Below are 114,403 nucleotides of genomic sequence, written 5' to 3'. Positions count from 1 at the left end.
ATGGAAAAATTTCATCTTTGGAATTGATGTTAGAAATTTTTGTCCATACTTTGTTGAGACAATTCTGCGATCCAGAATAAAAATAACCCCTTTATCCTTTTCAGATCGGATTAGCCTACCTACGCCTTGTTTAAAACGTATGATAGCATCCGGTAATGAGAGGTCTCTAAAGGTGTCTCCTCCCTTTTCTTCAATCTCCCTGGCACGAGCAGTGTACATCGGATCATTTGGTGGTGCAAACGGAAGTCTAACGATAACAAGTGCGCTTAAATCCTCTCCAGGAATATCCACACCTTCCCAAAAACTACTCGTTCCAAGAAGAATAGCCTTATCAAAGGCTTGAAAATTCTTCGTTAATTTTGCGCGACTCCCACCACTTATACTTTGGGCGATTAATACAAACTGTTCGAGTTGTTCCCTATCTTTTAAATTCAAGTATGTTTTTTGTAGCATTTCATAAGATGTAAATAATACAAGCATTCGACCATTTGTTTTAGTCGCTATTTTAGAAATCTGATCTGAAATTGAATCAACAAACTCATTCTGGGAAACAGAATTGATTAGTGGCAGGTCTGTTGGTACCATCAGTGCTGCCTGACGCTCAAAATCAAATGGTGATGGTATTGATAATGTAATAGGGTGAAAATCAACCAAGCCAAGTTTTTCAATCATATAGGTAAACGAATCATCTACCGTTAATGTTGCTGAAGTCATGACCACACTTTTCTTAAAAGTAAAAAATTGATCAGCTAAAAAATCTGAGATGTCTGTCGGTTCTACTTGTAGGGCTGCTGAGTTGACAGGACCTTTTGGATCGATTTCAATCCAAGTGAGCTGATTCTGATTGACATTCATAATGTCTTCAATTATGGAGCACTTCTCCATTAATAAATCGATAGTCAATATATAATCATTAAATAACCCAAGTTGTAATGGTGTAAATAACGACTTATTTTGGATGATCTGCTGTTTTTGATAGTTGACTTTATTTATAAGTTCTTTTTTTAATATGTTTAGCTTTGTTAATTGCTCAATTGCTTCTTGCCAATATTCACCATATTCCTGTATAGGATGAAAAATATATTGAATCCGTTTCTTTTCATTTTCTTCTTGCTGTTTCATTAAAACATGACTGCGTATCATCCGAAAGAAATCATTAGCTGTTACTTTTATATCCTTGATGAGTTGATTTACACGCAAAAATGAATCTATATCAAATCCATTTCTTTCCATGAGTTTCGACGATTTTGCAAGCAAATCATTTGTCTCAAGCAGTCCAATTCTCATGAGGACGGAATGGATCGATAAATAATGAATATGATAGCCAAGCTGTCGTTTTGCCAAAGCTTCGAAATGATGGGCTTCATCCAGGATTAAATAATCATATGTTGGAAGAAATTCAAAATGATTATCTAAATCCTGCAACAGAAAAGCGTGATTTGTAATCACGATATCTGCTTTTTCAGCCGCTTTCCTTGCCTTTTGATAAAAACACCTTGATTCCCAGATTGGATCTTCAAATCCAGGATGTTCGACTGTACATTTCACTCGCTCCCATAATAGCTTGCCACCTGACGGTAAATTAATTTCGTCAATATCCCCTGTTTCCGTTTCTGTTAACCATACTAAAATTTGTGCTTTTGTTAGCACTTCGTCATAATTATCTGTATTCTCATATAGAATTTGTTCAAACTTTCTCAAAGAGAGGTAATTCCCTCTTCCTTTTAAGAGTGCAGCTTCAAAATCAAAAGAAAGGATTTCTCGCAATTTGACCATATCTTTTTCTAAAAGCTGATGTTGCAGCTGGAGAGTATTCGTACTTATCAGACAACGTCCCTTCACTTTTGAAATATAGATCGCTGGTAGCAAATATGCGATTGATTTGCCTATCCCTGTACCTGCTTCAATCATGGCATGCTGGTTCGTTTCCATCGCATGGTGTATCGTTTGTACCATTTCTAGCTGGCCTTGACGAAATGGAAAGTCATTAATCACAGAGTGAAATATCTCCGTATATGTATAGCTTTTTTGTTTTCGTTTCTCTTTTTGTTTCGTGATTTTATGAAGTGCAAGACCACGATAAAGATCGAATTTCGTATCCTTTACCGCATAATTTGATTTTCCATTTAGAATTTGACTTAAAATTTCGCGAATATCACTTTTAAAAGAGGTTGAAAGTGAATATAGCTTTTGAACCGTAACAAGTGGTAATCGTTCGATTTTATGTAAAATTTTCAAAAGAATTTCAGCAGTTACTTCAGCATCACTATCGGCTTGATGAGGGTTTTCATGGGTTAATGATAGAGACTCAGCAAGTTGCCCTAGTTTATAGCTGTCTGCTAAAGGAAGCATGACTCTTGATAGTTCAACCGTATCAATGGTGAGACAATGAAAATTTTCAAACCCACACTGTGCTAATTCTATCTGCAAGAACGAATAATCAAAAGGGACATTATGAGCTACAAAATAGGAATCCTGAAACAATGAAATTATTTCTGGCGCAACAATTGAAAAATCAGGTGCATTTGCTACCACTTCATTAGAAATACCAGTAAATTGCTCAATAAAAACCGGTATGTCTTGTTTCGGATTGACGAAGGTTGCAAATCTTTCAACGATTTCTCCATCTTCAATCACGACCGCTGCAAACTGTATGATTTTATCACCTTTTTTTGGAGAGTTACCAGTTGTTTCTAGGTCTACAACGACAAAGCGTTTTTTCATTAGTGCCACCTCCTAACACAAACGCCCCCAAATTGGGGGCGTATAACCGTTTATAGTACAGTTGCAGCTGGTTCTTCAAAGATTAATTCTTTAATTTGATTGTTTTCGTTCATAATCGCTACCCTCGGCTTATGAGTTTCTACTTTTTCCTCAGGTACAATTGCATATGAGATGACAATTATGACATCGCCCTCTTGGACAAGACGAGCGGCAGCACCGTTTAAACAAAATACACCGCTTCCTCTTTCACCAGGGATAATATACGTTTCAAGTCGAGCCCCGTTATTATTATTTACAATTTGAACTTTTTCATTAGCGACCATCCCTACTGCATCTAATATATCCTCATCAATGGTAATACTACCCACATAGTTTAAGTTTGCTTCTGTAACACGTGCTCTGTGTATTTTTGCGTTCATCATTGTACGGAACATGATGCTCCCCCTTGGATCTTCTTTTAGATTTCCATAAAAAATGATAAATATTTATATATCAAAAGTAATATTATCAATAAGTCTGGCTTTTGTAAACTTGACAGCTAGCGCAATTATGATTCTTCCCTTTAGTTCAGAAAGTTCTTCAAGCTCAGGATAACGATACAATTCAACATAATCGATAACCCCTGATGTATGTGCTGTAATATGTTTTATTATTAATTCTTCAATCACCTTCGGATTACGTTGTCCCTTATTAATCTCTCGTTTAGCCATTTGAAGACTTTCAAATAGTCTTGGTGCTTCTAACCTCTCTTGTGCAGTTAAATTAATATTCCTAGAACTTTTCGCAAGCCCATCCTCTTCACGAACAATTTCCACTGGTACAAGAGTTATCGGAAAATTAAAGTCTGTAATCAATCCATCAACGACGGAGACCTGCTGAGCGTCTTTTAGGCCAAAATATGCTCGGTCTGGCTGTACGATATTAAATAATTTAACAAGAACCGTAGCAACTCCGTCAAAATGGCCATTACGCTGCCTGCCGCATAATACATTGATTCTTGAATGAACGACTGCTGTAAGAGACATTTTTGTTGGATACATTTCTTCAGTACTCGGATGAAAGAGAACATCCACACCACTGTTCTCTGCCAATTTGCTATCTCTTTCAAAATCACGTGGATAGGAATCAAAATCCTCATTTGGACCGAATTGAAGTGGATTCACAAATATACTCACTGCTAGCACATCATTTTCACTTCTTGCCTTATTTATTAAGGTTAAATGTCCTTCATGAAGATACCCCATTGTTGGTACGAATCCAATTGTTTTTCCCTCTTGCTTTAATGACTTCATATATTGCTGCATTTCCTTGATTGATGTGATGACTTTCATGTTTATTTTCCCCCGTAAAGATTAGCAAGCTCTTCTTCTTTCATTGTGAACGTATTTTTTTCTTCTGGGAATGAGCGTGTTTTTACCTCATCCACATAATTTAAGAGTCCTCGTAAGATTGGTTCATTCACTGAAGCATATTGTTTTACAAACTTAGGAACACGATCAACCCCATATGAAATCACATCGTGAAATACAAGAACTTGACCGTCCGTTTGGTTTCCAGCACCAATACCAATTGTAGGAATTGAAACGCTGTTTGTCACTTCTTCACCTAATTGTTTCGGTACACATTCTAAGACTATTGCAAGAGCTCCTGCTTCCTCGACTTTTTTTGCATCCTCAATTAACTGTCTTGCACTTTCTGCATCTTTTCCTTGCACCTTATAGCCACCTAATACTCCTACTGCCTGTGGTGTTAAGCCAAGATGTGCAACGACAGGAATTCCTGCTTCTGTTAAAGCTGAAATCGTATAGATAACGTCCTTTGCTCCCTCAACTTTAACAGCATGGGCTCCTGATTCTTGAATAATTCGTGCTGCATTTTTCAACGTTTCAGCACGCGAAACATGATAAGACATAAATGGCATATCCGTTACAATAAATGTATCCTTTGCCCCACGTTTTACGGCCTTCGTATGATGAATCATATCATCTACTGTTACTGGAATAGTAGAATCATAGCCTAATACAACCATCCCTAATGAATCACCGACAAGGATCATATCCACTTCGGCTTCTTCTGCAAGCTTAGCAGATGGATAATCATAAGCTGTCAACATAACAATTGGCTCTTTCCTTTGTTTCATTTTCAAAAATTCTGTTGTTTGTTTCATCATTTTTCCTCCTTTTGGCTTTTAGAAAGTAAACAACCCTTCTTTAATGGCGCCTTGCTCAAGAATCCCTTGAGGTTTCCTAAAAAGAGGAGATGAAAAGACCGATTCGTGGTAGTCTTTTGCGTAAATAAAGTAAAAAATCCTTCTTTCAAATAGAGAAAGAAGGATTAAACATGAATAAGTTCGGTAAATTTCATCCCTCTGTCCCAGTCCATTGGATCAAGGCAGAATACAATTGTGTATTGCATTGTTAAAAGTAAAAGCTTGGTGTAGTTCCAAAACGGATACCACCCATTACTTTGAATTATATATAAAATTCACATTCTTTTCTACACTTTATTTTTTAGGGAGTTCGATATCAGCCGAATAGATATGATGAACCATCCCTGCTGCATCCTCAAGGAGTAAAACACCTTCCTCATTGATGCCAATCGCTTTTCCTTCAATCGAGCCTGATAGAGTTCTAGCAATGATCTGCTTTCCTATACTTGTCGCATAGCTTTCCCATAAAAGCTTGACAACTTTGAAGCCATGCTGTAAATACTCCTTATACAACTTTTCAATTTTTAATAAAATCACCTGAATTAATTTGGCACGGTCAATTTTCTCGCCTTTTTCAATCGCTAGTGAACTCGCAATGGTATGTAGATTCTCAGGAAATTGACTCAATTCTTGATTCACGTTAATTCCAATACCAATAATGACTGAATTAATTCGATCTGTTTCAGCTTGAAGCTCTGTTAAAATGCCTACAAGTTTTTTTTGGTGAATTAAAATATCATTGGGCCATTTTATATCTGGCTCCAAACCTGTCACTTCCTGGATTGCTTGGACGACACCCACTGCTGCTAATAAAGTTAATTGCGGCGCTTTTGATGGTGGTATTTGTGGTCTTAAAATCATACTCATCCAGACTCCGGTATGTTTAGGGGAATACCATGCCCGATCTAATCTGCCGCGTCCAATTGTCTGTTCTTCTGCTACAACAAGTGTACCTTCGACAGCACCTTCATACGCTAATTTATGGGCAATTTGCTGGGTAGAGGTTACCGATTCCTCAAAATGAATATTTCGCCCTAAACTTGTAGTTTCAAGGCCTAGCTGAATTTCATTGCCACTAATTTTATCTGGCTTCGTTATAATACGATAACCCAGTTTTCGAACGGCCTCTAATTCATATCCTTCATTTCGTAAATCTTCAACATGCTTCCATACGGCTGTACGCGAGCACCCAAGTTGCTCGCTTAGTTTTTGTCCAGAAATAAACTCCCCGTTGGCACTAGAGAAGACTTCTAACAATTTCTTTCTTATTTCTGATCGCACGATAGAAGCCACTCCTTTATCTTTTCCTTGTTATTTTCAACTTTATATTCCAGAATTCCATTTTCAACTATTTCAAAAAGATCTGCTACCCATTTACCTGGTTTTTGTTTGTACCAGAGTAAAAGATCTTCACCCGTAATATCTAGCTCGGAACGTTGTTTAATGGGCAATTTATTAAATTCCTGAAATGGTGACACTTCTTGATGAAACCCTAAAACTTCTAATACGCGCTCTATCTGTTGCATACATTCTGCCCCACAATCGTATAATAGACGTTTGCTCCAGCCTGTTTGAAGGACTTTTTTCAGAAAGGTGCTATTTTTTACAACCTGTTCAATTATTTTATTCGGCAATTTCCATTGTCGTAAAAATGCTTTTAAATCGTCTTTTTCCAATAAACAACAAACAAGCGTCCAATATTCAGCTCTTTCTTGAAGTTGATTCCATTTATATAAGGAAAAACGTTCTAAACTTTGAATTTCATCCGTAAAGTCTGGTAAATAGTGAAACAAATTAGTATTAACTAAGATCGGAATAGATTCTTGGCAACTCTGGCCTCTAAGTAATTTTTCAAATTCTATCGTAATTCGCTCAACTGAAATCTTTTTTAATAAAGGAGCATTCTCCTTGATGGCTGACTCCGTTTCCTTACATAATAAAAAGGACAATTGGCTTGAAAATCGAACAGCCCTCATCATCCTAAGCGCATCTTCAAAAAAACGATCGTTAGGGTCACCTACAGTTTGAATTCGTTTCTCTTCAATTGCTTTCTTTCCTTCGAAAGGATCGATAATGTTTCCATCAATCGTCATCGCAATTGCGTTCATTGTAAAATCTCTTCTTTTTAAGTCCTCGTGAAGGGAAGTGACAAATTCAACATGAGAAGGTCTCCGGTAGTCATCATACCCCTCCTCTGTTCGAAATGTTGTCACTTCATATTGTTCATCATTATGTAAAACTATTACTGTTCCATGAACAGCACCAACATCAATGGTTTTTGGAAATATAGCCATAATTTGCTCTGGGCGTGCAGAAGTTGCAATATCGATATCACCAATCGGTCGTTGTAAAAGATAATCACGGACTGAACCCCCGACAAAATAAGCTTCATAGCCATTTTTATGTAAAGTAGTAAGTATTGCTTTTGCTTTTACAAAAGGTTCATCCATCAACGAGATCCCCTTTCAACGTTTATTATCTAGGATCGAATAATATAAATCCTCATAATCATTCACAATTCGCTCAGAATTAAACTTTTGTTGGACAGAGCGGATTGCCTGATTAGACATTTTTCTATGTAAGTCGGAATCCTTTAATAATGCGATTGATTTGTTTGCGATGTCTTCAATATCCCCAAGTTCACAAATATAGCCATCTAGACCTTCATCAATGACCTCTGGAATACCTCCAGTGTTTGTCCCAATTGTTGGAACCCCGCAGGCCATTGCTTCAATTAAAACAAGTCCAAAACTTTCTTTTTCAGATAATAAAAGCTTCAAGTCACTAATTGAATATAGTTCTGGAAGGTTTTCTTGTTTTCCCAAAAGCAGAACTTTATCATTTAGTCCAAACTTATTAATTAATTTGCAAGCAGTGGTTAATTCAGGTCCATCCCCAACCAATAATAGCTTGGATTTCACTTCTTTTTGAATCAAGTTAAATGCTTGAACAACGTCAGGAACACGTTTTACCTTTCGAAAATTAGATACATGAATAATTACTTTTTCATCTTCTTGTATCCCATACTGTTCTCGTAAATCATCCACTTTTCGTTTGTAGTAAATTTTTTCGTCTACAAAATTATAAATCGTTTTAATCTCTTTTTTTGGCTCAATTAATTCATAGGTTTGTTCGACAAGTGATTTAGAAACAGCCGTCACAGCGTCAGATTGTTCGATTCCAAACCGAATAAGTTCAGTTAAAGATGGATCATATCCGAGAACTGTAATATCAGTTCCGTGAAGGGTGGTCACAATTTTAACATCCCCACCCACCATTTGCTTTGCTAAATACGCACATGCAGCATGTGGGATAGCATAATGAACATGCAATAGATCAAGTTTCTCCCTTTTTGTTACCTCTGCCATTTTACTTGCTAAAGCTAAATCATAAGGCGGGTATTTAAATACCGAATATTGATTCACTTCTACCTCATGAAAATAAATATTTGTGTATATTTTGTTTAAACGGAATGGAAGACTTGAAGAAATAAAGTGGATTTCATGTCCTTTTTCTGCAAGCAACTTCCCTAACTCTGTTGCAACGATACCCGATCCCCCAACTGAAGGATAACAGGTGATCCCGATTTTAAGTTTCATTGAAGAATCTCCCACTTCTACATGAATTACAAAGACAGATACTGCTAAAGATTCGAAAGCTTATTGATTACCGCCTTCTTGTCTTTCACGTATGATTTCACGCCATGAAAAAAATCCTTTTTCAAGTCCGTGTATAAGTACCTCTGCCGTTCCCATATTTGTTGCTAATGGAACAGAATACACATCACATAGTCTAATCAATGCAGAAACATCTGGCTCATGTGGCTGTGCAGTTAGTGGGTCTCTAAAAAAGATCACCATGTCCATTTGATTATTTGCAATCATCGCCCCAATTTCTTGGTCACCGCCTAGTGGTCCAGATTGAAAACGGTGGATTTGGAGTCCAGTAGCTTCAGAAATGCGTAAGCCTGTTGTGCCTGTCGCGAATAATTCATGTTGTTCTAAAATAGATGTATAAGCTGTTGAAAACTGTACTAGGTCATTTTTCTTTTTATCGTGAGCAATTAGAGCAATTTTCATAGTTATGTATCCCCTTATTCGATGATATTTTCTAACCCATATACTAAAACATCAAGATTCATTACAGTGTCAACTGATAATTTAACACCTGACATGAAGGATGTACGGTTAAATGAATCATGGCGTATGGAAAGCATTTGTCCATTACCACCAAACATCACTTCTTGATGCGCAACAAGTCCCGGTAAGCGTACACTATGTATGCGAATCCCATCGTACTCTGCACCTCTAGCTCCTTGCATTGTTTCTTTTTCATCAGGATGTCCTTGTTGCTTTGATTCTCTAACTGTTGTCAATAATTCAGCTGTTTTAACAGCTGTCCCAGAGGGCGCATCAAGCTTTTGGTCATGGTGAAGCTCAATTATTTCCACATCTTGAAAATACTTGGCAGCCATTTGTGAAAACTTCATCATTAGTACAGCACCGACAGCAAAATTAGGTGCGATAATAGCGCCTACCTTCCGTTCCTCCGCCATTTGCGACAGTCTATCTAATTCTTCTTTCGTAAAGCCTGTTGTTCCTACTACTGGGCGAACCCCGTGTTCAATAGCAACCTCAGTGTGGTATTTACCTGTTTCAGGTGTTGTTAAATCAATCAAGACGTCTGGTTTTGTTTCTGAGAAGCACTCTATAATATCCGTGAAAATCGGAGCATTTACATTTGAAAACCCTTCTACATCACTTAATGACTGACCATTGTTTTTTCGATCAACTACCCCTACTAGAGAAAAATTTTCTGTTTCTTGAACAAGGGCAACTGCTTCTTTTCCCATTCTACCTCTCGGACCTGCAACTACGATTTTGATTGTATCCATGATGTATGTATTCCCCCTTATTAATTTGTGTCAATACGTGTCCATCTATCTTTATCTCTTGTATTAAATTTGTTCATAACAGTATTATGTGCGTCTTCAAGGTCAATGTTCAAGGAATTTGCAAGACAAATCAGAACAAATAACAAATCACCTGTTTCTTCAGCCACTGTTTTTTGCGTTTCTGTATCTTTTTTAGGCTTTTCACCGTAGTAGTGATTAACCTCTCTCGCAAGTTCCCCTAGTTCCTCAGTCAACCTAGCCAGTAATGCTAGCGGACTAAAATAACCTTCTTTGAATTGTCCTATGTATGCATCTACCTCTTGTTGCAGCTGTTTCATCGTTTTATCTGCCATCACTATCACCTCTATTGTTTCTATTCTTATGTTAGCTTAAAATATAGCTTTTTGACAAATAATTCTTTTATACGACATGATTTGTTTGTTTTTCACCCATACTTTATAATAAAGTGGCAATTATTTCTATTCCGGGGGTATTTAACTTTGAAGTTTTCAATAAAAAATATTATATTCATTTTGCTGGGTTCCGCCATTTTTTCGTTTGGGATTGTGCATTTTAATATGCAAAATAATCTAGCAGAGGGCGGTTTTACAGGAATTACACTTTTGCTTTATTTTTTATTTAAATTTGATCCGTCCTATTCAAACTTGATTTTAAATGTTCCATTGTTTTTTCTAGGTTGGAAGCTACTTGGTCGTATTGCATTTTATTATACACTCATCGGTACAGTAAGTGTTTCAATATTTTTATGGTTCTTTCAACGTTATCAATTTGATATTCCACTTGATGGCGACCTAGTGTTGGCAGCGTTATTTGCCGGTGTGTTTATTGGAGTTGGTCTAGGTATTATTTTTCGATATGGTGGTACAACTGGTGGTGTTGATATCATCGCAAGGCTTGTACGAAAATATGTTGGCTGGCCAATGGGGCGTACGATGTTCTTATTTGATGCAGTGGTGATAACGGTTTCTCTCATTTTCTATCTTTCTTATCGTGAGGCTATGTACACCCTGCTTGCTGTTTTTATTGGGGCACGAGTGATTGATTTCATGCAGGAAGGTGCCTATGCCGCTAGGGGCGCTATGATTATTTCAGAGAAGAATAATGAGATTGCTGAAAAGATATTACATGAGATGGATCGGGGAGTAACGATCTTAAAGGGAATGGGGTCGTATACGAAGCAGGAGAAGCATATCTTATATTGTGTTGTCGGAAGAAGTGAAGTAGGTCGTTTAAAGCAAGTGATTATCTCAGTTGATCCACATGCTTTTGTTTCAGTTAGTGATGTCCACGATGTGCTTGGAGAAGGGTTTACGTTGGATGAGAATAAAAAGCCGATTGAGCGGTGATCAATTTGAATTTTAGCTCACTCACAAATTGGTCAAATGAGCAAAACTAACATGAATAAAGCCGGTTATCCACATTGGGTAACCGGCTTTCGTTTTTTATTCTTCTCGAGTCATACCTGTGTATATTAGGATCAATCTCAATAGTTCAAGTACCGCTACTGCTGCTGCTGCAACATAGGTAAGGGCTGCTGCGTTTAGTACTTTCTTTGTTTCACGTTCTTCGTCGTTTCGAATGACACCTGCAGAAACAATTTCGTTCATCGCTCTTGATGATGCATTGAATTCAACTGGAAGTGTAACAAGTTGGAATAACACAGCTGCTGCCATAAAGATAATTCCTACTAGAATTAAATTCGACATTGTAAAAATAATACCAGCAATAATTAAAATCCACGAAAAGTTCGATCCAATATTCGCTACCGGTACAAGTGCATGACGGAAACGAAGGAATGCATAATCTTGTTGGTCTTGAATCGCATGACCAACTTCATGGGCTGCAACTGCTGCACCAGCGATAGAATTTCCATAATAGTTGTTCGTTGAAAGTCGAACGACTTTTGTTCTTGGGTCATAATGGTCTGAAAGTAAACCTGGTGTTTCTTCGATTCTCACATCATATAATCCATTTTGATCAAGTATTCTTCTTGCTACTTCTGCACCAGTCATACCTGATGAAGAAGGAATTTGTGAATACTTCTTATATGCACTCTTCACCTTAATTTGTGCATATATCGGAATGATAATGATCAAAGCAAAATAAACTAGAATCATTTTTGTTCCTCCAAATTATAGTATAATTTAATTTTAGATACAGACTCGCTCAATGTCAATTGTCTTGCTTACAAAAATCTCTAAAAGTAAACAGTGGGATATGTCCCACTGTCAGCGGTCTTCGTAATCTCTCTGTTTTTGGCGTTTTTGCTTATCACCTTTATATTTTCTCCAGCCTACATAGATTAATGTAAGAATAATCGCCCCACCTGTTGAAATCATCACCCAAATCAGTGACGGATCAGCGTCATCCTCTGTCATACGCTCAAACATATTTTTTAGATCTAATTCCATTTGCTCAAGCTGTTGTATTCTAGTAGCGGTCTTCAGGTCTTCGTTACGGTACGTATCTAAGAACGCAATGTGAGAATCTATTTTTTGAACATCTTGAGGAGTGATATCCACAGTAATACTCGGATGAATGATATTATATTTTGATAGAAAGATAGTCAGCAAGTAATTAAATGTTTCCTGATCACCTTCTTCAATCGTTTCCTTCATTTTGTCAAACGTCGTCATTATAGAATCTTCCAATTCTGTCCACATTGGCTGATACTCAGACCTCATCGCATCCACCACTAAACGAAATTGAGTAACACGATTGACTCTTTCTTCAAAACCGAGTGAATTAGATGTAACTGCTTCAAAGGCTGATTCATGAGTTAATGTAATGATCCGTAGTTCATCCATTGAAAAAGATTGGTCACGCTGATTCATTCGAAGGAATTCATTTGAAAAATGTATTAACAATTGCTTAGCATCCTGGTATCTTTCCTGCTTTACCATTTGTAGGGCTTGGTCAGATATTTGATCAAGCTTATCCCAATTTTCTTCATTGGAGGTAGCGTTTATGGATATAGGATGAATCATAACTATAAAACAAATAATGCATATAATTCTAGAAATTTTCATACTTGTCCCTCCTCAAACATCTATTAAAATGTATGATAGATTGGACAAGAGTAGACCACTTATTTATTGAAGTTCTAGTTGATAGCGATCTTTTTTTATACAAAGTAAATAAGTAATGAGGATGGAAACCATACTTAACCAAAATGTAAAATAGCCGATCTGTGGAATATATTGATCGAGTACACTATATCTTGGCATCATAAAGAAAACATAATCAATTACATCATTATGTAAGGTCCATACGGCTGCGATCACTAAATGGATTGGCTTTATGCGATAATACGGTGCGTATAATAGTCCTTGAATTGCCATCCCGAGGTGAGAAAAAATCAACATATACCCATAAATATCCAAACCGTCAACAAAATAAGTAAGAATATTCATGACCACTGCCCAAATCCCATATTTAAAAAGGGTTACAATTGCCAACGCTTCAATAAGCGGCCAATTCCTTTTGAGCAAAAAGGCGATTAACACAAAACAAAAAAACAAGCTTGCCGTTGGGCTGTCTGGAACAAAGATTAAAAATTTTGGTGGAGTAATGTTTAGTTGACTTTCATACCAAACATATCCGTAGATAGTCCCTGGAATGTTTATAAGTAATAAAATCCAGAGCACCCAGGGTTGCCCCATTAAATATGTAATCCATTTCATCTATGTACCAACTTTCCTATTTTCTTACCTCAAGATTCTCTTAAAAGCAGTTACCTTGTCAAGAAAAAAACGAATAAAAAAAGCTGACCCTTAAAAGTCAGCTTTATGTTTGATTATTTAGAAGTTACACTTGAAATAAATTCAGCAAGCTTTTGTAATTCTTCGTCAGATCCTTCAAAGGCGTTAGCAGGCATATTACCTTGTCCTTCTCTAGCGATCCTCGCAATATCCTCAGGAGATAATCCATTATCGACTAGCGCCTTTCCAGCTGGACCTCCTTCAAGGTCTTGACCGTGACATCCAATACAGCTTTGAGCTGAATAAATCGCATAGCCTTCAGATTCCTTATCAATTTCTGCCTCTGCTACTATTTTCGCAGATTCAGCTCTTGCTTCCCAGTCAACATGAGAAGCAGATTCCCATGTTAAGTATGCAACTGAAGCAAATGCTAAAAGCATCATACCTGTAGCGATTGGACGCTTTGATGGTCTACGTTCAGGACCACGATCTAAGAATGGTGCAAGTAAAAGCGCTCCAAATGCAAGTCCAGGAATTACAAGTGTACCAATAACGTTAAAATCACCAGATGCATATGTGTATTTAATCAATTGGTACATGAATAAGAAATACCAGTCTGGTAGTGGAATATATCCTGCAGCAGTAGGATCAGCGACTTTTTCAAGTGGTGACGGATGTGCTGCTGTTAAACATAAAAACGCGACTAAGAAAACAGAACCAACTAACCATTCTTTTAAGAGGAAGTTTGGCCAGAATGCTTCTGTTTTCCCTGGATACTCCGAGTAATCCTTAGGAATATGTTTTTTATTACTTACAGGAACACGAGAGTCCCCAACAAATTTCATTCCTTTTCCACGATGCATAATCGGTCCCCCTCCTTTTTAGAGAATTTTCATTCAAAAGAGATAGTACTATTCATTAAATTTTTCAAAAATACCCAAATCTTTTTACTCTAAGGTAGTTCATTAAAGATGCTAATCCTTTACACTTCAAAATTAGAAGTCAGTGGCTTGCATCCTATAGTGGACCAGAAATACCTTGACGTCGAATCATGATAAAGTGAGCAGCTAGTAAACCGAATAATGCTGCTGGTAAGAAGAATACATGAATCGCAAAGAAACGGGTTAGTGTTTGTGCACCAATAATCTCAGGATGCCCCGCAATTAGAGTCTTTAAATAAGGCCCTATAAGTGGAACAGATTCAACAATTTGAATTGTAACCTTTGTTGCAAATAACGCTTTCATATCCCAAGGTAATAAGTAACCTGTTAAACCTAGAGCTAACATAACAAAGAAAATTAATACTCCAACAATCCAGTTTAGCTCACGTGGCTTTTTATAAGCACCTTGGAAAAATACACGCAGGGTATGTAAGAACATCATAACGATTACAAGACTTGCTCCCCAGTGATGCATTCCACGAACAATTTGTCCAAACGCTACTTCGTTTTGTAAATAGTAAACAGAATTCCATGCATTGATGATATCTGGAACATAGTACATTGTTAAGAACATACCAGATAATACTTGGATGACGACGATAAAAAAGGTAAGTCCTCCAAAGCAGTATACAAATGCGCTAAAGTGGTGCGCGGGGTTTACATGCTCAGGAACCTCATGGTCTGCAATATCTGCCCAGAGAGGAGTAATATCAAGTCGTTCGTCAACCCAATCAAAAATCTTATTTAACATTGATTACGCTCCTCCTACAGGGTTTGGTTTTGTTTTCCCTAAATATAAATAACCATCTTTCACTTGACTATCAAATACATCTAATGGGCCCATTGGTGGTGTGCCAGGTACGTTCATACCATCCTTTTCATATAAACCATAGTGACAAGGACAGAAGAAACGATCCGGGTTACCTGGATCCTCAGCCCAAGAAACAGCACAGCCTAGGTGTTTACATACTGGTGATAATGCGATGATGTCGCCGTTATCATTTTTATAAACCCACGCTGAATTTGAAACTTCTGATTCATACCATCCATCAACTTGATTTATTTTGAAATCAAATTTTTGGGGTTCTTTCGTAATCTTATCAACACTCACTACTTGTACCATGTCATGTTCAGCTTCTGGTTGAAGTAATGGGTCAATTGCAAAGCGGACCATAGGCATTAACATCCCAGCTGCCATGAAACCACCTACACCTGTTAGAGTATAGTTCAGAAATTGACGTCTTGAAACCCGTTGTTTATTCTCGCTCATTTTTTTCCCCCCTCTATGCTAAGCTAAGTCCACTCCGGACATAATTGTACACATTAAAAACTAGGACATTCTCATGATATATCAATATTTGGTACAGGTCAATAATAGGATTTGCCGAAACAGTGGCAACTATGTGACTTTCTTTGGAAATGTCAGGAATTTTTTATTGTTATAGTCACATAATGTTGAAGATTACCTTTGCCAGATGTTCGTGAATAGTGTAACAAGCTGTTTCATTTGATCCTGAAGCATGGTTTGCTTGTATTTTTCTTCGACGTATTCAAGTGGTAAAGTTGGCAGCCATATAAGTGATCCATTTAAATCTGATTCTACTTGCTTCCAGCTGCTATCTGATGTAATAAATATGGTATGCTTCATACCACCACTGTTCAAATCGCTTGTCCACTGATTTAAACGTTTACTAGCCAATTCTAACACTTCACCATTTGAATACGTAAAGGACGGAAATAGTATAATTCTTCCTTTAAATTGTCGTTCTACTTCATTTGAAAGAATGGTAATGAACTCGCCCATTGAAACGGTATTTTTTAAATTTCCTTCAAGTGATACTGGAATCAATGGAATAACTGCTGTATCAACATATTCCTTAGCTTGTAAATAGACATCCATATCCTTCGTTATCCATTTCATTTTGTCTGCATCCTTTCCCTTCTGCTGTACTTAAACTATATTCACTTCTTTATTAAGAATCTTTAGCCAAACTCCCAAACTACCATACCATATTTAGGGTAAATAAAAAAGACTGACCCGTTGTCAGCCCCTTCTAAGGTAAGCTTTTTCTATTTTATAGTTGTTTAAGCTTTTCAGTTAGCCTTTTAAACTCTGGTTCATCCTGTCTGTCAAGCGCCTCATCAATTCGCTTTAACAGATGCTCTTTTTGAAACATATGAATGGACTGATCAAGAAACTTTTTCGCAAGCTCTTTATCCTGCTCATTCACCTGAAGATGCTTTGGCATATATGGATTCTCTTCAAGTACAGCCACATAATTAGGAGAATGGAAGGAGGATCTGAAATTAAGTTGAATATAAATTTCTTCTTCCCTGTTAAGGCGTATATCATGAAATGACTTTTCAGCATCCGTTGTCATGACATTTTCCTTATAAAAACGGAATGGTACATCATCCACACAATGCGTTGACATAATAATTCCTCGAGGGCAATATTGAGCCTGCTCAACAAAATGAACATTTTTCATGAGTTGGTCGTGGCTCATTAAATAGTTTAAAATCCAAACACATTCTCTTCGTTTTAGCTGATAATTATTTAGAAACCAGCGTATGAAGTCTTTTTTCTCGTTGACAGATACAGGGGTAGTCATCGCACGCTTCCCTCCTCTGCTAGTATTGAGTAGTAATAATGATAATATACTGATATACTTCAACAATCACATTAAAAAATCCTTCTTAACATGAAAACTTTAATTTACTCCAGTTCAGAAATGTATGCTTCAATTTCATACTTCATTGGGTCAAGCTTTAGGAGTTCCTTAAATACTTCGACAGCCTCTTGTCTTTTTCCATCCTCCATTAAGAAATAACCAAACTCTTCTAAAAACTCTGGAGTTTCTTTAAAAGAAGTATATGCACGACGGTAATGGTTTAATGCATCCGAATATTGTTCTAATTTATTTTTTGCAAAACCGAGATCCCACTCGAATTGTTCATCATACTCTCCGTAGCTCATAACAGATTCAAGGCATTCCACGACATCCTCAAATCTTTCTTCCTGTAATAAAAACTTTGAAAGCTGCAAGGTTGCTTCCACGTAACCTGGGTCAATTCCCACAGCCGCACGAAGGTATTTTTCTGTATTTTCCTTATCACCTAGCATCATAGATATTTTACCAGCGTAGAAAGTAAGTTCTTTATTTAATGATTCCACTTCAAGACCTTCTAATAAGACCTTAAAGCTTTCCATCAAGCTAGCTTCTTCTTCATATGCCTTAGCAAGATATAGATAAAGAGAAGAATAGTCCGGGTCAAGTTCCTTAAGGCGCTCCAGAACTTCAATTGCTTTTTTATAGTATTTCGCTTGATATGCTGTTACACCAAAGCCAAATAATGTATTACTATCTTCTTGTTTTTTGATGGCTTCCTCATAATACGGTAGAGCTTCTTCGAACTTACCTGTTGTACTATAACTTTCCGCAATTCGGGCGTTAACATTTACACCTGCTATTTCGTCACCATTCTGTAAAACTTTCTCATAATACGGAATACTTTTATTGTATTCGCCATGACTTAAATACAATTCGGCTAGAGCAAAGTCAATGATCGTTTCATCATTGGATTTTTCCTTTGCTAACAGAAGCTTTTGTTCACTAACCTCAAATAAACCCTGCATTTGGAACAAATCGGCTTGTAAAACAAGGGATTCTAAGTAAACGGGGTCATCCTCTGCAATTTGTTCTAAAATATTGATTGCTTCCTCTTCCATATCAAGGTCAATTAGGATTTCTGCTAAAAAAACAAATAATTCTCCTTCATCAGGGTAGCGTGATATTAATTCTTCTACAATTTCTTTTGCATCCTCGACAAAGCCCCATTTATAATAATGCTCAGCAATTGTGTATTTCTCATCATCATTTGAGTATTCTCTAAGTTGTTTTAAGGCTTTAAGTCCTTCTTCTACGTTTCCATCTTCAACTAACTGAATGGCGTTCTCTATTTTATGCATAAATTTATTAACTCCTCATATCTATCTCTCATTCACCAATATTTCATTATCATAAGAAGAAACAAAATAACCAGGTTTTTTTACTTTACATTCATTACCGAATCCGGAACGAAAGTATACCTTGTCGCCTACTTTTGTAAAATTCCCCTTATGCATGGTGATAGTTGGTATAAGATTATGATAATCGAGAGTTGGCTTTTCATCAACTGAATAGCTTATAGCATCATGTTCATACAGATTGTAATCCAGTTCCCCACCAACGCGAATATCGCCTTTATCAGGGTAGATGCCAATCTTTTTTAACATATCTATGGGCAGTGGTATATCCTCGCTTGGACAGAAAGGAATTGTCGGGATACGATTATCGTCGGTGATCTCTTTCCAAATCAGTTCCTTTCCATTATTAGTAAAAACGGTTTTTTCCTTCATTTTCCACTCTGGGATAATTGGAATTCGATAAGAATGATAGGATTCCCTAATCCAGCCCCATGGTACGTTATATAAATCATCAACTTTATTTATTGTGACGATAATTACCGGGATTTTTTTTCGTCTACATGCAACAAGGAAAGATGGTGTTAGGCTATCGAGTGGAATACGGACACCTAAATAATAGTCAATAGGGCAATTTAACAAAAAATGTTTTGTGTTAGTAAGGGATCGGGCTATTTCATGCTCATTCATTACATCACTTATCACAAGTAAGGTTGTACAACCTTTTCGTAAATAGTTGTCCGTCATTTCTTTCTTAAATGATCGAAATGAATATTCTTTCGTAAAGGAGTAATTTATCATGACATGGCCAGGTGTTAATAAATATTGTGATAAGTTTGTTTTCATAAATGAAAGTCTTTTGAGGTTTTCTTTCATATAATCAATGCGTTGGTTTTTTATAAGTAACGAGCATGTGATGACTTTATTATCCTTAAGAACATTCGCTTTTTCTAATATATATGGCATCAAACCTCCCCTTTCGCATAAAAATGGACAAATCTTCTTAAGACAAGCTATGCGAAAAGCGGAGGATGTATGTTAATTATTCTTATAATTACGGAAAAACCCATGGAATTTAGGTTCCATGGGTCATTATGCATTAGTTTTCTCCAATTAATCTATTTAGATGTTCAAAAAAACTTGGGTATGAAACAGAAATGGATTCAGAATCAGATAAATACATTTCATCATTTGCAATGCACGCAGCTATAGCAAGCATCATCCCAATCCTGTGATCACCATGACTATGTACTTCGCCACCAGTCAATTGTTTTTGATCACCATAAATAATCATTCCATCATCGGTAGGTTCAATCACTGCACCTAGTTTAGAAAGCTCCCCGACAACAGTATCGATACGATTTGTTTCCTTCACTTTTAATTCCGCTGCATCCTTGATAACCGTTTTTCCTTTCGCTTGACTAGCTAATAGAGCGATAACTGGAATTTCGTCAATCAAACGAGGTATAATGTCTCCACCGATTTCAATCCCTGTTAACTCGGAAGTCTGAATGGTTAAGTCAGCAATAGGTTCATTATTCTTGATTCTTTCGTTACCAATCTCAAGACGAGCTCCCATGTTTACTAAAACATCAATAATTCCTGTTCGCGTCGGATTCATGCCTACATTTTTTAACGTGATTCGACTGTTTGGTACAATCGCTCCCGCAACTAGGAAAAAAGCGGCAGAGGAAATATCTCCAGGCACTTCAATATTTGTCCCTGTTAGCTTTTGACCACCTTTTAGTTTTACGATAAGACCATCTTCTTCAACCTCGCAACCGAAGGCACGTAGCATGCGTTCAGTATGGTCTCTCGATTTATGAGGCTCCGTAACTGATGTTGTACCTGTAGCGTTCAAACCAGCTAACAGTATCGACGATTTCACTTGTGCACTTGCTACAGGAGAAATATAGTTTATCCCCTCTAAGGAGCCACCACGAATCGCTAATGGTGTAAAATTGCCGTCTTCTCTACCGTCAATTTTAGCCCCCATTTGACGGAGTGGCTCTGTAACACGTTTCATTGGTCTTTTGGCAATCGACTCATCACCAATCATGCAAGTATGAATAGGCACACCAGAAAGAAGACCCACCATTAATCTAGTCGTCGTTCCTGAATTTCCAGTATCTAATACCTCAGCTGGCTCACGTAGCCCAACGAAGCCCGCTCCCTCTATCTCTATGTGATTATGCTCCTGTGTAATTTTCACACCTAATTTTTCAAAACAGCTAATCGTGCTCAAACAGTCATCACCGAGCAAAAAATTATCCACAATCGTTTTTCCTTGTGCAATGGCTCCAAGCATAATTGAACGATGGGAAATCGACTTATCACCTGGAATATCAATTGAACCATTTAAACCAGCAATATTTGTACGTAGTTTTAGTAAATCCAAAATACCACCCCTAGAAAACATTTTCCATTAACCATTATATGTATCGTAACTAGTTTTACTTTCAATACAAACTTTCGCCTTCTGACGATCTTCGTCACTTTGGAAGCTAATCCTTAGCACTCCATAGATTTCTTCTCGTGTCTCAATAATTCTAATATTTGTAATGCTAATCCTTTCCTGTGCAAGAAGTCCAGTAATTTCAGAAACAATACCTGGATAGTCCGGAATATCAACATATAAATCATAAAACGAGGGAATCGCACCTTTTGTACGTGTAGGCAGTCCATCGCGAAAATTTTTGGCATCCATAAAATAATCATAAATATGATCACCCTTACCATTTGCCACGAAATTTCGGATTTGTTCCATTTCGTCAATCCATTTTTCAAAAAGGTCTAACAATACATTCCGATTTTGTAATAATATATCACGCCACATTGATGGATTGCTAGATGCAATTCTAGTAATATCTCGAAATCCCCCTGCTGCTAATGGTCGAACAAGTTCATTTACTTTATCATATTTTTGCGCTTGATGGACAAGACTTGCTGCAACAATATGCGGGAAGTGGCTAATTACACCAGCGACACGGTCATGCTCTTCAGGTGTCATAATTAAAAAATTAGCTTTGGTTCCGTTTAATAAGACTTTTAACTGTTTTACTGCTAAGTTACTTGATGGTTTCTCATTATGAGGGGTAAATATATAGAAAGCATTTTCAAATAAATGTTCTTTTGCAGCAACAACCCCGCTTTTATGTGATCCTGCCATCGGATGTCCACCGACAAAGGTGACGCCAAGATTTCCAAATATGGAATCTGCAATTTGAACGATTTGTTGTTTCGTACTTCCCACATCTGTCACAATGACATCTTTTTTTAGTGGATAGGAGCTAAGTTCATGAATAATGTCAATGGTCTGTTTGACTGGAACCGATATAAAAATATAGTCACACTTATGTACAATATCCTCTAACTCAAATACAGCTTCATCAATCACCTTTAATGTTTTTGCTAGCAGTGATGATTCTTTGTTCTTATCAAAACCATATATTGTCGTATCCGGATGTTCTTTCTTTATCGCAAGCGCAATTGACCCCCCAATTAATCCAAGTCCAATTACGAGCACATTTGAATTCATTTCATCACCACCGAATATAGAAACAAATAAATGGGGGTTATGCTCTAACCCCCATAGTCTTAGTTCTTTGGATTTTTCAGCATTTCTGTAAGTAAAGCTATGAGTTCACTGTTTTGTTCCTCTGTGCCAACGGTTATTCGAATGCTAGTTGGAAAGCCTAATGCATTTCCTGAACGAACAATGAAGCCGCGTTCCAATAAATAGTGAAATACATCATCACCTGGCTGTTCAAAATTAATTAAAATGAAGTTTCCAAAAGAAGGATAATAAGCTAAATTATTTTCCTCACAGAATGTATAGAACTGTTGCAGACCTTTTTTATTTTTTTCAACATATGCTGCAATGAAATCTTGATCATCCAATGCAGCTGCAGCAGCTAATTGACCAACGCGATTAGAATTGAAAGGCTGACGAACAGGTTCAATTTTGTTAATAAAATCACGATTTCCGATCGCATAACCAACACGGAGTCCACCAAGCCCATATGCTTTGGAAAACGTTCTTAAAATAAGAAGATTTGGATATTCATTTAATAAGGCAACTGTATTCGGATAATCCTGCTCATTTACTGCAAACTCATAATAAGCTTCATCCATAATAACAAGAACATGACTTGGAACTTGTTTTAAAAAGGCATGTAGTTTTTCTGTGTTAACATATAATCCTGTAGGATTATTTGGTGAACACACCCAAACAATTTCAGTATTTTCATCGATTTGCCCAAGCATCCCATCAAGATCGTGATGGCCATCGATTAGCTCAACCTCACGAACCTCAGCTCCTTCAATAATTGCATTATGCTTATATTGAGAAAATGATGGATGCGCCATAACTGTATTTTTCCCAGGTGCAAGTAATGCAGCTGTTATAATATGAATCACATCATCTGATCCATTACCGAATAGAAGCTGTGTGCCTTCAACACCTAAATGCTTTGCAAGCTTTTCTCTTAACTCTGTTGCATAGCCATCAGGGTAAATCGCAAATGAATCTAAGCTATTTTTCACTGCCTCTTTTGCTTTGTCTGAGCATCCATATGGATTTTCATTTGAAGCTAGTTTCACAATCTTTTCCAAACCATATTCCCGTTTCACTTCTTCAATCGGTTTACCTGGTTGATATGGTTTTAAATCCAATAATTGTTCCTTGATATTCATTTCAAGCTACACCTCTTATCTTCTAATCAAATGCGCCTTGGCGTATTTGCGCCAGATTTTTTTAGGCCCACACGAGGTGGGTCACAAAGACGTTGCCACAGGAAGTGGTGTTCTTAGTCTTTGATCTTACGCGAGATACAGTGAAACTTCAATCTGTGGAAGTTTTATCCCACAGATTGATAGTTGAACCAATCAGGCTTTTACTGGCAATTGCCCTCAGCGAGGGCTTAGTGCCAGTTAATGCTGAAAAATTTCCTTTAAAAAATCGTGGCATCCGCCGGAGGCTTCAACTTTTTTCAGAGAAGTTAGGACTTCTGCTGAAAAAAGTTGATAGGTTGCAAAACATCTCTAATAAAATTCTTGAAATGGTATAAGGCGGTAGCTCTTGATTCCTCATTGACTAATTCAGGTAGAAGCTCTTCTATTTTTTGGATAAGGGCACTTCCCATAATTACCCCATCGCAATGGTCCTTAAGTGCTTCTACTTGGGAAGAATTCGAGATACCAAACCCAACTGCCACTGGTATATTGCTATATCGTTTAACCTCTTGTAAAAATGAGTATACCTCATTGTTCAGGGAATTTCTAACACCTGTAACACCTAAAGATGATACGCAGTATAGGAATCCTTGTGCATGTGAGGCGATTTTTTCAATTCGGCTGGAAGAAGTTGGTGCTACAAGTGAAATAAATTTCAATCCCTCGTTCTCACATCTTCTTCTGAGATCTTCACTTTCTTCAAAAGGAAGGTCAGGTACTAGCAATCCGTCTATACCATTTTGTCGCGCTAAAGCGAAAAAGTTTTCTTCTCCTAATTGTAGCACAGGATTGTAATAGGTAAAGATAATTACAGGAATTTTTAATCCTTTTTTTCTCATTTCCGAAACAAGATTCATCGAATTTTCCAATGTAACTCCATTTTTCAATGCACGAGCAGAGGCTCTTTGAATAACAGGTCCATCTGCTAATGGGTCTGAATATGGAATTCCTAGTTCAAGGATAGAAGCACCGGCTTCTTGCAAGGAAAGTGCAATTTCAATCGTTACATCAGGATGTGGATCACCTGCAACGATAAATGGGATAAATAATTTTTCAGCCTTGGGCAATCGGTTCGTAAAGGTTGTGTTCATCTGTAGCTCCTCCTTCTTCTAGGTATGCCATAAGGGAATGGACATCTTTGTCACCACGACCTGACAAACAAATGAGAATGGATTTTTCTGGTGACATTTCTTTCGCCATTTCTATAGCGATTGCGATTGCGTGCGCAGATTCAATTGCCGGAATAATCCCTTCAACACGAGTTAGCATTTGCAAGGCATCGAGTGCTTCCTTATCTGTTACACTTTCATATTTAACACGTCCACTACTGGCAAGATAAGCATGTTCAGGTCCTACTCCTGGATAATCAAGTCCAGCTGAGATCGAATATGGTTCGGTAATTTGACCATGCTCATCTTGAAGAAGAAACGTGAGTGAGCCGTGAATAATACCTTTTGTACCTTTTGTAATTGTCGCTGCATGTAAGGAGGTTTCGACACCTTTACCAGCAGCTTCAGCACCTACTAAGCGAACATCATCCTCTAAAAACGGGTAGAACATCCCTATTGCATTACTTCCACCACCAACGCAAGCAACTACTGCAGTTGGCAACTTGCTTTCACGTTTTAGGAATTGTTCTCTTGCTTCATCCCCGATAATTCGTTGGAAATCACGGACCATTTTTGGATAAGGATGTGGACCAACTACCGATCCAATCATATAATAGTGATCCTCACAATGCTGAACCCAATATCGAATTGCCTCATTTGTTGCATCTTTCAATGTTTGATTACCACTAGTAGCAGGGATCACTTCAGCACCTAAAAGTCTCATTCTGAACACATTAAGCTTTTGTCTTTCAATGTCCTCGACACCCATGAAGACCTTACATTCCAACCCAAATTTTGCAGCAACTGTCGCAGCGGCTACACCATGCTGACCAGCTCCCGTCTCAGCAATGATTTTTTTCTTTCCCATTCTTTTGGCAAGGAGAGCTTGACCAATTGCATTGTTAATTTTGTGGGCTCCGGTATGATTTAAGTCCTCACGCTTCAGATAAATCTTCGCCCCACCTAATTCTCTTGTTAAATTGTCAGCAAAAGTAAGTGCTGTTGGGCGTCCTGAGTATTCTTTCAAAATACGAATATATTCATTATGAAATTCTCTATCTTTATAAGCTTCTTCCAAAGCCTTTTCTATTTCCTCCAATGGCATCATTAATGTTTCAGGTACAAATTTACCCCCAAAATCACCGTATCTTCCATTTTTATTAGGTACGTTCAACACATGTATCCACCCATTTCTCTATTGTTTGTATGATCGTGTCATCTTTTTTACCTTCATGTTCAATTCCACTAGAGATATCAAATCCAGAAATCTCATAGCTAAGAAGTTGTTTGATATTGTTAGAATCGATTCCACCTGCTATGAGACATGGAACTCCCTGTTCTTTTGCTTCCTGCTGATAGAAAGGGATGGACTTCCAATCAAACGAAACACCAGTTCCACCCCACATCTTCGCAACCTTTGTATCAACAACATATCCATCAGCAACACCAGCAAACTTCTTCATCGTCTGTAGACCTTGATCATCATGATGAATGACCTTCCATACGTATATACCCGTTTCGTTTTTTACTTGTTTAATAAATTCAACCGACTCAGTTCCATGGCATTGAATAACGGATAATGGGACTTTTGCCAATACTTCTCTGATTTCTTTTAGTTCCGCATTCACAAAGACCCCTACCGTTTTTTTATCCCGTAAATCCACTTTACCCAACCATTTATTGACATCATCAGAATTTACTTTACGTTTACTGTTCGCAAAAATAAAACCGATATAATGAGCATTGCTTTTCGCAACGACCTGTACATCCTCTAACGATTTATTCCCACAATATTTAATGAGAGGTTGTTGCATAGGGAACCTCACCAAACATTTGTTTAATCCCGATTCCAGGAGACGATGCTCTCATAAATGCTTCTCCAATTAAAGCTGCCTTTGCTCCATATCGAATAACGTCTCTAATATCCTGTGGTGTATGAATTCCACTTTCACTAACCACTAGACTGTCTGAAGGAGCATCCTTCACAATTTCTTCTGTATGGGTAATCGAAGTTTCAAATACTTTTAAATTTCGATTATTAATGCCAAGAATTTTTGGGGTAAAATTAATGCAAACCTGTTCCAACGTTTCTCGTGAATGGACTTCAACTAAACACTCTAAGCCCCTTTCATAGGCTTCACAATAATATTCATGTAATTGATTGGGAGCAAGTGCTTCTCCAATCAACAAAATAACATCAGCCCCCATTTTTTCACTTTGTTTGATTTGCTTTGCATCGACAATAAAGTCTTTACGTAACACGGGAATGTTTACTTTTTTCTTAATGTCCATTAAATAATTAATCGAACCTTGAAAAAATCGCTCATCAGTTAACACAGAGATTGCATCGGCTCTAGCTTCCTCGTATTCAGTAGCGATCGCGACAGGATGAAAATCTTCGCGTATGATTCCCTTTGAAGGTGATGCCTTTTTCACCTCGGCAATAATCCCAAGTGAACGATTTGGGTTAGAAAGTGCTGAGTATAATGACTTTCTTTCAACCTCACAATCTATTTCAGGATAGTTGATGTTTTCCACTTCAACTTTCTTTTGTTCAAGTATTTTATTTAGCATAGTACTCCACCTCACGACTTCTTAGTTGTTCAAATTGATTTCTCGCAATTCCAGTTACAATTGCTTCTCTTGCCAACTCCACACCTTCACGAATACTGTTTACCCTACCTGAAACATATATCGCAGCTCCAGCATTTAGTAAAACAATATTCGTTGCACTTTGATTAGCCTTACTATATAAGACATCCCGTAATAGGTTTGCACTTTCAACAACAGAAGAAACTTGAATATCTTTCATGTTTCCACGTGGAAGGTTAACATCTTCAGGGGACAGGACAAATCTTTTAATCTCTCCATCTTTTAATTCCACGACATCTGTTTCAGTTGTAATACTGCATTCATCTAGTCCATCACGACCTGAGACGAATAAAACGTGCTCAGAACCGAGCTTTCCAAGGGCATTTGCCATTTTTTCAGCATAATCTGTTGAATAAACTCCCAGTACCTGTTTTTTACATCTAGCTGGATTTGCCATTGGGCCTAATAGATTAAAAATGGTACGAAATCCTATTTCTTGTCTTGGTGTAACCGCATGCTTCATTGCAGCATGGTAAATAGGAGCAAACAAAAAGCTCATATTTCGTTTACTTAATGCCTTTTTAGCTTCTTCCCCAGTTGATTGTATTTCAACACCTAAATACTCTAAAACATCGGCACTACCACTTTTTGAGGAGACTGCTCGATTTCCATGCTTCGCAACCTTTATTCCTAAGGAAGATACAACAATTGCTGATGCCGTTGAAATATTAAAGGTAGACGCACCGTCCCCGCCTGTTCCACACGTATCAATCACTTGATCACTTTCATAATCTAAATGCATCATATGCTCTCTCATTGCTCTAGCAAAGCCTGTAATTTCATCCGCGGTTTCACCACGAAAACGGAGAATCGAAAGCAAGCTCGCAATTTGACTAGCCGTTGCTTCTCCAGACATAATTACATCCATTACTTGATAGCTTTCCTCTTCTGTTAGAACCTCGCCGTTGATACATTTATTTAAAAGTTGTTTAAACATGAATATCCTCCTTTTCAAAAGCCTCTTTAGCCAGTTGAATTGTTTGAATCAAGGCACTTGCTTTATTAACCGTTTCCATCCATTCTTGCTCAGGCACCGAATCTGCGACGATTCCCGCTCCTGCCTGGACATAAGCCACACCATCTTTAATGATCGCTGTTCGAATTGCAATACATGAATCAATATTTCCATCAAATCCAATATAAGCAATGGCACCGGCATACAAGTTTCGTGCGGTTGGTTCAAGTTCTGAAAGTATTTGCATCGCTCTAATTTTGGGAGCTCCAGATACAGTTCCAGCTGGAAAGGCAGCAAGTAATGCATCCAATGGGTCAATTTTCTCATCTAACTCACCTGTTACCTTTGAGATAATGTGCATAACATGTGAGAATCGACCAATTTCCATAAGTACAGGTGTTTTAACTGAACCAAACGCTGATACCCTGCCAATATCATTTCTTGCTAAATCAACTAGCATATAATGCTCTGCCTTCTCTTTTTCATCCTGAAGCAATTCTGTTGCAAGTGCTTCATCCTCTTCCTTCGTCTTCCCTCTCCGTCTTGTCCCTGCAATCGGGTGAATTTCAAGATGTTTATTATGAATTTTAATTAAACGTTCAGGGGAACTCCCGACAATCTCAATGTCATTGATTTTGATATAAAATAAATAAGGTGAAGGATTTACCATCCGTAAGACACGATAGAGCTGGAATCCACTTACTGAAACCGGAATCTCAAAACGCTGTGATAAAACTGCCTGAAAAATATCTCCAGCGGTGATATAGTCTTTAATTTTATTAACCGCATCTAGAAAATCCTGTTTTTCAAAATTCGTCTTGATATCTGTCACATTCGGGATTTCATGTAGTTTAGGGAGCAGTAACATTTCGCTTTGCTCTTTGTTTTGGATAATTCGGGATAAATACATATTGATTTTTGAATTGGCATGTTCAAAAACGGCTTTTTGAATCCGTCTATCTTCGCCACCATTTAGTCGTACAAAATGAATGACAATCAATTCACGTGAATGATGATCTAACGCCAAAATTGTTTCACAAAAGAAAAATTGGTAGCGTTCCATATTTAAGTCATTGTTTGAGTGCTCTTCAACCTTTTCAAAAGTTGAGATTGCATCATAGCCAATATAACCAACTGCCCCTCCATAAAAAGAAATTTCGATATCAAGTGGTTTTAAAACAAGATAGTCTTTGATCCAGTTAAAGGCTTCCTTCATTGTTTGTTTTTTTACTAAGCTCTGTTGATTTTCGTTTTTCACATAATAATGACCGTTCTTTTCATTCATGAACAGAAATGGTTTTAAGCCGATAAATGAATACCGCGACCAATCCGATTCATGATCTTTACTTTCAAGTAGAAAGGATGCTTCATTTTTTAAGTTTTGAAAAATTTGAATGGGTGTCAACGTATCAACTAAGAAACGTTTGACAATTGGAATCGTCCGATATTGTTTGGCATCGGACTCAAACGAGGAAAAATTATACGTATTCAATAGGCTCACTCCTCCATGTATTATGGAGAATGAGGTTTAGGAGGTATATAAAAATTGGATTCGCTTTTTATAAAAAAACGATAAAAATAAACAACCCAAAGACACATACGTATCCTTGGGTAGAAGTAAACATAATAAACTTGTGCTAACCTCAGCTAAACTCGTCATTCTCATCTACCCTAAACTCTGCTCTAAAAACTTAACTAAAAACTTACTAAACTCTAACTTAACTAAAAACTCACTAAACTCTAACTATACTAAATGTTTTAATTATCTTATCGTACGCTTTCCCTATTTGTCAATGCATTGTCTTTAATTATTTTCTTTGACGGTTATAAGGTCTGGTCGAAGCACTACGGCTCCACCTTGGTAAATATGCTGGATTTCTTCTTGTTTGGCGGTCGTATTCACCGTCATCATCACCCGAATGCACATTGGCAGTGATCCTGAAACTGGAATCTCTCTCATGCTCATAACCGGAACAAATGACCAACCATCAATTTGTCTTGCAGCCGCTGCAGGAAAAGCTGCATCAATATCATCTGTTACTGAAAATACAATTTGCGCGACATCTTCTGCGTCAATTTTGTTTTCAGAAATCATGTCACGTAAAAGTTTTTCAGTTGCAGCTAATATTTCTTGTTTATTATTATTTTCAATTGTTGTAGCACCACGTATTCCCCTTATCAACTTTGCCCCTCCTTTGCGTCTGTGTCTGGCAACCTTCTTAATGAAATTCCTTCAAGAGTTGAAGGAGTTGTTCATCTCCAATATCCTCAATGACAGTTTCGCCAATATTTTTTAACAAGACCATTTTTACTTTTCCAGAAGTAGCTTTTTTGTCGTGCTTCATACGCTCAAGTAGTTTTACTCGGTCTAGTTCTTTAGGAATGGCTGTAGGGAAATCAAATAAACGGAACCACTCCCTAATCTTTTCAGACGCTAGATCGATATGAAAGATTTTTTCGCTCACTTTTAATGCAAAAATCATCCCAATAGCAACCCCGTCTCCATGGGTAATCTTACCATACCCAGATTCCGCTTCAATTGCATGCCCAAGGGTGTGACCAAAATTCAAAATGGCACGGAGTCCTTTTTCCTGCTCATCCTCAGAAACAACTTTAGCTTTAACAGCTACACCCTTTAAAACAGCATATTGGAGCTTTTCCCCTCTTAGATCATCAAGGGATTGTATTTTCTCTGTAAGCCACCGATAAAATTCTGGGTCCCAGATGAGTCCATGCTTAATAACCTCTGCAAATCCTGAGCGAAGCTCTATCTTAGGCAATGTCTTCATTAAATCAATATCATATAGAACCGCATTCGGTTGATGAAATGCTCCTATCATGTTCTTTCCTAGTTCATGATTAATCGCAACCTTACCTCCGACAGCACTATCATGGGCAAGTAATGTTGTTGGAATTTGGATAAACGGAATGCCGCGCATAAAAGTAGCTGCGACAAAGCCTGCCAAGTCCCCAACAACACCTCCCCCTAATGCAAGGATCACAGAAGAACGGTCCAATCCTTTTTCAAGCGCAAAGGTCTGGCATTGATAATACACTTCAAAGGATTTTGCATTCTCCCCAGCAGGAATAACATATGATAATGGCTCGTCGTATTGTTGCTTAAGGATGTCGAGCACTTTATCTAAATAAAGTGCTGCAACAGACTCATCACTTATGACGAGTACCTTTGAAACCTGTTTACATGTATCCTGTATCAACTGGGGAAGTTGATTTATTATTTGAGTCCCAATGTACATCGGATACGTTTTCGATTTTGTTTCAATGGTTAATTTGTCCATTAAAATTCCCTCGAATACTCACGCATTTTCGTTACATTTTCTTGAATTACATCAATTCTATCTTGTCCAAATTGTTCTACAATTGCATTTGCAACCTCCCAAGCTACGACTGCTTCAGCAACGACGGAAGCTGCAGGAACTGCACAACTATCGGATCTTTCAATACTTGCTTCAAATACTTCCTTTGTCTCAATATCTACACTTTTTAGTGGCTTATATAAAGTTGGTATTGGCTTCATGACACCTCTTACAACGATCGGCATACCGTTTGTCATACCGCCTTCAAAGCCACCTAAATTATTTGTTCTTCTCTTATAACCATTTTCTTTATCCCAAATGATTTCATCATGTACTTGACTTCCAGGGATTCTTGCTGCATCAAAGCCAATACCAAATTCAACACCTTTAAAGGCATTAATACTTACCATTGCTGCAGCAATTTTAGAATCAAGCTTTCTATCATAATGAACATAGCTTCCCACACCTGCAGGTACGCCTTCAACGATGACTTCTACAATTCCACCAATCGAGTCACCATTTTTCTTTGCTTCATCAATCGCGTTCATCATTTGCACGCCTGCTTCTTCATCAAGACATCTTACTGGTGATTCTTCTGATTTTGTTTTTAATTCTTCAATACTTGAGTATGTTGTGTTCTTAGCTCGTACACCGCCAATTTCAAGTACATGTCCAGCTACTTTGATTCCTAAAGAAGCTAAGAATTTTTTAGCTACAGCACCAGCAGCAACACGCACTGTTGTTTCACGTGCAGAAGATCTTTCTAGAACGTTCCGCATATCACGATGACCATATTTCAAGGCTCCATTAAGATCTGCATGCCCTGGACGCGGACGTGTAATTTTACGTTTGATTTCTTCTGATTCTTCATCGGTTATTGGTTCAATCCCCATAATTTTTGTCCAGTGCTTCCAGTCATTGTTTTCAACGACTAATGCAATTGGGGAACCTAATGTTTTACCATGTCTTACACCACTTGCGATTTGTGCTTGGTCTTTTTCAATTTGCATTCTTCTGCCCCGACCATGCCCTTTTTGGCGTCTAGCAAGTTCGTTGTTTATATCCTCTGTTGTTAGTTCAAGACCAGCAGGTACACCTTCAATAATTGTTGTAAGCTGCGGTCCATGTGATTCTCCAGCTGTTAAATATCTCATGTATGTTACCCCCTTGTATGTTAAAGTTAAAAATGAATTTTACTTTCGTAATTTAAAGCGATTATGTATCAATATATCATAATTTTTGCATAACAGGATAGATTTTTTCAAAAATTTCATGATTATGCATCTACAAATATAAAGGAATCGAATTTACCTAATGGCAAATTCGATTCCTTTATCTTAACAAACAATATTAGATTTGTCATTTTTCTGACGTTTTTCGATAAAAGAATGTGTCTTCCGTTTCTAGCCCATACGAGGCTGGATTGAAAATTTGTTCGGTGCTTCCGACAAATAGGATTCCATCCCTTTTAAGAGCTCCACTAAATTTTTGATAAAGCATGTCCTTTGCCTCTTCAGTAAAATAAATTAATACATTTCTACACACGATTAAGTCGAAATTCGTTTCAAAGGAATCAGATAAAAGATTGTGCTTTTTGAAATTCACTGCCTTTTTTAGGTCCGAATGGATCTTATAAAAAGTACCATCCTGAGTGAAGTAGCGTTTTTTCATTTCAGTAGGCACTTCTTGAAGTGAACGTTCAGGATATACCCCCATCCTTGCTCTGGCAAGAATATTTTCGTCTATATCCGTAGCTAAAATGGATATTTGATGAAGAGGTAAAAATTTTGAAAGCATCATTGCAAGCGTGTAGGGCTCCTCACCAGCAGAACAGGCTGCACTCCACACTTTAAGCTTCCGATTTTGTTGGAGAAGTTTTGGAAGAATCTTGGATTCTAGTACTTCCCATCGTTTCGCATTCCGATAAAACTCTGAAACATTAATCGTCATTCGATCTAAAAACTCGTGTAACAGTTCATTGTCTTTGTCAATTCCTTTAAAATATTCCTGGAAACTTGAAAAACCTCTTTTTTCGTACAGTGAGGTAAGTCTTCTAACCATTTGTGCCTCTTTATATAAACGTAAATCAATACCTGTTTTTCTTTTTACCTGCTCGGCAAATAACATATAATTCTTATCCATAGCTTCTCCTCAAAAAAAATCATCATAGGGGTGAGAGTTTCTTTAGAAAAACCAGCCCCGAATAGAGCTGGTTTAGTTTGATTAGATTAGTAAATCCAATTATTAATTAGCTTATCATAGTCTACTAATTCTTCCTCTTTGAAGAATAAGGCAATTTCACGCTCTGCACTTGCTGTTGAATCAGAACCATGAATAACGTTCTTTCCAACTGTTACTCCAAAATCACCACGGATTGTTCCTGGAGCTGCATCCTTAGGATTTGTAGCACCCATCATATGACGAGCAGTTGCAATTACATTTTCACCTTGCCAAACCATCGCAAAAACTGGTCCAGATGTAATGAATTCAACTAGTTCTCCAAAGAACGGTCGCTCTTTGTGCTCAGCGTAATGTTCTCCTGCAAGGTCTTCTGAAACCGCCATCAATTTAGCTCCTACTAGTTGAAAACCCTTTCTTTCAAAGCGTGATACAATTTCACCAATTAATTGACGCTGTACACCATCAGGCTTTACCATTAAAAATGTTTTTTCCATAACGATCTCCACCCCACCACAATTATGTATAATAGTCTTTTTAACTGACCAATCAAAATAGTAACACTATTTCGATTGGTTTGCAATGTTATTATTCAAATACGCTTTGGCGTATTTGCGCCCAGATTTTTTAGGCCCACACGAGGTGGGTCACAAAGACGTTGCCACAGGAAGTGGCGTTCTTAGTATTTGATCTATTGCTCGAAAAATTACCTTTAAAAATCGCATGTCTCCGCCAGGGGCTTTAACTATATTCAGTGGGGGTGCCCCTACTGAATATAGTTAAAATTTTCTTTTTCCGATATATTTCGCAACATTATAGAGTGTATTTCTGGCACGACAAGCAGGCAATTCCCCAAGTATCTCGTAAGCTTTCTCTAAATATCGATTACTTAAAGCCTCTGCTTGTTTTATTGCAACTGACTGTTTAATAGCAGTGATTAAAGGTTTAATCTCAGTAGCTGTTGTACGTTCAGATACTTGTACAATTTGCTGTTTAAGGCTTTCATTCTTCATTGCATATAGAACTGGCAAAGTAATATTACCTTGCATTAAATCGCTCCCAGCAGGTTTACCTAATTGTTCATCAGTACCAGTGAAGTCTAATATATCGTCTGTAATTTGGAAGGCCATTCCTACATAATAACCATATAAAAATAGTTTTTTATGTACGTCAGTAGGAACATCTGCAGCTACTGCTCCTAATTGACAACTGCTTGCAATTAATAGAGCCGTCTTTCGCTTTATTCTACGTAAATAACAGCGCAAATTTTGATCAAAACGATATTTATCTTTGATTTGTTCGATTTCACCTAAACAAACTTCAACAATGGTGTGTGCAAGTAGTTTATGTAATAAGGGATTTGGAATCTTTGTAATGATTTCTAATGAGCTACCTAAAATATAATCTCCCGCATACATCGCTATCTTATTATCCCATTTCGCCTTAATGGTAGGCTTGCCACGTCGAAGATCCGCGTCATCAATCACGTCATCATGCACAAGCGATGCCGTATGAATTAATTCTAGTGTTACGGCAACATTTTTAATTACATTAATATCATAATCCCCAAATTTCCCTCCTAAAAGGACAAAAACAGGGCGTAGTCGTTTGCCGCCAGATTGTAATAGATGCAACCCAGCCTGTTGAAGAACCGGATGATTCCCTTTAATGGACGCCTCCAGTTCTTTTTCAATAATTGCTAAATCTGTATTCAAATACGAATACATCAAAGATAATTTCATCTGTTTCACCTTAGTCTAAAAAAATATGACGCGTTCAACCATTTCTTTTATAACCTAAATGCATTGCAGCTACACCTAAAGTATATGGTTTCACTTCAATATCAGTAAGCCCTGCTTCCCGAAACATGTTTGCAAGTTCCTTCATACCTGGAAAATCACGAGCAGATTCCTGAAGCCATGAATATTCCTTAAAGCTTTTTGCAAAAAGCTTTCCAAAAACCGGCATGATAAAGCGAAAATAGAAAAAGTATAACTGTCTAAAACCAAGCATTGTTGGTTGGGAAGTTTCTAAACACACAACTTTTCCCCCTGGCTTAACAACCCTACGCATTTCTTTTAAAACAGTCATGTAATCAGGAACATTACGAAGACCAAATCCAATTGTTACATAGTCAAAGGTATTGTCCTCAAATGGGAGTTCCATCGCATTACCGTGTACTAATTCCACCTGATTTAACTTTAATTTGTCTACTTTTTCTTGACCGATTTTCAGCATATTTTTACTAAAATCAAGACCGAACACTTTACCTTGAGGGCCTATTTTCTCAGCTAAGGCAATGGTCCAATCAGCAGTGCCACAACAAAGGTCAAGTGCTGTTGAGCCCTCTTTGACATCCATTCGCTTCATTGTATCCTTACGCCAAGCTTTATGTTGTTGGAAGCTGATAACGGAATTCATTTGATCATAGTTTTTATATATTTTTTCGAATACATGATGTACACGTTGTTCTTTAGATTGCTCCATAATTACCCTTCTTCCACGCTTCTTTTCAATGATAATGTTGTACTTTTAAGTAGTAATTCATTAATCCGGTTACGTAACATTTTGTTTAGTTTAGGGTTGTCCTCTAAGGAATGTTCTAGCTTTTTACTCACAAGAGAAAGATGCTTGTTATATTCATACATGACTTCCGTTTTCTGATCATGTTTTTCCCTCGAAACTATTTTATTAAGGGTCTTAAACAGAATCGAATTTCCACATTTTAAATATTGATCTCTCTCAAGTAAAAGTCTTTTTAACAATAAAAAGTTTTGAACGAGTTGTTCCCATTTATTTATTTGAAAAGTTTCCACAATTTTCCCGAAGACGGCAGATTCAACCGCTGTCACACATGAAAAAAGCTTGTCTATATGTTCATGATCCATTTGATAAAAATAAATTTTTGCTTCATTTACGTCTTTAATACCTTCTGCGAGTATTCGAATGAAGGTTATATCGGTAGCTTGAGCAAGAAGATAATAATACAATCCGCTAAAATAATCTCCTGCCAGGACAGCCAATTGTTGACCGCGCATACGTTCATCTGAATAGGTTAGTCGATTGGGGACTGTTTCATGGGTATCTAACGCCTGTTGAACAAGCATAGTGGTTACTATATAGTTTGTTAATTGCTCTTTTGGCAAAAGCAAATCCTCACATATGGAGTATAACAATAATAGTTTATCCTCATCTATACTCGGTTTTTCCATATATTTTTGAAGGTATGAGTGTCTTGTTTTATCCTCTATACGCTCCTTAAGGTCGGCAACTATTTCCTTGATGTCATGCAAATCAATCACCCTTGTTTCCCCAATTTAAATGTCCATTTATCTATGTTTAAGTTATTTAAAATTAGTCTTTATAAAACAACGTTAATTATATCATACATCACTTAGATTTTCTCTTAGTTTTGTTTATTCCAAAAGAAAAAGCAGGATTTACCTGCTTATTTTTTCGAATCTGATTCAGTTTCTCCATGACTTGTTTGAATAATTGCATGCCCTCGCACTTTGATTGCTGAGGTATGTTCAGTGAATTGTGCAATCATGACTTCACCTTTATCCAATTTCTCTGAATGATGGAAGCGTGTGTCGGATCCTCTCGTTAAGCCGATTACATTCACTCCATCTTCTACTGCTTTGATTACAATAAATTCTGAGTTTGTATTGTTACTCATCCTTCTTCACTCCTATGAATGCTATGTAAGGGGATGTTCAAAAATCCAACTAGTAAAACACATCGAATTTTTAGAACACGTACAATAAAGGAAACATTTCATCTCATACAACACTTGCTTGGAAGATGAGTGAAATCCATATCTTTTTTTACTATCTCGTACTTTTTTGCCGATGTCAATTCTTAATTAGAGATAATACCTCACTGCGAGCGGCTGGATCTTTTTGTAGAATCCCTCGAACAGCAGAAGTCACGGTTTTTGCCCCAGGCTTTTTAACACCACGCATCGTCATACACATATGCTCCGCTTCAATGACAACCATTACTCCGTGAGGCTGAAGTGTTTCAACAATAGAATCAGCTATAGTTGAAGTGATTCTTTCTTGTAATTGTGGTCTTTTTGCAACAGCTTCCACAGCTCGTGCAAGTTTGCTTAATCCTGTTACTTTACCACCTTTAGGTATATAGGCAACATGGGCATGACCATAAAATGGAACAAGATGGTGCTCACACATAGAGAAGAATGGGATATCTTTTACTAGTACCAATTCTTCGTGTTCTTCTCCAAAAACTGTTTGAAAGTATTCTTTCGGGTCATCTTCTAAGCCTGAGAAAACTTCGGCATACATTTTAGCAACTCGTTTTGGTGTATCAACTAGCCCTTCTCTCTGTGGGTCTTCCCCAATTGCTTCTAAAATCATTGTAACAGCTTGCTCTATTTTTTTATAATCTACAGAAGTCATTTGCCAACCCTCCTCATATCACATACTATCGGTTCATTGATTCTAGCATATTTATGGATATAAAACAAAAAAGAGTCGCAAGACGACTCTTTTTGTTTCTTTCACATAGTTTCTATGTAAAAATTATTTTACCGCATCTTTAAGCGCCTTTCCTGGTTTAAATGCAGGAACCTTGCTCGCAGCGATTTCGATTTCTTCACCAGTTTGAGGATTACGACCTTTACGAGCTGCACGCTCACGTACCTCAAAGTTACCAAATCCGATCAACTGAACTTTGTCTCCACCTTTAAGAGCTTCAAGGATTGAATCAAAAACTGCATCCACAGCTTTTGTAGCATCCTTCTTAGAAAGTTCAGCACTTTCAGCTACAGCGTTAACTAATTCTGTTTTGTTCATGACATTCACCTCCTCCCAAATAAAGATTTCAAATCATATAAATGACCACTAATTGCTTTTTAAGCCTTGTGTCATCAAGTATCTTCTTACGTAAGCATTATGCTAACATGCCTTATAATAAACGATAATTAGACATAATTCAATATATTTCAACAGAAATTTTACCTAAATATGTATATTTCACCAAAAAACCTATATTTTTCTTAAAAAGCGTATCATATTCGTATTTAGTAAGCAAATCACCCCAACACTCTCATTAAAATCAAAAAAAAGACTCCCTAGTAAGGAGCCTACATCCTATAATATGATAGCAATCAATCCGCCTGAACCTTCGTTAATAATTCTTTCGAGCGTTTCTTTTAACTTGTAGCGGGCATTTTCAGGCATTAACGATAATTTCGCCTGTATTCCCTCGCGTACAATAGAGCTCAATGATCTTCCGAAGATATCTGAATTCCAGATAGAAAGTGGATCATCTTCAAAGTCTTGCATTAAGTAACGGACCAATTCTTCGCTTTGTTTTTCTGTACCAATAATCGGTGCAAATTCAGATTCAACATCTACCTTAATCATGTGGATAGATGGTGCAACTGCTTTTAAGCGAACACCGAATCTTGAACCTTGTCGAATGATTTCAGGCTCATCTAAGCTCATATCAGATAGTGCAGGTGCAGCAATTCCGTATCCTGTTTGCTTCACCATTTTTAATGCATCTGCCACTTGATCGTACTCGGCTTTTGCATGAGCAAAATCTTGCATGAGCTGTAGTAGATGATCTTTTCCGCGAATCTCAACTCCCACTACTTCCTTAAGGATTTGATCATATAAATCATCTGGAGCATATAAATCAATTTCAGCTACCCCCTGCCCCATTTCGATACCAGCTAAACTTGCTTGGTCAATAAAGTCATACTCACTAAATTGGCCAACTACACGATCAACATCGCGTAAACGCTTGATATCTTGGACAGTATCCTTTACAGCATCCTGATAGCTTTCTCTTAACCAATGATCTTCACGTAAAACCATTACCCAGCTTGGCAGATTAACATTTACTTCTAATACTGGGAACTCATAAAGTGCTTCACGTAGGACATTAAATACATCTGCTTCACGCATGCTTTCAACGCTCATCGCTAAAACAGGAATATCATACTTTTCATTTAACTCCTTACGTAGAGCATCTGTTTCAGGGTGATGAGGATGGACAGTATTAATAACCATTATAAATGGTTTCCCTACCTCTTTTAATTCAGCAATTACGCGTTCTTCTGCTTCAATATAATCTCTTCTAGGAATTTCTCCAATCGAGCCATCTGTTGTTACAACAACACCGATTGTGGAATGCTCCTGAATAACTTTTCTTGTGCCAATCTCTGCTGCTTCATGGAATGGAATTGGCTCTTCATACCAAGGAGTATTAATCATACGAGGTCCATTTTCATCCTCATAACCCTTCGCACCTGGAACTGTGTACCCCACACAATCCACAAGGCGAATGTTCACATCAAGCCCTTCTTCAACATGCACAGAAACAGCTTGGTTTGGAACAAACTTTGGTTCAGTTGTCATAATGGTTCTTCCAGCAGCACTTTGTGGCAATTCATCCTGTGCGCGAGCCTTATCAGCTTCACTACCGATATTCGGTAAGACTACTAATTCCATGAACTTCTTTATAAAAGTAGATTTACCTGTTCTTACTGCACCAACGACTCCTAAATATATATCGCCACCGGTGCGCTCAGCGATATCTTTAAAAATATCTACCTTTTCCAAGTGTGATCCCTCCCGATTTTACAGTTCTTGGGATAATTTTATCCATTTACTACATATTCTAGGACATTATATTTGTATGACGTTGTCCTAATTAAATATGACTATTTCTAGAAAAAAATTCCCCCCATAATATGTAGCAGCAATATTAAGTTCAAAAAGACAGTCATTTAAACACCCTAGCAAGCTATTTTTTTCACTTTTTGAACAAAAGAAAACCCTTCTTTTAGAGTTTATGTCTAAAAGAAGGGTTCATGACTTAATTATCTAAAAAAATTGGTTCATTTTTGTCATTAATCGTATATGGCAGAGAATTGGTCGGGACAAACATCGAGTTATCAACTAAAAGATCCCGAATATCATCACCTGTTTGATACGTATGCTCATACTTTGTTAAATACTCGTATAAATCCATACGATAGTCTACAACAATCTCATTGGTGCTCGTTATTAATAGTGGTAAGTTTTTTCCTGTGAATGGACTCACAACATACGGCTCTTCTTTCAAGCCTAGCTTGCTATAATCTAATGTAAAAACATTTGTATGAAGCTGTTCCTTAAATGGCGCATACTCATTTGATGAACGATACATTTGCACGCGCAAATTCAGTTCACTAAGTTCTTCTGAAATTCGAACATCAAGTAGTTTAACCGTTGGGTTTGTTTCTACATTCACTAAAACATATAAATAAACTCCGCCCGTTTCATAAGCATTACCAGGGGGTTCAGCTATGTATTTCGGGGAAATTCGGGTAAAATCAATCGGATATTTTTGATAAATAGGGGTCTCCATATCTCTATTTTTTATTGGCAAAAGCCCCCCTGTATCCTCTTTAAATTGGTCAACCGCACGCTGGACAGCTGCAATTTGGTCCTCATAAGGAATTTGATTTTGAGCAAGCTTTTCTTTTGGATAAAGGCACCCAGTAAGTAATGATAATGAAAAAACAATAACCAACAGTTGTAACGAAACTTTCATATTTATACCATCCTTATGTTTGTATCTCTATTCACTAACTGGTCCGCTAAACACAACAAAGAAAATAATAATTCCTGCTAGAATCATAAAAAGATATGCTATCGCGGCTACTATTCCTTTTAGAAAGCCCTTAAGTTTATATCGACTAAAATAAATGGATATGACAGCAAGCGCCATAAACGCCATTCCTGCAAATGATATCCACATTTTTAATAATCCTGGTGTCACCTTATTCACTCCCTTGTCCAACTCTAACATGTCGTCAAATATTATATCATAATACGAACCTTTAAACTAAGTCTATATTGTTATATTGTTATTTGTAAAAGCAAAAAACTGAAGTAAAGAGGGGCACCTTTACTTCAGCAAGCCTAAAACTAAATATTCCCTTTTACCCAGTCGCTCAGACCCACAGTATACTACGTTGCATTTTATGCGAAAACGGCAACAAATGTATCGTCTTATGCCTATTTTCCACAAGAAAAGTGCAAACTTTTTACTCACTAGAATTGTTTTTGCTGCGCGAAATGTTTAGGAAATCCCGCTATTTATTTTTCTCCTTTCCATCATATGCACGAAAAGAGAGTTTGTGTAAGCATTTTATTTACATCGTTCCTTTGTCTAAATAGTTAAAGAGGTCGGCCATTTCGTTCGTCTTTCCTCTAGCCATTAATTGATCAACCGCATCTTTTGGTGATTGATCATTGAAAAGAACGTCATATAATGCAAATGTGATAGGCATGGACACATCCATCTTTTTAGCTAGCTGATACGCTGCCTTGGTCGTCCTAACACCTTCGACGACCATTCCCATGTTTTCAAGGACTTCATCAAGGCTTTGCCCTTTACCAAGTAGATTTCCCGCACGCCAGTTACGTGAGTGCACACTTGTGCACGTTACAATTAAATCACCGATACCGGTTAATCCGGCAAACGTTAATGGGTTTGCCCCCATTTTACTGCCTAAACGTGAAATCTCAGCCAAACCACGTGTAATAAGTGCAGCCTTTGCATTATCTCCATAACCAAGACCATCTGTAATCCCAGCAGCCAAGGCTATAATATTTTTTAACGCCCCGCCAATTTCAACACCTACAATATCAGGGTTTGTGTAAACCCGGAAATGCTGATTAATGAATAGATCTTGGACATATTCAGCAGATTCCATATTTTTAGATGAAACCGTTACTGTTGTTGGGTGACGAAGCACCACTTCCTCAGCATGGCTTGGTCCAGAAAGAACAACTACATCTTTTAAAAGTGTTGAAGGCATTTCTTCCTCAATCATTTCAGAGATCCGCTTTAATGTATCCGGTTCAATCCCCTTACTCACATGAATGATTGTTAATGGTGTTAAAGTAATCTGACTTATCTTCTGAAGCACTTCCCGAATTGCTTTAGTTGGAACAGCAAGAACAATCGTCTCTACGTCCGCCAACGCCTTACCCATATCTGAATATCCAATGATCGTCTCTGGTAATTCAATTGATGGGACATATTTAGAATTCGTGTGCTTCGTATTGATTTCATCGACTTGTTCTTGTCGATGAGACCAGATACGCACATCATGATCATTGTCAGCAAGAACAAGTGCAAGTGCCGTTCCCCAGCTACCTGCGCCAACAACCGTTACTTTCTCCATTACGTCCTCCCCTTCCTATTTTCTAGCTCTTGCGATGAGCTTTATAGGTGTACCTTCAAATCCAAAAGCATCCCTAATCCGATTTTCTAAGAAACGTTCATATGAAAAATGCATTAACTCAGGGTCATTCACAAATACAACAAATGTTGGCGGCTTTACCGCAACTTGTGTAACATAATAAATTCTCAAACGATTTCCTTTATCTGTAGGTGCTGGATTCATGGCTACAGCATCCATAATGACGTCATTTAAGACGTTAGTTTGAACACGCCTTGCATGATTTTCACTTGCCATATCAATCATTGGTATTAATGTATGAATGCGTCGTTTTGTTTTCGCTGATAAGAAGACAATTGGAGCATAATTAAGGAATAGGAAATGATCTCGAATTTTCTCTTCGAATTCCTTCATTGTTTTCTCGTCTTTTTCAACTGCATCCCATTTATTTACAACAATCACAACCGCTCTACCCGCTTCATGGGCATATCCAGCAATTTTTTTATCCTGTTCGATAATTCCTTCTTCCCCGTTTATCACAACAAGGACGACGTCTGAGCGTTCAATTGCCTTTAAAGCCCTCAGAACACTGTACTTCTCGGTGCTTTCATAGACTTTTCCTTTTTTTCTCATACCAGCTGTATCAATAATGACGTATTCTTTTCCATCGACTATGTATTTTGTATCAATCGCGTCCCTTGTTGTACCAGCAATATCACTTACAATTACTCTTTCCTCACCTAATAATGCATTAACAAGTGATGACTTCCCTACATTCGGACGACCAATTAAAGAAAATTTAATGATGTCCTCATCATACTCCTCGTTACCACCCTTTGGAAAATGTTTGATAACTTCGTCCAACAAGTCCCCAAGTCCAATCCCGTGTGAGCCTGATATAGGCATTGGTTCGCCAAATCCTAGTGCATAGAAGTCGTAAATATCCGCACGCATCTCAGGGTTGTCCACCTTATTGACAGCTAAAACAACAGGTGTTTTGGAACGATATAAAATTTTGGCGACCTCTTCGTCCGCACTTGTCACACCTTCACGACCACTTGTCATAAAAATAATGACATCTGCTTCATCAATCGCGATCTCTGCCTGGTGTCTAATTTGAGCAAGAAACGGCTCATCTCCAATATCAATTCCTCCTGTATCAATAATATTGAATTCTTGATTAAGCCACTCGCCTGAACTATAAATCCGATCCCTAGTTACTCCAGGAATATCTTCTACAATTGAAACTCTTTCTCCTACTATTCGATTAAAAATTGTTGATTTTCCAACGTTTGGACGACCAACAATTGCCACAACTGGTTTTACCACATGCGTTCTTCCTTTCTAAACGATCTCCTTCTACATATATCTCATCAACAATGTCGAAATTCAACCATATTTATAAAACAAACCCTTCTACATCAGAAGGGTCATACTTTTTTATTCTATCAAAAATACATACTTACAACAATCAAATGTTTAGTGTTTTACAATTATGTACAAATTTTCGCTGATTTCATGAGCAATTCCATCTAGAATTGCTTCTAAACTTGCTGCAACTGAGTCCTGTTCTTCCTTTGAGGAACATGAAAATACTGGTGTACCTCCTGAAACATTCACCTTTGATGGTTCCATTGTAATCGCTGCTAAAATATACTTTTCAATATTCATTTAGTTGGTAGCCCCTTCTCGTTTCCTTCCCTCTCAGTCGGCATTCGAATGGCATTTTCTAAAGTTGGCACATTGCTAATGATTTCGATAGCTCTATCTATATTTTTATCTTGAGGCAATACAAAGATACCAACACGTCCGTCATTCAAATCTCGTTTTGCCAACGGCACAAGTGCAGGAGTGCCAGAATCTCTAAAAATACCTAGCGCCGTTGAGACGTCATGTAAAATGGCTTGTCTTTGTCCTAAATTTGCAATTGTAGCTCTTGCATCAAAACTTTTAGGTTTTAAAATAAACCCCATTCCATAATTTAAAATCTCTTGTTGCCTTGCTGGAAGCCCAATATTCATAATATAAATATTATCAACATACAAACCAGCGTCTTTGAAATGCGGCTCCACATATTCAATATCAACAATATCCTGAAGCCTACTACCAGCCATTAACTTTTTACAGATCAAAAGACAAATTATACCTACCACAATTCCAGCCCACCATTTAAAAGCAAGATAAGCAAAAGTGGATAAAAAAGAAGTGAAAATGACTAAATAATTACGACTTTCAAAAGCAACTGCTATTCCCTCAATATATGTCTTCCCTCTTGGAACAAGTTCATAAGAATCTAATTCTGTAAGTGTATTGCGCTCCATATTACGAACATCACGAAATTGTGAAGCGGCAATGGTTAAAAATGTAACTGCAGTGAATTCTTCCTCCATAATCGACGGAACAGCTACAGTTCCTAATCCTGCTGCAATAAAACCTAACGCAATATGGATGATTTTCCCGTGTAAATAAGTTGGATATTGACGATAATCTGTCCGTAGCATATACAATCGAACTGCGACACCAAAGATGACCCCGAACAATATCGGGTATGTATATTCATTCATGCTAGCCGTGTTTCTCCTTCGTGTTTTTTTGGACTACTACATCGACATGACGTAACAGTAATTCAATAGATGACCAAACAAAAATAAAACAAAAACAAATTGAAATGACATCTAAAAAGACAAATGAACCAATTTCATATGAAAAATTGACATTACTCACAATGATTCCATAAAGAATATCACCCTGTATGGAACCAATTAAAACTCCTGCCAATCGTAGGCGAAAATCCTTCAATAGCATTAAGGTTACATAAATTAATGCGGCTCCAAGCATCAAATTACGATCAAAAAGAAGCCACACTGGATCATACAATTCAAACATTAAAAAGCTACAATAGGCTAGAGAGATGGTAAGAATACAAATGAGCATATATAGCACTAGTTTTTTCGGTCTTTTTGAGATTTCTTTCATACAAAAAAAGAATATAAGAAAAATACTGCAATTGATTTTGATACCACCCATTTCAATAGAATAGGGTGATAAAATAATTGTTACTAAAAACAGAATAGATAAAAGTAGCCTCTCCCGATTTTTCTTCATAAAAAAAGTACTGCATACCCAGGCCATCCAACAAATCCAATAAAATACTGCACCTTCCATTTCTCCACCTCCTACTATTCCCATTATTGCTCGAAATTATGAAATTTAACCCATTTGCATACCAAAAATCCTTTTAAGACACAATAAAGTGAAACTTCATAAGAATTCACATTAAAGGATAACACCTACATAAATTTCCCTTTACATGAAAAACTTATGTAGGGATGAAAAAGGAGGAAATGAAAATGGGTAGAGATAGACAGGAAAGCAAGTTGAAAAAAGCACGTGTAGTCGAATCTGACCGAGACCAATCTCTTGACCATAAAGGTGCAACAAGATTAGATACACCTGAAGAAGCAAGAGAAATGAATCGTATGAATCCAAAATAAAAAGCTCTCACCCGGTGGGGTGAGAGCTTTTTTATCTGCTTGTTTATTTTAATTTATTCAATTGGTCACCAATTACTTCACCGAGTTGAAAACCAGTAGTTTCCTCTTGTTGTTGGTATTTGCTGTAGTCTTCCTCAACATTTTCTTCCAGTTCCTTCATGCTTAGAGAAATACGTTTCTCTGACTCATTTAATTCAAGAACCTTCACCTGTACCGCTTGGCCCTCTTTTAACACTTCATGAGGAGTACCGATATGCTTAGAAGAAATTTGTGAAATATGTACAAGTCCTTCTACACCAGGCAATACCTCAACAAATGCGCCGAATGAAACAAGTCTTTTCACTGTTCCTTCGACTACATCTCCAACTGATAACTTCTCAGAGATATTTTCCCATGGTCCAGGCAAGGTTTCTTTAACAGATAATGAAATCCTTTCATTATCACGGTCAACAGATAAAACCTTGACTTTAATCACTTGTCCTTCCGAAACAACATCAGATGGTTTTGACACATGCTCGTGTGAAAGCTGCGAAATATGGACTAATCCATCAATACCACCGATATCAACGAAAGCTCCGAAATCCGTTAAACGTTGAACAGTACCTTCAAGTAAAGCTCCAACCTGTAATGAATCTAGAACCTGTTGTTTCTTGTTTTTTTGTTCTTCTTCTACAACAGCTCGGTGAGATAAGATGACTCTATTTTTCTCACGGTCAAGTTCAACAACCTTAACTGTTAACAATTTGTCTTTATAGTCGGAGAAATCTTCCACGTAATAATTTTCAACTAAAGATGCGGGAATAAATCCTCTTACACCAAGGTCAACAACCAGTCCACCTTTAACAACATCTTTTACAGCCGCTTCAAATACTTCACCAGAGTTGAATTTTTGCTCTAATTCATCCCACGCTTTAGAAGCGAGAACAGCTTTTTTAGATAAAATTAAAGCCTCTTCTTCTACTTTTGTCACTGCAAGCTCAAGTTCTTCTCCTTCTGATACAACATCACTTGCTTTTTCAACATGCAGGCTGGACAGCTCACTAATTGGGATAATGCCATCTAGCTTACTGTTCTCAACTGAAACAAATACCTGTTTCTCCTCTACCTTCGTTACCTTGCCAGTGATTACATCACCAACCTGTAACTCTTTGTACTCTACTTGATTCATATCCTCTGCCATTCCAATTACCTCCTTAATGTCCAACAGAAAAACTCTTTATGTATAAGATATAGTTAAAAATATTCTTTTAATTAACTTCTAATAAATAGAGTTATTTGTCAAGTATAAACTCTTAATCTATTTATATTTTTCCAGTAATTCTCTTATGGAATTCATGATTTTGTCGGTTACGATATCCGCAGAAGCCTTCTCTTCACGGAATGTGTCCATTTGAACAGGCTTACCGTACACTACCCTTAATTTACCAAACATTTTATACGGTCCTATAATTGCACATGGAACTACCGTACATTCCGTTCGTAATGCAAAAAAACCTACACCAGATAACCCTTTTCCTAGCTTTCCATCCTTACTTCTTGTACCCTCCGGAAAAATCCCCAACACATTTCCTTCCTTTAATACCTTTAATGCTGTCCGAAGTGCCTCACGATCATTTACACCGCGTTTGACTGGGAATGCATTTATTTTCGGTAAAATCGGACCTAAGATTGGAGCCTTAAACAATTCTGCTTTTGCCATAAAATAAATAGGTCTTGGTGATGTAACTCCAACTACAGGTGGGTCAAGATTATCAATATGATTTGAACATATTAAGACTCCGCCTTCCTTTGGAATGTTTTCCTTGCCCAAAACCTCGATACGGTATAGTGGTTTTATAATAACTCCTACTAAACCACGTGCAAAGGAATAAAGGTTCATGCCAGTCAAATCCTTTCCTTTACAACATCCATAATTCTTGCTACAACCTCTTCGATGCTTAATGATGTTGTGTCAATTTCAATTGCATCTTCCGCTTTTCGCAATGGTGCAACCTCACGTTCAGAATCTAACTTATCCCGAGCCGCAATTTCAGCTTTTAATTGCTCTAAATCGGACTGATAACCTTTTGAAAGGTTTTCTTCGTGGCGGCGTACAGCTCTTTCTTCTACGGAAGCAAGTAGAAATATTTTCACTTCTGCATTTGGTAGAACATGAGTGCCAATGTCCCTACCATCCATTACAACTCCACCATGCTCAGCAAATCCTTGCTGACGCTTGACCATGTATTCTCGAACCTTGCGATGTCTAGAAACAATCGATACCGAATTTGTCACATCATGCTCCCGAATTTTTTCAGTCACATCGTTTCCATCGATAAAAACTAGCTGTCCATTATCACTTGGTTTTAACTCTAAATTTGTAGTTTGTAATGCCTTAAGAAGCTGGTCTTCATTTTCTAAATCTAAATTTGATTGTAGCGCTTTGTATGTTAATGCACGATACATCGCACCTGTATCAACATAAATATAAGATAGATCCTTCGCGATAATTTTTGCAACTGTGCTCTTTCCTGCAGCCGCAGGTCCGTCAATTGCTATTGAAATCTTTTTGTCCATAAACTATGTATGCCTCCTGTAAGTAACACTCGGTAGGAATTGAAAATAGTTGTTATAAACAAGTAAGCTTGTTTAACTAAACTTTATTATGTTGAATCATTTGATCAGTATTCCTACCTACGAAAAATTGCAGGGAATCCCTGCAATTCATTTTAATTGTTATTTAGTAATGTTTCAATGGTTTTGGTCGTGTCAGATTTGTCAACACCCTCATATTCAATCATTCTCGTGATATATGGGGTTAATGGGGTATATAATATAACAGCCTGTGCCAGAAGTAAAAATACAAATTGAATAATAGCTAGCTTTATTAATATCCGTTCAAAGTTTTTCATTTTACATACCTATCCTAAATAAAGTTTTATTACTAGTATGCAAAAATTTAGAGAATTTTATTCTATTAGGTTATCCTATTTCAAAATTTCACTTGATTGGATCCCTTTTTTCTTCATTAATAATTGTCTTTCAAAGCAGAACTTAATTAATAGCTGCCGATCAGATTCACTTATATCCACAAATTTAATAGAAGCCCTATTTCGTTCGCCATTTTTTCCATTCACGATGCGGATTACATTACTTCTGAGAGTCACATAATGATAATCCTCAGCAAGGGAGGGAAGAACAAAATGTGTAAGGATGTCTAGCCCGGGTATAAGTGTTCTTGAAGACGGTAAAATGATAGCGGCACCACCCGCACTTATGTCACGGGTAATGGAGACAAAGGGCTGAAATTCCCCATTTATACTATGTATTGCAACATCTACTGGTGTTTCAACACGTACATATTCACGCCGCTGAATCTTATACATACTGTCTTCACCTGGATACGAAAGAACAATCATAGGGATATTTTGTTTTACCCTTCCTAACACCGTAGTGTCAAAAAAATAAGCCGAAGTACTATCAGCGGTAACAAAAGCCTTTAACTGTGTCCCATTTAGTAAAAAGGCTGTTTTCCCTGTTCTGTCGTTAACAGGATAGTCAATGTAGAGCCTATTTTCTACTTTCTCAACTACCCTACACCGATATTTTTCACCATTCGGATTAATGGTTGGTTCAAGGTAAATCAAATCCCCAATTTTCAACACAATCGTTCACTCTTTCTAAAACATTCTGTAAATTCTTCTGTATTCTTATTAAACCATGAATAACAAGAAAAGCGCAAGATACCCACGTATTTGCGACAAACATTTAAACAAGCATTACCATACAAAGCTGCAACAGAAAAAAAGAAAGGAAAGCCATGGCTTTCCTTTCAACTCAATTCATTACGATTTATTCATTCCTTTATATACTGGTTCAGCATTTTTCAGCTTTTCAACTTTTTCTTCAAAACCATTCACAGCATTTATAAAGATTCGATACGTATCATTATTGATTGTTCCTAAAAATTCATAACAAAGGACATCTTGATCAAGATCGTTTGTTATGATGGCGAGACGATCCTCCATGACTTGAAGGTTTGGGTTAATTTCTTTTCTTGCTTCTTCTTTTGAAATTTTCGGTTTACCGGCTGTTTTAATTTTCCCAGCCATTAAATAATCTCTTGCTGTAAATCCAATAATGTTTCCATCATCGAGTGCTACTTTCATTTTGATCGAATCTGAATATATTCTCACTCCATCAACTGAAGAAACTAAATTAAATACTCCAACATTATCATATTGAGCACTTTCAAAAAGCTCAAGGTTTTCAAATTTATTATCTTTTAGAAATTTTTGCGCCCGATTATATGCATCATTAAGGCTGATTTTGCTTTTAGCAACTTCACGGTTACGAATGACCCAGATTGGGATTCCACCTTTTTTCGTTATATCCATGAATGTATTTACCTTTGATTTAGGGTCATTTATTTCTAGACTATAAAAACCATTTGATGAACCTTCACCATTTTCGGTAACTTTTATGTCAATATTACCTTTTAACCCGAGGAACTTTTTTGCAATTTCTTTGGCTTGTTCCTTATTGATTTGTGGTCCCTCTAAATTCGGAAATTCTCCACCATCTTTTTTTGTAGTTGTAAGGGTGACTCCAAAATCACTCTCAGAATAGGCGGCAACATTTTTTTCAACGGTTTGTAAGCCATCGATAATCGTGTTATCAGCCTGCTTTTCTCCCGAAGCAAGTGCTAATTCAACATCCATCCAACGAAGATTATTCTCCATGGCTAGATGTTGGACAGTTCGGAGTTCCTTTTGGATATCCTCTGCATTTTTATATAACTGCTCAAGAGTTTTATATTCGTCATCTGACAATGGTTCTTTAGATAGATCGCGAACTGCTGTCCGATAACTAAATTCCCCGATATTACTCAGAAACTCTTCCGTTTTGTTAAATGGCATTAACGCCAGTGGTAATTGTCCTACATCTGAATGTGCCTCAGATGTTATTCTCCACACATCGGCAAGTGCTGGAGATAGTGAATTTCTTGAATTCATGGCTAATGTTGTTCCAATTTTATCGTGTAAAAGGTCAATATGATACGTTAAATTGTGAAATGCTCGTTGATAGTTATTTTCCGCCTGTATTAGAATGGCATTTTTCTCTTGGTGCTCTTTATAGCCCCAATAGCCTGTTCCTATAATACCAATCGTAAGTACTGTAATTAATATTCCTCTTAACAATTTGCCTCACCTTCCATTCTATCTACAGAATATGTGCTTACCAATTCTCTTAATTTGTGGTCTGCCCCAAATCCATTTACTTGTTGCAGTTTCCGGGTTAAAATAGTAAGTCGCTCCATCTGTTGGATCCCAGCCATTTATTGCATCAATTACAGCTTTTTTCGCCTGCTCATTTGGTGTCAACCAAATTTGCCCGTCCGCAACCGCCGTAAATGCAAGTGGTTCAAAAATAATACCTGAGATAGTATCTGGAAAGGTTGGGCTGTCAAGGCGATTTAAAATAACCGCAGCAATTGCTACTTGTCCAATATATGATTCACCACGTGCCTCTCCATATACAGCATTTGCAAGAAGCTGAATATCATTTTGCGAAAATCCACCCGGCATATTGACAGCTGTTGGTCCTAGAGACTTGGCCTCTTCTTGTTGTTCAACCTTTGCTTTCGGTTGCTGTTTAGCCTGTGGCTTTGGTTGTGCTTGAGGCTTTTGTGGTTGCTTGGTTTGACCTTGCTTACCCTCTGGGTTCTGAGGCTGAGCTTGCGGTTGCTTTTGCTGTGGTGCAGGTGCCTTTGGTTTCTGTTGTTGCTGGGCACCTCCCTGTCCAGCCTGTGGTTGCTTTTGCTCTGCCGTAAATTGTTTTTCTATTTCTGCACGTCTTGCCTCTGCCGTTGTTTTTGCTTTTTGAATATTTTTTTCAGAAGGAGCCGATTGAATACTCCAAGGAACACCCCCGTAATGGGTGAAACGATTCCCTTTACGTAAATTGTCGTAAACAAATTGCTTATTATACTTAGTAAAGCGGTTAATCATTGCTTTTGTTTTGTCACCAACTAATCCGTCTACCTCTTCGAGTCCAAATGCCTTCTGGAAATTTCGGACGGCCCAATATGTACCCCATCCGTAAACTCCATCAATCGTACCATGGTAGTAGCCGTTATATTGTAGTCTTGATTGTAGCTCAATTACATCGTCACCTGTTGCACCACGTTGAATAATCTGCTCAGAAAATGCTTGAACATTATCAGTAGTTCCTCCAATGAGCACACCAACAAACATGATAAGGACGATGGGGAACATCAAATACTTTTTACAGCTCATGATTAATTACCTCCCTAACCATTTTCTATATATACTTACATGTATTTTCTGTAGAGATTGGTATTTTATTCAGAAGTATTTGAACTAAGATTTAATACTTTTCAAAAATCAATCCAATAAAAATAACCTGCCAAATTGACAGGTTAAGGTTTTGCAATTTTTACTTTATGTAATCCAAACCACCATAAAAACAACATGAATGGGACCATGATATAGATCCATTTTTTCATTGAAAGGAGGATGTAATCATAAAAACCATGTAACAAAAACGGGAATAAGAAGGAAATAATAATCCATTTTTTCTTTTCCTTAGGTGAAAATTTTGCTTTACCTAGATAAAATCCCATAATCACACCAAATAACGCGTGACTAGAAACCGGTAAAAGAGCTCTTCCAACTGCAAATTGAAGCCCATTTGCAAACAAATAGAGAATGTTTTCTAGCGTTGCAAAACCTAGCGACAAGGATGCGCCATATACGATTCCATCATATTGTTCATCAAATTCAGTATGTTGGTAAACGGTATAAAAAAGGATAAACCATTTAAAAAATTCCTCTAATAAACCAACAGATAAAAAGGCTTGTAAAAAATGATTCGTAAATACCTTTTCAACTCCCAACACATATTGAATAAACATAATTGGAAACACCAAGAGAGCACCAAAAATGAATATTCGAAAAACCATTACAATTGGTTCTCCTTCATATTTATCTTTCAAATAAAAATAACTTAATAATGCAAGTCCAGGTGCTAGTCCTGCGGTTATGACCGCCACCATAATGAAACCTCTTCTCCCGAATGTAAATTATGTTTAAAGTTGAGTAACAAACACTTTTATCGTAACATGTAATGTGGTAAATGAAAATATGAACAATACTTAAATGGAACATTTTTCTATATTGAAATGAGGCGAGTCTAATGAAAAAAATACTCATTATACATACAGGAGGAACGATCGCAATGATGGAGGACAAAGAAACGGGAGCTGTCCAACAAAATCAACAAAATCCACTTTTACTTCACACTGATGCATTATCCTCAATTGCGAATGTAAAAGTAGAAGAATTATTTCAATTGCCATCTCCACATATCACAGAAAAAGAAATGCTAATGTTAAAGAAAAAAATTGAAAAAAGTATTGTAGAAGATGAAATTGAAGGTGTTGTCATTACCCATGGAACTGACACTTTGGAAGAAACGGCATATTTTTTAGACATTACTGTTCAATCCGATATTCCAATCGTTGTGACAGGAGCGATGAGGTCGAGTAATGAGCTTGGTGCAGACGGTCCATATAATTTAATTTCAGCTGTTCGTGTTGCAGCGTCCGACAGTGCCGTTGGAATGGGGGTTTTAGTTGTTTTAAATGATGAAATTCATACAGCTAAAAACGTAACTAAAACCCACACTAGTAATATTGCGACCTTTCAGAGTCCGCAATATGGTCCCTTAGGAATTGTAAGCAAACGAGAAATCACTTTCCACCACATGCCTACTATTAGGGAAACATATGACATAGAAGAAATAACAAAAAATGTTGTTCTCCTGAAGGCTTATGCAGGGATGGACGACCAGGTCCTTCGGGCAATTCGGACCATACAACCAGATGGATTAGTAATCGAAGCGCTTGGGCAAGGCAATCTGCCACCAACGATGGTACCCGAACTCAAGGAACTCATGGATAGTGGTATTCCTGTTGTATTAGTTTCCCGTTGTTTTAACGGATATGTGCAAGATGTATATAATTACGAAGGCGGTGGACGCCGGCTAAAAGAGCTTGGGGTTATTTTTTCAAATGGTCTAAATGGACAAAAAGCAAGGCTTAAACTATTGGTCACATTAGAAATCACAATTGATCATGATGAATTACAGGAGATGTTTTATAAATAAAGATAGGGCGACTTTGGGGTCGCCCTATTTTCTATCTATGATTGCTTTTGCAATTAAGTCCCCGTGAAAACGCCCGTTTTCAATGAAAATCTCATTTGCATTATTCCCCGCTGCAATGACGCCCGAAATAAAAATCCCCTCAACATTTGTTTCCATTGTGTCAGGGTTAAACAAAGGTCTACCTGTATCATTCTCAATCTGAACATTCATTTTCTGTAAAAAGCTATGATCTGGATGATAGCCAGTCATGGCAAATACGTAATCATTTTTAATCTTCTTTTGTTCTTCCCCAACCTGATAGATCACGGAATCTTCTGTTATCTCAATCACATTGGCATTAAATTCCATTTTTATAATCCCATTACGAACCAATGATTCAAACTCTGGTAAGATCCATGGCTTAATGCTTGAGGAATACTCGGATCCACGGTATAAAACAGTTACTCTTGCATCAGCATTTACAAGCTCTAAAGCAGCATCGATACTTGAGTTCTTTCCACCAATTACGACGACATCTTTATCAAAATATGGATGGGGTTCTTTAAAATAATGAAAAACTTTAGAAAGCTCTTCACCTGGTACATTCATATAGTTAGGATGATCATAGTAGCCAGTCGCAACAATCACATATTTTGCTTGATACTCACCTTTAGAGCTTGTGATTTTAAAATGATTATTTTCAAGCTTTGTGACACCCGTTACTTTTTCAAAGGCATGCACCCTAATTTTTTCACGTTTTGCTACTTCCCGATAATAAGCCAAAGCTTGGTTTCTTTTTGGCTTACGACCTTCAATGATAAAAGGCACATTGCCAATCTCTAATTTTTCGCTTGTACTAAAAAATGTTTGGTGGGTTGGATAATGGTAAATGGCGTTTACAATATTCCCTTTTTCAATCACTAATGGTTTGATTCCGATATTTTGCAGTGCAATAGCAGCTGCTAATCCACAGGGTCCTCCCCCAATAATAACGACTTCTTCCGATTGCATGTTTGTCACTCCTACTTTTCAACAAAAAAATCTCCTACCGAAAATGATAGGAGATTTTTGTTCTCTTTGCAAATGTTATGAACTAAATCCAACCTCTAAATCGAGACGCTTCTGCCATTTTTCTTACGCCAACCATATAGGCTGCTAGTCTCATGTCAACACGTCTATTTTGCGCTGTTGAATAAATATTTTCAAATGATTTGACCATCACTTTTTCGAGTTTTTCTTCTACTTCTTCTTCAGACCAGTAATAGCCTTGGTTATTTTGAACCCATTCGAAATAGGATACAGTCACACCACCTGCACTTGCTAAAACGTCTGGTACAAGCAGAATTCCTCTTTCGGTTAAAATTTGTGTTGCTTCAAGAGTTGTAGGACCGTTTGCCGCTTCCACTACAATACTTGCACGAATATTATGGGCGTTTTCTTCTGTAATTTGGTTTTCGATAGCTGCCGGAACAAGAATATCACAATCTAGTTCCAATAGCTCCTTGTTTGTAATAGTATCGTTAAATAACTTAGTCACTGTTCCAAAGCTATCACGACGATCTAATAAGTAATCAATATCCAACCCATTTGGGTCATATAAGCCGCCATATGCATCAGAAATACCGATTACTTTAGCACCTGCATCATGCATGAATTTTGATAAAAAGCTACCAGCATTTCCAAAGCCTTGAACAACTACACGAGCACCTTCTAGATTAATACCTCGTTTCTTCGCCGCTTCGCGAATACAAATGGTTACACCCTTCGCAGTAGCAGACTCACGGCCATGGGACCCACCTAATACAAGTGGTTTTCCAGTGATGAATCCAGGCGAGTTAAATTCGTCAATTCGACTATACTCATCCATCATCCATGCCATAATTTGCGAATTTGTAAATACGTCTGGTGCCGGGATATCTTTTGTAGGACCTACGATTTGACTAATTGCACGAACATAGCCACGACTTAGTCGCTCAAGTTCACGGAATGACATATCTCGAGGGTCACAAATGATTCCGCCTTTTCCTCCACCGTATGGTAAATCGACGATACCGCATTTCAAACTCATCCATATCGAAAGCGCTTTAACTTCCTTTTCTGTTACATTTGGGTGAAAGCGAATTCCACCTTTTGTTGGACCTACTGCATCGTTATGCTGTGCCCGATAGCCTGTAAAGATATTTACAGAACCATCATCCATTCTTACCGGAATTTTAACGGTCATCATTCGGATTGGCTCTTTTAAAAGCTCATATACTTCCTCAGGGTACCCTAATTTTTCTAATGCTTTATGTATGACTGTTTGTGTAGATTTGAGGACATCCATTTTCTCTTCGTTATGTTGTTTTGAAATGTCCTTATTGTTTTCGGCTACCATTTGTAAACCTCCCAAGATTTTTCACAGTTCGATTCCTCTTCCTTAAAGGTGTAAACAAGAAGCTGGAAATGCCGAGTTTTTCGGTTTTTCAATTATTAAAATATGATTTCACATTTGCATAAAACAAAGACAGAAAAATAACATCTATTTTCCAGATAGTATTATTGTCCACCTTTCCAGTCACTAGTATACACCTTCCATTTGTTTATGCAAGATGAAAAATGAAGAATCTTCATTAAATTTATTTAAATAAAAATGCTGTTAGAATCTAGATATAGAATTCTATTAACGTAGAGAAAAACCCCTAATTTTCATTAGAGGCTTTCCTATTTTTTTATAAAATAGTTGTAAATATCTTTCATTGCATTTTCATTAAAAAGGATTTTGCCATACTCATGAACCCTATATTTCGTTAATGTCGCAGGATTTCCAAATTCAGCTAAAATGGCAATGATATTTTCTATTTGTAAAGATACATGATCTTCAAGTAATAAATAAAAATTGTTTTCATATGAATATAATCTGCCACCATCTATTGATAAGCTATTTAATCTGGTTGAAAGTTGAATGACATCTTCAAACGTATGAAACTCATAAAATATATCTTTACTTTCATCAAGAGTAACCTGCATTTCAATATAATCTTCATCCATAAATTCTTCATCTTCAAGGTCCCCGACTGAATTCGTTACAATGATCACCATTCCTTGTGCTTGTAAAGAGTAAACTTCTACAGCAATGGGACCATCTGCTTCAAAGCCTAATTCTACACTTGCTTCCTCGATCATATCACGAAATAATTGGTGGACCTTAAGCGAATCCGACAAAAGATCGTCTTTAGTGAGGCCACGATCAACCAGATCATCGAATGTAAGAAAAATCTTGATTTTATTATAAGTTAAGCGCTCAAGACGCATTAAAAACCCTCCCTCACCATCACACCTACGTACAACCGTTACATTATTTTATGAAGGAATATAAATTATGTTCTTGGTTTTAGCGTTGTTGGGACATTTTTTGCAATGTATTAGCTATCAGATGATTGAAGAGTAATCAGATGTGTTTCAGGTGGTGCACCAAACCTTAACGGTATGCCAGATGTACCGTATCCATTGCTGATAAATATGGTCATTCCGTTTTTATACTCGACACCGCCTTTAGGATATAGCCCAAATTTCCAAAATCGAATTTGTCCACCATGTGTATGACCTGATAATAAAAGATTAATCTTGTTGTCTGGTTTGAGCTCATTTTTTATTTCTGGATTATGGCTAACTAAAATTTTAAAACTTGCTTCATCCCCTGCATCCAAAAGAGCAAGATCCAATCTGCTTCTCCCTTGCTTCATATCATCAATCCCAAGGAGAGCAAGCTTCTCACCTTCCCCTGTTTCAAAAAACATCGCGGTGTTATCTAAAATTTTAATACCCATACTTAATAGCAAGGAATCAAGTTCATGATAATCCACTTCGTAATCATTATTGCCCCATACAAAATAAGTTGGTCCAACTGTATGAATTAATTGAAGGTTTTTCTTGACACGTTCAAAGGGTACACCCTTTTCTGTTAAATCCCCTCCAATTATCACAATGTCTGCTTTTCCTTTTACTTCATTAATTATTTTCTCAGATACCTCTCTTCTATGAATATCTGAAATGAAGAAAATGGTCAATTTTTTAAAACTTTTGGGAAAATCCGAAAATGTTAATGTCTTTGTTACAACACGATCAAGTCTTGCTTCCTGCCACATGTATAATAGGAGTAACATTCCTACAATTATAATCCCCAAAAAATATAGCATGGTCCACGCCCTATCTATCTCAATCAAGCATCTTATTCTTTATAATATAAGGATATGATACCATAAATTATGGAAAAGACTAACCTTAAACCATTCTATCCATCGATTAAAAAAAAGAATATGTCCAGCCCCTCAGAAAAATCGGGTTCCTAGTCATTTTTCTTCTTCATAAACCATACAGTAGAATGACATCGTTTTGTATTTTGACATCAAGGAGGTTGCTTCATGTTTACGACAAGGAAGGCCTATTACCCCTATGTAAGTCCATTTGACCCTTGTAAACCGATCACACCTAAAACATACGTTACCCCACCAAATCTTTATATACCGTTTCAACCTGCAAATCTACCTCAATTTACGCCAAAGGAAGCATTATACACAGGGACACTTTGGAAACTCTTTTACGATCCGTATTATGGTCCATATGAACCAAAACGGGAGGTAGAGAGCCAATGAATCCAAAACAGATGCCTCCAGAATATTATGCGTTATTAGAGGATTTACAGGCTTTGGATTTTGTCCTAGTGGAACTCACTTTGTATCTTGATACCCACCCAGGTGATTATGAGGCGATCCAACAATTCAATACGGTTTCCCAGCAACGAAGAAAAATCGCGAAACAGTATGAAGAAAGATTTGGACCTTTAACTCAATATGGTCGGTATAGCTATTCCAGTTACCCATGGAATTGGAATGACGAGCCTTGGCCGTGGCAGGTTTAATAAAAAATGAGCGATCTTACAGGGGGAGGAATAAACATTAATGTGGATTTATGAAAAGAAGCTCCAATATCCAGTCAAAGTGAGTACGTGTAATCCCATGTTAGCAAAGTTTCTAATCGAACAATATGGTGGTGCTGACGGTGAATTAGCTGCTGCATTACGTTATTTAAATCAGCGTTACACCATACCTGGAAAAGTTATTGGATTGTTAAATGATATAGGCACCGAAGAATTTGCTCATTTAGAAATGATTGCGACAATGGTATATAAACTTACAAAAGACGCTACCCCTGATCAATTAAAAGCTGCTGGATTAGCTCCTCACTATGTGAACCATGATTCTGCATTATTTTATGAAAATGCTGGTGGTGTTCCATTTACCGCTACGTATATCCAGGCAAAAGGTGACCCTATTGCAGATTTATATGAGGATATCGCAGCAGAAGAAAAAGCAAGAGCTACTTATCAATGGATCATCAATATGAGTGATGACCCTGATTTAAATGATAGCTTACGATTTTTAAGAGAGCGGGAAATTATCCATGCCCAACGATTTAAAGAAGCAGTAGAAATACTTAAAGAAGAACGTGATAAAAAGAAATTTTTCTAAAAGTGTAAATAGCTGAATACGAAATTCAGCTATTTACTTTCATGGTATAAAACTAATTTAGTTTAATTGGAATTCGCAAAACCTGTCCTTCAACGACAGTATCACCATTTATATTATTCCATCTTTTGATTAATTCTTCGCCAGAGCGGCTATTGTAATAATGCATGGAAATACGATAAAGTGTTTCATCAGCTTTTACTGTATGATACTTCACATCATAACGATCCTTCGGTTTTTCCTTCTGTTGAACAGGTTGTGTTACTTTTGTTTCTTCAGCTGTTGGTGGAGGATTGTTTTCCACAGCGTTTTGTTTTGGCTCTTCATTAGTTGGCCCTTCCACTTGTTTTTCAACTTCCGGCTGAGGTGGTTCTTCCTTTTCTACAGTCGACTTTTGTTCAACCTTTTCAGATTCTTCTTCGGGCTCATTTACTCCAGGAGCTTGTTCATTCTCATCCTCATCTTCATCTTCATAGCTAATGCTTTCGAAATTTATGCTCTTTTTTACAGGTGTTGATTCGATTTGGTCTGGAATCGAATTAAATTTATAACTAAGGATTGCAACAGGTAGTAATACAAACAAAAGAGCCAACAAACGAATAATTGGATATTTAATCCTCACTTTTGTTTTCTTTTTCTTCGTTTTATGAAATTCACTTCGAGGGGGTAATGTCGAAGTGCTTTTATTTAGAACATTTGATTTTTCTTCCCCATCAGGCTGCTTCAAGACGATACCTCCTCATTTTAAAGACTATGCAAATAATCTTTTCTAAGCTTTACAGCAAAAATAAAATCAATCCAAAAATGGGCATATACTGTAATCCAAAGATTTTGATAGAGCTCATAAACATACCCTAATAAAAAGCTTAAAAGGACAACCGATGTCAACAAGACCCATTTGTATAAATAGCGAACATGTAATATTGCAAAAATAAAACTTGCAATGAGTAGTCCAAAATGAGTTTGGATGACACCTCTAAATAAAATCTCTTCGGAAAAAGATATCAATAAACATAAAATAAAAATATGTGGGATACTTCTTCTTTGGAAAATACGCTCATTAATTCCACCATCATCATACATTGCTTCTGGAAGCCACTTCATTAGTAAAAAATCAACAAACACAACAACCATTGCAAAAGCAGAACCAATGAAAAGAATATTCCAGTCCTTCAAAGTCCAAAGCTTTATAAAGGATGCCCAATTGTCAAACAAGAAAAAACCAAGAACTAAGGACACAACTAATAAAATTCCTTGAGTTAAATAAAGGTGAAAAACAATTTCTTTGTCCGGCAAATGTTTAATAATATCAGCTTGACGCCTACCCATATTTTTCACCCATTTCTATGGAAAATTCGATGTAATTCTTGTCTCCAAGAAGGTGGTTTCCACTCATTTTCCTCATTAAATTTGCGCTTGTACATATCCCAATCTATTTCACATAAATCACAGCATGATGCAGGCTTTTTTACTATTTCTTCATTGAAATAAGCCAAGATTGCTTCACGCCGACATTTTTGTGACTTTATCCAACTCTCCATCATTTTAAGTTTATTAAGCTTATATACATATCGTTTCCTTGCGGCTTCTTCGACGATATAAATGGCCGTTTGCACATTAACAGGAGTTTGTATAACCTCGTCTAGTGCAAGATATAATTGAATAAATCGCCATTGGACTTCTGATACACTAAAGACTGTTAGAAAGTACTCCTCAACCGTTTTTGTATATATAAATGTACCCTTATCCTTAATTTCCTGATTAATATATTCAACCACCATTTGGGTTTGTTCATTTGTCGGTAGTTCATATTTTATCAAGACTTCCGGAATCTCATGGTCCATTTCATGATATAACAGGATGGCTGCACTTGGTTTTCCGTCTCTGCCCGCACGTCCTATTTCCTGTAAATACGCCTCCATCTGTGACGGGTAGTGAAAATGAATGACAAAACGAATATCGGGTTTATCCACACCCATCCCAAATGCATTCGTACAGCAAATAATGGACAGTTGGTTATGGATAAATTGTTCCTGAATCAGCATTCTTTTTTCCTGCTCCATCCCACCGTGATAAAAAGCTACTCGTTCAAAACCATTTTCCTTTAGATATTGGGCGATATTTTCAGCCATGATCCGACTTGAAAAATAGACGATCCCTGGACCTTGTAACTCTTCTGCATATTTTAAAAGCTCTTCCTTTTTATCTTCAAGAGAATCAACTTTTTTAACGGCAATTGCAATATTGGGTCGATCTATGGAATGTATATGCATTTTAGGATTTCTTAATTGTAAGGTTCCTTTGATATCCTCAAAAACCTCTTTTGTTGCCGTTGCTGTTAAGGCAAGGCAAGGTGGAGACCCAATAATTTTGCGAATATCACCAAGCCTTGAATAGTCAGGTCGAAAATCATGCCCCCATTGCGAAATACAATGTGCCTCATCCACCACAAATAAAGAAAAATGAATTCCTTTTAATCGGTTAATCAAAAATTTCGATTGAAGTATTTCAGGTGATGCAAAGATGTATTTATATTTATGGAGTTCGGGGATAATCTTGCGTTTTTTTTCATACGATAAGAAACTATTCAGAGCAATTACTCTTTTTTCGCCCATTTTCTTTAATTGAAGCACCTGGTCCTCCATTAATGCAACGAGTGGTGAAATAATAAGAACACTCCCATCAAGGATTTGGGCAGGCAATTGATAGCAAAGGGATTTTCCTCCTCCTGTTGGTAAAAGTGCAATGACATCATGCCCACAAAGGATATCCTCGATGATTTCCTCTTGCCCTTTCCGAAAGGAGGTATGATTAAATTTTTCTACTAAAATTTCTTTAAGATTCATGTTATATCACCAATTCTTGCAAGGACGAGCCTAATTTCAAAATAAGAAATGTCATTTGAAAGTTTTTCCTTAATAGGTCTTAATTGTTTGGTTTGCAATGTTTGATAGGTTGACAAAATCAATTGTTGATGTTGCGAAGACACAAATGAATCAATTGAAAATTCAGGTTGTTGGTGTGTGACTTCTACAACATGGTCCTCAATTGTATTCCGTTTCAAATTTCGAATAAGTGCAATTTCGTCAATTGTTTTTCCCTGCAATAGCATCTGATAAGTCACCTTTGTTGAAGCAGTTAATAACACATTGTTGTCATGGTTAGTCTCAGTCATTGAAACAAGGATTGGAAATTTTTCACCATTTATTTCAAGTTGTTTAACAATCGTATGAAGCGTATGTAGAAAAAGAAGCTGGCACCATGTCTCATCCTCATTTAATAAAGAACTAATTTGTTCAATTGTATTTCCGATTCTGGACGAACTTGTTAGCCTCATGACGAAAATGGTCGCTTCAAGCTCTGAAACACTTTCAAGGGATACCAAAACCTCTTTATATAAGCATTCAGACAATTCATACCGATTATGTCCATTTTTCATTAGGAATTCTTTTACCCATTCAAAAACCGCATCTTCTTGTTGAATAGGTGTGTATTGTTTATTCCCATTAATCAAATTCGACAAAACCTGTGTAAGAAGAGAAAGTCTTCGCCAAAGCAATAGAGATTGATCATTGTATTTCCAACCATTTAAATGTTCAGGTATTGGTTTCTTTTTATGTTCACTACTTAAGAGGGAATATCCACTTTTAGTCAAAATGAATTTATTGCTTGTTGGTGTTATTTCTTTTATCATAGAAAGTTGGTGGAGCAATGTTATCTCTTTATCAAACAGTTCTCTATCTAACGGTTTAAGAATTCCAAATAAGGATGTGAGACTAAATAGATTCGCATCCCCAATCGTTTGAGAGGATTTTTTACCATTTAATAAATGATAAATACCATAAACGGTTCGTTCTCCGTTGAGTTTATCGATGCAAGTTAAAATCAATATTGAACGATAGGATAGGTACACGGTCTTCCCCCCCATAATCGAAATACATGGAAAATTGTCGAATGAATGTTACTTTTATTTTATCAAATAATAACGAAAAGTGGGATGTTTTCGTGTGGAAATATGGACATGCTTGTCAGAAAGGAAAAACCCTTCTCCATTAAGCAATCTCACATTATATTTTTATTGAAAAGTTTGGTGAACAGCTTTACAATGAGATATGAGGAAGCTGTTTCTCATCTTTTTGAGGAAGGAAGATGGGGAACTAATATAAATATATGTTTATACATGTAAAGATTTCGGGAGGTTAAGTACACATGGCAAAGTATACCATTGTTGACAAAGAAACTTGTATCGCTTGTGGTGCATGTGGTGCAGCTGCACCGGACATCTACGATTACGATGATGACGGTATTGCATTTGTAACACTTGATGATAACCAAGGAATTGTTGAAATTCCAGAAATATTAGAAGAAGATATGATTGATGCATTTGAGGGTTGTCCAACTGATTCCATTAAAGTTGCAGACGAGCCTTTTGATGGTGATCCGTTGAAATTTGAATAGAACAGTCAATTAAAAAACCCTTTTCCAAAAAGGGGTTTTTTTAATGAAAAAAACAGGCTTAGAAAGCCTGTTTTATTTGGTTTATCCTAGTGGAACTTCTTTACGTTCCCCTTTTTTGAATGTCATCAATGTTTTATAGCCAACACTTTTTGCTAAATCAATCGCCTGGTCAAAATCAGCACCTACATCTTGTGGACGATGTGCGTCAGATGACAAAACAATTGGGATATTTTTGTCAAAACACATTTGGAGAAGTCTTGGATCAGGATAAAGCTTGCCAATCGGCTTTCGTAACCCTGCTGTACTAATTTCAACACATGTTTTTGAATTTGCTAAAGCCGTTGTCGCACGATCAAATTGATGCAAGAGGAATTCTTCGTCCTCCGGGATATACTTAAAAATTTTGACAAGATCAATATGACCGATAATATCAAATAAGTTTGATTGTGCTAATGTAATCACCTGATCATAATATTTCGTATATGTATCATGTAAATCTCGTTTGTCCCATTCATCACGGAACTCCGCAAGGTCAATTCCAAAATCTCCAACCCAGTGAATCGATCCAATTACATAATCAAAGTCATAGGATGAAATGAATTTTTCCATCTCAGCATGCTTACCAGGTGTATAGTCCATTTCAATCGACATTTTTACATCAATATCATTTTTCCAGGCAAGCTTAAATAAATCAACATAATCCTTCATATCGTAATATCTCCTTGCATCTACCCAAGGATTACTAAGGATATCTTTTGTCTGATAAAAATGATAAGCATGCTCGGAAATCCCAAAATGATCAATTTTCTTAAGCTTAGCTTCATCAATAAACTTCAATAAATAGTCTAATTCAAGTGTACCCAGCTCTAAATGATTGTGATAATCAGTGCGCATAAGAATCCCCCATCGAAGTTTTTATCATTATACATGAACAAGCTTCTAATGGGAATGAAAAAGCTTAAAAATAATTTAAGTTTTTTCTACAATTAAGACTTGATTTGGAAAAATTAAGTCACCTGTTAACTGATTTAAAGCTTTAATTTCTTCGACAGATAATCCTACTTTATTTGCAATCACAGAAAGAGATTCTCCCTCCTTGACTGTGTAGGTTTCAAGCTCTTTTGAAACCTCAATCCCCTCTTTTTGCATAATGGTAGGAACCAAAATCTGCTCGTCAGTCAGTACATAAAGAGGGTCAATGGCATTGTTTCTAGAAGGATTCCATTCCCCGTTGTGTACTTCGAAATGTAAGTGTGGTCCAGTTGAATTCCCTGTACTCCCTATCTGCCCAATTATTTGGCCCTTTGCAACTCGCTCTCCTTCTTTTACACTCCGTTTACTAAGATGTGCATAGACAGTTTCATACCCATTAGGGTGTTGTATGAAAATGACATGTCCATATGACCCCTTGAAACTTGAAATGGTAACGATTCCTTCTTCAACCGCATATATGTGATCTCCAACTGGAGCAGCGATATCTAAGCCTTTATGATTCCCTTGCCTAGTTCCAAATGTATCAGTGATTCTCCCTGTGACTGGCCATGCCCACTCTTCTGTTGTTTTTGCTGGTAATTCCTGTGCATAGGCATGCTGGACATTGAAAAAGATTAAATCCACACAAATTACCATTACGGCAAAAATAGCAATCCGTCTAACAAAAAAAAACATGATGATCCTCCTCAAAAAATGAACAATTCGTGCTATGAAGAATAACACCCTTTCATTATTTGAAAAACTTTCTTAAATTATGTAAATAAATGCATGTATATTTTTTGGGGAACAAAAAACAAAAAAGAGACAACTAAGTGCCTCTTTATTGTATTGGTAGTGGATTTGGTGCTAATGGGACCGGTGTCGGTTCACCAAAGCGTACACTTCCAATTTGATCAATATTTCCGTAAAATGTAACTTTATCAAAGTTAAATTCCTTAGCAGTTAGCATGATTGCATCTAACATTAGGATATTATCATCAGTGTTCTCTAATACTGCATCGTCACTGAAATAAACCTCTAAATTAGAACCCTCTTCGTTAATATCCTTTATTTCAGTTATAATTGTTGCAAAAAGTTTATAATCGCCTTGAGTTTTATCATTTTTCATAGCTTCCAGCGCCTGCTTAACTGTCTTGAATTCTTCGTAAGTTAAGGCTAAAAGCTTATGACCGGATTCCTCATTCATATAATATAAATAGGCTTTTTTCGTATCTTTTTCGAGATCGATATTATTTTCTGTAATACCGGTCTCCCCGACCATAATACCCTGTTGATCATTTTGAAAAAGTTCAGCATGCTGATAATCTTCTACCAGATAACGGAAGGAATTAATTACATGGGTAAACTCTTCCATTTGACCAGATGCAAATGAATCTGTATGAATTGTGTTATTTACATCTACCCTTACGGCTTTTGCAGAATCCTTTGTTTCAACTTCTGAAAAATCCGCAAAATAGGACTCTGGTAGCTCATCAATGCCCCATTCCGCATTTTGACGAATAAATTCATTTACCTGTGGAATGTTTTTCTGCCATTGTTCTATAACATCCTGACCATCTGATTCAACAACGATTGATACGAAGGTAGGAAACATGACACCACCTAAATATACCCCATATGTTAATAATACTTGATTTTTACCTACACTATTAACTGCATAGCTTTGATTAGGTTGTTCCTCCGAAGAAAAAATCCCCACCTCATCATCTGATTTTGGTTCTTCAGCTTTTTGTATTGTGCTAACTGATTTATCGTTTGATGCTGCTTCTTTATTAATATCCATAGCAATACTCTTTTCTTCTCTATTCATTTTAGCAGAGTCGGAGCTTGAACTATTCATATTATTAATGAAAGAAGGAGCTAAAATGAATAACAGAAGCGCTGCTGCAACAGATGCAATAGTTGGAACCATCCAAACCTTTTTCTTTTGCTTATTCATTTTAAGGGTTATATTCTGATAAATTTCTTGTGGTTTACGATTGTCTTTCATTCTTGGCATTTGCGATAGCATCTGCTCTAGTTGTTCATCGTTCCACTCTGATTTTTTCATCTTCTACACCCTCCTTTATACCAGATTCTTCCATATACGTTTTTAAGACCTTAAGTGCTCTATGTTGAGTTGTTTTTACTTTACTTTCTGTCCATCCTAGAGCTTCAGCGGTCTCAGCAATCGAAAGAGATTGAATATAACGTAAAATTAGGACCATACGTTGATCGGTCGTACAGCGTTCTAAACACCGGTACATCATCTGGACTTGCTCATTTTGTAAGGCTATTTCTTCCGGAAGTGGAGCAAAATCTTTTACCTCTTGGCGGCTCCAATCAAATGAATCCATAATTCTTTGTTTCCAGCCTTTTTGTTTTCGAAATGAATCAATCGCAACATGTCTTGCAATTGAAAATAGCCATGTCTTTTCACTACTTTTTCCTTCGAATCTATCATATGATTTTAAAACTCTTATATAAACTTCCTGAACGAGATCTTCAGCCAGTTCACGATTTTTTACCATATAAAATAAGAAGGAGAAGACATCGTGATGATACTTTTCATATAGTTCCTCAAATAAGGAATCCATTTTGCAAATCCTCCCGTTCATTTCATTAGTCGAATGTTTTTTAAAAAAGTTACACTCCCAATATAGTATGTTTTCATAAAAAAAGGAAGAATATTTTGGAAATATTCTTCCTTACTTTGCGATTGTTACATTTTTTAAGAATAATAGTCTTAAAATGGGGTACAGGATAAGAAAAAACACTCCGTTCCCGATTGCATGACTCATATCAAATGGTAGTCCAGCTATGTAATAAGCAAAAAACTTACCGGAGAACAAATAAAGGGGCATTGAAATTACAAGTCCATAGAGAAAACCACAAAACACTGCATAAATAACTAGGACCACAACCGGTATTCGGTCGCGATATTTACGTAATGCTCCACTTATTAAACCAATGATCCCCCATGCAAAGATTTGCCCAACTGTCCATAAGCCCATCCCCATCACAAGGTTGGATAATACCGAGCTTAATACAGCTACCACCACTCCATAAATTGGTCCTAAAAACAAGCTTGCTATGATGATAATGGCAGTCGTTGGCTGAACATTTGGGAGGAATGTAAACATAATTCGCCCAACAACCGATAATGCGATTAACATTGATAAGAACGTTAGGTTTTTTACAGATAAATTCATTATTCCCATGTTTGTAAATCGAATTCAAACTTGTCTTCTGGCTCTACTTCGATATCTTTTGCTCCTACCATTGCATCCTCACCATTTACGGAAATATGCCAATAGGTTTTCTCTTCATTATTTGCTGCAACTCCACTAATGCTACTAATAAAACCAGCTTCATCAGCTTCGATTTCAAAGTTTTCTAGCATCATATCCATTAAGGTCGTTTCTTTTCCTGCCTCAATTTCGAGTTCTTTTTCTTCGATGATTTCTTCTCCGTTGTTTTTCGAGATAACGACAGTTACTATTTCAGCTTTTTCTTCTTTTTTAACTGTTTCTGATGCATTGTTATTGTTTGTAGAATCGTTTGTGGATTGTTCATTGCTACATCCAAATAATAATCCTAATGCAAGTAAAATAACTATAAATTTTTTCATGTTCTAGCTCCCCTTTATGTTAGATAGTTTATATATGTGCTAAGCACGAAATACCAAAAGAAAAAGCTCACCACATCGGGTGAGCTTTGTTAATCATATGGAAAAACAACAAAAAAGCAGGAAGCTTTATTGTTAATTCCCACACCCCGAAGAATTAAATGCGATCGAATTAGGCAGGTCTACTGACTTTAGCTTCTTTCTACTTTGAGTCCTTCCCATATAATGAACAGCATTTGCCATCCATTCATACAGTGGTTCTTCTCATTTCGTCCACTTTTACAGTTGCGGGGGCAGTTCTGGATTCACACCAGATTCCCTATTAAGTCCTTGAGATTAATTTTATCCTCAGACACCTATAATTCTGATTTTTTATTATATTTTTGTTAACCTTCTTTATATTACAAGAAGGCTGATTCGTTTACAAGGAAAATGTTTCTTATGAAACAAGAATCTTCGTCACCAAATTTCAAATTACTCACTGTTTCGAGGAATAACGAATGTAAATGTCGTTCCTTCGCCCAGTTTACTGTGAACAGAAATATTTCCATTGTGGGCACCAATAATGTTTTTTACAATAGCTAGTCCTAATCCAGTACCAGACTTACCTCTTGTTCTTGCTTTGTCCGCCTTATAAAAACGTTCAAATACAAACGGTAGATCCTCTTCTGGAATTCCAGACCCCGTATCCCTGATATCTACTTTAATAGATGTATCTTGTCCTGTTACATGTACCTCGACTCTACCATTTTCTTCGGTATGTCTAATAGCATTATCAATTAAATTTGTAAATACTTGCTCAATACGATCAGGATCGATGGAAATTTCACCTATATCTTCTTCTTTCGTTGCAGTTAGAGTAATTAAATTCTCCTTAGCTAAACCTTGAAATTTCCGAATCACTCGGTTAATAAACGAATCGAAGTCAACATGTTCTTTATTCAAGGTAATATGACCTGATTGCATCCTCGCTATGTCTAATAATTCGTTGACAAGTCTTCCCATACGTAGTGACTCATCGTAGATGACCTTCGTGATTTCTTTCCTCTCTTCTTCAGAGCTTGCAATATCATCCATAATCGCTTCACTATAACCCTGTAGCATAGCTATCGGTGTTCTTAACTCATGTGAAACATTTGCGATGAAGTCCTCACGAAGCTTATCCAATCGTCTTTCTTCTGTCATATCACGAAGAACAGCAACGGCCCCCCTAATATATGTTTGATTATAGAGTGGACTCATCAGAATAACCCAGGTTCTTCCTTGAAGGCTTATTTCAATAAATTGCTCTTTTTCAAAGGAAACAGCACGTTGAAAGAGATCTTTAACTTGTGGTGGAAGCTCCTCTCCAACATCCTGATACATCCCTTGTTGATAGTACCAAGCCTGAAGGAAGCGTTCAGCAGGTGGATTTGTAACCAGAATCGTTCCATCACGATTTAACGTGATGACGCCATCTGCCATACTATTTAAGATACTTGCAAGCTGCTCTTTTTCTTGATTAAGAGCGTTCATATTATATTTTAATTGCCTTCCCATTTGGTTAAGTGCCAAACCTAAAGCCCCAATTTCGTCATGAGTTAGAATAGGTACCTTCGTATCAAATTTTCCTTTCGCAACTTCTGTAGCTGCTTCCCTCATTTTACGTAAAGGAGCCGTAATTCGAGTCAATAAGAAAAACGCAAAAACAGTTGTAAGTACAATACCTATGCCTGCAGCTAATATAATGAATTGGGTTGTACGTTGGGTTGTCTGCTGCACAACATCTAATGATTGATAAAGAAAAACTGCACCCTTCTGATCATTTTCAATATGAAGGGGTGCCCCAACAACAAATAACTCTCGGCTTTGATTATTTACATTATCAGTTTCTGGAAGGATGAGCTTTTTACTTTTGTTTTGATCCTTTGTAATAACGAGTTTAAGATCTGGATCATCTGTTAAAAGGCTAACAGGGATATTTGCGAGTGATTTACGATCGGGTGATATCCAATATGTGTTTTCATCTGCTACAATTATTACCTTTGTTTCGTCATTCACAAGCTCCCATGCAAGGTTCCGTGCAATATCTTTATCCTCTTGCTGCTCCATTATAACCGCAATATTTGCCGCTAGCTGGGTTAAATTTCGTTCAGCTTCCTGGATATGATAATTTTCAAAATACTCCATGAATAAAACGGTTAAAACAAATAGTACAAAGGAAAACAGTAAAAGAATGGTTGCCCAAAGTTTTCCTACAACACTTCTCCAAAATTTCATTCCTGGCCGACCTCAAATTTATAACCAACGCCCCATACAGTAACAATCATTTTTGCAGCATCCTGAGATACTTTATTTAACTTTTCACGTAAGCGTTTAACATGAGTATCAACCGTACGTAAGTCACCAAAGAATTCGTAATGCCACACTTCCTTTAGCAGTTGTTCACGGTCAAATACCTTGTCAGGTGATTTTGCTAGGAAACATAATAGTTCATATTCCTTAGGTGTTAAGCCTACTTCTTTTCCATCAGCAGTGACACGATGTGCATCATTATCAATTGTTAGATGTGGGAATACGATAACATCCTTTGCAGTTGTTTCGGTTTGTAGGTAGGTAGTAAGGGATGCTCTTCTTAATAATGCTTTCACACGCAAAACAACCTCTCTTGGACTAAAGGGTTTGACTATATAGTCATCGGTTCCAACTTCAAATCCTTGAACGCGGTTCACTTCTTCACCTTTGGCAGTAAGCATAATGATTGGAGTTGATTTCTTTTCTCGTAACTCCCGACATACTTCAATTCCGTCTTTTCCTGGCATCATGAGATCTAATAAAATAAGATCATATTCGTTTTTTAATGCCTTTTCTAAGGCAACATCGCCATTGTCTGCTTCTTCTATCACATAATTTTCTCTTTCTAAATACATTTTAAGTAAACGACGAATTCTCTCTTCATCATCGACTACTAAAATTTTTGCTTCATTTTCCATTGTTTATTCCTCCAATTTCTTTCCGAAAGAATATTTCTATACATCTCTATCGTACATAAAATTTTCATAATTTGCTATAACATATATCACACTCGTTTTCAAAAGCTGTCGAAAAGTCAAAAATCTGACACAAACAAGATAGCTTTATATGAAAAAAGCCTTCATCAGATGATGAAGACTTTTATTCATTACGCATATGAGTGTAGACCTGCAATAACTAGGTTTACGAAAATCGTATTAAACATAATAATGAAGAATCCAACGACTGCAAGCCACGCGGATTTTTCACCATGCCATCCTTTTGAAAGTCTTAAGTGTAAGAAGGCTGCATAAAAGAGCCATGTGATGAGGGCCCATACTTCTTTTGGATCCCAGCCCCAGAAACGCGTCCAGGCAATTTGTGCCCAAATCATTGCAAAAATTAACGCTCCTAGTGTAAAGACTGGAAATCCGATTGCAACTGAACGATACCCAATTTCATCAACTAAATCTAAATTCAATTTTCTGGTTAATGGCTGTAATGCTGCCCCAATTCGTTTACGTAGAATTAAACGAATTAATCCGTATAGAATAGAACCTGAAATAATAGACCAAAGAAGGGTGTTTACTTTTCTAGCACTTAGTAATGCAGGTAATTCAATACCACTTGAGAATTTTCCATCTGTTAATAACTCACCTTCATTAGGAACTACCAACGCAGGTAATTTATACACCATTTCGGCATTTGCGCCATCTTTATCTATCCATGAAAAAACAGATTCATATTTCATCGTTCCAAATGCAGTTGTGATTGCTACAAATCCTACCACTACAACAAGTACATACATTACAAATTCTAGCCAAAATGTTTTCTTACTTTTTACAGTTTGATCAACAACTTTTAAAAGATAAAGAATTCCTGCTACAAAGCTAATAGAAAGAATAGCCTGACCTAATGCAGCAGTGGTAACATGTATTTGAAGCCAGTGACTTTGTAACGCCGGGATTAAGGGAGAAATTTCCCTTGTAAACATACTGCCGTATGCGATTACTAATAGAGCAATAGGTAAGGTAAAAAGACCTAATATGCTTGTTTTATATATGAAATAAATGATAATGAATGCAAGGACTAACATCATTCCAAAAAACGTGATAAATTCAAATAAATTACTTACAGGCGCATGCCCTGCTGCAATCCACCGAGTAAAAAAATAGCCTACTTGTGCGGCAAATCCAATAATGGTGATGATAATTCCAAGCTGAGACCAGCGGTTATACCCATTTGTGCTTTTCTTATCTCTAATTGCACCACCAAAGACAAAAGTTGCTACGAGATAGAGAATAAAAGCAGCAAATAGAAGATTTGAACTTAATTCAGCCATTTTTACCCCTCCTTATTTTCTTTATTTTTTACATCAACTTGATCTATAGGTTCCGAGATTCCAGTGTCTGCTAGAACATATCGTATTTCATTTTTTAAGCCAAACCAGTTTTTATTGGTATGCCCCGCAACAATAACCTCGTTATTTTTCCGTTGAATCCAGATACGACGATGATGCCAGTATGAACCTTGGATAACCCCAATCATAAAGATTGCTCCTCCAACAGCTAGGATCCATAATGTAAAATCCCGTCTTACTGTTAATCCAGAGACGTTTTTCATTTCGATTCCAGCAAAAGCCATCTTGTATTTATTATCACCCATAGGTTCTATATTTTGCTGAATCGCAACAAAGCTAATTTCTCCGTCAGGTTTATCTGGTGCAAACATTTTAAATACAAATGCTGGGTTATTTGGAACCTTTGTTTTAGTAGCAGGTTCGCCTTTGTCATTAAAAAAGAAATCAGGAAAGTAGCTTGCTAACTCAATTGAGTACCCATTACCTAAATCATACTTTTCCTGTGGATCCTTTAAATTAATCGTGATTGTTCCAAATTCTTCATTCGTTTCTTTGTCAATCATGTTAAACGACATTGTACTAAATTCATTGAGTTTATAATCAACCTGATAGAAAGCATAATGATCATGTTTTAGTGGCTCATTCACTCGAATTTCATGAGATTTAACCTTTTTTAATTCTGGTTCAACTCCCGGGATGATCTCATCTGTACGCTCATATAACGTAACATCTGTTTGATAATTTTTTACTACCATTCCATTCCCCGCAAGCTCAAGCGCATCTTCAAAAACTTCTTTTTCTTTGCCCTTCTCGTAAACTTCTACAAGAAATCGTTTGCTCTCTAAATAATATTTTCCATGTGTTCCTGGAACACTTGCCGTTTCTCCTTCACGGATCCAAAGTACCTCATCCACATACATTCCAGGTACAAACCGAAGCATTGCACCGATTAGAAATATAATAAGTCCACAATGGTTAACATATGGACCCCATCTTGAGAAGCGGCCCTTTTCAGCTAAGATGTTTCCATTTTCTCCTCGGACAGAATAATGTTTCTTTTTTAATTTTTGCTTAACTGTTTCAAAGTCATTATCGATATTTTCAACCGTGTTTTTACCATATACACGCTGTCTTTTTAAGAAACTTTCATGACGTGTAACACCTTGCTTTTTTAAGGCTTTATATAGAGGTACTACACGGTCGATACTACAAATAATTAAGGAAATACCAAGCATTGCAATAAGAATCATATACCACCAAGAGCCATAAAGGTTATGGAAACCAAGTTGATAATATAATCTTCCGGTTATTCCATATTCTTGTTCATAGAAATCAGCCGGACTCATGGTCGGCGGTATGTATAGTTCCTGAGGATAAACCGTACCAAGTGCTGAAGCAATTAAAAGCACAACGATGATCCAAACCCCTACTTTTACAGAGGAAAAGAAATTCCAAATTTTATCAACAATTGTTTTATTATAGGTTTGAGAGCGTCTAGCACTTCCTTCATACCTCATATCAAGCAATTTCTTTTTGTCTTTATCATCCTGATTTATTTCTTCCCCTTGGACAGGTTTTCCACAAGCCTCACAAAAAATTGTCCCATGTGGGTTCACATGCCCACATTCACATTTTACATTTTCCATAAAAAATAACTCCCTATGGCTTTATTTGCTCCATATAATCTCGGACCATTTTGCTAGTCATCTCACCAGTAATTATCTTAACAACTTCTCCATCCTTATTAATCAGCAAAGTAGTTGGCAATGGGTCAATTCCATAGGCATTTAGCAACTGGTTTCCCTTATCAATAGCAACAGGAAATGATAAATCGTATTTTTTAATAAAGTTATTAACACTGAATTTAGGTTCACCTACATTAATGGCGATTACCTCAACTCCTTGATTCTTATATTCCTGATAATATGTATCAATATATGGGAACTCTCTTTGACAGGGCTCACACCATGTTCCCCAGAAGTTTAAAAACACACCTTTTTCTCCTCTATACTCTGACAAATGGTGTTCATTCCCATTCAAGTCTGTAACGACAAAATCTGGTGCCATATCCCCAACTGCTACCTTCTCCTTACTTGTAAAGAAATTGATATACAATGTATAAACGAGCGCAGCGGCGAGAAGTAACAATATGATCGTTCGAATAACTAATCGTCGCTTTTTCTTGTCCATTTAAAATCTCCCTTTATATATAGATTATATGTGTACTTTCTTTGCCATTATAGCACTTTCTAATATTATGACATTGCAAACATTTTGAAGGTTATGTGACAATTGAGAATCATTATTAGTAAGCTTATTTCGACTACATTTCATGTCACTTAAGAAGAAGCTTTTTTCTGAAAAAAGCAGCATGAAATGTAGGACATTTTAGAGCTTTCCTAAAAGGCGGGTGAAACTTGTTTCACTCGAATAAGCTTAAATTTCTTTCTATAACCGATTATCCTTCGTACTCGCTAAGGCTCTTAACTGTTTAACTTCATGTGGAAGCAATTCTCTGAACTCACCAGTATGTAGGCCCTGAAGAGTTAAAAAGCCAAATCTTTCTCTTTTCAACTTCATTACTTGATGTCCAATTGCTTCAAACATTCTTTTCACTTGTCGGTTTCTTCCCTCATGAATGCTAATCTCGATTATAGACGTTTGTTTACGCTTGTCCATTGAAATAAGCTTAACTCTAGCGGGGGCAGTCATTCCATCCTCTAGCTTAATGCCTCTTTCTAATTGACGTAATTTTTCCTTAGGTGGAATACCCTTGATTTTTGCAACATATACCTTCTCTATCTCATACTTTGGATGCATAAGAAGATTTGCAAACTCACCATCATTCGTTAACAACAACAATCCAGATGTATCGTAATCAAGTCTTCCAACTGGATAAATCCGTTCTCTAATTTCTGGAAAAAAGTCCGTTACTACCTTTCTCCCTTTATCATCACTCACACTCGAAATCACTGAACGTGGTTTATAAAATAAAAAATAAACTGGCTCCTCCCTTTCTAACGGGATGCCGCTTACTTCAATTTTATCATTTGAGCCAACCTTAATCCCTAGCTCCTTTACAACTTTTCCATTAACCTTAACTTGTCCTGCAACAATGAGCTCCTCGGCTTTTCTCCTTGAAGCTACACCTGCATGTGCAATTACTTTTTGTAGACGTTCCATCTATGCTCACCCCTTAAACATCTTACTTGTTTCTTAGTATTTGTACAAGATAAAACATTCTTTAGTATGTCCATCCGAGAAGTTTCCTAAAAAACGCAAAAAAGAAAAACACGCTATTATTGCGTGTTTTATGATCCAAAAATGAATGTAACTACAACGATACTAATGATTATCCCAAGTAAATCAGCTAATAGACCGACTTTTAGGGCATCACCCATTTTTTTAATTCCAACTGCACCGAAATAGACTGTCAGTACATAAAGGGTAGTGTCGGTGCTCCCCTGCATGATTGACGCAAGTCTACCAATAAACGAATCAGGACCATATGTGGCAATTAAATCTGTAGTCATTCCTAAGGCAGCCGTACCAGAGAGGGTCCTTATTAAAGCTAAAGGAGCTATTTCTGCTGGGAATCCAATGAACTCCAATGCTGGACGGATTAAATTTATGAAGAAATCCATTGCACCAGATGCCCTGAAAATAGAAATGGAAACTAACATTCCTATTAGAAACGGCATAATTGAAAAGGCAATTTTTATTCCTTCCTTTCCACCTTCAACGAATGTTTCATAAGTTGGAATTCGTTTTGCAGTTCCATATAAGAGTATAAATCCAATGATTACTGGGATTAGCCAGAGTGAAATGGTGTTAATGAAGTTCATTTTTCAACGCCACCCTTCTTCACTCTTCGATAATAAAAATAACGATCAATTAATACCGCACCAATAGCTGAAAGTGTGGTTACGATTAAAGTTGGTCCTACAATATCAGTTGGATTTGTAGATTCATAGGTCATCCTGATTGCAATGACTGTAGTGGGAACAAGTGTCACACTTGCTGTATTAATTGCTAGAAAAGTAACCATCGAGCGGCTTGCAGAAGTTTTCCCGCCGTTTAGCTCTCTTAGCTGCTCCATCGCTTTAATTCCCATTGGTGTAGCAGCATTGCCAAGCCCAAACATATTAGCAATCATGTTTGAAAGCATATATCCCATTGCTGGATGGTTGACAGGCACCTCTGGAAATAGGCGACTAACAAGAGGTCGAAATAATTTGGACAGTTTTTCTAATAAGCCCGCCTCTTGTGCAATTCTCATAAGCCCTAACCAGAAAACAAGCACACTTATTAAGCCTATACAAATGGTGACTGCTTCTGAAGCCCCCTTAAAGATTGCTTCATTCACTTCATTGATCGTACCATTTATGCTCGCAAAGATAATTCCGATAATGGTCATTGCTACCCAAATAATATTTACCATCGTCATTTAACCCCTAAAATTACTAAAAACATACTTTTCAATGTTTCCCAAAATGTTTCTTTTGGTCTGTCAACATTGCCATTATCAAAATAGATAGGCATTTCTTCGATTGTCTCGTCGCCAAGATTCACAGTAAGTGTACCTACTATATCAGGGACATTTTCTGGTTTCCGCCACTCCCGATTATCAGGTTCAAGCAACTCAACATGGAGCTTAATCTCTTTTTTCTCTTCTGGAGACAAGGGGTACATAAAATCATGATCGACAAATACTTTACCTTTGTAAAAACTACTGTCTGTTCGCAAGTAACCTTCTTCTACAACCTTGACTAAATCATACTTTTCAAAAGCCCTATTAAACATATTCATATGATCATTCCAGTCATCAGAAGCATTAATTGTGACAGCAATTAAATCAATTCCATCCTTAGATGCTGTTGAAACTAATGTGCGTTTTGCCCGCTTTGTATATCCTGTTTTCCCACCAGTGCTATACGGATATAGCTTCGTTAAGAGCTTATTTTTATTTCTCCAAACACGATCCCATTTTTCAGTCGGATTCGGTGCACGGTGTACTTTTGTACTTGTAATTTCCCGATATTTTTCATTCATCATCGCATATCTTGTTAATATAGCCATGTCATACGCTGTTGAATAATGGTTTTCATGGTCATCCAACCCATGTGGATTCGCAAATTCTGTATTTTGCATGCCAATTTCTGCTGCCTTTTGATTCATCATAAAAACAAAGCCTTCTAAACTACCGCCTACATGTTCAGCTATAGCAACTGCAGAATCGTTACCTGATCGTAACATTAAACCATAAACCAAATCCTCAAGCTTTATTTGCTCGTTTGGCTTTAGGTATAAAGAAGACCCTTCTGCTCGTACAGCTTTATTACTCACTTTTACCATTTCATCAAGTTTTCCTGATTCAATGGCAATAATGGCCGTCATGATTTTGGTTATACTGGCTATTCTCATTCGTTGATGGGCATTTTTTTCAAACAAAATTCTACCAGACTCTTGCTCTATTAAGATCGCACCTTTTGCACTTACAGTAAGCGCGCTCGCTTTTTGAGGAAGGAAGCCTATGAGAACCATAACAATGATGATAAGTGTAACAAATCTTTTGCGCAATAATGTCATTCGATCCCCGTCCCTTTTGCCGTTTTGTAAAAGTGTATGCAAAACATGTCCAACTATATGAATAAAATATGTACAAACATCGAAAAGTGCAAGCGCCTTCAAGCGGAACATCGACTAACTACTGCCACGTCCTGTGGCAAACGTCGATGTCAGCACTTCCTGTGCAAGTCCGACAAGCATAAGAAAAGCCGGAGAGAAGGATGCCTTTTATCCTTCTTGACGGATTGGCTAGACCAGAGAGGGGCTAGGCGCTGGAACTAGACACCAAAAATGACCACAAAAAAACTGACCAAGGGTAGGTCAGCACTTTAAAGAGTGGTTAATATTGCTTCCATTGAAGTTTTGACGCTTCATTAAATCGGTGTTCGACTTCATCCCAATTTACGATATTCCACCAATTTTTCACATAATCTGCACGAACATTTTTATACTGAAGATAATAGGCATGTTCCCAAACATCAAGAACAAGTAATGGAATCGTATCCCATTGGGTCATGAATTGATGTCGTTCCGCTTGTAAGATTTCTAAATGGCCAGCTCTTGGTGACCATACTAAAATTGCCCAACCTACACCTTCTACCTTTTCTGCAGCTTCACTGAAATGTCTCTTAAAGACTTCAAAACTTCCAAAATCCCTATTAATTTGGCGGAGTAATTCTCGCCCTGGCATTCCACCACCCTTTGGCTTCATTACGTTCCAAAAAATCGTATGCAAATAATGACCTGAACCATGAAATGCAGCTTCTCTTTCCCAATGCTTCAATAAATCATAATCACCTGTGTTACGAGCTTTTTCCATCATTTTCTCAGCCTTGTTTAGTCCGTCAACATAGCTCTTATGATGCTTATCATGATGGAGTATCATAATTTCTCTTGAGATATAAGGCTCTAATGCATCATAATCATATGGGAGAGGTGGCAACCTATGCTGTCCAATTCCCACTCTTCTCGTGTCTTGTGATTCCTCATTTTCACTAACTTGTTTTGCAAATCGCAAACTCCTATGATAAAGATTCTCTACCTGAGCCTGCAATTCTAGCACATTAGTTGGCGTTACCTTTGTTGCCACTGATTCAAGGAAATTTGAAAACTTTAATAATTCCAATTGAAGGTCTTCATTCCGTTCATTTTCAATTTGTTTTTTTAACTCCAAAAACCATTCCTTCACATCTTCCACATACTTTTCAGGGGTGTCCATTCTAATCCTCCCTCGTTTTTAATCGTCAATATCGTATGCGTTTTCCCTATTTTCGTGCTTTCGCATAAAGAATAAAAAAGGTTAAATCACCTATACTTCCCTTTCTACATACAGATACAGTAGAAAACATGGCGAATGCCTATTTTTTATTCAATACAAAAGCCACAAGTTTCATCACGTATAGGTATATATTGGGAGGTATGAAAAAGTGAATCGTTCATTTCAGGAGGAAGCCTTATTTGAAACTCAGTTTTGGATGCAGGTTCTAGGTGACCATAGTCGATTTATACATGATTCTTTGGCACCGAGTGAAAAAGTAAGAATTACGAAATCACAACAATTTATTACGTTATTTGATGGTTTATTGGAATCGACAAGAGAACCAATACAGCCAAATCAAATAATTCCCATTATCCAAGAGGGAAGAACTGCTGCAGAACAACTTCGCCGATTAAAATTAGATATTATTAAAAATCAACTAGTCGGAAAAGTAAAAATCAGTCTTTCTCCTTCTTTTATTAATCATATGGTCAATGAATTAGAGGAATGGTTACGTGTATCTAGTTTTTTAGTCGAAGGTAAAGAAGTACCACCCACACATGCACTTCACCACCACCTTATTTGGCTTTTAGATGCCGCAGGACATGCAGGCGGTATTGTTTCGAACCTAGACAGGGTAGAAAAAGATTTATTTCAAAAGAGTGAGAAGTTCGTAAAAGAATGGGAAGATTTTTATCTAAAAGCCGTTGAATTGGTTGGTTTCTTACGTACAAGTCAATATGAATTCCCAGCTCTATCCCGATTTAATAACAATGTAGAAATCGAAATGAACATTTTTAAAGGCTTTCTGGAAGAAATAGAAGAAATGGAATTAAATAAAGAAATTTTAGGGGTCCTAACTCCCCTTATGGCCGACCATATGGCTAGGGAAGAATGCTATTATTTAATCAAATTAGCGCAAAGCACAAAAAACGTCAATCAGCCAAATTGCGACCCGGCAAAACCTCGTGTGCAAGAATAAAAGAGAACCCCAATCGCGTAAACTCTGCAATTGGGGTTTGTTAATTACGTTTGTTGAATAAATTCAATTGATGAATTTAATTCATAGCCATCTTTGTGATGGAGATGTGTAAATATTTCTTTAAGTCTATCAAATTGAATCCCTTCAAAATGTTCTTCAAATTGATTTTGCTCATTTAAATATACTCGTTTACGATGACGATACTCAGGATTTTTAAGCAAGCATACTAGAGCTACAAGATCCTTGAAATATATTTCATTTGTATCTATCTTATAAACTGGATCCTCGGTAAAAGGAGTAAAAGATGTAAATTGCTCTTCAAAATAACGTAAATAAAGTATTTGTAAAGTCCTTTCCTCTCCATCTACCACATATGTTACTTCAGATTGGTTAAAAAAGTCCTCAAACGTATTTTTTAACGTTTTTTCAAGTTCAAATCCACTACATTGTTTAATTAACACATTTCCACCCCACTCGCCACGATTTTCCTAATAGATTATCTTCATATTATCATAGATAGCAATGTTAAGGTGAATTATTTTGAATCTTCTATCGTTTCTTGGAATCTTTCAAAGAAGAGGTCTGCTTCCTCCTGAATGTACTGTTCATCTACTTTTTCAGGAAGCGGAGGCAACTCTTCCAATGTCTTTAATCCAAAGTACTCTAAGAACTCCTTCGTTGTGCCATATAAAATAGCTCTTCCTGTACCTTCAACACGCCCTACCTCTTTAATCAATACTTTCGCCATTAGTGTATGAATCGGCCTTTCCGTCTTCACCCCACGAATTTCTTCGATTTCTGCACGAGTAATCGGTTGACGATAAGCAATGATCGCAAGTGTCTCTAGTGCAGCCTGTGATAATGAGGTCGAAGTAGGTGATTCTACTAGTTTTTTTAAATAACCGGCATGTTCTTTTTTTGTCGTTAGTTGATAAGTACCTGCAACCTCAACTAAATTTATACCCCGACCTGTTTGACTGTATTCATTCTTTAACTCGACTACGATGTCCAAAACAGTGCTCTCGCTTATTTCTAAGACCATAGCCATTTGTTTTAATGTCAACCCTTCGTCTCCGGCTGCAAAAAGCAGCCCTTCAACAATGGCTTTCCAATCAACTAATTTCATTACTAATAATCCCTTTCCATACTTGATATATAAATTTCTGAAAAATTATTCTGCTGTTCAATGAAAACAGCATTTTTCTTCATTAATTCAAGAAGCGCAAGGAATGTCACAACAATATGGTTTTTATCATGATATGGAAAAAGCTCTGTAAATTTCTTTTTTCCACGGTAGCCCTTTAATTCGTTAATAATTTCTTCCATCCTTCTTTCGATGGGGATTTCTTGTCTTGTAATTCTCGTTGTTAAGGGCCTTTGCAGTTTTTTACGGCGCATTAGCTTTTGAAATGCTCCCAGCATGTCATAGATATTAACATCTAATGTATTATTGTTGGAGACATCCTTTGTAAATTCACTTAAATCACTTGGAGGTTTTGTAAACAATTGGGAACGCTCTTCTTCTAGATGCTTCAAATCTTCTGCAGCATTCTTATATTTACGGTATTCAATTAGTCGATTCATCAGGTCTTCACGTGGATCCTCTTCATAATCAAACTCTGAGTCACCATCAATAAGCTCTTCTTCTTGTTTCGGAAGCAACATTTTGCTTTTAATTGCTAACAGCGTCGCGGCCATAACAAGGTATTCACTCGCAATATCTAATTGTAATACTTTCATTGCATGTATATACATTAAATATTGTTCCGTAATTTCCGCAACCGGTATATCGTAAATATCAATTTCTAATCGATTGATTAAATGTAAAAGAAGGTCTAATGGACCTTCAAAAGAGTCAATTTTTACGCTGTAATGTAAATCCACGCTCATCTCACCAAAAATACCCTTCTTGACTTATTCATATTCTTATATTTTAACACAATAATTAGTATAGAACATAATAACCATTCAAGCCATATCTGGATTTTAGATAATAGCCCCAAATATTTTTAGAAAAAATGATGTTGGATATGGACACCCGCCCACACAGGTAGTAATAAAAGTCATACTATAACTGTGTAACCAAGAAACTTAAGGAGGTATTTTAAATGAGTGGTGGATACTTTTTTGGAGGCGGATTTGCCTTAATTGTAGTATTGTTTATTCTTTTAGTTATCGTTGGTGCAGCTTGGTTTTAATTAATCACTGAAAATGACGATAAAGTGTTCGGCATTTTGCTGAACACTTTATTTTTTCCATGATATGGGTGCAATTAATATGGTAAACTACAGTTACATAGTGTTAAAAGGATGTGTAATTACCCTTGTATCCACAAGCATTTATTGAGTATTTAATTCATTTTCACTGTGATCGGGACTATTTTGAATGCCATGAAGTTTTGGAAGAACATTGGAAAGAGGATCCTCTTCCTAAAAGAAAGAAATATTGGGTAGGATTAATTCAAATTGCCGTATCATTTTATCACTACCGTCGTGGTAATCGAGCGGGTGCACTCAAAATGATGAAAAGTGCACTAAAGATTTGTAAAGAACAGAAATCCGAGTTAGAAGAATTAGGATTTCAAGTTGATGAACTGATTGAACTACTACAAAAAAAATACGATGATATTGAAAATGGCATCCCCTATAAAAGTATAAATTTACCATTAACAGATAAGATTCTACTTGCCGATTGTATATCTCAGGCTTCTAAATCAGGAAAATCATGGGGGAAAGCAAGTGATTTTTCAAATAAGGAAATCATTCATAAACATAAATTACGCGACAGAAGCGAGACAATAGCCGAGCGGAAAAAACAATTATTTTTAAAACAGAAAAGTCGTAACAAAAACTAAAAAGGGACAGTCTTATGACTGGCCCTCTTCACATTTTTCATCCTCTGAAAAATCACATTTCTCAAAAAATGCTGCGGTATGTTCATTTGGTCGTAACTCACGATCTGGAAAATGTTCTTTTAGTGCCTTTACCATCTTTTTACCAATGCCTTGATAGCGATGGGAAGGATTCACGCAGATATGTTGAATTTCCACAAGATTTCCGTCATGGATTGTTGTTCCGATAATTCCTACAATATCTTCTTCTTTCCATAAGAATAGCTGCTGTGTATCATCTTCTTCATATTGCTTCATTGTTGCTTGCAGGTTCTTTAGGTCCTTTTCGGTCGGCATAAATGAAAGAAGCCCCATTGCGATTTTCTCATAATTCTTTTTATAACGAATTAACATATAAATCCCTCATTATCGAAAAACTTTCCAAATAGTATATCCATTACTACTTTTGGACTAATCTTAATCATCTATTAAGAGTACCATTATCTAGGTCATTTTTCCATAGTCTTTTTGGAATACCCTTAAATTTAAATTATATCCAATACTTTCCACATCTATACAAAATGGCGCGATTTATTCAAATGAACGTGCAAGATTTGCCATTTCAATGGCAGCCACAGCAGAATCCCATCCTTTATTTCCTGCTTTAGTTCCCGCTCTTTCGATTGCTTGTTCAATTGTGTCAGTTGTTAAAACACCAAACATGACTGGTTTCCCAGTCGCTAATGCAGTTGCAGCCAGTCCTTTCGCTACCTCATTACAAACAAAATCATAGTGGGAAGTAGAGCCTCTAATGACAGTACCTAAGGCAATTATTGCATCATATTTACTTGATTCAGCCATTTTTTTAGCTATTAAAGGAATTTCAAAGGCACCTGGAACCCAAGCTATTTCTACATCCTCATCGGCAACCCCATGTCTCTTAAGTGCATCAAGTGATCCACTAAGTAATTTGGCTGTAATAAATTCATTAAAACGCGCTACTACAATCCCCACTCTTAAACCCGATCCAACTAAATGTCCTTCATAAATTTTATTCATCATTTACCTCCTGTGTTATCAGTTATAGTTCATTTTTTAAAAATGTAGTATATTACCTATATGTTTATATCTATTTTTTTCTTTCAATTCTAATGGAATCCGATCAACTACTTCTAATTCATATCCCTCAAGACCCGTGATTTTTCTAGGGTTATTCGTTAAAAGCTTCATTTTTTTAATCCCTAGATCCCTGAGGATTTGAGCACCAATACCATAATCCCTTAATTCTGGTAAAACTCCAAGTTTTTCATTTGTTTCGACTGTTTCTTGCCCTTCTACTTTATGCTTAAAGGCGCGCATTTTGTTTATTAACCCAACGCCTCTACTTTCTTGACGCATATATAAGAGTACACCTGACCCGGCTTGCTCTATTTGTCGCAATGCAGCATGAAGCTGTGGTCCACATTCGCATTGGTTTGATCCGAATACATCTCCAGTTAAGCATTCTGAATGTACTCTCACTAGCATTGGTTCTGTTTCTTTAATCTCACCTTTAACAAGTGCAACATGTTCTTTTCCATCAATAAGACTTGAGTATCCAATCGCTTTGAAATCTCCATATTCTGTTGGTAATAAAACTTCAACTTCTCGTATTACAAGCTTTTCCTTTTGATTCCGATAACGAATCAATTCTCCAATCGTAATCATTTTTAGGTTAAATTCATCTGCAATTTTTCGTAAATCATGAACCCTCGCCATGGTTCCGTCCTCTTTTACAATTTCACAAATCACCCCAGCAGGTTCTGACCCACATAGGGTCGCTAAGTCAACGGCTGCTTCTGTATGACCTGCCCTGCGGAGAACTCCCCCTTCCTTTGCAATTAAAGGAAAGACGTGACCAGGTCTTTTGAAATCTGACGCTTTTGATTCTGGGTTCAGTAGCTCCATTATGGTTGTTGACCGTTCGATTGCACTTATACCAGTTGTTGTCGTTTTATGGTCAATACTCACTGTAAAAGCAGTGCCATGTGGGTCTGTATTATGCATAACCATTGGATCAAGATTTAATTTTTTCGCTAACGACTTTGAAATAGGCGTACATACGAGCCCACGGCCATGCGTGATCATAAAATTAATGATATCCGGGGTTGCTTTATCAGCAATTGCAATAAAATCACCTTCATTTTCACGATCTTCATCGTCACATACTATGATTACTTTTCCTTGTTTTAGGTCGGCAAGAGCATCTTCAATTGGATCAAACATTGTCGTTCCCCCTTTTTATTTAAAGCCATGTTCTTCTAAAAAGCTTGCGGTAATCTTTGATTTAGTTGCTTTTTCATTATTAAAAGATCGTTGCATGAACCGGCTCACATACTTCCCGAGCATGTCACACTCAATGTTTACAATGTCTCCTACACCTTTATTACGTAAAATTGTTTCTGATAATGTATGGGGAATCAAAGAGAGAGTAAATGTATTTTCTGTAAGACCGAAAATCGTTAAACTCGTCCCGTCTACCGCAACCGATCCTTTATGTATCATAAACTCAACAAGCTCTTCAGGTATTTCAATTTCATAGTACACAGCATTTCCTTTTGGTTCTTTTCGAACGATCTTTCCGATACCATCGACATGACCTGAAACGATATGCCCTCCAAAACGTCCACCTGCAGTCATTGCTCTTTCTAGATTGACAGCATGATTTCGCTCTAATTCACGTAAAGAAGTTGATTTCACCGTTTCTGGCATCACATCAACAGTGAAACCATCAGATGTAAATTCCGTTACAGTTAAGCAAACTCCATTGACCGAAATGCTATCGCCTAAGTTTACATCCTCGAGAATCTTTTTAGCTTGGATCACCATTTTAACCGAATCCTGTGACCCATTTATCGCTTTTACTTTCCCGATTTCTTCTACAATCCCTGTAAACATTTTTTCACCTCTATCTCGGTTCTGCTACGATTTTAATATCTTCTCCGAGTTGTTCCACAGATTTAATGGTTAATTGTAATGCATCATTAATAGATTCAATTCCAGTACCACCAATAGAAGTCGGGGCTAGTTTTCCACCTACTAATTTGGGTGCAAGATAGACGATAACTTGGTTAATTGCCTTTTCTTTTAAAAAGCTGCCATTCACTTCTGCTCCACCTTCAACAAAAATGGAGGATATCCCTTCTTCTGCTAGACGTGCAAGTAGAGTGTTAACTAAAATGTTAGACTCCTGCAATTGAATAATTCGAACACCCTTTTTATCGGAGAATTCATTCATTTGCTCTTCATTTACTTGATTCGTAACAATAATCCAGGTCTCTGCCTTGCCGTCATTGACAACTTTCGAATCTAGAGGTGTTCTTAGGGTTGAATCTAAGATGATTCGAATCGGATTTTTACCTGTCCCATTCGGAAGCCTTGTTGTTAAACTTGGGTTATCCACAAGCACTGTATTAACGCCAACAAGAATTGCATCATGAATACTTCTATATAGATGGACATCATTTCTCGCGTCCTCACCAGTTATCCATTTACTTTCGCCAGTAACTGTTGCTATTTTCCCATCTAAAGTGATGGCAGATTTCAAGGTTACATATGGGAGTTTTTTATCTAAAAAATGATAAAAAACTGCGTTTAATGCATCTGCTTGTTCTTTGCATACCCCGACTTCTACTTCAATTCCCGCTGCTTTTAATTTTGCGATTCCTTTTCCAGCAACGAGTGGATTTGGATCGGTCGTTGCAATAATTACCCTTTTCACATTGCTATTTATTAGTAAGTCTGCACATGGCGGTGTTTTACCATGATGACTACACGGCTCCAATGTTACATAAGCCGTAGCATTTTGGGCTTTTTCACCAGCCATCTTTATCGCATGGACCTCCGCATGCGGTTCTCCTGCTTTTAAGTGTGCACCAATGCCCACCACTCGGCCTTCGTTCACAACAACGGCTCCTACAACAGGATTTGGTGTAGTTTGACCGACACCTGCTTTTGCAACATTTATCGCTAAATTCATATAATCTTGATCTCGCACGTTATTTACACTCCTTTCTATTTATCATGTACAATTTACGAGAGTTCTTACTTTGTTCCTAAACAAAAAAGACCTCGGAAAACAATCCGGGGTCCTGGTCGATGTTATTCAAGCAACAGAATATGTATTTTTGCCCATACCAAATAAAGGTATAATGGACAAATTTTTTTCACATACCGTACTAACATCCTTCTCCCATCCAGACTTTAACTGTCGGCCTTGGATTCTCACCAAAGTCCACCATTTTAAATGAATTCTCATGGCATATAGCCTATCAACATTAGAATGTTAATAATAAAATGGGTCACGGGCTTAGAACAATTGTTCATCACCGTCGGTAAGGAATTTCACCTAACCCCGAAGGAAAATATTTTTTTCTTTTAGCGATGTAAATCAGTATAACATAAAGTACTCTTATTTTGTCGAATTTAATGCTTTACAATACAAATTATGTATTTTAGTGTTCATATGAATGATCCTACACAATAAACAACCAATAAATAACTCCCCATGCAATTGCAATGAATAGCAAAATAAAAAATACTGTCCATCTTCCTTTACCCAACTAGTTTCACCTCAAGATTCATTATAGGACAAACAAAAAGACACAACAAGAATGACCTGTTGTGCCTTAATCAAATACGCCTTGGCGTATTTGTGCCCGATTTTTTTAGGCCCACACGAGGTGGGTCACAAAGACGTTGCCACAGGAAGTGGCGTTCTTAGTCTTTGATCTTATGCTCGAAAATTTCCTTTAAAAAATCGTGGCATCCGCCGGAGGCTATAACTATATTCAGCAGAGGTTTGGGCTTTGCTGAATATAGTTATCTTACTCTTCCCAAACTTTAACTTCTTTCATTACATCGCCTTGTTTAATACGGTATACTGACTCCAATCCTTCAATCACTTGACCAAAAACAGTGTGCACACCATCTAAATGTGGCTGTGACTCATGTACGATGAAAAATTGGCTTCCACCAGTATCTTTTCCAGCGTGTGCCATAGACAATGCTCCTGGTACATGTTTATGTGGATTTCCTTCTGTTTCACATTTAATTGTATACCCTGGACCACCTGTTCCATTTCCACGAGGGCAGCCGCCTTGAGCGACAAAGCCAGGAATGACACGGTGGAATGTTAAGCCATTATAAAACCCTTCATTTGCAAGCTTTTCAAAATTTGCTACAGTTCCAGGTGCTTCATTTGGATATAACTCAATGACAATTTTTTCTCCATTTTCAAATTCAATGCTAGCTTTTTTCATTTGAAACCTCCACTTAATTTCTTTCGTCCATATGTATTGAACGAGTTTATTTTACTATAAATGGTTGGAATAATCCAATCTGAAAGGGGTGTTTTTCCATTATCACCGTCAAAAAGAAATAATAAGTGAAGAATAATGTATAATATGGACGATGGATCATCTTGTTTTTAAAAATTAAGGAGGAAACTAGTTTGAGATATAAACGTATACTCTCTTTTTTACTGTTGTTTTCACTCGTTTTCCCATCACTTAGCTTCGCGGACGCTACACCTGGAGATGTGATTATTACACTTGGTCAAGACCTAACCGAAACACAAAAAGAAGCAATTTTAAAAGAAATGAATGCACCAGAGAACCCACAGACTGTCGTTGTTACAAACGCGGAAGAACATCAGTACCTTGGAAACTATATACCAAAGGCTAGAATCGGAAACAAAGCATTATCTTCTGCATCGATCACTATTGGAGAAAAAGGTTCTGGGCTAGATGTAACCATTTCAAAACATATTACACTAATTACAGAAGAAATGTATGCAAATGCATTAATTACGGCTGGTGTGAAAGATGCAACGATTTATGTAACTGGACCTTTCGATGTTTCTGGAACAGCCGCATTAACTGGAATTATTAAAGCATACGAGGTTTCTTCAGATCAAGTTATTCCTGAGGATGTTAAGCAGATTGCCAACGAGGAAATGGTTGAAACTACAAAATTAAGTGAAAAAATTGGTGCAGACGATGCTGCGGCATTGATGGCAAAAATTAAGGATGAAATCGCGAAAAACGCACCGAAAAACGATCAAGAACTTCGAACTATTATTGTAAATGCTGCGAATGACTTAGGAATTACGTTAACAGATGCCGACATCGATCGACTAATGGATCTTTTTAAAAAGCTAATGGATCTTAATATTGACTGGAATCAGGTTGGTGAACAACTAAATTTAGCAAAAGAGAAACTAACAAACTTCCTAGAATCTGAAGAAGGACAAAGCTTTTTAGATAAACTTAAAGAATTTTTTGTTAGCCTAATTGATGCCATTAAAAATCTTTTTAAATAGCCATAATGAAAACCCACGAAATTTCGTGGGTTTTTTACGTTCCATTTATTCTACTATCTTAGATTTTAGTGGAATATCTAGTCTTACTAAATCTTCGTAACTTTCACGTTGAACCACAAGCTGTGCCTCACCATTCTCTACAAATACAATGGCAGGTCTTGGGATACGGTTATAATTATTAGCCATGGCATATCCATATGCACCTGTACAGAAAACAGCTAACATATCATCTGAACCTGCTTTTGGTAACGGTAAATCCCAGATTAACATATCGCCAGATTCACAGCATTTACCAGCAATAGAAACGGTCTCTTCCACAGGATCCTCTACACGATTTGCTAACACCGCTTCATATTTTGCTTGATATAAGGCTGGTCTAATATTATCTGTCATGCCCCCATCAATTGCAATAAATTGACGCACATTAGGTACTTCTTTTCGAGAACCAACAGAATAAATCGTCGTTCCAGCGTCACCTACAATAGAACGACCTGGCTCAATCCATATTTCAGGAATATCGATTGAAAGATCATCGGCATGCTTTTTTACTTCCCCAATAATCGCTTCTACATACTTGGACACAGGAAGTGGCTTATCTTCTTCTGTATAGCGAATTCCAAAACCACCACCAAGATTTAATACTTTAGGTGAAAACTCAAAGCGATCCTTCCAGTCTTTAAGCTTTGCAAACATTTTTCCAGCAGCAACTAAAAACCCGGTCGTTTCAAAAATTTGAGAGCCAATATGGGAATGAATTCCTAATAACTCTAAGTATTCTGAATGAACTGCCTGCTCGACAGCTTGGTCTGCCTGTCCGTTTTCAAGTCCAAACCCAAACTTAGAGTCATCTTGCCCCGTTGTAATATAATCATGAGTGTGCGCTTCAACTCCCGGTGTTACCCGCAACAAAATCTTCACCGTTGTTTTATTTTCATTACAAACCTGCTCTAACAAAGATAGTTCATAAAAATTATCCACAACAATACAGCCTATATCATTTTTAACCGCCATGTCTAGTTCTTCATAGCTTTTATTATTACCGTGGAAGTGAATTCGTTCTACTGGGAAACCTGCTTGTAGGGCAGTAAATAGTTCCCCCCCTGAAACGACATCAAGCGATAACCCTTCCTCATGAACTAACTGTACCATTGCGATTGTAGAAAAGGCTTTACTCGCGTATGCAACTTGTGCAGGAATATTTAAACGCTTAAATGTTTCACGAAAGCTTCTAGCACGTTCTCTGATAAGTGCAACATCATACACATATAAAGGTGTGCCATATTGTTTTGCTAATTCTACAGTATCTACCCCACCAATTTCTAAGTGGTTTTTTTCATTTACTTTACTAGTTCCGTGCAAAAACATTGATTCCCCTCATTCCTTCATACAGTACTCATCAGAGCCTTATGATAAAATATTATTTCGTGCACTCCAGCTTTTTTAAAAAATGACAGCTAATCACTTATAGTCATCAGCTGTCATACTATCTTTAACGCTGTGCTATGGAAAATAGATTAACACAACGTTTTATATGGTGCAACTATTGTTTGAAAGGTTTTTGAGGGTGTACGATACTTGGTCTTAACTTTGCTCCAGGTACAGAAGTTCGAATCACAATTTGTAATAATGCTTTTGCGTTGAAAGGTAAAAACGGCCATAAATATGGAGTATTTAGGGACCGGATATTGGCTAAGAACAAGAAATAGATGGTGCAACCTATAACAAATCCTGGCACCTTAAAAATAGCTACTAGGACTAATAAAAATAATCTTGCTATCTTATTGGCAGCACTTAATTCATAACTCGGTGTTGCAAATGTACCGACCGCTGCAATTGCTACATAAAGGATTACCTCTGGCCCAAACAGCCCAACATCTATTGCAATTTGACCAATTAATGCTGCCGCAATTAACCCCATCGCAGTTGATAATGGTGTTGGCGTATGAATGGCCGCCATCCTTAAAAATTCAATTCCCATATCCGCAAGGAAAATTTGAATAACAATTGGGATATTTGACTTTTCATTTGGTCCAATATAATCAATTGCTTTTGGGATCATATCCGGTTCTAAAACTAATAAAAACCAGAGGGGTAACAGGAAAATAGAAGCTATTATCCCAATAAACCTTGTCCACCGTAGCAATGTACCAACTGTAGGAGCTTGGCGATATTCTTCAGCATGCTGCACGTGATGGAACATTGTTGTTGGAGTGATAATGACACTTGGTGAAGTATCAACCATGATCACAACATGTCCTTCAAGCAAATGAGTTGCTGCTACATCGGGTCGTTCTGTATATCTAACTAATGGGTATGGATTGTAGCCTTGATGAACTAAGAACTCTTCAATAGTTTTGTCAGCCATTGTTAAGCCATCCACATTAATTTTACTCATCTCATTTTTAATAAGTTTGACTAAATCCGGGTTGGCTACATCTTGAATATAGGATATACAAATATCAGTTTTTGATCTCTCACCAACCTGCATAATCTCATTACGGAGCCTTTCATCACGAATTCTTCTTCTTGTTAAAGCACAATTCACAATAATATTTTCTACATATCCATCTCGAGCACCTCGGATTACTTTTTCGGTATCAGGCTCTTGAGGTGTTCTTCCTGGATAACTTCTCACATCAACCGCTAGCCCCGAATCCTCCCCTTCAACTAGAAAGAGGATAAGTCCTGAAAGGATCGTATCAACGGCTTCATCTAAATTCTTGATGGTACTTACTTGCTGATGAACAAGACGGTTCTCAATAATGTTAAAGGCCCGATAAGAATTCTTTTCATTATCATTAATATTAACTAATTCCTCTAAAATTTGAACAATAAATGCCGTGTCGCACAGACCATTTAAAAAATATAGATGAACTTCCTTATTTAGAATCTTAAACTTTCTAACACCAATATCAAAATTTGTAGTTCCTAAACCAATGCGCGATTCGAAAAATTTATCATTTTTAACGATATCAGGAGAAATTGGAGTCTTATTTGAATTCTGTTCCTTTCCGATCATAACCACTCCTTTCGAGTATTAGATCCACTGCTTTTCTTGTAATGGGGGCACCAAGTTTGAGATCATCTTTACGTGCCATTTTTCCAATATCTCCTATTCCTACAATTATAGGAACAACTAGTGAATCTATACAATACACTGTATCTCCGTTAATTCGGCCAACGTCATATTCAGGAATACCACTTTTATCGACCCCGTATTCTGTCAGATTACCGTCTCTGTCAATACTGATGTCAACTTTTGTCCATTCAGTTTGATGAGTTTTCGACGCAACTGCAATAATACCTAATACTTCAATTTTAGGATGAGTTGCGACATACTTTAATGCATGTTCACCCATTCCTTCTCCCAGCAATCCACTATCATCGAACATGACAAATACAGGGTCATAAGGGGTGTCTAAAATGTATTCCACCATTTCTTTTCCCGTTATGGTTGTTGGGTTTCCTTGTGATTTGGAAATACATCGTCCCCCTACTTCTTTTGCAATGTATTCTATTGTCTTTTTTGCATATTCATCGCCATCTGTTACTAGAATCACTTTTCTTCTAGCTTCGTCCATATATTTTATCCTTTCGCTCTGAAAATCAGTGCAACTAAGAAGGAGAATAATATTGCGGAAGATATTCCCGCAGAAGTTAATTCAAATATCCCCATCGCAATTCCAATAAATCCATGTTCCTCTGCACTTTGCATCGCACCATGTAAAAGGGAATGACCAAAGCTTGTAATTGGAACTGTTGCTCCAGCACCTGCAAATCGGATTAAATTGTCGTAGAGATTAAAACCATCCAAAATACTACCTAATACGACAAAAACACTCATTACATGAGCGGGTGTTAACTTTGCAAAATCAAGTAAGAGCTGTCCAACAACACAGATTGCTCCACCAACTAAAAATGCGTATAAGTATTCCATTACCTATTCACCACCTTGAACACGTTCCAACACAACACCATGTGCGATTGTAGGGATGGTTTCCTTTTGCTGAATCATTGTCGGGCTAAGAAGTGCACCTGTTGCAACTATAAACACCTTGTTTAAATTGCCACTGATAAGTTCTTTTACAATGTGCCCATACGTCACAATTGCTGAACAAGCACATCCACTTCCACCAGCAAATACCTCTTGGTCAGAGTTATAAAGCATCAGTCCACAATCATTATGTTTGTTGCCCAAATCATAACCTTCTTCTTTTACCATTTCTTTTAGAATTGGACTACCAACACCTGAGAGATCACCAGTCGCTATCAGGTCATATTCATCTTGATTAATATTTAAATCCTGAAAATGTCTGGTGATGGTATCCGCCGCTGCTGGTGCCATTGCAGAACCAAGGTCAAATGGATTTGTTATTCCTAGGTCAACCACTTTTCCTATTGTCGCTGAAGTAATCCGTATCGGACCCTTCTCTTTACTAACTAAAGCAGTACCACCACCTGTAGCTGTAAAGGTTGCTGTATCCGGCTTTTGTCCTCCATATTCAGTTGGATATCGGAACTGTCTTTCGGCCGTGGCGTTATGGCTACTGGTCGATGCTAAGATTCTGTTTGCAAATCCAGCATCAACAAGCGCTGAACCTACAGCAAGAGTCTCCATAGATGTTGAACAAGCACCAAACATACAGATTAACGGGATTTGATGATGTCTAGCAGCATAGTTTGTAGTCACATTTTGATTTAATAAGTCCCCTGCTAAAAAGAAATCAATATCATCATTTGACAAGTTCACTTTTTGCAGGCAAGAATCAATCGAATCCACCATGAGCCTTCTTTCGGCAGATTCCCAAGAATCTTCGCCACAATGCAATTCATCATACTTTATATCAAAACTTGTACCTAAAGGACCTAAGCCTTCTTTTGGGCCAACCGCAGTTCCTGTAGAATTTAAAAAAATTTGATTCTCAAATACCCATGTTTGTTTTCCAACTAGCCTCATGTCATTCACTCCTTGCAATCAAGATATTGTGAGATTAAAGAAATAACGAATAATCCCAACAATATACGCAGAAACTGCTCCAAACACAATTACACTGCCTGCGAGCTTAAACATATTCGTGGCAATTCCTAATACAACACCTTCGCTTTTATATTCCATTGCGGCACTTGTCATCGAATTTGCAAATCCTGTAACAGGAACCGCCGATCCCGCACCAGCAAATTGTCCAATCTTGTCATATAAACCAAACCCAGTTAATAAGGAGGATATTAGGATAAGAGTTGCGACAGTTGGATTTCCCACATCTTTTTCCGTAAAATCAAATACGGTCATATAGAAATTCTGTATCCCTTGTCCAATCACGCAGATCAAACCTCCAACCAAAAATGCTTTTATGCAATTTAAAAAATACTTAGGTTTGGGCTGGTACTTCTTGATGCTATTTTTATAATCGTCCTTCAACTTTTTCTTAGTGGCCACTTCATGTTCACTCCCTGCGTAGTAAAATATAAACCCCATAAAATCATTTCACATAGTACATCCATTGAAATAATGACCCAGCGATTTTTCCAAAAACAATCGCCATCACTAAAATAATGATTTTATTATCGATTCCAATGCGTTTAGCTAATATTGGAAAAACATTCAGTACTTCTGTAAGGGCTGCTGCCAACATGCCTACGAATATCCCACTTGCTAACCCAACAGGAAGTACCAAAATACCCCAAAAATTAAAGATATAATCGTTTAGAGTAAACCATCCACCAAAAACTGCTCCTAAAACAACACCCCACTCATAAAAACGAATGTATTTCATTGTTTTCGTTAGTTGTGTTAGTCGGGGAATAATACCTAAGACTGCTAAAAAAGCTACAAAACCGCCCCCAACAGCAAGTCCACTTCCTAATCCAATAAACATAATTAAAAGGACTTTAATTGTCATCAATGTGTTTCATACTTTCCTTATTTTCATTAAAAATTAAGTAATTATCTAAATCTTGCTGGTAATTAAACATTTCAACTTCAAGTGGACTTGGTTCTTCGTTGAGACGTTTACGGAAAAAATGATTAAAAAATAAAATCATCCCTAGTCCCAGACCTAATGAATATGGAATTTGAAATAACAATGGTTTAGGCACTTCGTCACCTGTTATCATGGTATAGATTCGCAAATGAACCTCTCTCATTGATACATCTTCATGGAAATTCATCATTGTAAGGGCTGCTCCTGTAAATAATAAAAACCAAACCGCTACAAAAAGCGCAGGTGCAAATCGTTTTTTCTTAATAGCTACCTCAATGATGGTTTGTGCGGGACCAACTGTTTGAATATCAATATGAGGAAATCGCCTCCTAATTTGTTCAATCACCTTTATTACATCAATGACAATAATATTTTTGTCTTTTTTGCTTACTTGATGGATGACGATCTTTTTAATAGCCTGTGCGATGCTATCCTCAGCACTTATTTGTACGATTTCACCAATTTTAATTGTTGCATTGGGTTGTACCAGTACGCGATGGCGCATTCGAACATAAATTGATTTTTCCATCACTTTCACACCCCACACATTGTTTTCCTTATATAAGTAGTATGTTAAAACTACTTTATCTAATGCGACAGGTGTACAAACACCAATAATTACCATGATAAACGAAAAAAACCGAATGGATCATACATCCATTCGGTCTTTCATTTGTTGTAATATTTTTTTCTCTAGCCTCGACACTTGCACTTGTGATATCCCCAACCTTGTCGCGACTTCGGACTGAGTTTGATCCTTATAATAGCGCAGGAAAACGATTAGTCTCTCACGTTCATCTAGCTCGCGAATTGCTTCCTTTAGTGCTATTTTATCAAACCACTTTGTTTCGTTATTATCCGCTATTTGATCAAGCAATGTAATCGGATCACCATCATTTTCATATACGGTTTCGTGAATGGATGAAGGTGCACGACTTGCTTCTTGGGCTAAAACAACATCCTCAGGAGTGATTTCTAAGTATTCCGCAATCTCTGCAATTGTCGGAACTCTACCGAACTGCTTTGACAGTTCATCCTTAGCTTTCCGAATTTTATTTCCGGTTTCCTTTAATGAACGACTCACCTTCACTGTTCCGTCGTCTCTAATGAAGCGCTGGATTTCACCGATTATCATTGGTACAGCGTAGGTTGAAAATTTAACATCATACGATAAATCAAATTTATCGACAGACTTCAATAATCCAATGCAGCCTATTTGAAACAAATCATCTGGTTCATAGCCTCGATTTAAAAATCGTTGTACAACAGACCAAACTAACCTCATGTTCTTCTGGACGATTAAATCACGTGCTTCCTGTCGTCCTTCTTGACTGAGTTTGATTAAATTCTTAACCTCGTTGTCCTTTAAATACGTTTCACTATTGTTGTTCTTGACCTCCACATCCATTGGCAAGTCTCCTTAATTGCATAACGCTTTACTCTTTGATAAATGCTTTGTTAGCCGTAATGTTGTACCTACGCATGAACCTGTTTCCACTTCAAACTCATCCATGAAATTTTCCATAATTGTGAATCCCATACCTGATCGCTCAAGTTCTGGTTTTGTTGTAAACAATGGCTGCCTTGCTTCCTCTAGATTGTTAATTCCAATTCCTTCATCTCTTATGGTGATATAGACTGTACTGTCTTCAATTTTGCATGAAATGTAAACAATCCCATTCGGATCACTTTCATATCCATGAATTATTGAGTTTGTTACGGCTTCTGAAACAACTGTCTTAATTTCAGTTAATTCGTCCAAGGTTGGATCGAGTTGTGTGATAAACGCTGCTACAGCAACACGAGCAAATGACTCGTTTTGGCTTAGTGCTGAAAATTGAAGGTGCATCTCGTTTTTCATTACGCCACCCCCAATGACTGAAGCGCAAAAGACTCATCACGCTCTAACCGAATAATTTTGAAAAGGCCTGACATTTCAAATAAACGTTCGACCTGTGGGGAAATTGAACAAACAACCATTTCTCCACCTAAATTTTTAATTTGCTTGTATCTCCCTAAAATAACACCTAATCCCGAGCTATCCATAAATGTCAGCTTTTCAAGATTCAATAAGATGTGATTAATTTGATTGCTTTCAATCGTATCTGTTACCTTTAATCGCAATTCATCAGCTGTATGATGGTCTAACTCACCAGTAAGCCGAATACATAACACATTGTGTTTTACCTCAAGTTCAATTCCAAGACTCACTTTACAATGCCTCCTTTAAATCGTATAGTGAGTCTTTTCGCTATTCATACGAAAGAATCCTTCTTGATGACAAAACTAGTGTTCATTCGGCAAAAAAATCAAGAAAAGCGCAAGAGCCTTGAAGTGGAACATCGACTAACTACTGCCACGTCCTGTGGCAAATGTCGATGTCAGCACTTCCTCGAAAATGCTATGCATTTTCTTCGTGCGAGGATCATGCTGTCGAAGTTTTCCTTGTCCTGTGCAAATCCGACAATCACAAGACGAGCTGGCTAGAAGGTTGTTCTTTGACCTTCTTGACAGATTGGATTGTGACCTCGAGGGGCTAGGCGCTGGAGCTAGACATCAAGAACTAGGTCAATCCTAAATATTTAAGGGGTTTTATTAAACGTTCCCATAGTACGTTTAAATAATTTCCACCAACTCGCAGAATCGATGTCTTTTGCTGCGACAAGCGGGCTTTCACTTAAAACCTTTCCATCTTTTTTAATCACCAGTTTTCCGATTTTATCACCTTTTTTTATTGGAGCTTTTAGCTTTTCAGCTACAACCACTTCTTTTTGTACATCATCAATTTTTTCACCTTTTTTCGTTAAGAGTGAGATAGGCTCAGATGTAACAAGCTTTACTTTCTTTTCAGTTCCTTTACTTACCTTCGCCTCAGCAACTTGTTGATTACGCTCATATAAAGGATGTGTCTTATACTGACTAAAACCAAAGTCGAGCATTTTTGTTACTTGTGCATTGCGTTCCTTCGGTGTTGGTGCACCAAATATAACAGATATTAGTCGCATATCCTCTTTCTCAGCAGTGGCTGTTAAACAATATTTTGCCTCTGTTGTAAAGCCTGTTTTTAATCCGTCTACACCTGGATAAAATCGAACAAGGCGATTTGTATTTACAAGCCAAAATTTATTTTCGGATTTTTCACGTAAATAATCTTCATATTTTCCAGTGAATTTAGTGATTTCTTCATATTTCAGTAATTCCTTTGACATGATTGCCATATCATGGGCAGAACTGTAATGATTTTCTGCAGGAAGGCCAGTTGGATTTTGAAATAATGTATTTTTAAGACCTAATTCCTTCACCTTATTATTCATCATTTCAACGAAAGCTTCTTCTGAACCTGCTATCTTTTCTGCCATGGCAACGGATGCATCATTACCTGAACCAATAGCAATCCCTTTTAACATTTCCTCAACTGTCATTTCTTCACCTGGCTCAAGGAATATTTGCGAACCTCCCATTGATGCGGCATGCTCACTTGTTCTAACTTTTTCAGAATAGGTGATACTGCCTTTATCAAGGGCCTCCATGATCAACAGCATTGTCATGATTTTCGTCATGCTTGCTGGGGGAAGCTTTTCATCACTATTTTTTTCATAGAGAATTTTCCCCGTATCACGTTCAATTAAAATTGCAGATTTTGCATTATTCGCTAGATCAACAGATGATTCCTTTGCAGAAGCGAAAGGGCTACTAGTAAAAATCATGATTGTTGAAAGTAACATACTAATAAATACGCGTTTCATCCCAAACCCTCCATTCTTTATACCTTCCCATTTTTTCCAAGAAATAAAAAAATATACATTTTAATAAGGTGCCTTGAGGTAAAATAAGCATAAAAAAATCCGAGGATTATTTCATCCCCGGATTTTGAATTATGATATTTTATCAATGATTAATGTAGGTGGTTTTACTGGATTTGACGAAATCGATATACTTTCAGATAACTTCTTTTTGATTTCCGCCATATCTTCAAAATTACTATGAATCGTGACAAGGCTATCTCCTTTTGAAACCTTGTCTCCAATTTTTTTCCGAAGAACAAGCCCAACCGCTAAATCAATTGTGGACTCCTTTGTTGCTCTTCCTGCACCTAGAAGCATAGCCGCTGTGCCGATGGAGTCGGCAATAATCTCTGAGACATATCCATCAGATTCAGCTTCAAACTCAAATTGATATTTTGCCTTTGGAAGCCTTTCAGGAGAATCAACTACAGAAGCGTCCCCCCCCTGTGATGATAAGAAGGTTTTAAAGGTTTCTAACGCTTTTCCACTTTTAATCGATTCCTCAAGTAGACTTCTTGCTTCTTCGATAGAATTCGCCTTTTTCCCTAGTAAGACCATTTGGCTTCCTAAAACGAGACAAAGCTCTTGGAGGTCGGCAGGTCCTTCTCCTTTTAACGTGTCAATCGCTTCTTTTACCTCAAGCGCATTACCAATCGCAAAACCAAGTGGTTGACTCATATCTGAAATGATAGCCATCGTATTTCTGCCTACATTATTTCCGATATCTACCATTGTCTTGGCCAATTCTTTTGCATCATTTAAATTTTTCATAAAAGCACCTGCGCCAGTTTTAACATCTAAGACAATTGCATCTGCACCTGCCGCAATTTTCTTACTCATAATGGAACTAGCGATTAATGGGATGCTGTTAACTGTTGCTGTTACGTCCCGCAATGCATAAAGCTTTTTATCTGCAGGTGTTAGATTTCCACTTTGTCCTATAACCGCAACCTTATTTTGATTGACAAGTCGAATAAAGTCATCGTTCGTAATTTCAACATGGAAGCCCGAAACAGATTCAAGTTTATCAATCGTTCCACCTGTGTGACCAAGTCCACGCCCTGACATCTTTGCAACCGGCACCCCAACAGATGCAACTAACGGAGCAAGTACCAATGTGGTCGTATCACCAACACCACCTGTACTATGCTTGTCTACTTTGACTCCTTCAATCCCTGAGAGATCAATCGTATCACCCGATTGAACCATTGCCATTGTAAAATCTGCTTGTTCCTGTTTCGTCATTCCACTAAAAAAGACCGCCATTGTAAAAGCACTCATTTGATAGTCAGGAATTTCACCTTTTGTATAACCATCTACCACAAATGAAATTTCGTTTGACGATAATTCCATTCCATCCCGTTTTTTTTCAATTAAGTCAACCATTCTCATTATTTTTCACCTTTTTCTTGTGACTTACATTTTCTTAACAATTTGTTTAACAAGTGATAAAAAGTCAGTTTTTACTTTTTCTGTAGTTTCAATTACTTCATCATGGGTCAGAGGCTGATCTAAAATACCTGCTGCCATATTTGAGATACAAGAAATGCCAAGTACCTTTAAATTGGCATGACGTGCGACAATCACCTCAGGAACCGTTGACATCCCAACTGCATCCCCACCTAGTGTACGTAGCATTTTAATTTCCGCTGGTGTTTCGTAAGAAGGGCCTGTCATTCCAACATATACCCCTTCTTGAATTTTCATATTCAATTCATTCGCCACTTCTTTTGCAAGTGTACGAAGTTCTTTTGTATACGCTTCTGACATATCTGGAAATCTTGCTCCGACCTTTGAATCATTTGGGCCAATTAATGGGTTTTGCCCGAAATTAAGGTGATCGGTAATAATCATTAAATCACCTGGTTCGAATGATTCATTCACTCCACCCGCTGCGTTTGTCACAATTAAACTCTTTACACCAAGTTCTTTCATCACACGAATAGGGAACGTGACCTTATCAAGGGTGTACCCCTCATAAAAATGAAATCGTCCCTGCATCGCAACAACTGATTTTCCTTGTAATGTACCAAATACAAGTTGCCCTGCATGACCTTCGACTGTTGATACTGGAAACTCTGGGATTTGGTCATATGGGACTTTGATTGGATTTTCTATTTCATCTGCCAATACACCCAAACCAGAGCCTAAAATCAAACCAATTTCAGGGGCTTTCGGGCTTTTTTCCTTTAAAAATTGTGAAGCTTTTTCTATTATTGATTTATCCATTCCTATATTCCCCCATTAATCTCTGAAAGAAAGCTCTTTCCATGTTTAGGTAATGTTACATTAAAATTATCAGCGACTGTTGCACCAATGTCAGCAAATGTTGTTCGTAATGGTAATTCCTTACCACTATTCATTTTTTTGTTATACACCAGTAATGGGACATATTCTCTTGTATGATCGGTTCCAGGATGAACGGGGTCATTTCCGTGATCTGCTGTAATGATTAATAAATCATCTTCGGTTAGTTTTTCGAATACTTCTGGTAAACGTGCATCGTACTCCTCTAGAGCATTACCATACCCTTTTGGATCGCGACGATGTCCAAATAATGCATCAAAATCAACGAGATTTATAAAGCTTAAGCCTGTAAAATCCATATTTAGGGTCTCAACTAACTTATCCATGCCATCCATATTTGATTTTGTACGCAATGCTTGTGTAACGCCTTCACCATCATAAATATCTGAAATTTTTCCGATTGCGATAACATCAAAACCTTTATCACTTAATTCATTCATAACCGTACGTTCAAATGGTTTTAATGCATAGTCATGTCTGTTTGATGTTCTTGTGAAATTGCCAGGTTCCCCAACAAATGGACGAGCGATAACACGTCCAACCATATACTTTTCATCTAAAGTTAATTCACGTGCAATTTCACATATTTTATATTGCTCATCTAATGGCACAATATCTTCATGTGCAGCGATTTGCAAAACAGAATCTGCAGAGGTGTAGATAATTAATTTTCCTGTTTTCATATGCTCTTCGCCAAGCTCATCAATAATGGCGGTTCCTGATGCTGGCTTATTCCCTAAAACTCCTCGTCCAGTCCGTTTTTCAAGTTCATCTAATAATTCCTTTGGAAAACCATTTGGAAAAACTTGAAAAGGTGTTTCAATATGTAAGCCCATGATTTCCCAATGTCCTGTCATCGTATCTTTTCCATTAGAAGCCTCTTGCATTTTCGTATAGTATGCTAGTGGCTGATCTTGAACAGGAATTCCTTTTATTTCTCGAATGTTACTCAAACCGAGCTTTGCCATATTCGGCATATGTAAGCCATTCATTTCTTCCGCAATATGTCCTAAAGTATCTGAACCCTCATCACCAAATTTTTTTGCATCTGGTGCTTCTCCAATTCCAACAGAATCCATGACAATTAAGAAGATCCGTTTATATGTATAAGCTGACATGTAGTTCCCTCCCAATGTATTCTATGAAGTATTTTCCCCTTCTAGTTGCAACTTACTCAATTTTTCACATATGTTTGATTGTCAGAAGTCTGACATCTTTGAGTATAAGGGTGCGTAATCGTCTTTTCAAGTGAATTTACACGAGTTTAGAAAAATTGTTCCCATTTTTTGACGAAAAAATGCCAGACCTTTTTGTCTAGCAATCTATTAATAAATATTAAGCTCGGGGATGATAGTTTTTATATACATCCTTCAGACGTGTTTTTGTGACATGTGTATAAATTTGTGTCGTTGAAATGTCAGCGTGACCAAGCATTTCCTGCACCGCTCGAAGGTCAGCCCCATTTTCTAATAGGTGAGTCGCAAATGAATGACGAAGCGTATGTGGGGTTAATTCCTTTTCGATACGAGCATTTTTCGCGATTTTCTTTAAGTTTTTCCAGAATCCTTGTCTTGTCATACGATTCCCATGATGATTCACAAAAAAAGCGTCTGTTTTCTTTTGCTTGACTAGTTGACCACGACCATGGTCTAAATATGACTGCAAGGCTTTCGTCGCAACACTACCAAGTGGAACAATCCGCTCCTTATTTCCCTTCCCTAGGCATCGAATAAATCCCATTGATAAGTGGATATCCGCTAAATTTAAGTTTATGAGTTCACTCACACGAAGCCCTGTTGCATATAAAAGCTCAAGCATTGCTTTATCGCGTATACCAAGCGGGTTGTCCGATTTTGGTGCATCCAACAACGCCTCTACTTCTGAAATATTTAATACTTTCGGAAGTGTACGCTCTGCCTGCGGCGTCTCAATCTGTTCTGTAGGATCATGGTCGGTTACTTTTTCACGAAATAAAAACTTATGAAAAGAACGGATTGATGCTATATGTCTAGCCAAGGTTCTTGAAGAATTCCCTTGTTCCTTTAAAGCTTTTAAAAAATGAATGACTTGTAATCGGTTTACATCATTAAAGGATGAAATATTTTCAACCTTCGTTACATATTGAAAATATTTTTTAAGATCCCGTTCATAGGACTTCACTGTATTGGTAGCTAGCCTTCTTTCGACAACTAGGTAATGCAAATAATCCTTTACTTGATCTTCCACTAGACTCTACTCCCCATTTCGGTAAAAAAACAGTAATCGATCTAACAGGCCATTCTCCTTTTCTTCAATCATCGAGGTAGCCTTAACTGATGTTCCTTCCGGCTCATCATACTTGTGGTAATTTTGATACTCCTCATTTACCCATATAATACCATAATAAAAAAGAATTGTGCATCCAGTAAACAATACAAAAACCTTTAATGTATCATATACAACTCGAAACCATTGTCTCATCTAGTAATCCTCCAATCGATTGTTATTAGAAGATATGCCAAATTTACATGGTTTTATACACGCTTATCCCATTTTTTTATATTTCTTATGTACTTCTATATAAATAATTTAAGCTAAGGAGCATGATTATCTACTAAATTATGAAAATCAAAAAAACCCTTTTCTTGAAAGGAAAAGGGTCGTTTATTTAAGATGATCTGTTTCTTCTTTTGTTACTTTATCATGACAACGATGACAAATACCATGGAAAGTTAAACGATGGTCTTTAATAATAAAATTCCAATTCTTTTCAACGATTTCTTCAACATCCTCAAGTAAATCTTCTTGAATTTCATCGACTGCACCACATTCGATACATACAAGATGATGATGAAAATGTGCAGCGCCTTCTTGGCGAAGGTCATATCTGGAGACACCATCTCCGAAATTTATTTTATCAACAATTTTTAATTCAGTAAGTAATTCAAGAGTTCGATATACAGTTGCTAAGCCGATTTCAGGCGACTTTTCTTTTACAAGGAGGTAGACATCTTCGGCACTTAAATGATCCTCTTCATGTTCAAGCAGTACCCGAACGGTCGCCTCACGCTGTGGAGTAAGCTTATAACTTGATGAATGCAACTGTTTTTTTATACGATCGATCCGATTTTCCATGTAAAACTTTCCCTCCCTCGCCATTACCTCATTATTATATCAGAAGAAGGGGCACTGTCCAAATAAAATAATTATAAATAATAAGAAATAACTATTATTAATTAATAACTTTTCTTATTTGTTAACCACATCAATTATTTCTTTCATTAGAACAGGAGAAGCAAATGCCTCTATAGCTGATGCCATTAAAATGACGAAACTTACACCAATCATCAAAAGCGAATATCGGGTCAACAACTGTAATACGGGTTCATTCATTCGTTTCATAAATTGCTGTCTGATCATTTTTAATGAGAATGCGACAGCCACTGTACCGACGATAATAAAAGTTGGAATAATTAATAGATTTTGTGGAAGTACGGAAACAAATGATAAGACAAACCCGCTCCAGCCCATTTGATTGACAAGAAAACCTACCGTAAATCCAACAACAACCCCTTTTAGGAACAACAGAATTAAGATAATCGGTAGTCCGATAATGGAGATACCTAGAATCCACATGAGTCCGACATATTTCAGGTTATGAAGAATGCTCTGTTTGAACATATCGGTCGAATTGGCATAAGTTCCTTCAGATACCTCTCCAAAGAATCGACTTAAATAGAAGAAGAGGTCTTCTTTTTGACTGGGGTTTAAGCTATTTACGACAATTGCTCCAAAGATGACACCCATTAGGAATAGTACGGAAATAAATAAATATATGGATGAATGTTCACGAAAATGGTTAACGACGATTGTTTTATATGGCTGTTGCTTTCTCATCTATCGTTCCTCCCTATCAATCTTCTAGTAGATTCTATGAGGGAAAATAGATTTCTATGACAACTTGCCAAAACTATTTCTAGTGATTGGCACCTCTCATTAAATAGAAAGAGACCCCACTTATTCGGAGTCTACTTTTCCATATTTACCGCCACCCCCTGATTTCAGGCGGAGTTTTCCTTGACGTGCTTGTATGATGGTATCGACGATTGAACCTTTCACCACACGTCTTAGTTCTTCTTCAGGTACTTCATGTAGAATAGCCATTTCTGTTTTAAAATAGTCCCTCAGTTTTTGTAAGGTTTTCGGCCCTAGCCCTGGAATAAATTCTAACGGAACTTGATGAACATATGGAGGCCGAAACACATTTGGTTCATCGGTGTCTTTTAACTCCTGTAGCCGGTCAAAAACACCTTTTACAAATCCTGAATGCCCACAGCTCGGACAAGCCTCTGCCATCACATCTTCAATAATTGTTAAACATTTCTCGCAGGTTGTTTTATGATATTTTCCTAATAGTGGATCTAGTCCATAATTTGCAACAACTTCTCTCCCATCTTTTTGATGAAGTGCAAGTCTGAGTTCTTCAAAAGTGGGCTCCTGCATTTTTATGATTTGATATTCCCTCGCAATTTTCGGAAGGGAATGTGCGTCTGAATTGGAAACAAAAGTGAATGAATGCAATTCTTTAATTTGGTCAGCCATATTTGTATTCGAGCTCAATCCAAGTTCAATTGCATCAATTAAATCCCCGTCAAACACCTCAGTTAACGATTGTTTTACACCTCGACCATACATACTTTTGTACGGAGTAAAGACATGGGCAGGAATAAAAATTCCGGATAACTCTTTAACTTTTCGTTGCAGTTCTCTTCCGCCCACATAGATTCTTTGTGAACTCAATGTTATATTTTTCATTCGTTCGGATAGCCATGTGGAGAATAGCTTCATTTTTTCAATCGTCGGCATAAAAGCTAGGACATGTATCGGTCCTTTACAATTTTCATCATAGATTTCAAGCTCACTTCCTAAAAGTAGTGTCACATTCTTAAAACGTAATCCACCTTCTTCATAGGGATACACTTCTCCCATTTCAATTAAGGCTTCAAGCTCCCCAATGACTTCCGGAACATGACAATCTATAACACCAATCATGTCCATCCCTTTAATTTCAGTGGATTCTTGTAGGATGTTTCCAATAGTTAGTGACTTGGCACCTGTAATTTTTACTGGTCTACCGGAGTTCGTTCTTCCAATATGGATATGGAGATCAACATAGTAATTGTTCATCTTAACCTATTCTCCTAATGCTTGTTGCAATTGTAAATACTGAACTGCATAAGCCGTTTTTGCATCATAAATTTTCTTCTCTTTTATAAAATCAACAGCTTCCTCTAATGTAACCTCGAGCACATCGACAAATTCATCCTCATCCAAGCCTGCTGGATTCTCAATCTTTTTTAAACCTTTTGCAATAAAAAGATGGACTAATTCATCTGCAAAGCCTGGAGAAGTATAAAAAGAAATAAGCGGCGTCAATGTTTCACAACCATAACCAGTTTCTTCCTCCAATTCTCGCTTTGCGGTTACTTCTGGGGCTTCTCCTTTTTCTAGCTTACCAGCTGGAATCTCAACAATTATCTTCTCTAATGCTTTTCGATACTGTTGTACCATTACGAGCTTGCGATCATCAGTTATAGCTAGTATAGCTACAGCTCCAGGATGTTTAATAAGTTCTCGTCTACTCGTATGTCCATTCGGTAACTCTACCTCTTCAATATGTAAATCTATAACCTTTCCTTCAAAAAGAACTTCCCTACTAATTGTCTTTTCTCGTAAATGATCCATTATAGACAGCTCCTTGTTCTACTAAATGTATATACTTCATACATTTTAGCATAGTTCTTTTCACTTTTTATAACCCCTAAGGAGGTTTGCAATGAAAATTGTGATTGGTGAAAATCGGGTGGCGCTTGTCGGCAAGGCTTGGGAAATACGTGCCAAACTGAAAGAATATAGTCGTTCCTTTCAAACTGTCCAGGAGTGGATAAATCAGGAAAAAATGGAAAAGGAGAAAAAATGAACGTGAGTGACTCCCCTTTCAAATCATTTGTGATTCAGACATCAAAAGGATAAAATATGTCTAGGTGTCAGAGGAATAAAAAATTCGGGAGGGGATCATTATGGACAAAAGAAGGATTGGGGCTTCTGACTTATATATAAGTAAACTAGGACTTGGCTGTATGTCCATTGGTACGGAAGAAAAAAAAGCCCTACAGATCATTGATGCTGCTTTAGATTTGGGAATCAATTATTTAGATACGGCTGATTTATATGGTCAAGGTCTAAATGAAGAATTCGTTGGTAAAGCTCTAAAATCAAAAAGACAAGATATTATTTTAGCGACTAAAGTTGGAAACCGTTTTGAAAGCGGAAAGGAAGGATGGTCCTGGGACCCATCAAAAAAATACATAAAGTCCGCTGTCAAGGACAGTCTCAGACGTCTCCAAACCGATTATATCGACCTATACCAACTCCATGGTGGGACCATTGAAGATCATATCGATGAAACAATTGAAGCGTTCGAGGAATTAAAAGAAGAAGGTGTTATTCGCTATTATGGAATCTCTTCTATCCGTCCAAATGTGATCCGGGAATTTGTGAAAAAATCTTCCGTCGTAAGCGTGATGATGCAATACAGTATTCTCGACCGACGCCCTGAGGAGCAGATGCTTTCCTTTTTAAAAGAACATGATGTCAGTGTCGTTGCACGTGGCCCCGTAGCCAAAGGCTTACTCACCAATCGACCTGTTGAGGATGCAAGTCAAAGTATAAAACAAAATGGATACCTTGATTATTCTTTTGAAGAGCTTGAGTCTGTGATTTCTACCATAAAATCAGATGTGGCAGGTCATAAACCATTAACGGAAATCGCACTCCAATATTGCTTATATGAGGATGTTGTTGCTTCTGTCGTGACCGGTGCAAGTTCAACCCGTCAAATTGAAAAAAATGTGGAAGCTGCAAATGCGAAGCCTTTAACAGATAAACAGGTACGAAAAATTAGAGAACTCACGAAAGCTTCTGTATATGAGCAACATAGGTGATCCACGCAAACCAGTTACATAATTAAAAACAGTAAATACAGTTTATAAACAGTGTTTTTGAATTAAAAACCGTATTATCGATTTAAAAACGGTAAATAAAAATTAAGAACCGTATTTAAGTTGCGCCACTAAAAATTGTTAAAATCAATTAGATTTTTAAGACAAGAAACCCCACAGAGCCTGTGGGGTTTTGACATTATTTGTAATCGGACCATTTAAGGTTACTCTCGTTGAATAGCTCTTCAAATGACTTGTTTTTTTCTCGTTGTCTTCTTTCCTCTCTTTGTCTTTCAAGCTCTTCTTCTTGTTTCTTCTGGGCTTCTTCCTTTAACTGTTGTTGTGTATTTTTTAACTTCGAAACAATATCGTCATTCAGTAAGTCTCCAAGGCTTAATTTCTCATCCTTTTGCTTTTTAACAGATGGCTTTTGCTTCTTCTTAGCCATAGTATTCCCTCCATACATCAACCGTTTGACTACTATTATAGCAAAAAAAGCGAATAACCGCATGGTAGGTTATTCGCCGAGGTATCCTTTAGTAAGCATCGAGCACGACATCATTATCGATCAGTAGCTTTGGCTCAGTAGAAGCTATAATATCTTCTACCGTATATCCTTTTGCCACCTCTACTAATTTTAAACCGTTCCCGGTCACATCGATGACAGCACGATCGGTGATGATTCGATTTACGACTCCCTTTCCGGTTAAAGGTAGGGTACATTTTGTTAAAATTTTTGCTTCTCCTTTTTTATTGACATGATCCATAATCACAATGATTTTTCTAGCCCCGTGAACAAGGTCCATTGCCCCGCCCATTCCCTTTATCATTTTTCCTGGAATCATCCAATTCGCAAGGTCACCCTTCTCTGAAACTTCCATTCCACCAAGGATTGCAATATTGATATGTCCACCGCGGATCATTGCGAATGATTCCGCACTGTCAAAATAAGCTGCACCCGGAATCGCGGTAACCGTCTCTTTTCCGGCATTGATTAAATCTGGGTCAACATTTGCTTCAGATGGATATGGACCAATTCCAAGCAACCCATTCTCGGATTGGAGAACAACTTGTTTATTAGTAGATATATAATTTGCAACAAGGGTTGGCATTCCAATTCCAAGATTTACATAAAAGCCACTTTCAATTTCCTTTTCAGCCCTTTTTGCAATCTTTTCACGCGTGTTTGTCATCGCCTTCACCCCTCTTACTTAGATAATGTCAATCGTTCAATTCGCTTCTTTTGTTCGCCTACGATTAATCCTTGGACATAGATACTCGGTGTATGAATCATATTTGGGTCAAGATCACCAATTTCATAGAGTTGTTCAACTTCCGCAATCGTGACCTTTCCTGCAGCCGCAATCATCGGGTTAAAATTACGGGCCGTCTTGTTATAGATTAAGTTCCCCATTTTATCAGCCCTTTCAGCCCGAACTAAACTAAAATCAGCCACGAATGCTTCTTCTAACACATATACCTTTCCATTGAATACACGGGTTTCTTTTCCTTCAGCAATTGGGGTTCCGACTCCTGCAGGTGTATAAAACGCTGGAATCCCAGCTCCACCTGCTCTAATTTTTTCAGCCAATGTCCCTTGAGGAACAAGTTCAACCTCAAGTTCACCTGACAAGGCTTGTCGTTCAAATTCCTTGTTTTCCCCAACATATGAACCGATCATTTTAGAAATTTGTTTGTTCTGTAAAAGTAAACCAAGTCCCCAATCATCAACACCACAGTTATTTGAAATAACGGTCAGATCCTTCACCCCAGATTCAGCCAATGCGATAATTAAATTCTCTGGGATACCACATAAGCCAAATCCACCCACCATAATCGTGGAACCGTCTTTGATTTCCTTAACCGCTTCCTGAAAAGAGGAATATATTGGTTTCATTTGCACACCCCACTATTCAATATTTTCAACAATTGTCGCTACACCTTGACCGCCGCCAATACATAAAGTCGCTAATCCGTAACGATCATCACGACGTTTTAGCTCATGAATAAGAGTAACTAGAATTCTTGCTCCACTTGCTCCGATTGGATGACCTAAGGCAATTGCACCACCATTCACATTTAAAATATCATGGTTAAAATGAAGCTCTCGGTCTACTGCAATAGACTGCGCTGCAAAGGCTTCATTTGCCTCAATTAAATTCATATCACTAATACTTAAACCGCATTTTTTCATTGCCTTTTGTACAGCTGCGACAGGACCAATCCCCATAATACTTGGGTCTACTCCAGCATTCCCATTCGCTTTTATGGTAACTAAGCCCTTAATACCAAGCTCATCAGCTTTCTTTTTACTCATAATGACAAATGCAGCAGCTCCATCATTTATTCCAGAGGCATTACCTGCAGTAACAGACCCATCCTTCTTAAATGCTGGTCGTAAGCTTCCAAGCTTCTCAACAGTTGTGCCTGCTTTAGGGTACTCATCGGTATCAAAGACAATACTTTCTTTTTTTCGTTGTGGAATGACAACTGGCACAATTTCTTCCTGAAATTTACCTGCTTCAATGGCCGCTATTGCCCTCTCCTGGCTACGGGCTGAAAAACGATCCTGTTCTTCCCTCGTAATCTCATATTTATCGCATAAATTTTCGGCTGTAATCCCCATATGATAATCATTAAATGCACACCATAACCCATCGGAAATCATGCTATCAATCATCTTTTGGTCGCCCATTTTAAATCCATTTCGCGCACCCTTTAAAAGATAAGGAGCCTGGCTCATATTTTCCATTCCACCCGCCACAATTACGTCTGCATCACCAGCTATAATTGCCTGCGTGGCTAAGTGAACAGCTTTTAATCCTGAGCCACATACCTTATTTATTGTCATCGCTGGAGTTTCCTGTAGCAGACCTGCATTAATCGCTGCCTGTCTTGCAGGATTTTGTCCTAAACCCGCCTGCAAAACATTGCCCATAATTACTTCATCCACAAGCTTTGGGTCCACCCCAGCTTTTTCTATAGCCGCTTTAATTACGACAGCACCTAGTTCCGGAGCTGAAACAGACTGCAAACTCCCTCCAAAACTACCAATTGCCGTTCTGACAGCGCTTACAACCACTACCTCATTACTCATTTCAACATCTCCTTTACGTTCAAACTTTATGTATTCAATATCATATATATTTCAATGCTTTTTTCGAAATACCTCTTATTTTGTCTAAATTTCTATTATTCTTGATTTTTAGAAAAGGGCTCCACTAGAATAAGAAATAAGACTATATTTGCTGGAGGGTTGTTCATGCAATTACCTAAGCATGTCACGATTATTGAAGTCGGACCAAGGGATGGGCTACAAAATGAAAAGAGTATAATCCCAACAGATGCAAAGATTGATTTTATAAAAAAGTTAAAAATGGCCGGCCTTCAAGAAATGGAGCTTACCTCATTTGTTTCACCAAAATGGGTTCCTCAGATGAAGGATGCTGAAGAAATTATCTCGTCTTTTGAGGATGGTACTCGGAATCTTGTTTTGGCTCCGAATCGCAAAGGAATTGAAAGACTGTATGAATCAAATTGTAAAGCGGTTGCTGTTTTTGTTGGGGTTAGTGATAGTTTCAACAAAAAAAATATCAATAAAACGACTAGTGAAAGTATGGAGGAACTTAAACCTCTTATTCAGGAACTAAAGGAAAAGGGATATTTTGTACGTGCATGTATTTCTACTTCTTTTTACTGTCCGTTCGAAGGAAAAGTAGATGAAGAAGCTGTATTAAAGCTATGCTCAACTTTTGTACAATATGGGGTAGATGAATTAAGTGTCGCCGATACAATTGGAAAGGCAAATCCAAAAGAGGTTTTCTTCCTTTTTTCAATATTAAAAAAGGAACTACCAACTACCATGTTAACTGCACATTTTCATGACACCCGCGGCATGGCGCTTGCAAATGTGTTAGCAGCTCTTCAAGCCGGAATAAACCGTTTTGATACCTCTGCTGGTGGCTTAGGTGGTTGCCCGTTTGCACCTGGTGCAACTGGTAATGTTGCTACTGAGGATGTAGTGTATATGCTTGAAGAAATGGGTATTTCCACAGGAATCAATCTTTCAAAGCTCGTGGAGGCTGTTGATGTCATAAATCCTCACCTGACAAGACCGATTGAAAGTAAATTTTACCGGCTGACAAAAGCAAAATAAGAATAATTCGTTTTGTAACTCCACATCCTATCTATGAAATTTTGAAATATCCCCTTAGGAAATGGAGTTGTTACCATTGGCAAAACGAGACAAAGGTCGTGCTCAAAAAGGAAAACCGAATGCTGACACGACAAACAACACGATGGCTGCTGAAGAAATGGAAAGAGCCATTCACCCTACAAACCGTCAAAATTCAAAGCAATGAAAAAATCCCCTGGTTAAGTCAATGGTGACCTACACCAGGGGATTTGTTTAGATTTTCGGTGCTGTTTCTACTTTTGCTGTTGCTCTTGCTTTTAATTTATTTCTTGCTCTACGAGTTTCCGGTATTCGAGAGAATGAGAACAATCGGTAAACAGCAGGAATTAACAATAATGTAATAAGCGTTGCAAACGACAACCCTGAAATGATAACAGTTGCCATCGGCGCCTGATAATTCCCTGAGGCTCCAGATTCAAGCGCAAGCGGAAGCATACCGCCAACTGTTGTTAAAGTCGTCATAAATATTGGGCGAATCCGATCATTACCTGCTCTGATCAGTGCTTCCTCAATCGTAAATCCTTCTTTTCGGAGCTGATTTGTTCGGTCTATAAGCAATATTGCATTGTTTAAAACAATTCCCACAAGCATGATAATACCCATTCCCGACATGAGATTTAATTCCATCTGGGTAATAAACAATCCTAAAATAACCCCAATGATTGTAATCGGAATAACGGACATTACAAGCAATGGATGCCCAAAATGGTTAAATTGAACAGCCATAACCATATAAACAAGGAAGATTGAAATCGCAAAAACAAATATCATATCCGTCATTAGCTCCTGTTGCTGCTCTAAATCCCCACCTGCTGATAGAGTATAGCCTGTTGGCATCTCAAATTCATCAATCATTTTCTGAATATCTCGATTTACTGCACCGAGATCACGTTCCTTTATATCAGCGGAAATCGTCACAAGTCTTTCTCCATCAGAATGAATGATTTCATTTGGTGTTTGAATAGTTTCAAGTTCAATAAATCTAGAAAGT

At 37.2% G+C, this 114,403-nt stretch carries 130 protein-coding genes and 2 riboswitches (2 of these 132 running past the window's edge); of the genes, 15 read left to right on the top strand and 115 right to left on the bottom strand.

Translation table 11 applies throughout. From position 1 onward, the window contains the following. The 10 genes from dinG to ABC371_RS15275 all read right to left on the bottom strand — a co-directional run. A protein-coding gene (gene dinG / locus ABC371_RS15320; protein WP_412897569.1) for an ATP-dependent DNA helicase DinG crosses the window boundary here: on the bottom strand, nt 1–2,724 show its 5' portion. The gene continues 45 nt to the left of window position 1, outside the view; the window shows 2,724 of its 2,769 coding nt (coding positions 1–2,724); the start codon lies at nt 2,722–2,724; its stop codon lies off the left edge, out of view. Nucleotides 2,725–2,774: 50 nt separating this feature from the next. After that, on the bottom strand, nt 2,775–3,158 hold the full coding sequence (gene panD, locus ABC371_RS15315) for an aspartate 1-decarboxylase (protein ID WP_412897568.1): 384 nt from the start codon (nt 3,156–3,158) through the stop codon (nt 2,775–2,777). A 51-nt stretch (nt 3,159–3,209) separates the two neighbouring features. Continuing rightward, complete coding sequence (gene panC, locus ABC371_RS15310) at nt 3,210–4,055, bottom strand: pantoate--beta-alanine ligase (protein ID WP_412897567.1); 846 nt, start codon at nt 4,053–4,055, stop codon at nt 3,210–3,212. 2 nt (nt 4,056–4,057) lie between these two features. Then, entirely contained in the window at nt 4,058–4,891 is an 834-nt protein-coding gene (gene panB / locus ABC371_RS15305; protein ID WP_412899367.1) for a 3-methyl-2-oxobutanoate hydroxymethyltransferase, read from the bottom strand. A 336-nt stretch (nt 4,892–5,227) separates the two neighbouring features. Next, nucleotides 5,228–6,214 (bottom strand): biotin--[acetyl-CoA-carboxylase] ligase, encoded by a 987-nt coding sequence (locus ABC371_RS15300; RefSeq protein ID WP_412897566.1) that lies wholly within the window; start codon nt 6,212–6,214, stop codon nt 5,228–5,230. After that, nucleotides 6,199–7,383, bottom strand: coding sequence for a CCA tRNA nucleotidyltransferase (locus ABC371_RS15295; RefSeq protein WP_412897565.1), 1,185 nt, complete (start codon nt 7,381–7,383; stop codon nt 6,199–6,201). The genes ABC371_RS15300 and ABC371_RS15295 overlap by 16 nt, the downstream gene beginning before the upstream one ends. 15 nt (nt 7,384–7,398) lie before the next feature. Then, nucleotides 7,399–8,532, bottom strand: a complete 1,134-nt coding sequence (gene bshA, locus ABC371_RS15290; RefSeq protein WP_412897564.1) for an N-acetyl-alpha-D-glucosaminyl L-malate synthase BshA — start codon at nt 8,530–8,532, stop codon at nt 7,399–7,401. Between the two features lie 60 nt (nt 8,533–8,592). Beyond that, a complete protein-coding gene (gene mgsA, locus ABC371_RS15285) occupies nt 8,593–9,012 on the bottom strand; it encodes a methylglyoxal synthase (protein ID WP_136377962.1) in 420 nt (139 codons plus the stop codon). A 14-nt stretch (nt 9,013–9,026) separates the two neighbouring features. Further along, nucleotides 9,027–9,827, bottom strand: a complete 801-nt coding sequence (gene dapB / locus ABC371_RS15280; protein WP_412897563.1) for a 4-hydroxy-tetrahydrodipicolinate reductase — start codon at nt 9,825–9,827, stop codon at nt 9,027–9,029. A 20-nt stretch (nt 9,828–9,847) separates the two neighbouring features. Then, nucleotides 9,848–10,180, bottom strand: coding sequence for a nucleotide pyrophosphohydrolase (locus ABC371_RS15275; protein WP_412897562.1), 333 nt, complete (start codon nt 10,178–10,180; stop codon nt 9,848–9,850). Between the two features lie 147 nt (nt 10,181–10,327). On the opposite strand from ABC371_RS15275, the gene ABC371_RS15270 reads away from it, so the two are divergent. Continuing rightward, complete coding sequence (locus ABC371_RS15270; protein ID WP_412897561.1) at nt 10,328–11,194, top strand: YitT family protein; 867 nt, start codon at nt 10,328–10,330, stop codon at nt 11,192–11,194. 96 nt (nt 11,195–11,290) lie between these two features. Here ABC371_RS15270 and ABC371_RS15265 read toward each other — a convergent pair whose 3' ends face one another. From ABC371_RS15265 to ABC371_RS15080, 38 genes are all read right to left on the bottom strand, one after another. Next, on the bottom strand, nt 11,291–11,965 hold the full coding sequence (locus ABC371_RS15265; protein ID WP_412897560.1) for a zinc metallopeptidase: 675 nt from the start codon (nt 11,963–11,965) through the stop codon (nt 11,291–11,293). A gap of 111 nt (nt 11,966–12,076) precedes the next feature. After that, nucleotides 12,077–12,877, bottom strand: a complete 801-nt coding sequence (gene ypjB, locus ABC371_RS15260) for a sporulation protein YpjB (RefSeq protein ID WP_412897559.1) — start codon at nt 12,875–12,877, stop codon at nt 12,077–12,079. A 63-nt stretch (nt 12,878–12,940) separates the two neighbouring features. Continuing rightward, nucleotides 12,941–13,531: a lipoprotein heptaprenylglyceryl N-acetyltransferase LhaT gene (gene lhaT / locus ABC371_RS15255; RefSeq protein ID WP_412897558.1), complete on the bottom strand. Its 591-nt coding sequence runs from the start codon at nt 13,529–13,531 to the stop codon at nt 12,941–12,943. A 113-nt stretch (nt 13,532–13,644) separates the two neighbouring features. Next, on the bottom strand, nt 13,645–14,412 hold the full coding sequence (locus ABC371_RS15250; RefSeq protein WP_412897557.1) for a menaquinol-cytochrome c reductase cytochrome b/c subunit: 768 nt from the start codon (nt 14,410–14,412) through the stop codon (nt 13,645–13,647). 154 nt (nt 14,413–14,566) lie between these two features. Further along, complete coding sequence (gene qcrB / locus ABC371_RS15245) at nt 14,567–15,241, bottom strand: menaquinol-cytochrome c reductase cytochrome b subunit (protein ID WP_116352354.1); 675 nt, start codon at nt 15,239–15,241, stop codon at nt 14,567–14,569. Between the two features lie 3 nt (nt 15,242–15,244). Further along, nucleotides 15,245–15,760, bottom strand: a complete 516-nt coding sequence (locus ABC371_RS15240; RefSeq protein ID WP_412897556.1) for a Rieske (2Fe-2S) protein — start codon at nt 15,758–15,760, stop codon at nt 15,245–15,247. A 192-nt stretch (nt 15,761–15,952) separates the two neighbouring features. Continuing rightward, on the bottom strand, nt 15,953–16,411 hold the full coding sequence (locus ABC371_RS15235) for a YpiF family protein (protein WP_412897555.1): 459 nt from the start codon (nt 16,409–16,411) through the stop codon (nt 15,953–15,955). A 154-nt stretch (nt 16,412–16,565) separates the two neighbouring features. Further along, the gene (locus ABC371_RS15230) at nt 16,566–17,102 is read right to left on the bottom strand and encodes a ReoY family proteolytic degradation factor (protein ID WP_412897554.1); all 537 of its coding nucleotides are present in this window, start codon (nt 17,100–17,102) and stop codon (nt 16,566–16,568) included. A gap of 104 nt (nt 17,103–17,206) precedes the next feature. Continuing rightward, nucleotides 17,207–18,460 (bottom strand): tetratricopeptide repeat protein, encoded by a 1,254-nt coding sequence (locus ABC371_RS15225; protein WP_412897553.1) that lies wholly within the window; start codon nt 18,458–18,460, stop codon nt 17,207–17,209. Between the two features lie 21 nt (nt 18,461–18,481). Beyond that, complete coding sequence (locus ABC371_RS15220) at nt 18,482–19,420, bottom strand: hypothetical protein (protein ID WP_412897552.1); 939 nt, start codon at nt 19,418–19,420, stop codon at nt 18,482–18,484. A gap of 133 nt (nt 19,421–19,553) precedes the next feature. Next, nucleotides 19,554–20,873 carry a 3-phosphoshikimate 1-carboxyvinyltransferase gene (aroA, locus tag ABC371_RS15215; RefSeq protein WP_412897551.1) on the bottom strand — a complete coding sequence of 440 codons (1,320 nt, stop codon included), beginning with the start codon at nt 20,871–20,873 and terminating at the stop codon, nt 19,554–19,556. A 6-nt stretch (nt 20,874–20,879) separates the two neighbouring features. After that, entirely contained in the window at nt 20,880–21,992 is a 1,113-nt protein-coding gene (locus ABC371_RS15210) for a prephenate dehydrogenase (RefSeq protein ID WP_412897550.1), read from the bottom strand. Nucleotides 21,993–22,051: 59 nt separating this feature from the next. Next, nucleotides 22,052–23,149: a histidinol-phosphate transaminase gene (gene hisC, locus ABC371_RS15205; protein WP_412897549.1), complete on the bottom strand. Its 1,098-nt coding sequence runs from the start codon at nt 23,147–23,149 to the stop codon at nt 22,052–22,054. 305 nt (nt 23,150–23,454) lie between these two features. Further along, nucleotides 23,455–24,279 (bottom strand): tryptophan synthase subunit alpha, encoded by an 825-nt coding sequence (trpA, locus tag ABC371_RS15200; RefSeq protein ID WP_412897548.1) that lies wholly within the window; start codon nt 24,277–24,279, stop codon nt 23,455–23,457. After that, nucleotides 24,242–25,474: a tryptophan synthase subunit beta gene (gene trpB / locus ABC371_RS15195; RefSeq protein WP_412897547.1), complete on the bottom strand. Its 1,233-nt coding sequence runs from the start codon at nt 25,472–25,474 to the stop codon at nt 24,242–24,244. The genes trpA and trpB overlap by 38 nt, the downstream gene beginning before the upstream one ends. Next, on the bottom strand, nt 25,458–26,111 hold the full coding sequence (locus ABC371_RS15190) for a phosphoribosylanthranilate isomerase (protein ID WP_412897546.1): 654 nt from the start codon (nt 26,109–26,111) through the stop codon (nt 25,458–25,460). The genes trpB and ABC371_RS15190 overlap by 17 nt, the downstream gene beginning before the upstream one ends. Further along, nucleotides 26,092–26,871 carry an indole-3-glycerol phosphate synthase TrpC gene (trpC, locus tag ABC371_RS15185; RefSeq protein ID WP_412897545.1) on the bottom strand — a complete coding sequence of 260 codons (780 nt, stop codon included), beginning with the start codon at nt 26,869–26,871 and terminating at the stop codon, nt 26,092–26,094. The genes ABC371_RS15190 and trpC overlap by 20 nt, the downstream gene beginning before the upstream one ends. Further along, nucleotides 26,861–27,886, bottom strand: a complete 1,026-nt coding sequence (gene trpD / locus ABC371_RS15180; RefSeq protein WP_412897544.1) for an anthranilate phosphoribosyltransferase — start codon at nt 27,884–27,886, stop codon at nt 26,861–26,863. Before trpD ends, trpC begins: the two co-directional genes overlap by 11 nt. After that, entirely contained in the window at nt 27,879–29,396 is a 1,518-nt protein-coding gene (trpE, locus tag ABC371_RS15175) for an anthranilate synthase component I (RefSeq protein WP_412897543.1), read from the bottom strand. Before trpE ends, trpD begins: the two co-directional genes overlap by 8 nt. 312 nt (nt 29,397–29,708) lie before the next feature. After that, entirely contained in the window at nt 29,709–30,086 is a 378-nt protein-coding gene (aroH, locus tag ABC371_RS15170; RefSeq protein WP_412897542.1) for a chorismate mutase, read from the bottom strand. Nucleotides 30,087–30,123: 37 nt separating this feature from the next. Beyond that, nucleotides 30,124–31,203, bottom strand: a complete 1,080-nt coding sequence (gene aroB, locus ABC371_RS15165; RefSeq protein WP_412897541.1) for a 3-dehydroquinate synthase — start codon at nt 31,201–31,203, stop codon at nt 30,124–30,126. Next, on the bottom strand, nt 31,203–32,375 hold the full coding sequence (gene aroC / locus ABC371_RS15160; RefSeq protein WP_412897540.1) for a chorismate synthase: 1,173 nt from the start codon (nt 32,373–32,375) through the stop codon (nt 31,203–31,205). Before aroC ends, aroB begins: the two co-directional genes overlap by 1 nt. Before the next feature lie 205 nt (nt 32,376–32,580). Next, nucleotides 32,581–33,363, bottom strand: a complete 783-nt coding sequence (locus tag ABC371_RS15155) for a CheR family methyltransferase (protein WP_412897539.1) — start codon at nt 33,361–33,363, stop codon at nt 32,581–32,583. 86 nt (nt 33,364–33,449) lie between these two features. Beyond that, complete coding sequence (ndk, locus tag ABC371_RS15150; protein WP_412897538.1) at nt 33,450–33,896, bottom strand: nucleoside-diphosphate kinase; 447 nt, start codon at nt 33,894–33,896, stop codon at nt 33,450–33,452. Between the two features lie 282 nt (nt 33,897–34,178). Beyond that, entirely contained in the window at nt 34,179–35,141 is a 963-nt protein-coding gene (gene hepT, locus ABC371_RS15145; RefSeq protein ID WP_412897537.1) for a heptaprenyl diphosphate synthase component II, read from the bottom strand. Between the two features lie 34 nt (nt 35,142–35,175). Beyond that, a complete protein-coding gene (locus ABC371_RS15140; protein ID WP_412897536.1) occupies nt 35,176–35,886 on the bottom strand; it encodes a demethylmenaquinone methyltransferase in 711 nt (236 codons plus the stop codon). A gap of 2 nt (nt 35,887–35,888) precedes the next feature. Next, nucleotides 35,889–36,701, bottom strand: coding sequence for a heptaprenyl diphosphate synthase component 1 (locus ABC371_RS15135; protein ID WP_412897535.1), 813 nt, complete (start codon nt 36,699–36,701; stop codon nt 35,889–35,891). Nucleotides 36,702–36,847: 146 nt separating this feature from the next. Further along, the gene (gene mtrB / locus ABC371_RS15130) at nt 36,848–37,078 is read right to left on the bottom strand and encodes a trp RNA-binding attenuation protein MtrB (RefSeq protein WP_116352376.1); all 231 of its coding nucleotides are present in this window, start codon (nt 37,076–37,078) and stop codon (nt 36,848–36,850) included. A 175-nt stretch (nt 37,079–37,253) separates the two neighbouring features. Then, complete coding sequence (gene folE / locus ABC371_RS15125; RefSeq protein WP_116352377.1) at nt 37,254–37,820, bottom strand: GTP cyclohydrolase I FolE; 567 nt, start codon at nt 37,818–37,820, stop codon at nt 37,254–37,256. 123 nt (nt 37,821–37,943) lie between these two features. Next, nucleotides 37,944–38,216, bottom strand: a complete 273-nt coding sequence (locus ABC371_RS15120) for an HU family DNA-binding protein (protein WP_057997427.1) — start codon at nt 38,214–38,216, stop codon at nt 37,944–37,946. A 297-nt stretch (nt 38,217–38,513) separates the two neighbouring features. Beyond that, on the bottom strand, nt 38,514–39,992 hold the full coding sequence (spoIVA, locus tag ABC371_RS15115) for a stage IV sporulation protein A (RefSeq protein ID WP_412897534.1): 1,479 nt from the start codon (nt 39,990–39,992) through the stop codon (nt 38,514–38,516). A gap of 256 nt (nt 39,993–40,248) precedes the next feature. After that, entirely contained in the window at nt 40,249–40,968 is a 720-nt protein-coding gene (locus ABC371_RS15110) for a hypothetical protein (RefSeq protein ID WP_412897533.1), read from the bottom strand. 27 nt (nt 40,969–40,995) lie between these two features. Then, nucleotides 40,996–41,196: a DUF2768 domain-containing protein gene (locus tag ABC371_RS15105; RefSeq protein ID WP_412897532.1), complete on the bottom strand. Its 201-nt coding sequence runs from the start codon at nt 41,194–41,196 to the stop codon at nt 40,996–40,998. A gap of 376 nt (nt 41,197–41,572) precedes the next feature. Continuing rightward, a complete protein-coding gene (locus ABC371_RS15100) occupies nt 41,573–42,610 on the bottom strand; it encodes an NAD(P)H-dependent glycerol-3-phosphate dehydrogenase (RefSeq protein ID WP_412897531.1) in 1,038 nt (345 codons plus the stop codon). Between the two features lie 15 nt (nt 42,611–42,625). Then, on the bottom strand, nt 42,626–43,936 hold the full coding sequence (der, locus tag ABC371_RS15095; protein ID WP_412897530.1) for a ribosome biogenesis GTPase Der: 1,311 nt from the start codon (nt 43,934–43,936) through the stop codon (nt 42,626–42,628). 150 nt (nt 43,937–44,086) lie between these two features. Further along, nucleotides 44,087–44,278 (bottom strand): capping complex subunit for YIEGIA, encoded by a 192-nt coding sequence (locus ABC371_RS15090; protein WP_412897529.1) that lies wholly within the window; start codon nt 44,276–44,278, stop codon nt 44,087–44,089. Further along, nucleotides 44,275–45,171 (bottom strand): YIEGIA family protein, encoded by an 897-nt coding sequence (locus ABC371_RS15085; RefSeq protein WP_412897528.1) that lies wholly within the window; start codon nt 45,169–45,171, stop codon nt 44,275–44,277. Before ABC371_RS15085 ends, ABC371_RS15090 begins: the two co-directional genes overlap by 4 nt. Before the next feature lies 1 nt (nt 45,172). Beyond that, complete coding sequence (locus ABC371_RS15080) at nt 45,173–45,772, bottom strand: YphA family membrane protein (RefSeq protein ID WP_412897527.1); 600 nt, start codon at nt 45,770–45,772, stop codon at nt 45,173–45,175. Nucleotides 45,773–45,957: 185 nt separating this feature from the next. Between ABC371_RS15080 and ABC371_RS15075 the strand changes: the two genes are divergently transcribed. Further along, nucleotides 45,958–46,101: a YpzI family protein gene (locus tag ABC371_RS15075; protein WP_116352386.1), complete on the top strand. Its 144-nt coding sequence runs from the start codon at nt 45,958–45,960 to the stop codon at nt 46,099–46,101. 43 nt (nt 46,102–46,144) lie between these two features. Here ABC371_RS15075 and rpsA read toward each other — a convergent pair whose 3' ends face one another. From rpsA to prsW, 8 genes are all read right to left on the bottom strand, one after another. Continuing rightward, a complete protein-coding gene (gene rpsA, locus ABC371_RS15070; RefSeq protein WP_412897526.1) occupies nt 46,145–47,281 on the bottom strand; it encodes a 30S ribosomal protein S1 in 1,137 nt (378 codons plus the stop codon). A 117-nt stretch (nt 47,282–47,398) separates the two neighbouring features. Then, nucleotides 47,399–47,980, bottom strand: a complete 582-nt coding sequence (locus ABC371_RS15065; RefSeq protein ID WP_412897525.1) for a lysophospholipid acyltransferase family protein — start codon at nt 47,978–47,980, stop codon at nt 47,399–47,401. A gap of 5 nt (nt 47,981–47,985) precedes the next feature. Further along, entirely contained in the window at nt 47,986–48,657 is a 672-nt protein-coding gene (gene cmk, locus ABC371_RS15060) for a (d)CMP kinase (protein ID WP_412897524.1), read from the bottom strand. Nucleotides 48,658–48,809: 152 nt separating this feature from the next. Then, nucleotides 48,810–48,992 (bottom strand): YpfB family protein, encoded by a 183-nt coding sequence (locus ABC371_RS15055; protein WP_412897523.1) that lies wholly within the window; start codon nt 48,990–48,992, stop codon nt 48,810–48,812. Between the two features lie 75 nt (nt 48,993–49,067). Further along, nucleotides 49,068–49,745: a flagellar brake protein gene (locus tag ABC371_RS15050; RefSeq protein WP_412897522.1), complete on the bottom strand. Its 678-nt coding sequence runs from the start codon at nt 49,743–49,745 to the stop codon at nt 49,068–49,070. Between the two features lie 180 nt (nt 49,746–49,925). Beyond that, nucleotides 49,926–51,281: a germination protein YpeB gene (gene ypeB, locus ABC371_RS15045; RefSeq protein WP_412897521.1), complete on the bottom strand. Its 1,356-nt coding sequence runs from the start codon at nt 51,279–51,281 to the stop codon at nt 49,926–49,928. Nucleotides 51,282–51,299: 18 nt separating this feature from the next. Beyond that, nucleotides 51,300–52,337 (bottom strand): spore cortex-lytic enzyme, encoded by a 1,038-nt coding sequence (gene sleB, locus ABC371_RS15040; RefSeq protein WP_412899366.1) that lies wholly within the window; start codon nt 52,335–52,337, stop codon nt 51,300–51,302. Nucleotides 52,338–52,522: 185 nt separating this feature from the next. Next, a complete protein-coding gene (gene prsW / locus ABC371_RS15035) occupies nt 52,523–53,158 on the bottom strand; it encodes a glutamic-type intramembrane protease PrsW (RefSeq protein WP_412897520.1) in 636 nt (211 codons plus the stop codon). Nucleotides 53,159–53,298: 140 nt separating this feature from the next. Between prsW and ABC371_RS15030 the strand changes: the two genes are divergently transcribed. Beyond that, nucleotides 53,299–54,270, top strand: coding sequence for an asparaginase (locus tag ABC371_RS15030; RefSeq protein ID WP_412897519.1), 972 nt, complete (start codon nt 53,299–53,301; stop codon nt 54,268–54,270). Nucleotides 54,271–54,294: 24 nt separating this feature from the next. On the opposite strand, the gene ABC371_RS15025 is transcribed toward ABC371_RS15030, so the two are convergent. From ABC371_RS15025 to ABC371_RS15010, 4 genes are all read right to left on the bottom strand, one after another. Continuing rightward, on the bottom strand, nt 54,295–55,260 hold the full coding sequence (locus ABC371_RS15025; RefSeq protein WP_412897518.1) for a YpdA family putative bacillithiol disulfide reductase: 966 nt from the start codon (nt 55,258–55,260) through the stop codon (nt 54,295–54,297). 82 nt (nt 55,261–55,342) lie between these two features. After that, complete coding sequence (locus ABC371_RS15020; RefSeq protein ID WP_412899365.1) at nt 55,343–56,575, bottom strand: Glu/Leu/Phe/Val family dehydrogenase; 1,233 nt, start codon at nt 56,573–56,575, stop codon at nt 55,343–55,345. 377 nt (nt 56,576–56,952) lie between these two features. Continuing rightward, nucleotides 56,953–57,543, bottom strand: a complete 591-nt coding sequence (locus ABC371_RS15015) for a genetic competence negative regulator (RefSeq protein WP_412897517.1) — start codon at nt 57,541–57,543, stop codon at nt 56,953–56,955. 110 nt (nt 57,544–57,653) lie between these two features. After that, nucleotides 57,654–58,427, bottom strand: a complete 774-nt coding sequence (locus ABC371_RS15010) for a metallophosphoesterase (protein WP_412897516.1) — start codon at nt 58,425–58,427, stop codon at nt 57,654–57,656. A 225-nt stretch (nt 58,428–58,652) separates the two neighbouring features. Between ABC371_RS15010 and ABC371_RS15005 the strand changes: the two genes are divergently transcribed. From ABC371_RS15005 to ABC371_RS14995, 3 genes are read left to right on the top strand one after another with little or no spacing between them, the layout of a single operon-like run. Continuing rightward, entirely contained in the window at nt 58,653–58,883 is a 231-nt protein-coding gene (locus ABC371_RS15005; protein ID WP_412897515.1) for a spore coat associated protein CotJA, read from the top strand. Next, nucleotides 58,880–59,149, top strand: coding sequence for a spore coat protein CotJB (locus tag ABC371_RS15000; RefSeq protein ID WP_136377908.1), 270 nt, complete (start codon nt 58,880–58,882; stop codon nt 59,147–59,149). The genes ABC371_RS15005 and ABC371_RS15000 overlap by 4 nt, the downstream gene beginning before the upstream one ends. Nucleotides 59,150–59,189: 40 nt before the next feature. Continuing rightward, nucleotides 59,190–59,759 carry a manganese catalase family protein gene (locus tag ABC371_RS14995; protein ID WP_412897514.1) on the top strand — a complete coding sequence of 190 codons (570 nt, stop codon included), beginning with the start codon at nt 59,190–59,192 and terminating at the stop codon, nt 59,757–59,759. 52 nt (nt 59,760–59,811) lie between these two features. Here ABC371_RS14995 and ABC371_RS14990 read toward each other — a convergent pair whose 3' ends face one another. Genes ABC371_RS14990 through ABC371_RS14975 form a run of 4 tightly spaced genes read right to left on the bottom strand, consistent with a single transcriptional unit; the run spans nt 59,812 to nt 63,669 of the window. Then, on the bottom strand, nt 59,812–60,483 hold the full coding sequence (locus ABC371_RS14990; protein WP_412897513.1) for a LysM peptidoglycan-binding domain-containing protein: 672 nt from the start codon (nt 60,481–60,483) through the stop codon (nt 59,812–59,814). 17 nt (nt 60,484–60,500) lie between these two features. After that, nucleotides 60,501–61,085, bottom strand: coding sequence for a CPBP family intramembrane glutamic endopeptidase (locus tag ABC371_RS14985; RefSeq protein WP_412897512.1), 585 nt, complete (start codon nt 61,083–61,085; stop codon nt 60,501–60,503). 5 nt (nt 61,086–61,090) lie between these two features. Beyond that, nucleotides 61,091–62,602: a RecQ family ATP-dependent DNA helicase gene (locus ABC371_RS14980; RefSeq protein WP_412897511.1), complete on the bottom strand. Its 1,512-nt coding sequence runs from the start codon at nt 62,600–62,602 to the stop codon at nt 61,091–61,093. Next, on the bottom strand, nt 62,599–63,669 hold the full coding sequence (locus ABC371_RS14975) for a YpbB family protein (RefSeq protein WP_412897510.1): 1,071 nt from the start codon (nt 63,667–63,669) through the stop codon (nt 62,599–62,601). Before ABC371_RS14975 ends, ABC371_RS14980 begins: the two co-directional genes overlap by 4 nt. Nucleotides 63,670–63,965: 296 nt before the next feature. Between ABC371_RS14975 and ABC371_RS14970 the strand changes: the two genes are divergently transcribed. Further along, nucleotides 63,966–64,214, top strand: a complete 249-nt coding sequence (locus ABC371_RS14970) for a 4Fe-4S domain-containing protein (RefSeq protein WP_077618638.1) — start codon at nt 63,966–63,968, stop codon at nt 64,212–64,214. An 81-nt stretch (nt 64,215–64,295) separates the two neighbouring features. Here the strand turns inward: ABC371_RS14970 and ABC371_RS14965 are convergent, their stop codons facing one another. The 16 genes from ABC371_RS14965 to ABC371_RS14890 form a co-directional block, all read right to left on the bottom strand. Then, a complete protein-coding gene (locus tag ABC371_RS14965) occupies nt 64,296–65,108 on the bottom strand; it encodes a histidinol-phosphatase (protein WP_412897509.1) in 813 nt (270 codons plus the stop codon). 75 nt (nt 65,109–65,183) lie between these two features. Further along, nucleotides 65,184–65,882 carry a peptidoglycan DD-metalloendopeptidase family protein gene (locus ABC371_RS14960; protein ID WP_412897508.1) on the bottom strand — a complete coding sequence of 233 codons (699 nt, stop codon included), beginning with the start codon at nt 65,880–65,882 and terminating at the stop codon, nt 65,184–65,186. 145 nt (nt 65,883–66,027) lie between these two features. Further along, on the bottom strand, nt 66,028–67,257 hold the full coding sequence (locus tag ABC371_RS14955) for a GerMN domain-containing protein (RefSeq protein ID WP_412897507.1): 1,230 nt from the start codon (nt 67,255–67,257) through the stop codon (nt 66,028–66,030). Further along, the gene (gene sigX / locus ABC371_RS14950) at nt 67,232–67,783 is read right to left on the bottom strand and encodes an RNA polymerase sigma factor SigX (RefSeq protein WP_412897506.1); all 552 of its coding nucleotides are present in this window, start codon (nt 67,781–67,783) and stop codon (nt 67,232–67,234) included. The genes ABC371_RS14955 and sigX overlap by 26 nt, the downstream gene beginning before the upstream one ends. Before the next feature lie 111 nt (nt 67,784–67,894). Further along, nucleotides 67,895–68,398 carry an ECF transporter S component gene (locus ABC371_RS14945; RefSeq protein WP_412897505.1) on the bottom strand — a complete coding sequence of 168 codons (504 nt, stop codon included), beginning with the start codon at nt 68,396–68,398 and terminating at the stop codon, nt 67,895–67,897. Then, on the bottom strand, nt 68,398–68,817 hold the full coding sequence (locus ABC371_RS14940) for a DUF4430 domain-containing protein (RefSeq protein WP_412897504.1): 420 nt from the start codon (nt 68,815–68,817) through the stop codon (nt 68,398–68,400). The genes ABC371_RS14945 and ABC371_RS14940 overlap by 1 nt, the downstream gene beginning before the upstream one ends. A gap of 155 nt (nt 68,818–68,972) precedes the next feature. Further along, a riboswitch (cobalamin riboswitch) is annotated at nt 68,973–69,189 on the bottom strand. 99 nt (nt 69,190–69,288) lie between these two features. Further along, nucleotides 69,289–71,073, bottom strand: coding sequence for an ATP-binding protein (locus ABC371_RS14935; RefSeq protein ID WP_412897503.1), 1,785 nt, complete (start codon nt 71,071–71,073; stop codon nt 69,289–69,291). Further along, complete coding sequence (locus ABC371_RS14930) at nt 71,070–71,786, bottom strand: response regulator transcription factor (RefSeq protein ID WP_412897502.1); 717 nt, start codon at nt 71,784–71,786, stop codon at nt 71,070–71,072. The genes ABC371_RS14935 and ABC371_RS14930 overlap by 4 nt, the downstream gene beginning before the upstream one ends. Before the next feature lie 188 nt (nt 71,787–71,974). After that, nucleotides 71,975–73,147 carry a c-type cytochrome biogenesis protein CcsB gene (ccsB, locus tag ABC371_RS14925; protein ID WP_412897501.1) on the bottom strand — a complete coding sequence of 391 codons (1,173 nt, stop codon included), beginning with the start codon at nt 73,145–73,147 and terminating at the stop codon, nt 71,975–71,977. Between the two features lie 2 nt (nt 73,148–73,149). Further along, nucleotides 73,150–74,811 (bottom strand): cytochrome c biogenesis ResB family protein, encoded by a 1,662-nt coding sequence (locus tag ABC371_RS14920; RefSeq protein WP_412897500.1) that lies wholly within the window; start codon nt 74,809–74,811, stop codon nt 73,150–73,152. Between the two features lie 13 nt (nt 74,812–74,824). Next, entirely contained in the window at nt 74,825–75,355 is a 531-nt protein-coding gene (resA, locus tag ABC371_RS14915) for a thiol-disulfide oxidoreductase ResA (protein ID WP_412897499.1), read from the bottom strand. A 258-nt stretch (nt 75,356–75,613) separates the two neighbouring features. After that, complete coding sequence (gene rluB, locus ABC371_RS14910; protein WP_136377891.1) at nt 75,614–76,348, bottom strand: 23S rRNA pseudouridine(2605) synthase RluB; 735 nt, start codon at nt 76,346–76,348, stop codon at nt 75,614–75,616. A gap of 128 nt (nt 76,349–76,476) precedes the next feature. Further along, nucleotides 76,477–77,010: a spore maturation protein gene (locus ABC371_RS14905; protein ID WP_412897498.1), complete on the bottom strand. Its 534-nt coding sequence runs from the start codon at nt 77,008–77,010 to the stop codon at nt 76,477–76,479. Further along, the gene (locus ABC371_RS14900; protein ID WP_412897497.1) at nt 77,007–77,606 is read right to left on the bottom strand and encodes a nucleoside recognition domain-containing protein; all 600 of its coding nucleotides are present in this window, start codon (nt 77,604–77,606) and stop codon (nt 77,007–77,009) included. Before ABC371_RS14900 ends, ABC371_RS14905 begins: the two co-directional genes overlap by 4 nt. A gap of 2 nt (nt 77,607–77,608) precedes the next feature. Next, entirely contained in the window at nt 77,609–78,754 is a 1,146-nt protein-coding gene (locus ABC371_RS14895) for a D-alanyl-D-alanine carboxypeptidase family protein (RefSeq protein WP_412897496.1), read from the bottom strand. 319 nt (nt 78,755–79,073) lie between these two features. Beyond that, a complete protein-coding gene (locus tag ABC371_RS14890; protein ID WP_412897495.1) occupies nt 79,074–79,952 on the bottom strand; it encodes a superoxide dismutase in 879 nt (292 codons plus the stop codon). 208 nt (nt 79,953–80,160) lie between these two features. Here ABC371_RS14890 and ABC371_RS14885 point away from each other — a divergent pair, with 208 nt between their 5' ends. After that, on the top strand, nt 80,161–80,973 hold the full coding sequence (locus tag ABC371_RS14885; protein ID WP_412897494.1) for a DUF2935 domain-containing protein: 813 nt from the start codon (nt 80,161–80,163) through the stop codon (nt 80,971–80,973). 44 nt (nt 80,974–81,017) lie between these two features. On the opposite strand, the gene ABC371_RS14880 is transcribed toward ABC371_RS14885, so the two are convergent. From ABC371_RS14880 to ABC371_RS14870, 3 genes are all read right to left on the bottom strand, one after another. Further along, a complete protein-coding gene (locus ABC371_RS14880) occupies nt 81,018–81,434 on the bottom strand; it encodes a hypothetical protein (RefSeq protein WP_412897493.1) in 417 nt (138 codons plus the stop codon). A 74-nt stretch (nt 81,435–81,508) separates the two neighbouring features. Further along, a complete protein-coding gene (scpB, locus tag ABC371_RS14875; protein WP_412897492.1) occupies nt 81,509–82,099 on the bottom strand; it encodes an SMC-Scp complex subunit ScpB in 591 nt (196 codons plus the stop codon). Nucleotides 82,100–82,101: 2 nt separating this feature from the next. Beyond that, on the bottom strand, nt 82,102–82,857 hold the full coding sequence (locus ABC371_RS14870) for a segregation/condensation protein A (protein WP_488192744.1): 756 nt from the start codon (nt 82,855–82,857) through the stop codon (nt 82,102–82,104). Between the two features lie 224 nt (nt 82,858–83,081). On the opposite strand from ABC371_RS14870, the gene ABC371_RS14865 reads away from it, so the two are divergent. After that, nucleotides 83,082–83,171, top strand: coding sequence for a YjcZ family sporulation protein (locus tag ABC371_RS14865; RefSeq protein ID WP_116352428.1), 90 nt, complete (start codon nt 83,082–83,084; stop codon nt 83,169–83,171). Nucleotides 83,172–83,296: 125 nt separating this feature from the next. Then, nucleotides 83,297–83,827, top strand: a complete 531-nt coding sequence (locus ABC371_RS14860) for a DUF309 domain-containing protein (protein ID WP_412897490.1) — start codon at nt 83,297–83,299, stop codon at nt 83,825–83,827. A 12-nt stretch (nt 83,828–83,839) separates the two neighbouring features. Here the strand turns inward: ABC371_RS14860 and ABC371_RS14855 are convergent, their stop codons facing one another. From ABC371_RS14855 to ABC371_RS14830, 6 genes are all read right to left on the bottom strand, one after another. Further along, nucleotides 83,840–84,217: a GNAT family N-acetyltransferase gene (locus ABC371_RS14855; RefSeq protein ID WP_116352430.1), complete on the bottom strand. Its 378-nt coding sequence runs from the start codon at nt 84,215–84,217 to the stop codon at nt 83,840–83,842. A gap of 177 nt (nt 84,218–84,394) precedes the next feature. Further along, nucleotides 84,395–84,862 (bottom strand): 6,7-dimethyl-8-ribityllumazine synthase, encoded by a 468-nt coding sequence (gene ribH, locus ABC371_RS14850; RefSeq protein ID WP_412899364.1) that lies wholly within the window; start codon nt 84,860–84,862, stop codon nt 84,395–84,397. 36 nt (nt 84,863–84,898) lie between these two features. Then, entirely contained in the window at nt 84,899–86,068 is a 1,170-nt protein-coding gene (locus tag ABC371_RS14845) for a bifunctional 3,4-dihydroxy-2-butanone-4-phosphate synthase/GTP cyclohydrolase II (RefSeq protein ID WP_412897489.1), read from the bottom strand. Nucleotides 86,069–86,083: 15 nt separating this feature from the next. Then, on the bottom strand, nt 86,084–86,740 hold the full coding sequence (gene ribE, locus ABC371_RS14840; protein WP_412897488.1) for a riboflavin synthase: 657 nt from the start codon (nt 86,738–86,740) through the stop codon (nt 86,084–86,086). A gap of 10 nt (nt 86,741–86,750) precedes the next feature. Further along, nucleotides 86,751–87,821: a bifunctional diaminohydroxyphosphoribosylaminopyrimidine deaminase/5-amino-6-(5-phosphoribosylamino)uracil reductase RibD gene (gene ribD / locus ABC371_RS14835; RefSeq protein WP_412899363.1), complete on the bottom strand. Its 1,071-nt coding sequence runs from the start codon at nt 87,819–87,821 to the stop codon at nt 86,751–86,753. Nucleotides 87,822–88,022: 201 nt separating this feature from the next. Next, a riboswitch (FMN riboswitch) is annotated at nt 88,023–88,208 on the bottom strand. Nucleotides 88,209–88,668: 460 nt separating this feature from the next. Beyond that, the gene (locus ABC371_RS14830) at nt 88,669–89,103 is read right to left on the bottom strand and encodes a peptidylprolyl isomerase (protein WP_136377877.1); all 435 of its coding nucleotides are present in this window, start codon (nt 89,101–89,103) and stop codon (nt 88,669–88,671) included. Between the two features lie 191 nt (nt 89,104–89,294). Here ABC371_RS14830 and ABC371_RS14825 point away from each other — a divergent pair, with 191 nt between their 5' ends. Next, nucleotides 89,295–90,164: a DUF1002 domain-containing protein gene (locus ABC371_RS14825; RefSeq protein ID WP_412897487.1), complete on the top strand. Its 870-nt coding sequence runs from the start codon at nt 89,295–89,297 to the stop codon at nt 90,162–90,164. A 45-nt stretch (nt 90,165–90,209) separates the two neighbouring features. On the opposite strand, the gene lysA is transcribed toward ABC371_RS14825, so the two are convergent. From lysA to ABC371_RS14720, 21 genes are all read right to left on the bottom strand, one after another. Further along, complete coding sequence (gene lysA / locus ABC371_RS14820) at nt 90,210–91,529, bottom strand: diaminopimelate decarboxylase (RefSeq protein ID WP_412897486.1); 1,320 nt, start codon at nt 91,527–91,529, stop codon at nt 90,210–90,212. Between the two features lie 175 nt (nt 91,530–91,704). Beyond that, nucleotides 91,705–93,183, bottom strand: coding sequence for a spore germination protein (locus ABC371_RS14815; RefSeq protein WP_412897485.1), 1,479 nt, complete (start codon nt 93,181–93,183; stop codon nt 91,705–91,707). Then, nucleotides 93,155–93,745 (bottom strand): stage V sporulation protein SpoVABEA, encoded by a 591-nt coding sequence (gene spoVAEA, locus ABC371_RS14810; protein WP_412897484.1) that lies wholly within the window; start codon nt 93,743–93,745, stop codon nt 93,155–93,157. Before spoVAEA ends, ABC371_RS14815 begins: the two co-directional genes overlap by 29 nt. A gap of 5 nt (nt 93,746–93,750) precedes the next feature. Beyond that, the gene (spoVAE, locus tag ABC371_RS14805; RefSeq protein WP_136377872.1) at nt 93,751–94,101 is read right to left on the bottom strand and encodes a stage V sporulation protein AE; all 351 of its coding nucleotides are present in this window, start codon (nt 94,099–94,101) and stop codon (nt 93,751–93,753) included. A gap of 3 nt (nt 94,102–94,104) precedes the next feature. Then, nucleotides 94,105–95,121, bottom strand: coding sequence for a stage V sporulation protein AD (spoVAD, locus tag ABC371_RS14800; RefSeq protein WP_412897483.1), 1,017 nt, complete (start codon nt 95,119–95,121; stop codon nt 94,105–94,107). Nucleotides 95,122–95,139: 18 nt separating this feature from the next. Beyond that, entirely contained in the window at nt 95,140–95,640 is a 501-nt protein-coding gene (gene spoVAC, locus ABC371_RS14795) for a stage V sporulation protein AC (protein WP_412897482.1), read from the bottom strand. A 4-nt stretch (nt 95,641–95,644) separates the two neighbouring features. Next, nucleotides 95,645–96,064, bottom strand: coding sequence for a stage V sporulation protein AB (locus tag ABC371_RS14790; protein ID WP_412897481.1), 420 nt, complete (start codon nt 96,062–96,064; stop codon nt 95,645–95,647). Continuing rightward, a complete protein-coding gene (locus tag ABC371_RS14785) occupies nt 96,054–96,674 on the bottom strand; it encodes a stage V sporulation protein AA (RefSeq protein ID WP_412897480.1) in 621 nt (206 codons plus the stop codon). Before ABC371_RS14785 ends, ABC371_RS14790 begins: the two co-directional genes overlap by 11 nt. A 120-nt stretch (nt 96,675–96,794) precedes the next feature. Next, nucleotides 96,795–97,553 (bottom strand): RNA polymerase sporulation sigma factor SigF, encoded by a 759-nt coding sequence (sigF, locus tag ABC371_RS14780; RefSeq protein ID WP_116352444.1) that lies wholly within the window; start codon nt 97,551–97,553, stop codon nt 96,795–96,797. A gap of 12 nt (nt 97,554–97,565) precedes the next feature. Continuing rightward, a complete protein-coding gene (gene spoIIAB, locus ABC371_RS14775) occupies nt 97,566–98,006 on the bottom strand; it encodes an anti-sigma F factor (RefSeq protein WP_412897479.1) in 441 nt (146 codons plus the stop codon). Then, nucleotides 98,006–98,356, bottom strand: a complete 351-nt coding sequence (gene spoIIAA, locus ABC371_RS14770) for an anti-sigma F factor antagonist (RefSeq protein WP_116352446.1) — start codon at nt 98,354–98,356, stop codon at nt 98,006–98,008. Before spoIIAA ends, spoIIAB begins: the two co-directional genes overlap by 1 nt. Before the next feature lie 371 nt (nt 98,357–98,727). Then, on the bottom strand, nt 98,728–99,891 hold the full coding sequence (locus ABC371_RS14765; protein WP_412897478.1) for a D-alanyl-D-alanine carboxypeptidase family protein: 1,164 nt from the start codon (nt 99,889–99,891) through the stop codon (nt 98,728–98,730). A gap of 129 nt (nt 99,892–100,020) precedes the next feature. Further along, entirely contained in the window at nt 100,021–101,322 is a 1,302-nt protein-coding gene (locus ABC371_RS14760; protein WP_412897477.1) for a pyrimidine-nucleoside phosphorylase, read from the bottom strand. Between the two features lie 24 nt (nt 101,323–101,346). Further along, nucleotides 101,347–102,159, bottom strand: coding sequence for a purine-nucleoside phosphorylase (locus tag ABC371_RS14755; RefSeq protein ID WP_412897476.1), 813 nt, complete (start codon nt 102,157–102,159; stop codon nt 101,347–101,349). 2 nt (nt 102,160–102,161) lie between these two features. Then, nucleotides 102,162–103,355: a phosphopentomutase gene (gene deoB, locus ABC371_RS14750; protein ID WP_412897475.1), complete on the bottom strand. Its 1,194-nt coding sequence runs from the start codon at nt 103,353–103,355 to the stop codon at nt 102,162–102,164. A 217-nt stretch (nt 103,356–103,572) separates the two neighbouring features. Next, nucleotides 103,573–104,463, bottom strand: a complete 891-nt coding sequence (xerD, locus tag ABC371_RS14745; RefSeq protein WP_412897474.1) for a site-specific tyrosine recombinase XerD — start codon at nt 104,461–104,463, stop codon at nt 103,573–103,575. A 6-nt stretch (nt 104,464–104,469) separates the two neighbouring features. Next, nucleotides 104,470–104,697 (bottom strand): YqzK family protein, encoded by a 228-nt coding sequence (locus tag ABC371_RS14740; RefSeq protein WP_412897473.1) that lies wholly within the window; start codon nt 104,695–104,697, stop codon nt 104,470–104,472. 183 nt (nt 104,698–104,880) lie between these two features. Next, nucleotides 104,881–105,351 carry a ferric iron uptake transcriptional regulator gene (gene fur / locus ABC371_RS14735; protein ID WP_412897472.1) on the bottom strand — a complete coding sequence of 157 codons (471 nt, stop codon included), beginning with the start codon at nt 105,349–105,351 and terminating at the stop codon, nt 104,881–104,883. A 114-nt stretch (nt 105,352–105,465) separates the two neighbouring features. After that, complete coding sequence (gene spoIIM, locus ABC371_RS14730; protein ID WP_136377860.1) at nt 105,466–106,113, bottom strand: stage II sporulation protein M; 648 nt, start codon at nt 106,111–106,113, stop codon at nt 105,466–105,468. Nucleotides 106,114–106,233: 120 nt separating this feature from the next. Then, the gene (locus ABC371_RS14725; protein ID WP_412897471.1) at nt 106,234–107,403 is read right to left on the bottom strand and encodes an endonuclease Q family protein; all 1,170 of its coding nucleotides are present in this window, start codon (nt 107,401–107,403) and stop codon (nt 106,234–106,236) included. A 6-nt stretch (nt 107,404–107,409) separates the two neighbouring features. Then, entirely contained in the window at nt 107,410–107,961 is a 552-nt protein-coding gene (locus ABC371_RS14720) for an NUDIX hydrolase (RefSeq protein WP_412897470.1), read from the bottom strand. Nucleotides 107,962–108,052: 91 nt separating this feature from the next. On the opposite strand from ABC371_RS14720, the gene mciZ reads away from it, so the two are divergent. Next, nucleotides 108,053–108,196 (top strand): Z-ring formation inhibitor MciZ, encoded by a 144-nt coding sequence (mciZ, locus tag ABC371_RS14715; protein ID WP_412897469.1) that lies wholly within the window; start codon nt 108,053–108,055, stop codon nt 108,194–108,196. Between the two features lie 100 nt (nt 108,197–108,296). Beyond that, the gene (locus ABC371_RS14710) at nt 108,297–109,220 is read left to right on the top strand and encodes an aldo/keto reductase (protein ID WP_412897468.1); all 924 of its coding nucleotides are present in this window, start codon (nt 108,297–108,299) and stop codon (nt 109,218–109,220) included. 196 nt (nt 109,221–109,416) lie between these two features. On the opposite strand, the gene ABC371_RS14705 is transcribed toward ABC371_RS14710, so the two are convergent. The 4 genes from ABC371_RS14705 to ABC371_RS14690 form a co-directional block, all read right to left on the bottom strand. Continuing rightward, nucleotides 109,417–109,665, bottom strand: a complete 249-nt coding sequence (locus ABC371_RS14705) for a YqkE family protein (RefSeq protein ID WP_136377855.1) — start codon at nt 109,663–109,665, stop codon at nt 109,417–109,419. Between the two features lie 88 nt (nt 109,666–109,753). Then, entirely contained in the window at nt 109,754–110,410 is a 657-nt protein-coding gene (locus tag ABC371_RS14700) for a CoA transferase subunit B (protein WP_412897467.1), read from the bottom strand. A 14-nt stretch (nt 110,411–110,424) separates the two neighbouring features. Next, complete coding sequence (locus tag ABC371_RS14695) at nt 110,425–111,114, bottom strand: CoA transferase subunit A (RefSeq protein WP_412897466.1); 690 nt, start codon at nt 111,112–111,114, stop codon at nt 110,425–110,427. Nucleotides 111,115–111,126: 12 nt separating this feature from the next. Beyond that, entirely contained in the window at nt 111,127–112,314 is a 1,188-nt protein-coding gene (locus ABC371_RS14690; RefSeq protein WP_412897465.1) for an acetyl-CoA C-acetyltransferase, read from the bottom strand. 165 nt (nt 112,315–112,479) lie between these two features. Here ABC371_RS14690 and ABC371_RS14685 point away from each other — a divergent pair, with 165 nt between their 5' ends. Further along, nucleotides 112,480–113,373 carry a hydroxymethylglutaryl-CoA lyase gene (locus ABC371_RS14685; protein WP_412897464.1) on the top strand — a complete coding sequence of 298 codons (894 nt, stop codon included), beginning with the start codon at nt 112,480–112,482 and terminating at the stop codon, nt 113,371–113,373. Nucleotides 113,374–113,449: 76 nt separating this feature from the next. Further along, nucleotides 113,450–113,578 carry a hypothetical protein gene (locus ABC371_RS14680; protein ID WP_412897463.1) on the top strand — a complete coding sequence of 43 codons (129 nt, stop codon included), beginning with the start codon at nt 113,450–113,452 and terminating at the stop codon, nt 113,576–113,578. A 47-nt stretch (nt 113,579–113,625) separates the two neighbouring features. Here the strand turns inward: ABC371_RS14680 and ABC371_RS14675 are convergent, their stop codons facing one another. After that, nucleotides 113,626–114,403, bottom strand: partial view of an efflux RND transporter permease subunit gene (locus ABC371_RS14675; protein WP_412897462.1) — the end only. Its footprint extends 2,282 nt past the window's final position; the window shows 778 of its 3,060 coding nt (coding positions 2,283–3,060); its start codon lies beyond the right edge, outside the window — the gene reads right to left on this strand; its stop codon occupies nt 113,626–113,628.

The organism is Bacillus jepli, assembly GCF_047238305.1.
Taxonomy (GTDB): Bacteria; Bacillota; Bacilli; order Bacillales; family Bacillaceae_L; genus Ferdinandcohnia.
The sequence above is the reverse complement of the archived record's forward strand: the minus strand, read 5'-3'. Positions and strand labels throughout refer to the sequence as shown.

What these genes read in the sequence shown, in the direction of transcription:
- panD (WP_412897568.1), bottom strand. Translation starts at nt 3,158, where the DNA reads ATGTTCCGTACAATGATGAACGCAAAAATACACAGAGCACGTGTTACA.
- panC (WP_412897567.1), bottom strand. Translation starts at nt 4,055, where the DNA reads ATGAAAGTCATCACATCAATCAAGGAAATGCAGCAATATATGAAGTCA.
- panB (WP_412899367.1), bottom strand. Translation starts at nt 4,891, where the DNA reads ATGAAACAAACAACAGAATTTTTGAAAATGAAACAAAGGAAAGAGCCA.
- ABC371_RS15295 (WP_412897565.1), bottom strand. Translation starts at nt 7,383, where the DNA reads ATGGATGAACCTTTTGTAAAAGCAAAAGCAATACTTACTACTTTACAT.
- bshA (WP_412897564.1), bottom strand. Translation starts at nt 8,532, where the DNA reads ATGAAACTTAAAATCGGGATCACCTGTTATCCTTCAGTTGGGGGATCG.
- mgsA (WP_136377962.1), bottom strand. Translation starts at nt 9,012, where the DNA reads ATGAAAATTGCTCTAATTGCTCACGATAAAAAGAAAAATGACCTAGTA.
- dapB (WP_412897563.1), bottom strand. Translation starts at nt 9,827, where the DNA reads ATGGATACAATCAAAATCGTAGTTGCAGGTCCGAGAGGTAGAATGGGA.
- ABC371_RS15275 (WP_412897562.1), bottom strand. Translation starts at nt 10,180, where the DNA reads ATGGCAGATAAAACGATGAAACAGCTGCAACAAGAGGTAGATGCATAC.
- ABC371_RS15265 (WP_412897560.1), bottom strand. Translation starts at nt 11,965, where the DNA reads ATGATTCTAGTTTATTTTGCTTTGATCATTATCATTCCGATATATGCA.
- ypjB (WP_412897559.1), bottom strand. Translation starts at nt 12,877, where the DNA reads ATGAAAATTTCTAGAATTATATGCATTATTTGTTTTATAGTTATGATT.
- lhaT (WP_412897558.1), bottom strand. Translation starts at nt 13,531, where the DNA reads ATGAAATGGATTACATATTTAATGGGGCAACCCTGGGTGCTCTGGATT.
- ABC371_RS15250 (WP_412897557.1), bottom strand. Translation starts at nt 14,412, where the DNA reads ATGCATCGTGGAAAAGGAATGAAATTTGTTGGGGACTCTCGTGTTCCT.
- qcrB (WP_116352354.1), bottom strand. Translation starts at nt 15,241, where the DNA reads ATGTTAAATAAGATTTTTGATTGGGTTGACGAACGACTTGATATTACT.
- ABC371_RS15240 (WP_412897556.1), bottom strand. Translation starts at nt 15,760, where the DNA reads ATGAGCGAGAATAAACAACGGGTTTCAAGACGTCAATTTCTGAACTAT.
- ABC371_RS15235 (WP_412897555.1), bottom strand. Translation starts at nt 16,411, where the DNA reads ATGAAATGGATAACGAAGGATATGGATGTCTATTTACAAGCTAAGGAA.
- ABC371_RS15230 (WP_412897554.1), bottom strand. Translation starts at nt 17,102, where the DNA reads ATGACTACCCCTGTATCTGTCAACGAGAAAAAAGACTTCATACGCTGG.
- ABC371_RS15225 (WP_412897553.1), bottom strand. Translation starts at nt 18,460, where the DNA reads ATGCATAAAATAGAGAACGCCATTCAGTTAGTTGAAGATGGAAACGTA.
- ABC371_RS15220 (WP_412897552.1), bottom strand. Translation starts at nt 19,420, where the DNA reads ATGCCATATATATTAGAAAAAGCGAATGTTCTTAAGGATAATAAAGTC.
- aroA (WP_412897551.1), bottom strand. Translation starts at nt 20,873, where the DNA reads ATGTTTTCTAGGGGTGGTATTTTGGATTTACTAAAACTACGTACAAAT.
- ABC371_RS15210 (WP_412897550.1), bottom strand. Translation starts at nt 21,992, where the DNA reads ATGAATTCAAATGTGCTCGTAATTGGACTTGGATTAATTGGGGGGTCA.
- hisC (WP_412897549.1), bottom strand. Translation starts at nt 23,149, where the DNA reads ATGAATATCAAGGAACAATTATTGGATTTAAAACCATATCAACCAGGT.
- trpA (WP_412897548.1), bottom strand. Translation starts at nt 24,279, where the DNA reads ATGAACACAACCTTTACGAACCGATTGCCCAAGGCTGAAAAATTATTT.
- ABC371_RS15190 (WP_412897546.1), bottom strand. Translation starts at nt 26,111, where the DNA reads ATGCAACAACCTCTCATTAAATATTGTGGGAATAAATCGTTAGAGGAT.
- trpC (WP_412897545.1), bottom strand. Translation starts at nt 26,871, where the DNA reads ATGCTAAATAAAATACTTGAACAAAAGAAAGTTGAAGTGGAAAACATC.
- trpD (WP_412897544.1), bottom strand. Translation starts at nt 27,886, where the DNA reads ATGTTTAAACAACTTTTAAATAAATGTATCAACGGCGAGGTTCTAACA.
- aroB (WP_412897541.1), bottom strand. Translation starts at nt 31,203, where the DNA reads ATGGACAAATTAACCATTGAAACAAAATCGAAAACGTATCCGATGTAC.
- aroC (WP_412897540.1), bottom strand. Translation starts at nt 32,375, where the DNA reads ATGAGATATTTAACAGCTGGAGAATCACATGGACCGCAGCTTACAACA.
- ABC371_RS15155 (WP_412897539.1), bottom strand. Translation starts at nt 33,363, where the DNA reads ATGGATAAGAATTATATGTTATTTGCCGAGCAGGTAAAAAGAAAAACA.
- ndk (WP_412897538.1), bottom strand. Translation starts at nt 33,896, where the DNA reads ATGGAAAAAACATTTTTAATGGTAAAGCCTGATGGTGTACAGCGTCAA.
- hepT (WP_412897537.1), bottom strand. Translation starts at nt 35,141, where the DNA reads ATGAAATTATCTTTGATGTATTCGTATTTGAATACAGATTTAGCAATT.
- ABC371_RS15140 (WP_412897536.1), bottom strand. Translation starts at nt 35,886, where the DNA reads ATGGAGCAATCTAAAGAACAACGTGTACATCATGTATTCGAAAAAATA.
- mtrB (WP_116352376.1), bottom strand. Translation starts at nt 37,078, where the DNA reads ATGAGTAACAATACAAACTCAGAATTTATTGTAATCAAAGCAGTAGAA.
- folE (WP_116352377.1), bottom strand. Translation starts at nt 37,820, where the DNA reads ATGACTTCTGTAGATTATAAAAAAATAGAGCAAGCTGTTACAATGATT.
- ABC371_RS15120 (WP_057997427.1), bottom strand. Translation starts at nt 38,216, where the DNA reads ATGAACAAAACAGAATTAGTTAACGCTGTAGCTGAAAGTGCTGAACTT.
- ABC371_RS15110 (WP_412897533.1), bottom strand. Translation starts at nt 40,968, where the DNA reads ATGAAAGTTTCGTTACAACTGTTGGTTATTGTTTTTTCATTATCATTA.
- ABC371_RS15100 (WP_412897531.1), bottom strand. Translation starts at nt 42,610, where the DNA reads ATGGAGAAAGTAACGGTTGTTGGCGCAGGTAGCTGGGGAACGGCACTT.
- ABC371_RS15090 (WP_412897529.1), bottom strand. Translation starts at nt 44,278, where the DNA reads ATGAATATTGAAAAGTATATTTTAGCAGCGATTACAATGGAACCATCA.
- ABC371_RS15085 (WP_412897528.1), bottom strand. Translation starts at nt 45,171, where the DNA reads ATGAATGAATATACATACCCGATATTGTTCGGGGTCATCTTTGGTGTC.
- ABC371_RS15080 (WP_412897527.1), bottom strand. Translation starts at nt 45,772, where the DNA reads ATGGAAGGTGCAGTATTTTATTGGATTTGTTGGATGGCCTGGGTATGC.
- ABC371_RS15075 (WP_116352386.1), top strand. Translation starts at nt 45,958, where the DNA reads ATGGGTAGAGATAGACAGGAAAGCAAGTTGAAAAAAGCACGTGTAGTC.
- rpsA (WP_412897526.1), bottom strand. Translation starts at nt 47,281, where the DNA reads ATGGCAGAGGATATGAATCAAGTAGAGTACAAAGAGTTACAGGTTGGT.
- ABC371_RS15065 (WP_412897525.1), bottom strand. Translation starts at nt 47,980, where the DNA reads ATGAACCTTTATTCCTTTGCACGTGGTTTAGTAGGAGTTATTATAAAA.
- cmk (WP_412897524.1), bottom strand. Translation starts at nt 48,657, where the DNA reads ATGGACAAAAAGATTTCAATAGCAATTGACGGACCTGCGGCTGCAGGA.
- ABC371_RS15055 (WP_412897523.1), bottom strand. Translation starts at nt 48,992, where the DNA reads ATGAAAAACTTTGAACGGATATTAATAAAGCTAGCTATTATTCAATTT.
- sleB (WP_412899366.1), bottom strand. Translation starts at nt 52,337, where the DNA reads ATGTTTGTTGGTGTGCTCATTGGAGGAACTACTGATAATGTTCAAGCA.
- prsW (WP_412897520.1), bottom strand. Translation starts at nt 53,158, where the DNA reads ATGGTGGCGGTCATAACCGCAGGACTAGCACCTGGACTTGCATTATTA.
- ABC371_RS15030 (WP_412897519.1), top strand. Translation starts at nt 53,299, where the DNA reads ATGAAAAAAATACTCATTATACATACAGGAGGAACGATCGCAATGATG.
- ABC371_RS15025 (WP_412897518.1), bottom strand. Translation starts at nt 55,260, where the DNA reads ATGCAATCGGAAGAAGTCGTTATTATTGGGGGAGGACCCTGTGGATTA.
- ABC371_RS15020 (WP_412899365.1), bottom strand. Translation starts at nt 56,575, where the DNA reads ATGGATGTCCTCAAATCTACACAAACAGTCATACATAAAGCATTAGAA.
- ABC371_RS15015 (WP_412897517.1), bottom strand. Translation starts at nt 57,543, where the DNA reads ATGCGTCTTGAGCGCTTAACTTATAATAAAATCAAGATTTTTCTTACA.
- ABC371_RS15010 (WP_412897516.1), bottom strand. Translation starts at nt 58,427, where the DNA reads ATGCTATATTTTTTGGGGATTATAATTGTAGGAATGTTACTCCTATTA.
- ABC371_RS15005 (WP_412897515.1), top strand. Translation starts at nt 58,653, where the DNA reads ATGTTTACGACAAGGAAGGCCTATTACCCCTATGTAAGTCCATTTGAC.
- ABC371_RS15000 (WP_136377908.1), top strand. Translation starts at nt 58,880, where the DNA reads ATGAATCCAAAACAGATGCCTCCAGAATATTATGCGTTATTAGAGGAT.
- ABC371_RS14995 (WP_412897514.1), top strand. Translation starts at nt 59,190, where the DNA reads ATGTGGATTTATGAAAAGAAGCTCCAATATCCAGTCAAAGTGAGTACG.
- ABC371_RS14985 (WP_412897512.1), bottom strand. Translation starts at nt 61,085, where the DNA reads ATGGGTAGGCGTCAAGCTGATATTATTAAACATTTGCCGGACAAAGAA.
- ABC371_RS14980 (WP_412897511.1), bottom strand. Translation starts at nt 62,602, where the DNA reads ATGAATCTTAAAGAAATTTTAGTAGAAAAATTTAATCATACCTCCTTT.
- ABC371_RS14970 (WP_077618638.1), top strand. Translation starts at nt 63,966, where the DNA reads ATGGCAAAGTATACCATTGTTGACAAAGAAACTTGTATCGCTTGTGGT.
- ABC371_RS14965 (WP_412897509.1), bottom strand. Translation starts at nt 65,108, where the DNA reads ATGCGCACTGATTATCACAATCATTTAGAGCTGGGTACACTTGAATTA.
- ABC371_RS14960 (WP_412897508.1), bottom strand. Translation starts at nt 65,882, where the DNA reads ATGTTTTTTTTTGTTAGACGGATTGCTATTTTTGCCGTAATGGTAATT.
- ABC371_RS14955 (WP_412897507.1), bottom strand. Translation starts at nt 67,257, where the DNA reads ATGAAAAAATCAGAGTGGAACGATGAACAACTAGAGCAGATGCTATCG.
- sigX (WP_412897506.1), bottom strand. Translation starts at nt 67,783, where the DNA reads ATGGATTCCTTATTTGAGGAACTATATGAAAAGTATCATCACGATGTC.
- ABC371_RS14945 (WP_412897505.1), bottom strand. Translation starts at nt 68,398, where the DNA reads ATGAATTTATCTGTAAAAAACCTAACGTTCTTATCAATGTTAATCGCA.
- ABC371_RS14940 (WP_412897504.1), bottom strand. Translation starts at nt 68,817, where the DNA reads ATGAAAAAATTTATAGTTATTTTACTTGCATTAGGATTATTATTTGGA.
- ABC371_RS14935 (WP_412897503.1), bottom strand. Translation starts at nt 71,073, where the DNA reads ATGAAATTTTGGAGAAGTGTTGTAGGAAAACTTTGGGCAACCATTCTT.
- ABC371_RS14930 (WP_412897502.1), bottom strand. Translation starts at nt 71,786, where the DNA reads ATGGAAAATGAAGCAAAAATTTTAGTAGTCGATGATGAAGAGAGAATT.
- ccsB (WP_412897501.1), bottom strand. Translation starts at nt 73,147, where the DNA reads ATGGCTGAATTAAGTTCAAATCTTCTATTTGCTGCTTTTATTCTCTAT.
- ABC371_RS14920 (WP_412897500.1), bottom strand. Translation starts at nt 74,811, where the DNA reads ATGGAAAATGTAAAATGTGAATGTGGGCATGTGAACCCACATGGGACA.
- resA (WP_412897499.1), bottom strand. Translation starts at nt 75,355, where the DNA reads ATGGACAAGAAAAAGCGACGATTAGTTATTCGAACGATCATATTGTTA.
- rluB (WP_136377891.1), bottom strand. Translation starts at nt 76,348, where the DNA reads ATGGAACGTCTACAAAAAGTAATTGCACATGCAGGTGTAGCTTCAAGG.
- ABC371_RS14905 (WP_412897498.1), bottom strand. Translation starts at nt 77,010, where the DNA reads ATGAACTTCATTAACACCATTTCACTCTGGCTAATCCCAGTAATCATT.
- ABC371_RS14900 (WP_412897497.1), bottom strand. Translation starts at nt 77,606, where the DNA reads ATGGTAAATATTATTTGGGTAGCAATGACCATTATCGGAATTATCTTT.
- ABC371_RS14895 (WP_412897496.1), bottom strand. Translation starts at nt 78,754, where the DNA reads ATGACATTATTGCGCAAAAGATTTGTTACACTTATCATCATTGTTATG.
- ABC371_RS14890 (WP_412897495.1), bottom strand. Translation starts at nt 79,952, where the DNA reads ATGGACACCCCTGAAAAGTATGTGGAAGATGTGAAGGAATGGTTTTTG.
- scpB (WP_412897492.1), bottom strand. Translation starts at nt 82,099, where the DNA reads ATGAAATTAGTTGATTGGAAAGCCATTGTTGAAGGGCTGCTTTTTGCA.
- ABC371_RS14865 (WP_116352428.1), top strand. Translation starts at nt 83,082, where the DNA reads ATGAGTGGTGGATACTTTTTTGGAGGCGGATTTGCCTTAATTGTAGTA.
- ABC371_RS14855 (WP_116352430.1), bottom strand. Translation starts at nt 84,217, where the DNA reads ATGTTAATTCGTTATAAAAAGAATTATGAGAAAATCGCAATGGGGCTT.
- ribH (WP_412899364.1), bottom strand. Translation starts at nt 84,862, where the DNA reads ATGAATAAAATTTATGAAGGACATTTAGTTGGATCGGGTTTAAGAGTG.
- ABC371_RS14845 (WP_412897489.1), bottom strand. Translation starts at nt 86,068, where the DNA reads ATGTTTGATCCAATTGAAGATGCTCTTGCCGACCTAAAACAAGGAAAA.
- ribE (WP_412897488.1), bottom strand. Translation starts at nt 86,740, where the DNA reads ATGTTTACAGGGATTGTAGAAGAAATCGGGAAAGTAAAAGCGATAAAT.
- ribD (WP_412899363.1), bottom strand. Translation starts at nt 87,821, where the DNA reads ATGAATTTAGCGATAAATGTTGCAAAAGCAGGTGTCGGTCAAACTACA.
- ABC371_RS14830 (WP_136377877.1), bottom strand. Translation starts at nt 89,103, where the DNA reads ATGAAAAAAGCTAGCATTGAATTTGAAAATGGAGAAAAAATTGTCATT.
- lysA (WP_412897486.1), bottom strand. Translation starts at nt 91,529, where the DNA reads ATGTTTTTGCACGGAACTAGTAAAGTAAATGAAAAAAACCACTTAGAA.
- ABC371_RS14815 (WP_412897485.1), bottom strand. Translation starts at nt 93,183, where the DNA reads ATGATCGGAAAGGAACAGAATTCAAATAAGACTCCAATTTCTCCTGAT.
- spoVAEA (WP_412897484.1), bottom strand. Translation starts at nt 93,745, where the DNA reads ATGGACGAAGCTAGAAGAAAAGTGATTCTAGTAACAGATGGCGATGAA.
- spoVAE (WP_136377872.1), bottom strand. Translation starts at nt 94,101, where the DNA reads ATGGAATACTTATACGCATTTTTAGTTGGTGGAGCAATCTGTGTTGTT.
- spoVAD (WP_412897483.1), bottom strand. Translation starts at nt 95,121, where the DNA reads ATGAGGCTAGTTGGAAAACAAACATGGGTATTTGAGAATCAAATTTTT.
- spoVAC (WP_412897482.1), bottom strand. Translation starts at nt 95,640, where the DNA reads ATGGGGTTTATATTTTACTACGCAGGGAGTGAACATGAAGTGGCCACT.
- ABC371_RS14790 (WP_412897481.1), bottom strand. Translation starts at nt 96,064, where the DNA reads ATGACAATTAAAGTCCTTTTAATTATGTTTATTGGATTAGGAAGTGGA.
- ABC371_RS14785 (WP_412897480.1), bottom strand. Translation starts at nt 96,674, where the DNA reads ATGGAAAAATCAATTTATGTTCGAATGCGCCATCGCGTACTGGTACAA.
- sigF (WP_116352444.1), bottom strand. Translation starts at nt 97,553, where the DNA reads ATGGATGTGGAGGTCAAGAACAACAATAGTGAAACGTATTTAAAGGAC.
- spoIIAB (WP_412897479.1), bottom strand. Translation starts at nt 98,006, where the DNA reads ATGAAAAACGAGATGCACCTTCAATTTTCAGCACTAAGCCAAAACGAG.
- ABC371_RS14765 (WP_412897478.1), bottom strand. Translation starts at nt 99,891, where the DNA reads ATGAAACGCGTATTTATTAGTATGTTACTTTCAACAATCATGATTTTT.
- ABC371_RS14760 (WP_412897477.1), bottom strand. Translation starts at nt 101,322, where the DNA reads ATGAGAATGGTTGACTTAATTGAAAAAAAACGGGATGGAATGGAATTA.
- ABC371_RS14755 (WP_412897476.1), bottom strand. Translation starts at nt 102,159, where the DNA reads ATGGATAAATCAATAATAGAAAAAGCTTCACAATTTTTAAAGGAAAAA.
- deoB (WP_412897475.1), bottom strand. Translation starts at nt 103,355, where the DNA reads ATGTCAGCTTATACATATAAACGGATCTTCTTAATTGTCATGGATTCT.
- ABC371_RS14740 (WP_412897473.1), bottom strand. Translation starts at nt 104,697, where the DNA reads ATGAGACAATGGTTTCGAGTTGTATATGATACATTAAAGGTTTTTGTA.
- fur (WP_412897472.1), bottom strand. Translation starts at nt 105,351, where the DNA reads ATGGAAAATCGGATCGATCGTATAAAAAAACAGTTGCATTCATCAAGT.
- spoIIM (WP_136377860.1), bottom strand. Translation starts at nt 106,113, where the DNA reads ATGAGAAAGCAACAGCCATATAAAACAATCGTCGTTAACCATTTTCGT.
- ABC371_RS14725 (WP_412897471.1), bottom strand. Translation starts at nt 107,403, where the DNA reads ATGAACAATTACTATGTTGATCTCCATATCCATATTGGAAGAACGAAC.
- ABC371_RS14720 (WP_412897470.1), bottom strand. Translation starts at nt 107,961, where the DNA reads ATGGATCATTTACGAGAAAAGACAATTAGTAGGGAAGTTCTTTTTGAA.
- mciZ (WP_412897469.1), top strand. Translation starts at nt 108,053, where the DNA reads ATGAAAATTGTGATTGGTGAAAATCGGGTGGCGCTTGTCGGCAAGGCT.
- ABC371_RS14710 (WP_412897468.1), top strand. Translation starts at nt 108,297, where the DNA reads ATGGACAAAAGAAGGATTGGGGCTTCTGACTTATATATAAGTAAACTA.
- ABC371_RS14705 (WP_136377855.1), bottom strand. Translation starts at nt 109,665, where the DNA reads ATGGCTAAGAAGAAGCAAAAGCCATCTGTTAAAAAGCAAAAGGATGAG.
- ABC371_RS14700 (WP_412897467.1), bottom strand. Translation starts at nt 110,410, where the DNA reads ATGACAAACACGCGTGAAAAGATTGCAAAAAGGGCTGAAAAGGAAATT.
- ABC371_RS14695 (WP_412897466.1), bottom strand. Translation starts at nt 111,114, where the DNA reads ATGAAACCAATATATTCCTCTTTTCAGGAAGCGGTTAAGGAAATCAAA.
- ABC371_RS14690 (WP_412897465.1), bottom strand. Translation starts at nt 112,314, where the DNA reads ATGAGTAATGAGGTAGTGGTTGTAAGCGCTGTCAGAACGGCAATTGGT.
- ABC371_RS14685 (WP_412897464.1), top strand. Translation starts at nt 112,480, where the DNA reads ATGCAATTACCTAAGCATGTCACGATTATTGAAGTCGGACCAAGGGAT.